General features: G+C 61.7%; 108 protein-coding genes, 1 tRNA gene and 2 pseudogenes (2 of these 111 running past the window's edge). 58 read left to right on the plus strand and 53 right to left on the minus strand.

Going from position 1 to position 112,476, the window contains the following annotated elements:
- The 4 genes from pyrF to AC1RO0_RS24335 all read left to right on the plus strand — a co-directional run.
- On the plus strand, positions 1 to 393 hold the 3' portion of the coding sequence (gene pyrF, locus AC1RO0_RS24320; RefSeq protein ID WP_498595160.1) for an orotidine-5'-phosphate decarboxylase. It extends 300 nt beyond the left edge of the window; the window shows 393 of its 693 coding nt (coding positions 301–693); its start codon lies off the left edge, out of view; it ends in the stop codon at positions 391 to 393.
- A 23-nt stretch (positions 394 to 416) separates the two neighbouring features.
- Positions 417 to 704: a DUF1330 domain-containing protein gene (locus tag AC1RO0_RS24325; protein WP_498595161.1), complete on the plus strand. Its 288-nt coding sequence runs from the start codon at positions 417 to 419 to the stop codon at positions 702 to 704.
- Between the two features lie 111 nt (positions 705 to 815).
- Complete coding sequence (locus tag AC1RO0_RS24330) at positions 816 to 1,796, plus strand: complex I NDUFA9 subunit family protein (RefSeq protein ID WP_498595162.1); 981 nt, start codon at positions 816 to 818, stop codon at positions 1,794 to 1,796.
- A 284-nt stretch (positions 1,797 to 2,080) separates the two neighbouring features.
- Positions 2,081 to 2,245, plus strand: coding sequence for a hypothetical protein (locus AC1RO0_RS24335; RefSeq protein ID WP_007702841.1), 165 nt, complete (start codon positions 2,081 to 2,083; stop codon positions 2,243 to 2,245).
- A gap of 68 nt (positions 2,246 to 2,313) precedes the next feature.
- Here AC1RO0_RS24335 and AC1RO0_RS24340 read toward each other — a convergent pair whose 3' ends face one another.
- Positions 2,314 to 3,114, minus strand: a complete 801-nt coding sequence (locus AC1RO0_RS24340; protein ID WP_498595163.1) for an undecaprenyl-diphosphate phosphatase — start codon at positions 3,112 to 3,114, stop codon at positions 2,314 to 2,316.
- A 152-nt stretch (positions 3,115 to 3,266) separates the two neighbouring features.
- Here AC1RO0_RS24340 and AC1RO0_RS24345 point away from each other — a divergent pair, with 152 nt between their 5' ends.
- The 5 genes from AC1RO0_RS24345 (at position 3,267) to AC1RO0_RS24365 (ending at position 8,275) form a co-directional block, all read left to right on the plus strand.
- Positions 3,267 to 3,959, plus strand: a complete 693-nt coding sequence (locus AC1RO0_RS24345; protein WP_007702845.1) for a glutathione S-transferase family protein — start codon at positions 3,267 to 3,269, stop codon at positions 3,957 to 3,959.
- A 12-nt stretch (positions 3,960 to 3,971) separates the two neighbouring features.
- Entirely contained in the window at positions 3,972 to 5,129 is a 1,158-nt protein-coding gene (gene queG / locus AC1RO0_RS24350) for a tRNA epoxyqueuosine(34) reductase QueG (RefSeq protein ID WP_498595164.1), read from the plus strand.
- Complete coding sequence (locus AC1RO0_RS24355; RefSeq protein ID WP_498595165.1) at positions 5,129 to 6,001, plus strand: SDR family oxidoreductase; 873 nt, start codon at positions 5,129 to 5,131, stop codon at positions 5,999 to 6,001. Before queG ends, AC1RO0_RS24355 begins: the two co-directional genes overlap by 1 nt.
- 396 nt (positions 6,002 to 6,397) lie before the next feature.
- Complete coding sequence (locus AC1RO0_RS24360; protein WP_012650848.1) at positions 6,398 to 6,766, plus strand: septal ring lytic transglycosylase RlpA family protein; 369 nt, start codon at positions 6,398 to 6,400, stop codon at positions 6,764 to 6,766.
- A gap of 219 nt (positions 6,767 to 6,985) precedes the next feature.
- Positions 6,986 to 8,275, plus strand: a complete 1,290-nt coding sequence (locus tag AC1RO0_RS24365; RefSeq protein WP_498595166.1) for an RsmB/NOP family class I SAM-dependent RNA methyltransferase — start codon at positions 6,986 to 6,988, stop codon at positions 8,273 to 8,275.
- Between the two features lie 6 nt (positions 8,276 to 8,281).
- Here the strand turns inward: AC1RO0_RS24365 and AC1RO0_RS24370 are convergent, their stop codons facing one another.
- The gene (locus AC1RO0_RS24370; protein WP_498595167.1) at positions 8,282 to 8,785 is read right to left on the minus strand and encodes an HPP family protein; all 504 of its coding nucleotides are present in this window, start codon (positions 8,783 to 8,785) and stop codon (positions 8,282 to 8,284) included.
- 219 nt (positions 8,786 to 9,004) lie between these two features.
- Between AC1RO0_RS24370 and AC1RO0_RS24375 the strand changes: the two genes are divergently transcribed.
- The 4 genes from AC1RO0_RS24375 to AC1RO0_RS24390 are packed head-to-tail and all read left to right on the plus strand — an operon-like array spanning position 9,005 to position 14,099.
- On the plus strand, positions 9,005 to 10,282 hold the full coding sequence (locus tag AC1RO0_RS24375; protein WP_498595168.1) for an imelysin family protein: 1,278 nt from the start codon (positions 9,005 to 9,007) through the stop codon (positions 10,280 to 10,282).
- Positions 10,283 to 10,327: 45 nt separating this feature from the next.
- Positions 10,328 to 11,887, plus strand: a complete 1,560-nt coding sequence (locus tag AC1RO0_RS24380) for a di-heme oxidoreductase family protein (RefSeq protein ID WP_498595169.1) — start codon at positions 10,328 to 10,330, stop codon at positions 11,885 to 11,887.
- Complete coding sequence (locus AC1RO0_RS24385; RefSeq protein WP_498595170.1) at positions 11,887 to 13,008, plus strand: imelysin family protein; 1,122 nt, start codon at positions 11,887 to 11,889, stop codon at positions 13,006 to 13,008. Before AC1RO0_RS24380 ends, AC1RO0_RS24385 begins: the two co-directional genes overlap by 1 nt.
- Before the next feature lie 5 nt (positions 13,009 to 13,013).
- Positions 13,014 to 14,099, plus strand: coding sequence for a DUF1513 domain-containing protein (locus AC1RO0_RS24390; RefSeq protein WP_498595171.1), 1,086 nt, complete (start codon positions 13,014 to 13,016; stop codon positions 14,097 to 14,099).
- Positions 14,100 to 14,139: 40 nt separating this feature from the next.
- Here the strand turns inward: AC1RO0_RS24390 and AC1RO0_RS24395 are convergent, their stop codons facing one another.
- Positions 14,140 to 15,216 (minus strand): DUF2252 family protein, encoded by a 1,077-nt coding sequence (locus AC1RO0_RS24395; RefSeq protein WP_498595172.1) that lies wholly within the window; start codon positions 15,214 to 15,216, stop codon positions 14,140 to 14,142.
- Between the two features lie 160 nt (positions 15,217 to 15,376).
- Between AC1RO0_RS24395 and AC1RO0_RS24400 the strand changes: the two genes are divergently transcribed.
- The 3 genes from AC1RO0_RS24400 (at position 15,377) to guaA (ending at position 18,130) form a co-directional block, all read left to right on the plus strand.
- Entirely contained in the window at positions 15,377 to 15,826 is a 450-nt protein-coding gene (locus AC1RO0_RS24400) for a PaaI family thioesterase (RefSeq protein WP_498595173.1), read from the plus strand.
- Positions 15,823 to 16,464, plus strand: coding sequence for a 5'-methylthioadenosine/S-adenosylhomocysteine nucleosidase (locus AC1RO0_RS24405; protein ID WP_498595174.1), 642 nt, complete (start codon positions 15,823 to 15,825; stop codon positions 16,462 to 16,464). The genes AC1RO0_RS24400 and AC1RO0_RS24405 overlap by 4 nt, the downstream gene beginning before the upstream one ends.
- A gap of 103 nt (positions 16,465 to 16,567) precedes the next feature.
- On the plus strand, positions 16,568 to 18,130 hold the full coding sequence (guaA, locus tag AC1RO0_RS24410) for a glutamine-hydrolyzing GMP synthase (RefSeq protein WP_498595175.1): 1,563 nt from the start codon (positions 16,568 to 16,570) through the stop codon (positions 18,128 to 18,130).
- Positions 18,131 to 18,224: 94 nt separating this feature from the next.
- Here the strand turns inward: guaA and AC1RO0_RS24415 are convergent, their stop codons facing one another.
- On the minus strand, positions 18,225 to 18,824 hold the full coding sequence (locus AC1RO0_RS24415; protein ID WP_498595176.1) for an NADPH-dependent F420 reductase: 600 nt from the start codon (positions 18,822 to 18,824) through the stop codon (positions 18,225 to 18,227).
- A gap of 90 nt (positions 18,825 to 18,914) precedes the next feature.
- Positions 18,915 to 19,649, minus strand: coding sequence for an SDR family NAD(P)-dependent oxidoreductase (locus AC1RO0_RS24420; RefSeq protein WP_498595177.1), 735 nt, complete (start codon positions 19,647 to 19,649; stop codon positions 18,915 to 18,917).
- Positions 19,650 to 19,905: 256 nt separating this feature from the next.
- Between AC1RO0_RS24420 and AC1RO0_RS24425 the strand changes: the two genes are divergently transcribed.
- On the plus strand, positions 19,906 to 20,802 hold the full coding sequence (locus AC1RO0_RS24425) for a LysR family transcriptional regulator (RefSeq protein ID WP_498595178.1): 897 nt from the start codon (positions 19,906 to 19,908) through the stop codon (positions 20,800 to 20,802).
- 206 nt (positions 20,803 to 21,008) lie between these two features.
- Here AC1RO0_RS24425 and AC1RO0_RS24430 read toward each other — a convergent pair whose 3' ends face one another.
- From AC1RO0_RS24430 to AC1RO0_RS24440, 3 genes are all read right to left on the minus strand, one after another.
- On the minus strand, positions 21,009 to 21,449 hold the full coding sequence (locus tag AC1RO0_RS24430) for a hypothetical protein (RefSeq protein WP_498595179.1): 441 nt from the start codon (positions 21,447 to 21,449) through the stop codon (positions 21,009 to 21,011).
- Positions 21,450 to 21,617: 168 nt separating this feature from the next.
- A complete protein-coding gene (locus AC1RO0_RS24435) occupies positions 21,618 to 22,475 on the minus strand; it encodes an alpha/beta hydrolase (protein WP_498595180.1) in 858 nt (285 codons plus the stop codon).
- 219 nt (positions 22,476 to 22,694) lie between these two features.
- On the minus strand, positions 22,695 to 23,465 hold the full coding sequence (locus tag AC1RO0_RS24440) for a class I SAM-dependent methyltransferase (RefSeq protein ID WP_498595181.1): 771 nt from the start codon (positions 23,463 to 23,465) through the stop codon (positions 22,695 to 22,697).
- Between the two features lie 170 nt (positions 23,466 to 23,635).
- On the opposite strand from AC1RO0_RS24440, the gene AC1RO0_RS24445 reads away from it, so the two are divergent.
- The 3 genes from AC1RO0_RS24445 (at position 23,636) to mug (ending at position 25,600) form a co-directional block, all read left to right on the plus strand.
- The gene (locus AC1RO0_RS24445) at positions 23,636 to 24,490 is read left to right on the plus strand and encodes an alpha/beta fold hydrolase (protein WP_498595182.1); all 855 of its coding nucleotides are present in this window, start codon (positions 23,636 to 23,638) and stop codon (positions 24,488 to 24,490) included.
- Positions 24,491 to 24,594: 104 nt separating this feature from the next.
- Positions 24,595 to 24,966: a YciI family protein gene (locus AC1RO0_RS24450; RefSeq protein ID WP_498595183.1), complete on the plus strand. Its 372-nt coding sequence runs from the start codon at positions 24,595 to 24,597 to the stop codon at positions 24,964 to 24,966.
- A gap of 67 nt (positions 24,967 to 25,033) precedes the next feature.
- Positions 25,034 to 25,600: a G/U mismatch-specific DNA glycosylase gene (mug, locus tag AC1RO0_RS24455; RefSeq protein ID WP_498595184.1), complete on the plus strand. Its 567-nt coding sequence runs from the start codon at positions 25,034 to 25,036 to the stop codon at positions 25,598 to 25,600.
- A 103-nt stretch (positions 25,601 to 25,703) separates the two neighbouring features.
- On the opposite strand, the gene AC1RO0_RS24460 is transcribed toward mug, so the two are convergent.
- Both AC1RO0_RS24460 and AC1RO0_RS24465 read right to left on the minus strand, forming a co-directional pair.
- Positions 25,704 to 26,705, minus strand: coding sequence for an NADP-dependent oxidoreductase (locus AC1RO0_RS24460; protein WP_498595185.1), 1,002 nt, complete (start codon positions 26,703 to 26,705; stop codon positions 25,704 to 25,706).
- A 40-nt stretch (positions 26,706 to 26,745) separates the two neighbouring features.
- The gene (locus AC1RO0_RS24465) at positions 26,746 to 27,561 is read right to left on the minus strand and encodes an oxidoreductase (RefSeq protein ID WP_498595186.1); all 816 of its coding nucleotides are present in this window, start codon (positions 27,559 to 27,561) and stop codon (positions 26,746 to 26,748) included.
- Positions 27,562 to 27,651: 90 nt separating this feature from the next.
- Between AC1RO0_RS24465 and AC1RO0_RS24470 the strand changes: the two genes are divergently transcribed.
- Positions 27,652 to 28,083 (plus strand): winged helix-turn-helix transcriptional regulator, encoded by a 432-nt coding sequence (locus AC1RO0_RS24470; protein WP_498595187.1) that lies wholly within the window; start codon positions 27,652 to 27,654, stop codon positions 28,081 to 28,083.
- A gap of 34 nt (positions 28,084 to 28,117) precedes the next feature.
- Here AC1RO0_RS24470 and AC1RO0_RS24475 read toward each other — a convergent pair whose 3' ends face one another.
- The gene (locus AC1RO0_RS24475) at positions 28,118 to 28,915 is read right to left on the minus strand and encodes an NAD(P)H-dependent oxidoreductase (protein ID WP_498595188.1); all 798 of its coding nucleotides are present in this window, start codon (positions 28,913 to 28,915) and stop codon (positions 28,118 to 28,120) included.
- A 98-nt stretch (positions 28,916 to 29,013) separates the two neighbouring features.
- Here AC1RO0_RS24475 and AC1RO0_RS24480 point away from each other — a divergent pair, with 98 nt between their 5' ends.
- A complete protein-coding gene (locus AC1RO0_RS24480) occupies positions 29,014 to 29,946 on the plus strand; it encodes a LysR family transcriptional regulator (RefSeq protein ID WP_498595189.1) in 933 nt (310 codons plus the stop codon).
- 39 nt (positions 29,947 to 29,985) lie between these two features.
- On the opposite strand, the gene AC1RO0_RS24485 is transcribed toward AC1RO0_RS24480, so the two are convergent.
- The 5 genes from AC1RO0_RS24485 to AC1RO0_RS24505 form a co-directional block, all read right to left on the minus strand.
- Positions 29,986 to 31,167 (minus strand): amino acid ABC transporter substrate-binding protein, encoded by a 1,182-nt coding sequence (locus AC1RO0_RS24485; protein ID WP_498595190.1) that lies wholly within the window; start codon positions 31,165 to 31,167, stop codon positions 29,986 to 29,988.
- Positions 31,168 to 31,169: 2 nt separating this feature from the next.
- The gene (locus AC1RO0_RS24490; RefSeq protein ID WP_498595191.1) at positions 31,170 to 31,817 is read right to left on the minus strand and encodes a hydrolase; all 648 of its coding nucleotides are present in this window, start codon (positions 31,815 to 31,817) and stop codon (positions 31,170 to 31,172) included.
- 29 nt (positions 31,818 to 31,846) lie between these two features.
- Positions 31,847 to 32,218, minus strand: coding sequence for a nuclear transport factor 2 family protein (locus tag AC1RO0_RS24495; RefSeq protein WP_498595192.1), 372 nt, complete (start codon positions 32,216 to 32,218; stop codon positions 31,847 to 31,849).
- A gap of 166 nt (positions 32,219 to 32,384) precedes the next feature.
- Positions 32,385 to 33,269 (minus strand): helix-turn-helix domain-containing protein, encoded by an 885-nt coding sequence (locus AC1RO0_RS24500; RefSeq protein WP_498595193.1) that lies wholly within the window; start codon positions 33,267 to 33,269, stop codon positions 32,385 to 32,387.
- Between the two features lie 185 nt (positions 33,270 to 33,454).
- Complete coding sequence (locus AC1RO0_RS24505; protein WP_498595194.1) at positions 33,455 to 34,021, minus strand: methylated-DNA--[protein]-cysteine S-methyltransferase; 567 nt, start codon at positions 34,019 to 34,021, stop codon at positions 33,455 to 33,457.
- A 231-nt stretch (positions 34,022 to 34,252) separates the two neighbouring features.
- On the opposite strand from AC1RO0_RS24505, the gene AC1RO0_RS24510 reads away from it, so the two are divergent.
- Positions 34,253 to 34,819 carry a 2'-5' RNA ligase family protein gene (locus AC1RO0_RS24510; protein ID WP_498595195.1) on the plus strand — a complete coding sequence of 189 codons (567 nt, stop codon included), beginning with the start codon at positions 34,253 to 34,255 and terminating at the stop codon, positions 34,817 to 34,819.
- Here the strand turns inward: AC1RO0_RS24510 and AC1RO0_RS24515 are convergent.
- Positions 34,798 to 36,456, minus strand: coding sequence for a SulP family inorganic anion transporter (locus AC1RO0_RS24515; protein WP_498595196.1), 1,659 nt, complete (start codon positions 36,454 to 36,456; stop codon positions 34,798 to 34,800). The two genes, AC1RO0_RS24510 and AC1RO0_RS24515, sit on opposite strands and share 22 nt — an antisense overlap.
- 91 nt (positions 36,457 to 36,547) lie before the next feature.
- Complete coding sequence (locus AC1RO0_RS24520; RefSeq protein WP_498595197.1) at positions 36,548 to 37,459, minus strand: LysR family transcriptional regulator; 912 nt, start codon at positions 37,457 to 37,459, stop codon at positions 36,548 to 36,550.
- A 60-nt stretch (positions 37,460 to 37,519) separates the two neighbouring features.
- On the opposite strand from AC1RO0_RS24520, the gene AC1RO0_RS24525 reads away from it, so the two are divergent.
- The 6 genes from AC1RO0_RS24525 (at position 37,520) to AC1RO0_RS24550 (ending at position 43,251) form a co-directional block, all read left to right on the plus strand.
- Complete coding sequence (locus tag AC1RO0_RS24525) at positions 37,520 to 38,494, plus strand: quinone oxidoreductase family protein (protein ID WP_498595198.1); 975 nt, start codon at positions 37,520 to 37,522, stop codon at positions 38,492 to 38,494.
- A 191-nt stretch (positions 38,495 to 38,685) separates the two neighbouring features.
- On the plus strand, positions 38,686 to 39,867 hold the full coding sequence (locus tag AC1RO0_RS24530; protein WP_498595199.1) for an MFS transporter: 1,182 nt from the start codon (positions 38,686 to 38,688) through the stop codon (positions 39,865 to 39,867).
- Positions 39,868 to 39,979: 112 nt separating this feature from the next.
- Complete coding sequence (locus AC1RO0_RS24535; protein WP_498595200.1) at positions 39,980 to 41,041, plus strand: M14 family zinc carboxypeptidase; 1,062 nt, start codon at positions 39,980 to 39,982, stop codon at positions 41,039 to 41,041.
- 24 nt (positions 41,042 to 41,065) lie between these two features.
- A complete protein-coding gene (locus tag AC1RO0_RS24540; RefSeq protein WP_498595201.1) occupies positions 41,066 to 41,422 on the plus strand; it encodes an ArsC family reductase in 357 nt (118 codons plus the stop codon).
- Positions 41,423 to 41,432: 10 nt separating this feature from the next.
- A complete protein-coding gene (gene ybaK, locus AC1RO0_RS24545) occupies positions 41,433 to 41,906 on the plus strand; it encodes a Cys-tRNA(Pro) deacylase (protein ID WP_498595202.1) in 474 nt (157 codons plus the stop codon).
- 94 nt (positions 41,907 to 42,000) lie between these two features.
- Positions 42,001 to 43,251 (plus strand): aminopeptidase, encoded by a 1,251-nt coding sequence (locus AC1RO0_RS24550; protein WP_498595203.1) that lies wholly within the window; start codon positions 42,001 to 42,003, stop codon positions 43,249 to 43,251.
- Positions 43,252 to 43,309: 58 nt separating this feature from the next.
- On the opposite strand, the gene AC1RO0_RS24555 is transcribed toward AC1RO0_RS24550, so the two are convergent.
- The 3 genes from AC1RO0_RS24555 to xseA all read right to left on the minus strand — a co-directional run bounded on the left by AC1RO0_RS24555 (position 43,310) and on the right by xseA (position 46,142).
- A complete protein-coding gene (locus tag AC1RO0_RS24555; RefSeq protein WP_498595204.1) occupies positions 43,310 to 43,732 on the minus strand; it encodes a VOC family protein in 423 nt (140 codons plus the stop codon).
- A 206-nt stretch (positions 43,733 to 43,938) separates the two neighbouring features.
- A complete protein-coding gene (locus tag AC1RO0_RS24560; RefSeq protein WP_498595205.1) occupies positions 43,939 to 44,529 on the minus strand; it encodes an NAD(P)H-dependent oxidoreductase in 591 nt (196 codons plus the stop codon).
- Positions 44,529 to 46,142 (minus strand): exodeoxyribonuclease VII large subunit, encoded by a 1,614-nt coding sequence (gene xseA, locus AC1RO0_RS24565; protein WP_498595206.1) that lies wholly within the window; start codon positions 46,140 to 46,142, stop codon positions 44,529 to 44,531. Before xseA ends, AC1RO0_RS24560 begins: the two co-directional genes overlap by 1 nt.
- 188 nt (positions 46,143 to 46,330) lie before the next feature.
- On the opposite strand from xseA, the gene AC1RO0_RS24570 reads away from it, so the two are divergent.
- A complete protein-coding gene (locus tag AC1RO0_RS24570) occupies positions 46,331 to 46,561 on the plus strand; it encodes a homogentisate export protein (protein WP_498595207.1) in 231 nt (76 codons plus the stop codon).
- 9 nt (positions 46,562 to 46,570) lie between these two features.
- Here AC1RO0_RS24570 and AC1RO0_RS24575 read toward each other — a convergent pair whose 3' ends face one another.
- Positions 46,571 to 48,397, minus strand: a complete 1,827-nt coding sequence (locus AC1RO0_RS24575) for a hypothetical protein (protein ID WP_498595208.1) — start codon at positions 48,395 to 48,397, stop codon at positions 46,571 to 46,573.
- 231 nt (positions 48,398 to 48,628) lie between these two features.
- Here AC1RO0_RS24575 and AC1RO0_RS24580 point away from each other — a divergent pair, with 231 nt between their 5' ends.
- Entirely contained in the window at positions 48,629 to 49,642 is a 1,014-nt protein-coding gene (locus AC1RO0_RS24580) for a glycosyltransferase (protein WP_498595209.1), read from the plus strand.
- Positions 49,639 to 50,025 (plus strand): GtrA family protein, encoded by a 387-nt coding sequence (locus AC1RO0_RS24585; RefSeq protein ID WP_498595210.1) that lies wholly within the window; start codon positions 49,639 to 49,641, stop codon positions 50,023 to 50,025. Before AC1RO0_RS24580 ends, AC1RO0_RS24585 begins: the two co-directional genes overlap by 4 nt.
- A gap of 9 nt (positions 50,026 to 50,034) precedes the next feature.
- Here the strand turns inward: AC1RO0_RS24585 and AC1RO0_RS24590 are convergent, their stop codons facing one another.
- Positions 50,035 to 51,021, minus strand: coding sequence for a Gfo/Idh/MocA family protein (locus tag AC1RO0_RS24590; protein ID WP_498595211.1), 987 nt, complete (start codon positions 51,019 to 51,021; stop codon positions 50,035 to 50,037).
- Positions 51,022 to 51,338: 317 nt separating this feature from the next.
- Here AC1RO0_RS24590 and AC1RO0_RS24595 point away from each other — a divergent pair, with 317 nt between their 5' ends.
- From AC1RO0_RS24595 to AC1RO0_RS24610, 4 genes are all read left to right on the plus strand, one after another.
- A complete protein-coding gene (locus AC1RO0_RS24595) occupies positions 51,339 to 51,911 on the plus strand; it encodes a cysteine hydrolase family protein (RefSeq protein WP_498595212.1) in 573 nt (190 codons plus the stop codon).
- A complete protein-coding gene (locus tag AC1RO0_RS24600; RefSeq protein ID WP_498595213.1) occupies positions 51,908 to 52,906 on the plus strand; it encodes a GlxA family transcriptional regulator in 999 nt (332 codons plus the stop codon). Before AC1RO0_RS24595 ends, AC1RO0_RS24600 begins: the two co-directional genes overlap by 4 nt.
- 106 nt (positions 52,907 to 53,012) lie before the next feature.
- Positions 53,013 to 53,963 (plus strand): aldo/keto reductase, encoded by a 951-nt coding sequence (locus AC1RO0_RS24605; RefSeq protein WP_498595214.1) that lies wholly within the window; start codon positions 53,013 to 53,015, stop codon positions 53,961 to 53,963.
- 14 nt (positions 53,964 to 53,977) lie between these two features.
- Positions 53,978 to 54,421: a GNAT family N-acetyltransferase gene (locus tag AC1RO0_RS24610; RefSeq protein WP_498595215.1), complete on the plus strand. Its 444-nt coding sequence runs from the start codon at positions 53,978 to 53,980 to the stop codon at positions 54,419 to 54,421.
- Here the strand turns inward: AC1RO0_RS24610 and AC1RO0_RS24615 are convergent.
- Both AC1RO0_RS24615 and AC1RO0_RS24620 read right to left on the minus strand, forming a co-directional pair.
- Positions 54,411 to 55,028, minus strand: coding sequence for a hypothetical protein (locus AC1RO0_RS24615; protein ID WP_498595216.1), 618 nt, complete (start codon positions 55,026 to 55,028; stop codon positions 54,411 to 54,413). The genes AC1RO0_RS24610 and AC1RO0_RS24615 overlap by 11 nt on opposite strands.
- Positions 55,029 to 55,127: 99 nt before the next feature.
- Entirely contained in the window at positions 55,128 to 56,021 is an 894-nt protein-coding gene (locus tag AC1RO0_RS24620) for a LysR family transcriptional regulator (RefSeq protein WP_498595217.1), read from the minus strand.
- Positions 56,022 to 56,158: 137 nt separating this feature from the next.
- Between AC1RO0_RS24620 and AC1RO0_RS24625 the strand changes: the two genes are divergently transcribed.
- The 4 genes from AC1RO0_RS24625 to AC1RO0_RS24640 all read left to right on the plus strand — a co-directional run bounded on the left by AC1RO0_RS24625 (position 56,159) and on the right by AC1RO0_RS24640 (position 65,505).
- Positions 56,159 to 57,154: an aldo/keto reductase gene (locus tag AC1RO0_RS24625; RefSeq protein ID WP_498595218.1), complete on the plus strand. Its 996-nt coding sequence runs from the start codon at positions 56,159 to 56,161 to the stop codon at positions 57,152 to 57,154.
- A 284-nt stretch (positions 57,155 to 57,438) separates the two neighbouring features.
- Positions 57,439 to 62,955 (plus strand): alpha-2-macroglobulin family protein, encoded by a 5,517-nt coding sequence (locus AC1RO0_RS24630; RefSeq protein WP_498595219.1) that lies wholly within the window; start codon positions 57,439 to 57,441, stop codon positions 62,953 to 62,955.
- Positions 62,956 to 62,964: 9 nt separating this feature from the next.
- Positions 62,965 to 65,052, plus strand: coding sequence for a penicillin-binding protein 1C (pbpC, locus tag AC1RO0_RS24635; RefSeq protein ID WP_498595220.1), 2,088 nt, complete (start codon positions 62,965 to 62,967; stop codon positions 65,050 to 65,052).
- Between the two features lie 93 nt (positions 65,053 to 65,145).
- Positions 65,146 to 65,505, plus strand: a complete 360-nt coding sequence (locus tag AC1RO0_RS24640; RefSeq protein ID WP_498595221.1) for a nuclear transport factor 2 family protein — start codon at positions 65,146 to 65,148, stop codon at positions 65,503 to 65,505.
- Positions 65,506 to 65,703: 198 nt separating this feature from the next.
- Here AC1RO0_RS24640 and pheT read toward each other — a convergent pair whose 3' ends face one another.
- The 5 genes from pheT to infC all read right to left on the minus strand — a co-directional run bounded on the left by pheT (position 65,704) and on the right by infC (position 71,059).
- The gene (gene pheT, locus AC1RO0_RS24645) at positions 65,704 to 68,127 is read right to left on the minus strand and encodes a phenylalanine--tRNA ligase subunit beta (RefSeq protein WP_498595222.1); all 2,424 of its coding nucleotides are present in this window, start codon (positions 68,125 to 68,127) and stop codon (positions 65,704 to 65,706) included.
- A gap of 15 nt (positions 68,128 to 68,142) precedes the next feature.
- Entirely contained in the window at positions 68,143 to 69,225 is a 1,083-nt protein-coding gene (pheS, locus tag AC1RO0_RS24650) for a phenylalanine--tRNA ligase subunit alpha (RefSeq protein ID WP_498595223.1), read from the minus strand.
- A 329-nt stretch (positions 69,226 to 69,554) separates the two neighbouring features.
- Complete coding sequence (rplT, locus tag AC1RO0_RS24655; protein WP_007692608.1) at positions 69,555 to 69,959, minus strand: 50S ribosomal protein L20; 405 nt, start codon at positions 69,957 to 69,959, stop codon at positions 69,555 to 69,557.
- Positions 69,960 to 69,996: 37 nt separating this feature from the next.
- Entirely contained in the window at positions 69,997 to 70,200 is a 204-nt protein-coding gene (gene rpmI, locus AC1RO0_RS24660) for a 50S ribosomal protein L35 (RefSeq protein WP_003544621.1), read from the minus strand.
- A gap of 322 nt (positions 70,201 to 70,522) precedes the next feature.
- The gene (infC, locus tag AC1RO0_RS24665; RefSeq protein WP_174005636.1) at positions 70,523 to 71,059 is read right to left on the minus strand and encodes a translation initiation factor IF-3; all 537 of its coding nucleotides are present in this window, start codon (positions 71,057 to 71,059) and stop codon (positions 70,523 to 70,525) included.
- Positions 71,060 to 71,337: 278 nt separating this feature from the next.
- On the opposite strand from infC, the gene AC1RO0_RS24670 reads away from it, so the two are divergent.
- Together AC1RO0_RS24670 and AC1RO0_RS24675 are read left to right on the plus strand one after the other, a co-directional pair.
- Positions 71,338 to 72,150, plus strand: a complete 813-nt coding sequence (locus AC1RO0_RS24670; protein ID WP_498595224.1) for an alpha/beta hydrolase — start codon at positions 71,338 to 71,340, stop codon at positions 72,148 to 72,150.
- Positions 72,151 to 72,386: 236 nt separating this feature from the next.
- Positions 72,387 to 72,986, plus strand: a complete 600-nt coding sequence (locus tag AC1RO0_RS24675) for a transglutaminase-like cysteine peptidase (RefSeq protein ID WP_498595225.1) — start codon at positions 72,387 to 72,389, stop codon at positions 72,984 to 72,986.
- An 82-nt stretch (positions 72,987 to 73,068) separates the two neighbouring features.
- On the opposite strand, the gene mbfA is transcribed toward AC1RO0_RS24675, so the two are convergent.
- Positions 73,069 to 74,052: an iron exporter MbfA gene (gene mbfA / locus AC1RO0_RS24680; RefSeq protein ID WP_498595226.1), complete on the minus strand. Its 984-nt coding sequence runs from the start codon at positions 74,050 to 74,052 to the stop codon at positions 73,069 to 73,071.
- 249 nt (positions 74,053 to 74,301) lie between these two features.
- Between mbfA and AC1RO0_RS24685 the strand changes: the two genes are divergently transcribed.
- A complete protein-coding gene (locus AC1RO0_RS24685) occupies positions 74,302 to 74,769 on the plus strand; it encodes a group III truncated hemoglobin (RefSeq protein ID WP_498595227.1) in 468 nt (155 codons plus the stop codon).
- Positions 74,770 to 74,772: 3 nt separating this feature from the next.
- Here the strand turns inward: AC1RO0_RS24685 and AC1RO0_RS24690 are convergent, their stop codons facing one another.
- Entirely contained in the window at positions 74,773 to 75,687 is a 915-nt protein-coding gene (locus AC1RO0_RS24690; protein WP_498595228.1) for an EamA family transporter, read from the minus strand.
- Between the two features lie 96 nt (positions 75,688 to 75,783).
- A complete protein-coding gene (locus AC1RO0_RS24695) occupies positions 75,784 to 76,809 on the minus strand; it encodes a histone deacetylase family protein (protein WP_498595229.1) in 1,026 nt (341 codons plus the stop codon).
- 151 nt (positions 76,810 to 76,960) lie between these two features.
- On the opposite strand from AC1RO0_RS24695, the gene AC1RO0_RS24700 reads away from it, so the two are divergent.
- Complete coding sequence (locus tag AC1RO0_RS24700) at positions 76,961 to 77,572, plus strand: HAD family hydrolase (RefSeq protein WP_498595230.1); 612 nt, start codon at positions 76,961 to 76,963, stop codon at positions 77,570 to 77,572.
- An 18-nt stretch (positions 77,573 to 77,590) separates the two neighbouring features.
- On the opposite strand, the gene AC1RO0_RS24705 is transcribed toward AC1RO0_RS24700, so the two are convergent.
- Complete coding sequence (locus AC1RO0_RS24705; RefSeq protein WP_498595231.1) at positions 77,591 to 78,115, minus strand: GNAT family N-acetyltransferase; 525 nt, start codon at positions 78,113 to 78,115, stop codon at positions 77,591 to 77,593.
- Between the two features lie 15 nt (positions 78,116 to 78,130).
- Entirely contained in the window at positions 78,131 to 78,700 is a 570-nt protein-coding gene (locus tag AC1RO0_RS24710; protein WP_498595232.1) for a helix-turn-helix domain-containing protein, read from the minus strand.
- Between the two features lie 174 nt (positions 78,701 to 78,874).
- Between AC1RO0_RS24710 and lepA the strand changes: the two genes are divergently transcribed.
- On the plus strand, positions 78,875 to 80,707 hold the full coding sequence (lepA, locus tag AC1RO0_RS24715; protein ID WP_174049965.1) for a translation elongation factor 4: 1,833 nt from the start codon (positions 78,875 to 78,877) through the stop codon (positions 80,705 to 80,707).
- Positions 80,707 to 80,874 (plus strand): annotated as a pseudogene (locus AC1RO0_RS24720) (type II toxin-antitoxin system CcdA family antitoxin); the annotation flags it as partial. The gene lepA and the pseudogene AC1RO0_RS24720, both read left to right, overlap by 1 nt.
- A 24-nt stretch (positions 80,875 to 80,898) precedes the next feature.
- Here the strand turns inward: AC1RO0_RS24720 and AC1RO0_RS24725 are convergent.
- Positions 80,899 to 81,354: a GFA family protein gene (locus AC1RO0_RS24725; protein WP_498595233.1), complete on the minus strand. Its 456-nt coding sequence runs from the start codon at positions 81,352 to 81,354 to the stop codon at positions 80,899 to 80,901.
- A 167-nt stretch (positions 81,355 to 81,521) separates the two neighbouring features.
- Positions 81,522 to 82,256: pseudogene (locus AC1RO0_RS24730) on the minus strand (type 1 glutamine amidotransferase); the annotation flags it as partial.
- Positions 82,257 to 82,381: 125 nt separating this feature from the next.
- Here AC1RO0_RS24730 and AC1RO0_RS24735 point away from each other — a divergent pair.
- Entirely contained in the window at positions 82,382 to 82,675 is a 294-nt protein-coding gene (locus AC1RO0_RS24735; protein WP_498595234.1) for an Rdx family protein, read from the plus strand.
- 48 nt (positions 82,676 to 82,723) lie between these two features.
- Here the strand turns inward: AC1RO0_RS24735 and AC1RO0_RS24740 are convergent, their stop codons facing one another.
- The gene (locus AC1RO0_RS24740) at positions 82,724 to 82,864 is read right to left on the minus strand and encodes a hypothetical protein (protein WP_007692629.1); all 141 of its coding nucleotides are present in this window, start codon (positions 82,862 to 82,864) and stop codon (positions 82,724 to 82,726) included.
- Between the two features lie 155 nt (positions 82,865 to 83,019).
- Positions 83,020 to 83,448 (minus strand): BA14K family protein, encoded by a 429-nt coding sequence (locus tag AC1RO0_RS24745; RefSeq protein ID WP_498595235.1) that lies wholly within the window; start codon positions 83,446 to 83,448, stop codon positions 83,020 to 83,022.
- 194 nt (positions 83,449 to 83,642) lie between these two features.
- On the opposite strand from AC1RO0_RS24745, the gene AC1RO0_RS24750 reads away from it, so the two are divergent.
- The 3 genes from AC1RO0_RS24750 (at position 83,643) to AC1RO0_RS24760 (ending at position 86,547) form a co-directional block, all read left to right on the plus strand.
- Entirely contained in the window at positions 83,643 to 85,064 is a 1,422-nt protein-coding gene (locus AC1RO0_RS24750; protein WP_498595367.1) for a phosphomannomutase, read from the plus strand.
- Positions 85,065 to 85,156: 92 nt separating this feature from the next.
- Positions 85,157 to 85,243 (plus strand) — tRNA-Leu (locus tag AC1RO0_RS24755).
- Positions 85,244 to 85,686: 443 nt separating this feature from the next.
- Positions 85,687 to 86,547: a WcbI family polysaccharide biosynthesis putative acetyltransferase gene (locus AC1RO0_RS24760; protein ID WP_498595236.1), complete on the plus strand. Its 861-nt coding sequence runs from the start codon at positions 85,687 to 85,689 to the stop codon at positions 86,545 to 86,547.
- Between the two features lie 79 nt (positions 86,548 to 86,626).
- Here the strand turns inward: AC1RO0_RS24760 and AC1RO0_RS24765 are convergent, their stop codons facing one another.
- The 5 genes from AC1RO0_RS24765 to AC1RO0_RS24785 form a co-directional block, all read right to left on the minus strand.
- A complete protein-coding gene (locus tag AC1RO0_RS24765; protein ID WP_498595237.1) occupies positions 86,627 to 86,941 on the minus strand; it encodes a hypothetical protein in 315 nt (104 codons plus the stop codon).
- Positions 86,942 to 87,074: 133 nt separating this feature from the next.
- The gene (locus AC1RO0_RS24770) at positions 87,075 to 88,994 is read right to left on the minus strand and encodes a beta-N-acetylhexosaminidase (protein ID WP_498595238.1); all 1,920 of its coding nucleotides are present in this window, start codon (positions 88,992 to 88,994) and stop codon (positions 87,075 to 87,077) included.
- 27 nt (positions 88,995 to 89,021) lie between these two features.
- On the minus strand, positions 89,022 to 89,798 hold the full coding sequence (locus AC1RO0_RS24775; RefSeq protein WP_498595239.1) for an SDR family oxidoreductase: 777 nt from the start codon (positions 89,796 to 89,798) through the stop codon (positions 89,022 to 89,024).
- 24 nt (positions 89,799 to 89,822) lie between these two features.
- A complete protein-coding gene (locus AC1RO0_RS24780) occupies positions 89,823 to 90,686 on the minus strand; it encodes a MurR/RpiR family transcriptional regulator (protein WP_498595240.1) in 864 nt (287 codons plus the stop codon).
- A gap of 26 nt (positions 90,687 to 90,712) precedes the next feature.
- Positions 90,713 to 91,102 (minus strand): RidA family protein, encoded by a 390-nt coding sequence (locus AC1RO0_RS24785; protein WP_498595241.1) that lies wholly within the window; start codon positions 91,100 to 91,102, stop codon positions 90,713 to 90,715.
- Between the two features lie 111 nt (positions 91,103 to 91,213).
- Here AC1RO0_RS24785 and AC1RO0_RS24790 point away from each other — a divergent pair, with 111 nt between their 5' ends.
- Genes AC1RO0_RS24790 through AC1RO0_RS24800 form a run of 3 tightly spaced genes read left to right on the plus strand, consistent with a single transcriptional unit; the run spans position 91,214 to position 94,291 of the window.
- On the plus strand, positions 91,214 to 91,699 hold the full coding sequence (locus AC1RO0_RS24790; RefSeq protein ID WP_498595242.1) for a hypothetical protein: 486 nt from the start codon (positions 91,214 to 91,216) through the stop codon (positions 91,697 to 91,699).
- Between the two features lie 11 nt (positions 91,700 to 91,710).
- A complete protein-coding gene (locus tag AC1RO0_RS24795; RefSeq protein WP_498595243.1) occupies positions 91,711 to 93,186 on the plus strand; it encodes a M81 family metallopeptidase in 1,476 nt (491 codons plus the stop codon).
- A gap of 1 nt (position 93,187) precedes the next feature.
- A complete protein-coding gene (locus AC1RO0_RS24800) occupies positions 93,188 to 94,291 on the plus strand; it encodes a D-TA family PLP-dependent enzyme (protein ID WP_498595244.1) in 1,104 nt (367 codons plus the stop codon).
- 330 nt (positions 94,292 to 94,621) lie between these two features.
- Here AC1RO0_RS24800 and AC1RO0_RS24805 read toward each other — a convergent pair whose 3' ends face one another.
- The 6 genes from AC1RO0_RS24805 to AC1RO0_RS24830 form a co-directional block, all read right to left on the minus strand.
- The gene (locus tag AC1RO0_RS24805) at positions 94,622 to 95,758 is read right to left on the minus strand and encodes an ABC transporter ATP-binding protein (protein ID WP_498595245.1); all 1,137 of its coding nucleotides are present in this window, start codon (positions 95,756 to 95,758) and stop codon (positions 94,622 to 94,624) included.
- Between the two features lie 90 nt (positions 95,759 to 95,848).
- The gene (locus tag AC1RO0_RS24810) at positions 95,849 to 97,078 is read right to left on the minus strand and encodes an ABC transporter substrate-binding protein (RefSeq protein WP_353619706.1); all 1,230 of its coding nucleotides are present in this window, start codon (positions 97,076 to 97,078) and stop codon (positions 95,849 to 95,851) included.
- Positions 97,079 to 97,115: 37 nt separating this feature from the next.
- Positions 97,116 to 97,973: a carbohydrate ABC transporter permease gene (locus AC1RO0_RS24815; RefSeq protein WP_498595246.1), complete on the minus strand. Its 858-nt coding sequence runs from the start codon at positions 97,971 to 97,973 to the stop codon at positions 97,116 to 97,118.
- Positions 97,970 to 98,854 carry a carbohydrate ABC transporter permease gene (locus AC1RO0_RS24820; RefSeq protein ID WP_371109822.1) on the minus strand — a complete coding sequence of 295 codons (885 nt, stop codon included), beginning with the start codon at positions 98,852 to 98,854 and terminating at the stop codon, positions 97,970 to 97,972. The genes AC1RO0_RS24815 and AC1RO0_RS24820 overlap by 4 nt, the downstream gene beginning before the upstream one ends.
- Positions 98,855 to 98,867: 13 nt before the next feature.
- Positions 98,868 to 100,028, minus strand: a complete 1,161-nt coding sequence (locus tag AC1RO0_RS24825; protein ID WP_498595247.1) for a Gfo/Idh/MocA family protein — start codon at positions 100,026 to 100,028, stop codon at positions 98,868 to 98,870.
- A 194-nt stretch (positions 100,029 to 100,222) separates the two neighbouring features.
- The gene (locus AC1RO0_RS24830; RefSeq protein ID WP_498595248.1) at positions 100,223 to 100,555 is read right to left on the minus strand and encodes a hypothetical protein; all 333 of its coding nucleotides are present in this window, start codon (positions 100,553 to 100,555) and stop codon (positions 100,223 to 100,225) included.
- Between the two features lie 293 nt (positions 100,556 to 100,848).
- On the opposite strand from AC1RO0_RS24830, the gene AC1RO0_RS24835 reads away from it, so the two are divergent.
- Positions 100,849 to 101,745 carry a glycosyltransferase family 25 protein gene (locus tag AC1RO0_RS24835; RefSeq protein ID WP_498595249.1) on the plus strand — a complete coding sequence of 299 codons (897 nt, stop codon included), beginning with the start codon at positions 100,849 to 100,851 and terminating at the stop codon, positions 101,743 to 101,745.
- Positions 101,746 to 101,767: 22 nt separating this feature from the next.
- On the opposite strand, the gene AC1RO0_RS24840 is transcribed toward AC1RO0_RS24835, so the two are convergent.
- Both AC1RO0_RS24840 and AC1RO0_RS24845 read right to left on the minus strand, forming a co-directional pair.
- Entirely contained in the window at positions 101,768 to 103,756 is a 1,989-nt protein-coding gene (locus AC1RO0_RS24840) for a polysaccharide biosynthesis protein (RefSeq protein WP_498595250.1), read from the minus strand.
- Positions 103,757 to 103,971: 215 nt separating this feature from the next.
- A complete protein-coding gene (locus AC1RO0_RS24845; RefSeq protein ID WP_498595251.1) occupies positions 103,972 to 105,648 on the minus strand; it encodes a GumC family protein in 1,677 nt (558 codons plus the stop codon).
- A 210-nt stretch (positions 105,649 to 105,858) separates the two neighbouring features.
- Between AC1RO0_RS24845 and AC1RO0_RS24850 the strand changes: the two genes are divergently transcribed.
- The 3 genes from AC1RO0_RS24850 to purU all read left to right on the plus strand — a co-directional run bounded on the left by AC1RO0_RS24850 (position 105,859) and on the right by purU (position 109,310).
- Entirely contained in the window at positions 105,859 to 106,938 is a 1,080-nt protein-coding gene (locus AC1RO0_RS24850; RefSeq protein ID WP_498595252.1) for a glycoside hydrolase family 5 protein, read from the plus strand.
- Positions 106,939 to 107,024: 86 nt separating this feature from the next.
- Positions 107,025 to 108,260: a hypothetical protein gene (locus AC1RO0_RS24855; RefSeq protein ID WP_498595253.1), complete on the plus strand. Its 1,236-nt coding sequence runs from the start codon at positions 107,025 to 107,027 to the stop codon at positions 108,258 to 108,260.
- Between the two features lie 165 nt (positions 108,261 to 108,425).
- Positions 108,426 to 109,310 carry a formyltetrahydrofolate deformylase gene (gene purU / locus AC1RO0_RS24860; RefSeq protein WP_498595254.1) on the plus strand — a complete coding sequence of 295 codons (885 nt, stop codon included), beginning with the start codon at positions 108,426 to 108,428 and terminating at the stop codon, positions 109,308 to 109,310.
- 5 nt (positions 109,311 to 109,315) lie between these two features.
- Here the strand turns inward: purU and AC1RO0_RS24865 are convergent, their stop codons facing one another.
- Positions 109,316 to 109,873 carry a cytochrome b gene (locus AC1RO0_RS24865; protein WP_498595255.1) on the minus strand — a complete coding sequence of 186 codons (558 nt, stop codon included), beginning with the start codon at positions 109,871 to 109,873 and terminating at the stop codon, positions 109,316 to 109,318.
- Positions 109,874 to 110,234: 361 nt separating this feature from the next.
- Here AC1RO0_RS24865 and AC1RO0_RS24870 point away from each other — a divergent pair, with 361 nt between their 5' ends.
- Positions 110,235 to 112,476, plus strand: partial view of an aminotransferase gene (locus AC1RO0_RS24870; RefSeq protein WP_498595256.1) — the 5' portion only. It continues 686 nt past the right edge of the window; 2,242 of the gene's 2,928 nt are visible here — the first part of the coding sequence; it begins with the start codon at positions 110,235 to 110,237; its stop codon lies off the right edge, out of view.

Consider the following 112,476-nt stretch of genomic DNA (forward strand, 5'->3'; position numbering starts at 1 on the left):
GCGGCCAAGGGTTCTAACCTTTGCCTGCTCGGCGTCACAGTGCTGACCTCGATGGACGAGGAAGACCTTATCGCCGCAGGATATGAATACGACCCGCATACGCTGGTGCTGCGCCGCGCCGAACAGGCACTCCTCGCCGGCATGGGCGGTATCGTCTGCTCCGCCGAGGAAGCCTCGGCCGTGCGCAAGATCATCGGCCCCGATATGGCGCTGGTCACCCCCGGCATCCGCCCTGCCGGTAGCGACAAGGGCGACCAGAAGCGCGTGATGACGCCAGCCGAGGGCATCAGGGCCGGATCGAGCCATCTCGTGGTGGCACGGCCGATCGTCAAGGCGGCCGACCCGAGAGAGGCCGCCCGCGCTATCCTCGCGGAAATGGATGCCGCACTCTAATTTCAAGATATAGGGAGGCCTAGATGGCAAAGGGATACTGGATCGCTCGCGTCGATGTTCGCGACCTTGAGCGCTACAAGGACTACGTTGCCGCCGCCAAGCCGGCTTTCGAGCGATATGGCGCGAATTTTCTGGCTCGCGGCGGTGCTTTCACGCCGCTGGAAGGCCAGGCGCGCAGCCGCAACGTCGTCATCGAATTCCCGTCGCTGCAACATGCCGTCGATTGCTACAACTCGCCGGAATACCAGATCGCCGCCAAAATCCGCCAGGAAGTGGCAGACGCGGAAATGGTTGTCGTCGAGGGCGTTTAACGCATTCAAAAAGCAGCTCGACGATGCGGCGCGATGGCACTTCACCTCGGCCCTCGGATCGGCTAAGACGAAACCAGATCAGCCCCATCTAAGCCTTTCGAGGAGCCTGCCATGACCCTGTCCAACCTTCCGCCGCTCGTAACCGTGTTCGGAGGATCAGGCTTCATCGGGCGGCATGTCGTGCGCGCGCTCGCCAAGCGCGGCTACCGCATCCGTGTCGCCGTTCGCCGTCCCGATCTCGCCGGTTACCTGCAGCCGCAGGGCAATCTCGGCCAGATTTCGATCGTCCAGGCGAACCTGCGCTACCGCAACTCCATCGATCGCGCCGTCGAAGGCGCGCAGCATGTGGTCAACTGCGTCGGCATTCTCGCCGAAAGCGGCCGCAACACGTTCGACGCCGTGCAGGAATTCGGCGCCAAGGCCGTAGCGGAAGCAGCCCGCGGCGTCGGCGCTTCGCTGACCCATGTCTCGGCCCTGGGCGCCAACGTCAATTCGCCCTCGGCCTATGCCCGCACCAAGGGCCGCGCCGAAGCTGCCATTCTCTCGATCAAGCCGGATGCCGTCATCCTGCGGCCGTCGATCGTCTTCGGACCGGAAGACGGCTTCTTCAACAAGTTCGCGGACATGTCGCGCTCGGCACCCTTCCTGCCGCTGATCGGCGGCGGCAAGACGAAGTTCCAACCCGTTTATGTCGAGGATGTCGCCGAAGCCGTTGCTCGTGGCGTCGACGGCAAGCTGAAGGCCGGCACGATCTATGAACTCGGCGGCCCGGAAGTGCTGTCCTTCCGCGAATGTCTCGAGACCACGCTTGCGGTCGTCAACCGCAAAAAGCCGCTCGTCTCCCTGCCGTTCAGCTTCTTTTCCACGATCGCCAGCATCACGTCGTTGCTGCCGCTCATCGCGCCGCCGATCACAGCCGATCAGGTGACGCTGCTGAAGAGCGACAATGTGGTTTCCAAGGAAGCCGAAGCAGAGGGACGGACGCTGAAGGGCATTGGCCTGCTGCCGACGCTCCTCATCTCCGTGCTGCCGTCCTATCTGGTGCGCTATCGCCCGCAGGGCCAGTTCACCGGTTCCGGCAAGGCTGCCTGACGCTTCCATCCTTTGAGAAACTCAAGCGCCGTCTGGTTTCGCCCAGGCGGCGTTCTCGTTTCCGCGGCCACACTTTTGCCTTGAAAGCGCACCCCTCGCCGGCTTGATTCACAGCCTGGCGTTGCCGAAAAGACGCACCCCAAAAATAGTAGCATTAACGTCAAATTTAACATGAAGATTTATTGCTATTGGTCACATCACTGACTAACACAACCGCGCGTCCAGAGGCTTACCCAAGGAGCCAATTCGTGGCGCGCTCTACTTCTGCGGAAAGGCATTTTTCGATGGGCAAGTCTATCGCGCTTCTGTTTGCGTGCGCGGCACTGGTGATCCTCGCGGGCTCGTTTATGGCCCGTGGCAGCATCGCTTCGGTCAAGGGTGAATGCACGCCGACCTATGGCGTCGATCCCTGCACGACGGGCTCCATCGACGCTTCATCCTCGAACTGATCGAGCATGAAAAAGGCCGGTTCTCACCGGCCTTAATTGTCTTCAGCTTTTGATATGCGTCTTGTCACTCAGCCGACGGTGTAAAGCCCGATCAGGCCGAGAACGCCGACGCCGATACGCCACCATGCGAAGGGGGCGTAGCCGCGACGCGAGACGAAGTCGAGCAAGGCCCGAACCACGAACAGCGCGGTGATGAAGGCGGCGACGAAACCGATGACGATCAGCTGGCCGTCGGCGAAGCTGAGGTCGTTGCGGCTCTTCCAGAGATCCAGCGTGAAAGCGCCGACCATGGTCGGCATGGCGAGGAAGAAGGAAAACTCCGCCGCCGAGCGCTTGTCCGCACCGAGAAGCAGGGCTCCGACGATGGTCGAGCCGGATCGCGAGGTGCCGGGGATCATCGCCAGGCACTGGAAGAAGCCGATCTTGATCGCCATCGGCCACGAGAAATCGTAGGCGCTGGTATATCTCGGCTTGAACTCGATCCTGTCGATGACGAGCAGGACGATGCCGCCGAGAATGAGCGAAATACAGATGAGAACGGGCGTCTCGAACAGCACGCCCTTGATGAAATCATGGGCGAGCGCGCCGATGACCGCGGCCGGCAAGAAGCCGAAGAGGACGGCCAGCACGAAATGCCGCGCCTTGACGCTGACCGGCAAGGCCTTGGCAATTTGAACGAGGCGGTTGAAATAGACGAGCAGGATGGCGAGAATCGCACCGAGCTGGATCAGAACTTCGAAGGTGCCTGCGGATTTGAAGCCGAGAAAATGTCCAATCAATATCAAATGACCCGTGGAGGAGACGGGAATAAACTCCGTAAGGCCTTCCACGAGGCCCAAAACCAGCGCGATAATAATTTGTTCAGCCATATTGTGTCCTTTGTCAAACGGCGGGGCGGCCCGATTCGCTTGTGTTAACTAGGCCAAGCTCCTATAGCTTCAACCGATGACGCATGACTAGGGTCGCAATCATGACGAACCCGAACCGCCTATAAGCATCAATCACAAAAGCCCGAGTATCAATGCCGACGCTGTATCATCACTCCATGTCATCTCCGTCACGGTTCGTCCGTCTGATCCTGACCGAATACGGCTATCAGACGGAACTGATCGAGGAACAGACGTGGGAAAAGCGACGCGACTTCCTGGCGCTCAACCCTGCTGGCACCCTGCCGGTCTATGTTGACGACAGCATGCGGGCGCTCTGCGGCGCGACCGTGATTTCCGAGTATCTCGACGAGACCCATGGCGTGCTGAAGCGCGATCGCCGGCTTCTGGCCGAAGACCCGTTCCAACGCGCGGAAATCCGCCGGCTGACGGAATGGTTCATGCAAAAGATGGAACAGGACGTGACGCGGCCGCTGGTGCGCGAGCGGGTCTACAAACTACAGATGACCGCCGATCAGGGCGGCGGTGCGCCCGATTCGAAGCTGATGCGAATGGCGCGCGGCAATATCCGCCAGCACATGAAATATCTCTCCTGGCTCGCAGGCTCCAGGCAATGGCTCGCCGGCGACCGGCTGAGCTATGCGGATCTCGCGGCGGCCGCCTCGATTTCCGTTCTCGACTATCTCGGCGAGATCGACTGGGCGGAATCGCCCGTTGTCAAGGAATGGTACCAACGGATGAAATCGCGCCCGTCCTTCCGCCCGATCCTGGCGGAGCGTGTACGCGCCATCACGCCGGTATCGCACTACGCCGATCTGGATTTCTGACGAGGGCTCGCCATGCCCGAAGACCGTGCAGCGGAAAAGGAAAGCAGGCGGCGGCAGACGCTGACCGCCTTTCTGCGCGACGAAGCACGGGCGCAGGGCTTCGATCTCTGTCGCATCACCCGGCCGGATGCCATTCCAGACGCCAGCGTCAGGCTCGACCAGTTCCTGGAGCAGGGCTACCACGGCACCATGGCGTGGATGGAAGAGACCCGCGAGCGCCGCGGCGATCCGCGCATGCTCTGGAGCGATGTGCGCTCCATCGCCGTCTTCGGCCTGAATTACGGTCCTGATGAAGATCCGCGCGGCATTCTGGAGAAACCGGACAAGGCGGCCATCTCCGTCTATGCCCGCAACCGCGACTATCACGACGTCATCAAGGGCCGACTGAAGGAGATCGCCACTCGTTTTGCGGCGCGCTCGCAGGAGGACGTCAAGGTCTTCGTCGATACAGCACCTGTCATGGAAAAGCCGCTGGCGGCCGCTGCCGGGCTCGGCTGGCAGGGCAAGCACACCAACCTCGTCAGCCGCACGCATGGCTCCTGGCTGTTTCTGGGCTCGATGTTCACCACCGCCGATCTGGCTCCGGACCAGCCCGAGATCGATCATTGCGGTTCCTGCCGCGCCTGCCTCGACGCCTGTCCGACGGCGGCCTTCCCGGCGCCCTACCAACTCGACGCGCGCCGCTGCATCTCCTATCTCACCATAGAGCATAAAGGACCGATCGACCCGCTGCTCCGGCCGCTGATCGGCAATCGCATCTATGGCTGCGATGACTGTCTTGCCGCCTGTCCCTGGAACAAGTTCGCCAATTCCGCTTCAGAGATGAAGCTCGTTGCCCGAGACGACCTCAAGGAACCGTCGATCGCCTTTCTGCTTGATCTCGACGATGCCGCCTTCCGCGCCTTTTTCAGTGGTTCGCCGGTCAAGCGCATCGGCCGCGACCGCTTCATCCGCAACGTGCTGATCGCCGCCGGCAATTCCTATGATCGCACCTTGATCGCAGCCTGCCGTCGTCTCTCCGCCGATCCCTCGCCTGTTGTGCGCGGCATGGCCGTCTGGGCGCTGTCGCGGCTGATGACGGCTGGCGAATTCCTCGCTTTTGCTGCAGAAAGAACCGACGAGCCGGACGCGGATGTCCGCGCCGAATGGAAACTGGCGGGAGTGGCGTGATGCATGTGATGATTTTCGGCTGCGGCTATTCGGGAACCGCCATCGCCAAGGCCTTCGCCGGCTCCGGCATTCGCATCACCGGCACGACTCGCTCGGCGGACAAGGCCGATCTTCTCACCAGGCAAGGCGTGGAAGCCTTCCTCTTCGACGGTGAGACGCTCGATCCGGCGCTCGCCGAGGCGATGAAATCCGCCACGCACCTTATTCAATCGATCGCTCCGGGTACGGCGGGCGATCCGCTGCTCAGGCTGGCGCATCTCGATGTCACCACGCTGATGCCGAAGCTCGAATGGATCGGATATCTTTCCACCGTCGGCGTCTATGGCGATCACAAGGGCGCGTGGATCAACGAGGAGACATCGCTGCATCCGGTTTCCAGCCGCTCCGTCGAGCGCGTCGAGGCGGAGGATGGATGGCTGCGTGTCGGGATACGGCTTGGCATTCCGGTCGCCGTGCTCAGGCTTGCCGGCATCTATGGTCCCGGCCGCAATGCCTTCAGCAATCTGGAAAAGGGTACAGCGCGGCGACTGATCAAGGCCAACCAGGTGTTCAACCGCATCCGTGTCGAGGACATCGGCGCCTGCGCCAAGTTCCTCTCGGACCGCCGTCTCGGCGGCATCTATAATGTCACGGACGACGAACCGACCGCGCCGCAGGATATCATTGTCGAAGCGGCCCGCCTGATGGGCGTCGAGCCGCCGCCGGAACAACCTTTCGAGACGGCGGAACTGACGCCGATGGCACGTTCGTTCTATGGCGAGAACAAGCGCGTTTCGAACGCAAAACTGCGCTCCCTCGGCTTCCTTTTCCGCTATCCGGAATACCGCATGTCGCTCGCCGAATTATGGGCTTCGGGACGCTGGCGCGGCTGAACAAGCCTCGATTTATCACAGCCATTTCGCACGAAAATTCCTACTAAGCCACCCATCCTAGTTCAATTTGCTCCGCATTTGTGGTTAACGATCTCTAAAATTGCACAAATGCGGCAGCGATTATGGCAAAGTCGGAAAATTATTTTTCCGATTTTCGTGATCTTTCGCATCACGCCGCAAGTCCAAGAAAATTTATTCAGTTTTTAACTGATTCCATTAGGTTTTTTCCAAGAACCGGCTTTTTCGACACCTTGTCATATTAATTGCCTGGAATCACAAATGTTACAGTCTGTAACATTCCGTGATCAATGGAGGCACTTTTTCGCCATTTTTCGCCCGATTTAAGCCCCCACCGCCTGCTGGGCGCAAGTTCAATTGCTTGAGGGAAAAATCGGTTTGAAGAAAATCAATCGTGCTATTGCGATCGCCGCGACTATATCCGCCTCTTTTGCTTTCCTTTCCACGGATGCATTTGCAGCAACGGGATGCGGGGGTGCATCATGGTACGGCGGAACCACCAAGACTGCTTCCGGGGAACGGATGAGTTCCTCTCGTCTTACTGCCGCTCATCGCTCGCTTGCCTTCGGCACACGTCTGAAGGTCACCAACCGCAATAACGGCCGCAGCGTCGTCGTTCGCATCAATGATCGCGGACCTTTCATTCGGGGCCGGGTACTCGATCTTTCCCGTGCAGCCGCACAGGATATCGGCATGGTTTCCTCCGGCACGGCCAAGGTCTGCTACGAAATCGTCGCTTCCAGGTAATCCGCGAATTCGCCGGTAACGATCCGGCGTTTTGGCGTAATGCTTGCTCTCTCCGTCAATCGCGGCTACCACGCGGTTGAGACGTCTCAATAATCTGCCGCCATGTGCTATATCTTCGTGCGGATTGATGAGGTGTCAGCGACATCACGATGCGCGCATGAACCTTTCCGACTATCGATCGTGATGTTCGGGGCCATGCGCCAAGCAGGAGAGTAGTGAATGCGTTTGGGCGGCCGGCTGCAGGGTGCCATCGAAGTTCTTGCCGATATCGAAACGCGCAAGCGACCGGTGGCCGACGCCCTGAAGGATTGGGGACTTGCCCATCGCTTCGCCGGCTCCGGCGACCGGGCCGCGATCGGCAATATCGTCTACGACGCTTTGCGCATGCGGCTGTCGCATGCCTGGCTGATGGGCGACGACAGCCCCTCCGCACTCGCCCATGCCGTTCTCTTTCGCCAATGGGGCCTGACGCCCGAGGCGCTGGCCGCCGAACTCGATGGCGACAAGTTCGCGCCGGAGGCACCGAGCGCCGAGGCACTGGCCGCTTTTGCCGCCCGCAAGCTCGATGATGCCCCTCGCCATATCCAGGGCGATATCCCCGAATGGGTCGAACATTCCTTCCAGCAGGCTTTCGGCGATAGCTGGCTGGCCGAGGCACAGGCGCTTGCCGAGCGGCCGACGCTCGACCTGCGCGCCAACGCGCTGAAAGCCAGCCGTGACAAGGCGGTCAAGGCGCTGGAGCGCGCCGGAGCCCAGGCCTCGAAGATCGCCCGCAATGGCATCCGCATTCCCGCCGGCGAAGGCGCTTCGCGCCTGCCGAACGTCACTGCCGAGCTCTCCTTCCAGAAGGGCTGGTTCGAGGTTCAGGATGAGGGCTCGCAGATCGTTGCCGATCTCGTCCTGCCGCAAGAGGGCGACCAGGTGCTCGACTATTGCGCCGGTGGCGGCGGCAAGACGCTCGCCATGTCGGCGGCAATGCATAATAAGGGCCAGGTCCACGCCTATGATACCGATCGCCGGCGGCTGGCGCCGATCATCGAGCGATTGAAGCGCGCCGGCACGCGCAATGTCCAGGTTCACGACGAGCGCAACGCCCTGCTTGCCCTGCGCGGCAAATTCGACAAGGTTCTGGTCGACGCGCCCTGCACCGGCACCGGCACCTGGCGCCGCCGTCCCGATACGAAATGGCGGCTGACGCAGAAGAACCTCGACGAACGCATCAGCCAGCAGCAGGAAGCGCTGGCCCAGGCCGGCGAATTCGTTCGCCCCGGCGGCGCGTTGCTCTATGTCACCTGCTCGGTCCTGCCGGACGAAAACGAGACGCAGGTCAACCGTTTCGCCGCCAACAATCCGGAGTTCGAGGTGGTCGAGGCGCTGAGTTCCTGGGAAAAGCTGTTCGGCAACGACGCGCCGAAGCCGCGCTCGTCGGACGGCAAGACCATCACGCTGACGCCGGCATCGACCGATACCGACGGCTTCTTCTTCTGCCGCCTGCAGCGCAAGCCGTAGTTAAGTTCATTCCGCCCGCAGCGGATATTGCTGTTTCGGCGGGATGAGATGATGCAGCACGGCGATGGCGATCAAGAGCAGGCCGCCGAGACCGACCACCGTAAACAGCGTCCAGGCCGACAGATTCGAGCCGAGCGCCACCAGCGGCACGGCGCCCGCCGGCGGATGCGTCACCCGCAGCATCAGCATGCCGGCGATGGCCAGACCAACGGCAATGGCCGCCGCCCACCAGAGACCCGGAAACAGCGCCATGGCAAGGCTGCCAACCAGCGCCGCCAGCAGATAGCCGCCAAGCACATTGGCCGGCTGGGCCAGCGGACTTTTCGGCTGGCCGAAGATCAGCACGGCCGTCGCGCCGAAGGGGGCGATCAGCAGCGGAATGCCGGTTGCGATCGTCAAGCCGCCAACCGCGACCATGCCAGTCACCGCGCCGATGCCGGATTTCAGATGTCCGTGCCAGTGGCCTTCCGGCTCATGACGATGGATGAAATGCTTGAAATGGCGATGCATGGGGGGCTTGAAGACTCGATTGGACTCGACTTGCCTATTTTTTGAACTGTATCTGCCACTTTTTCAAGCAAATCTATTCCATTGGCGAGACCTAAATCGGTAATTTCCTATCTTCGAAAATCGTCACAAACTAGAGCGTTTGACACCAGTTTAATTTTAATACATGACACCAGTCGCCAAGTTTTTGACGGAGCCCCCAGCCGTCATAGGAGAGGGAACATGAAATTGAAAATCAATTTAGCCGCCGCTTTGGCGCTGGCCGTTGCTACATCAGCCGTTCCGGTGCTCGCCAAGGCTCCTGAGCCAGCCGCCATCATCAAGCACTATGCCGAAGTCGCGCATGCCAAGTATGAGGACTCGCTGATCACGGCGAAGGCGCTCGACAAGGCCATCGACGCCCTGCTTGCCAATCCCAGCGACAAGGCGCTGAAGGCTGCCCAGGCTGCCTGGATCAAGGCGCGTGTTCCCTACCAGCAGTCGGAAGTCTACCGTTTCGGCAATCCGATCGTCGACGATTGGGAAGGCAAGGTGAACTCCTGGCCGCTGGATGAAGGCCTGATCGACTATGTCGACGCCTCCTACGGCACCGAGAGCGACGAGAACTCGCTCTATGTCGCCAATGTCATCGCCAACAAGACGATCAAGATCAACGGCAAGGATGTCGACGCCTCGCATCTGACGCCGGAATTCCTCTCGGGCACGCTGCATCAGGCCGGCGGCGTCGAAGCCAATGTCGCCACGGGCTATCACGCCATCGAATTCCTGCTCTGGGGTCAGGACCTGCACGGCACCGGTCCCGGCGCCGGTGAACGTCCCGCCACCGACTACGACCTGAAGAATTGCACGCACGGCAATTGCGATCGCCGCGCCGAATATCTGAAGTCGGCCTCGACCCTGCTCGTCTCCGACCTGCAGGAAATGACCGAAAAGTGGACGGCGGATGGCGAAGCCACCAAGCATGTCGAAGCCGATCCGAAGGCTGGCCTTGCGGCCATCCTGACCGGTATGGGCTCGCTCTCCTACGGCGAACTTGCCGGTGAGCGCATGAAGCTCGGCCTGCTGCTGCACGATCCGGAAGAAGAGCATGATTGCTTCTCGGACAACACCTACAACTCGCACAACAACGACGCCATCGGTATCGCTGCCGCCTATAACGGCAACTATACGCGCATCGACGGCAAGAAGCTGAAAGGCCCGTCGCTGCACGACCTGGTCGCAGCCAAGGACAAGGCGCTCGACAAGGAAGTCGAAACCAAGCTCAACGCCACGCTCGATGCCATGAAGGCCATGGTTCATCGCGGCGAAACGGTCGAGAAGTACGACCAGATGATCGGTGAAGGCAACACGGTCGGCAACGCCACCGTCCAGAAGGCGATCGACGGCCTGCTCGACCAGACGAAGAGCATCCAGCGCGTCGTCGCCGCTCTCGATCTCGGCACGATCAAGCTTGAAGGCTCCGACAGCCTGGATAATCCTAACGCTGTCTTCAAGAAGTAAGTAAGGGAGAGCGGCAGCGTCTCAAGCGCTGCCGCTCCGACACCCATGACCCGCATCCCGGCTCGCCGCGCCTTCCTGCCCGCCTTCGTCGCGGGTTTTTTGGTTTTTTCCATCACGCTCTCCGCGGCGGAGATTCTGAATTTTCCCTCCGTCCGCACCGATCTTTCGCCCGAACAGCTAAAACGGGTGCAGGACATCACCCGGCCGACCACGGACTTCTCCAAGGCCGAGCCCTATGAGGCGATGCAGAGCGGCGCGACCACGACGGTCGCCCCTGTCAGCCGCGATATCTTCTCGCAACCCTCGGCCAATCTTGGGCTGGAGCGCGAAGAGAATTTCCATCTCGGCAACGCGCTTTTCCGCAAGCTCTGGGTTTCCGCCCCCTCCTCCACGCAAGCCTCCGATGGGCTAGGGCCGCTGTTCAACGCCCGCTCCTGCCAGAGCTGTCATATCCGTGACGGTCGCGGCCATCCGCCGGATGCGGTGGGCGCCGCCGCCACATCGATGGTGCTGCGGTTGGCGCGGCCGGCGGTCACGCCGGAAGAAGAGCAGGCGCTACGGGATTTCAAGGCGATCAACTTTCCCGACGCCACCTATGGCGCGCAATTGCAGGATCTCGCCGTGCCCGGCCTTGCCGCCGAGGGCAAGGTGGCCGTCAGCTATTCCGAGGAGACGGTGACGCTTTCGGGCGGCGAGACAGTCACTCTGCGCAAGCCGCATTATGCCGTGGCCGACCTTGCCTATGGCCCGCTCGGCGAGACGACGACGATCTCGGCGCGCATTGCTCCCCCGATGATCGGCCTTGGCCTCATCGAAGCCATTCCGGAAGCCGATATTCTCGCCCATGCCGATCCGGACGACCTAGATGGTGACGGCATTCGCGGCCGCGCCGCCATCGTCCGTGATCACCGCACCGGCGAACTCGCGCTCGGCCGCTTCGGCTGGAAAGCGCAGAATGCAAGCGTGCGCGATCAGGTGGCCAGCGCCTTCTCCGCCGATATCGGCATTTCCACCCCCGACCGGCCGGATCCCTATGGCGATTGCACCGCCAAGCAGCCGAAATGCCTCTCCATGCCGACCGGCGTGCAGAAGCGCCTCGGCGATACGGAAGCTCCGGGACCGATCCTCGATCTCGTCACCTTCTACTCCGAGAACCTCGCCGTACCCGCCCGCCGCAAGGCGAGCTTTCCCGATGTGCTGCGTGGCAAGGACATGTTTTATCAATCCGGCTGTGCCGCCTGTCATACACCGAAATTCGTCACCCGCGACGATCTCAAGGATAGCGACGGCAAGGACAAGGTTCAGGCCTTCCAGCTGATCTGGCCCTATTCCGATTTCCTGCTGCACGACATGGGCGACGGCCTCTCAGACGGCCAGCCGGTGGGTGTGGCATCCGGCCGCGATTGGCGCACGCCGCCACTCTGGGGTATAGGCCTGACTCAGACGGTGAGCGGCCGGCAAGCCTACCTGCATGACGGCCGCGCCCGAACATTGACCGAAGCCATCCTCTGGCATGGGGGAGAGGCGGAAAAAGCCCGTAATACCTTCGAAAACCTGCCGCCGGACGACAGGCAAGCCCTCATCAATTTTCTGGAGTCTCTCTGATGCGCCCCTGGACATCCCTTGCCAAGCCGCTTGCCGCAAGCCTCCTTCTTAGCCTCACGGCGTTGCCTGCCGGCGCCCAGGAGGCAACCACCAACGGCGCCGGGCTGAATGAGGCGGCCGTGCCGGGAGTGATGCAGAAGGCGATCGACGACGTCATCCGCCCCGGCTACCACGCCGTTCATGATAGCGCCTCGAAGCTGACGACAGCGATGAAGGCACTCTGCGCCGATCCATCCGCCACAAGCCTTTCCGCCGCGCAGTCCGCTTTCGGCGATACGATCAAGAGCTGGTCGCGCATCGAGATCGTGCATACCGGGCCGATCATCGAAAAGAACCGCTTCGAGCACATCCTCTTCTACCCCGACCGCAAGGGCGTCGGCCTCAAGCAGGTGCAGGCGCTGATCGCCAAGGCCGACGAGCACGACACCACCGTCGAGGCCGTCGCCGGCAAGAGCGTGGCGCTGATGAGCATGACGGCGCTGGAATATGTGCTCTACGGCAACGGCTCCAGCGTTCTCAGCTCCGAGAAGCAGGGCTTCCGTTGCCGCTATGGCGCCGCCGTCGCCGGCAATATCGAGAATACCGCCAAGGAAATCGCCGACGAATGGGATGATCCGAACGGCGTGCAAAAGTCCTGGAAGAACCCCGGCAAGGACAGCGAAGAATTCATGGACAACAAAGAGGCTGTCACGGCGCTGCTCGGCATCCTCGTGCATGGTGCCGGCAATGTGCGCGACCAGCGGCTGGAAACCTTCTACAAGGGCGACCCGGCAGCGGCGCGGCCGAAAATGGCGATCTACTGGCGCTCCGGCAACACCTGGACCTCGCTCACCGCCAATCTCGAAGGGCTGAAGGCGCTCTGGGAAAAGGCCGGGATGGCCAACCTCCTGCCCGCCGACAAGCGCGACATGGCCGGCAAGATCGACGCACTGCTCGACAGACTGATCGCCACCGCGCCGACGATCAATCCCGATATTGACGCGGCGATCGCAAGCGACGCCGACCGCGCCAAGATCGACGCCCTGCTTGCCGAGACCCGCGACCTGACGACCGGCTTCAGCGACAATTACGGCGGCGCGATCGGCCTTTCCGCCGGCTTCTCCTTCGCCGACGGGGACTGACGGCGATGCGGAGCGCGCTGATCGACCGCAGGGCCTTCGTCAAGGCCGCGGGGCTGACCTTCCTGGCAGCCTTGAAGCCCGGCGCGCTGATGGCGCTGGAGCGGGCCGACGCGGTCTATGCCTCCGGCATTCGGGCCGCTGACGGCTCCTTTGCCGTGGCGACAGTCAGCGAGCGCGGAGAGATCATCGATCAAGTGGTGTTGCCTGCCCGTGCCCACGGCATGGCTTTTTCGAAGGCGACCGGCAAGACGGTTGCCTTCGCCCGCCGGCCCGGCACCTATGCGATGATCTTCGATCCCTGGAACAAGGGCGAACCGATCGTCATCACCGCGCGCGAGGGCCGGCATTTCTACGGCCATGGCACTTTTTCGCCTGACGGTAAGCTGCTCTATGCCAGCGAGAACGACTTCGACGCCAACCGAGGCATGATCGGCATCTACGACGCCGGCAACCGTTTTGCCCGCATCGGCGAATACGAGACCTATGGCACCGGCCCGCACGACATGACCGTTTCGGACGACGGCAAGCTGCTGATCGTCGCCAATGGCGGTATCGAGACCCATCCGGATTTCGGCCGCACCAAGCTCAACCTCGACCATATGGAACCGTCGCTGACGCTGATCGACGCGGCAAGCGGCCGGCTGATCGAAAAGCACACCCTGCCGCCGCAATATGCCCAGGTCTCCACCCGGCACGTCGATATCGACGCTGAGGGCCGCATCTGGTTCGCCTGCCAGTACGAAGGCCGCCGCAACGACCTGCCGCCGCTCATCGGCCATTTCGCCAAGGGAGAGGACCTGACCTTCGTTCCCCTGCCCGACGACACCACCCGCGCGCTCGGCAACTATGTCGGCGCCATCGCCGTCAACCGCGCCGACAACCTCGTCGGCGTGACATCGCCGGTCGAGGGCACCTCCGTGACGCTCGACGCAAAGACCGGGGCGGTGCTGAAGGTCGAAAGCATAGCGGATGCGGCGGGGATCGCGCCGGCAGAACATGGGTTTGCGGTGTCATCCTATCACGGCGAGTTTCTGGGGCAGCACAGCGATGTGGCCTGGGATCAGCATATTGTACGGATTGGGCGTGGCTGAGGCATGTCCACTCTCCGCAAACTCGCAGCCGAGACCCACCTCACCACCGCTTCACAAACTCCGCCTGCTCCGCGCCAATCGCCGTTGCCGCCGCCTTGGCCGAGATCCTCAACCAATCGCCACCGCGCTTGTCGAGATCGGCCAGAACCGGCGGAATGCGCGAGGCGTCATCCGCATGGCAATTGGCGATTTCGAAGCCCATCAGGTCGAGCATATCGGGCGACAGCAGGATCTGTGCGTCGCCGGCGACTTCGATCTTGCGGCTGTTCGGCGATAGGCGGCGAACCAACAGCTTGCCGGTTACCTGATAGCGCGGATCGGGAGCGCGCGTCCGGCCGGCGGCGATGACGCCCGTATGGATCGCCGTGTCCGACGGGTTGTGGCAGAGAGACCAGGCAGATTGGGCCAGAGCCTTGACCTCGCGCAGCACCGGCCCGCCGCGCCATTCGACGTCGGCGACGAAACGCGGACGGCCGAGGCTGCCAGTGCCGGCGGTACGCGGCTTGGGGACGAAGGCAAGCGTCGGGTCCGGCAATGACCGGCGCAACGCGTCGAGATAGGGCTCGCGCACCGGTTTGGCCGCCGGCGGCAGATCGCGAAATTTATCCCAGAACGTCTTGCGCTCGGCGTTCGACAGGATCACCGCGTTGCGAAGCCATTTATAATCGCGCTCGAGAATGACCGCCGAAGGCTTCTGCATGCCGCGCCGATAGCCGCCCAATATCGCGTCGGCGATGATACGCGGCGTCGGGCCGGCATCGCCACGCGCCAGGATCGCGCTTGCCGCCAGCCGCACCAGATCGAGCGCATAGGGCATGGTGGCGGCATCGTCGAAATCATTGAGGCCCCAGACCAGCCGCCCCTCTTCGTCGCGCCAGGTGCCGAAATTCTCCAGATGCGTGTCGCCGATCGCCAGCAGCTGCGGCGCATTGGCAAGGTCAGGGCAAATGTCGAAGATGGTTTCGGCCCAGCGCCAATAGCTGGCACGCAGGAAGACGAAACCGCCGCTCTTCATCTTCTTGTATTTCTTATCGAGATCGGCCTCCACCAGATCGGCGCCGAGCTGTGCCCGCATCCAGCTCTCGTAAGCTTTGGTCGATTGCAGGATCGTCGCCATCTCAGCTCCATCTCGAATTTCTCGATGAGCATATCGAAAACCGAGCATCATGGAAAAACAATGTCGCAGCCGCATCATTTCTTCGAGGTCGATTTCCATCGCATAAGCCTTGTCCAAACGGCGCCGCCATGCCAATTTCGCACCCGCGAAAGGGAACAGCATGACCGGGGAAAACAGTGGCGACTATAGAGCGCGCATCAGGACGAGTTTCGAGCGACAGGCGGCGATGGCGACCATCGGTGCGGAACTGACGCGCGTCGAGCATGGCATGGTCGAGATCGAGCTGCCGTTCGACGTCAAGCTGACGCAGCAGCACGGCATCCTGCATGCCGGCATCATCTCGGCGGCACTGGATTCGGCCTGCGGTTTCGCGGCCTATAGCCTCATCGACGCAACGGCCTCGATCCTCACCATCGAATTCAAGGTCAACCTGATGTCGCCGGGGCGCGGAGAGCGCTTTCTGTTTCGTGGCGAAGTGACCAAGCCGGGCAATACCATCATCGTTGCCGACGGGCGTGGTTATGCCATAGGCGACGGACCAGCCAAGCTGATTGCCTCCATGACCGGGACAATGATGGTCATCCGGGGCCGAGAGGGAATTACCGGATGACGTTCGAACTGAAGCGCGTATCGGGAAAATCGATTCTGTTCGTGATGGCAGCCGAAGCTGAATATGGGCCTTTCCTGCAATCCCGCTTCGAACCGCTGATCACCGGCGTCGGCCCAGTCGAGGCGGCAGTCGTGCTGACACGCACGCTTTTGCAGCTCGAAGCGCAAAACGATCTCCCCGACCTCGTGGTGTCGCTGGGATCGGCTGGTTCCGCCAGGCTGGAACAGACGGAAGTCTATCAGGCCACCTCCGTTTCCTATCGCGACATGGATGCCTCGCCGCTCGGTTTCGAGAAGGGTCGTACGCCCTTCCTCGATCTGCCCGCCACCATCGAACTGCCACTGCGTATTCCCGGCGTTCCGGAGGCAAGTCTTTCGACCGGCGGCAACATCATCTCCGGCGCGGAAGCCTATGGCCGGATCGCCGCCGACATGGTGGAGATGGAGACCTATGCGGTGCTGCGCGCCTGCCAGGCCTTTGGCCGGCCGCTGATCGGGCTGCGCGGCATTTCCGACGGAAAGGTCGACCTGCAGCATATTTCCGACTGGACGGAATATCTGCATATCATCGACCGCAAGCTTTCCAATGCCGTCGACGGGCTGCTCACCGCCCTTGAAGACGGCGTATTCTGGTTCTAAAGGACCGGGAACCGCTAGAAGTGAGGACAATCGGGACAATAAATTAGGCTCCGCCGCGATTTGCCCGATTGCCAGCGAAAGCGCTTTTCATTAAAGGCTCGCCATGACCCAGACAGCACAGCCCGATACCGTTCTCATCGTCGATTTTGGCAGCCAGGTGACGCAGCTCATCGCACGGCGCGTGCGCGAAGCGGGCGTCTATTGCGAAATCATTCCCTTCCAGTCCGCCGAAGCCGGTTTTGAGCGGCTACAGCCGAAGGCCGTGATCCTCTCCGGCGGCCCAGCCTCGACCGTGGATGAAGGCTCGCCAAGAGCACCGCAGATCATTTTCGACAGCGGTGTGCCGGTGTTCGGTATCTGCTACGGCCAGCAGACCATTTGCATGCAGCTCGGCGGCAAGGTCGAAAGCGGTCATCACCGCGAATTCGGCCGCGCCTTCCTCGACGTCAACAAGGATTGCGCGCTGTTCGAGGGCCTCTGGTCCTCCGGTTCGCGCCACCAGGTCTGGATGAGCCATGGCGACCGCGTCACTGCATTGCCGGAAGGCTTCGAAGTCGTCGCCACCTCCTCGAACGCGCCCTATGCCTTCATCGCCGACGAGAAGCGCAAGTACTACGGCGTGCAGTTCCATCCGGAAGTCGTGCACACGCCCGACGGCGCCAAGCTGATCGGCAACTTCATTCACAATATCGCAGGGATCAAGGGCGACTGGTCGATGTCGGCCTATCGCGCCAAGGCGGTGCAGGCGATCCGCGATCAGGTCGGCGACAAGCGCGTCATCTGCGCCCTGTCGGGCGGCGTCGATTCCTCCGTCGCCGCATTGCTGATCCACGAAGCGGTCGGCGATCAGCTGACCTGCATCCTGGTCGACCACGGCCTGATGCGCAAGGACGAGGCGGCCAATGTCGTCGCCATGTTCAGCGAGCACTACAATCTGCATCTGCTGCATGTCGATGCCTCCGAGCGCTTCATCGGCGAGCTGGAGGGCGTCAGCGACCCCGAGACCAAGCGCAAGATCATCGGCCGTCTCTTCATCGAGACCTTCGAAGAAGAGGCCAAGAAGCTCGGCGGCGCCGATTTCCTCGGCCAGGGCACGCTTTACCCCGACGTCATCGAAAGCGTCTCCTTCACCGGCGGCCCCTCGGTCACCATCAAGTCGCATCACAATGTCGGCGGCCTGCCGGAGCGCATGAAGATGCAGCTCGTCGAGCCGCTGCGCGAACTCTTCAAGGACGAAGTGCGCGCGCTCGGCAAGGAGCTCGGCCTGCCCGACAGCTTCATCGGCCGCCACCCCTTCCCCGGCCCCGGCCTTGCCATCCGCTGCCCCGGTGGCATCACCCGCGAGAAGCTGGAAATACTGCGCGAAGCCGACGCCATCTATCTGGATGAAATCCGCAAGGCCGGTCTTTACGACGCCATCTGGCAGGCCTTTGCCGTGCTACTGCCGGTCCAGACCGTCGGCGTCATGGGCGATGGCCGTACCTATGAATTCGTCTGCGCACTGCGTGCCGTCACCTCCGTCGACGGCATGACCGCCGACTTCTACCACTACGACATGGAATTCCTCGGCCGCGCCGCGACCCGCATCATCAACGAAGTCCGCGGCATCAACCGCGTCGTTTATGACGTGACATCGAAGCCGCCGGGCACGATCGAGTGGGAATGAAGGGGAGTGTGGCCTTCCAATATTCGATCGCACGCTGCTCGAAGACGTTAGCGCGCGACCAGTTCTCGGCGTCAATCACACGGTTGTAGATCGATTACTGCTCCTTCTTGAACAAATCCTGGAAGATGAGCTGGCCCCAAGTGCGGCCGCGTGCGTGCACCAGGGCGCCACCCTCGTTGAACTTTCCCAACTTGACGGGTGCGAACCCGAGTTGTTTGGCCAAGACCGCCACGGGAGCGATCGCGTCCTCGTCGTCGCTCGATAAAAAGACAACCCGGTGGCCGCCCTCGACGACCGGATCGGTAGCCAGGGTAGCTGCAATCAGGTGATTGAAACCTTTCACGAGCTTGGCGCCGGTGAACGCCTTCGCGACGAAGGCGGAGGACGGGAGGCCGTCCAGCTCCTCAAGGGGAACCAACGCGTTCATCGCGTCGATGACCATCTTGCCTTCCCAGCTCGGCAGGGCCTTCGCAACCTCGCGATGCTCCCCGAACGGGACCGCCAAAATGATTGTGTCGGCCTCGAGTGCATCCCGCAGCGACTTGGCGACGACCGTGGGTCCAATCGCCCGAGCCTGCGGCGCCAACGCCTCGGGCGGCCGGCGGCTCGCGACGGTCACCTCGATGTTTTTACGGGCGAAGGCGTGGGCCAGGGCCTGGCCTATCTTCCCGAATCCTACAATCGCATAGCTCATAATGCTTCTCCGATCTCGTGTTAATATTGATTCCCCAGCCCCCGGCGGCGCTGGGTTATCCGTTTCGTTGCGTGGCGATCCGGCGCGAATTCAGATCGCCGAGAAGCCGCCGTCGACAGACAACTCCACCCCATTCACGAAGCTCGAATCGTCTGAAGCAAGAAACAGCGCGACCGCCGCAATTTCCTCGGGACGACCCATCTTTCCCCGCGGGATCAGGGATTCGAACATCTGCTTCGCCTCCTCGGTCAGAACTTGGTCCTGCATCGGCGTGGCGATCGGCCCCGGGTGCAGCACGTTCACCCGGATATTCCTGCCCTTCAGTTCGTTGAGCCACCCGCGTGCGAATGCGTGCAACGTCGCCTTACTCGCCGCATACACGCTGTAACCCGGAAAACCTTTGATCGAAGCAACCGACCCGGTCATGAAAATCGATCCGCCATCGTTGAACAGCGGCAACGCCTTTTGAACCGTAAACAGCGTGCCGCGCGCATTCAGGCCGAAGGTCGCATCGAAATGCTGCTCGGTAATCTCGCCCAGTGGGACGGCTTCGCCCGTGCCGGCGCTCGCGTACAGGATGTCGATCTTGCCCTTTTCCCGCCTGACCGTGTCAAACAGACGGTCGAGGTCGTCGAGATTGGCCGCGTCGCCGCGCACGCCGGTCACGTTCCGGCCGATCAGCTTCACGGCCTCGTCGAGCGCCTCCTGCCTCCGGCCCGTGATGAAGACATAGGCGCCTTCTTCAACGAACCGCTTGGCGCTCGCCAGCGCCATGCCGCTCGATCCACCCGTGATGACTGCAACCTTACCCTCAAGCTTTCCCATGACTTTTCCTTCCAGGCTCTGCCTTTGGTCGTTCGGGGACACCCCCGAGAACCTCAACATAGGTCCGCCGGGTTCAGGCATTCAGTGCGGAAGCGCGCACATCGGTGGTGCAAAATCGATCCGGCTGGACGACTGGTATCCGCCGTTCGGAATTGGGCCGCGCTCATCGACGTAAGCTATGATGACCGCCCGTACTGCTGTACGATGCGTCAGATACGGGCTTTGGAAGGCGCACCGCGTGGTGCCGGATTGCACCATGATCGACTGGGATGACATTCGCTACTTTCTTGCCGTGGCGCGCGGAGGTTCAGTGCGGGCCGCCGCCGAGGGCCTCGGCGTGTATCACTCGACCGTGCTGCGACGCATCGCGCAGCTCGAGGAACGCCTCGGGGCGCAGATGTTCGAAAAGCTGCCTTCGGGCTATCGCCTAACGGCCGCGGGCGAGGAGGTCCTCGAGCTCGCGAACCAGATGGAAGCGTCGTCGCACCAGCTGGAGACGCGCGTCCTCGGGCGCGACCAGAGCGTGCGCGAGCTTCTGCGGGTGACGTTGGCTCCGACCCTTGCGACACATCTGCTCATGCCGGATCTTGCCGATTTCGCGCGTCTGCATCCGGACATCGAGATGGACATCGTGTCGTCCGGCGAGCTGGCAAATCTGACCAATCGAGAGGCCGACGTGGCGATCCGCGTCGTCTACGACCGCAAAACCCTGCCGCTCAATCTTCACGGCCTGAAGGGACCGGAGCTCTTCAGCGGCGTCTACGTGTCTCGCGATCGACTGGCCGCGTGGCGTGCGGGTGCGCCGGATCCCATCCGGTGGATCGTCATAAGCATGCATGGAATTCCAGACTGGGCCAGCGAGGGCGAGGTTCGCACTACGGGGGTTCCGTTCAGGACCACGGACGGCGAGGCGCAGATCGTTGCAGTACGGCAAGGGCTCGGCATGACGACACTGCCGTGCTTCGTCGGAGATGCCGACCCCCTCCTGGTGAGAGTGCCGGGTACCGACCTGCACATGCATGGAACGCTCTGGCTTCTCACGCAGGGGGAGACACGCAAGACGAAGCGCGTGCAGCTCTTCACGGAGTTCGTATCCCGCAGGCTCGCTGCGTACGCTCCGCTTCTCGCGGGGCTGTCCATATCGCGCGACTGACGCCCGGCAGGTCGCCGGCGACGCTTGCCGTCATCGGGCCGGAAGCCGAGCTGCGATCACTTGAAGCGACGTCGTTCAATCCGCGAATGTTGCGCCGTATCGCAACCGGGGCGAAAGGCACTCTCTGGGCACCTTTCCCGGACGTGCCCAATCGCAAAATTCAGCAAATCGGGCCTGTCCGAGGAAGAACGAAGGGCGTGGCGCCCCTATTTGACGCTGATGCTCAGACCGCTGATATCGGCGTTGATTTGCAGGCCGACCTGCCTGCCCGTGAGTTCGAGCTGGGCGCCCTTGTCATTGGTCATGACGATCATCTGAGCCCCTTTGCCGACCGCGCCGCCACCGCCCGCTGCGCCGTAAATCCCCGTCACATCCTGGGGACGGCGAATGTGGCGCACGGTGCCTTGGAAATATGTCTTGGAGGCGCCGAAGGCGAGACCGCCCGAGATACCGCCGATCGAGACTGGATATTTGCGGCCGTGGAAGGTCAATGTGCCTTCGCCTCCGGAGCCGCCGACGAAGAAGGCAGCCTTGTAAACGGCGAAACGGATCGTACCGCTGTCGGCATGCGCGGCGCTGGCAAAGCCAATTCCCGCGGCAGCGATGGCGGCAACCGTGGCTGAACGAAATCCGGACGTAATATTCATGATGAGCTATTCCTCTAGAGCGCCGCTTAACCCAGCGGCCGGGCACGACGTCAGCGTCGTATCAAAGTTATAGATGAACAGTTTCGCGCGCCATTGGTTCCAAAGCACGATAATAACAAAGCGTTAGACTACATCCAAATAATTGACTGGCAACGAAGGTGACTGCGGTCAGTCACCTTTCTTTGGGCCAAGCACGCCGATCGTGTTCAGCCACCGTTCCACCAAGGTCGGCCAGCTGCCGATGGGAAGTTTGGTCTGGCGAAGACCGAAGGCGTGGTTGCCTTGCGCGTACAGATGCATTTCCGTGGGAACCCCGGCCTTCTGCAGCGCGATATAATAGGCAAGCGACTGCTCCACCCCATCGACCTGGTCGTCCTCGGCTTGCAACAGGAAGGTTGGCGGCGTGTCGGCGCTGACGGTGATGTCCGGGCGCAGCCTCATATCCGCCTCGTTGCGGGTGGCGCGATCCTCGTCCTCGTTTGCCCATAGATGGCCGGGGTAGAGCGCGATGGCGAAGTCCGGCCGGCTGCTCAGCTTGTCGGCATCATCTACAGGCGTGTATGTCCGTTGCAGGAAATGCGTGCTGACCGCGGCAACGAGATGCCCACCGGCGGAAAAGCCGATCACGCCGACCTTGTGAGGATCGACCTGCCACTGTGCTGCGTGTTGGCGCACCAGCCCCAGCGTACGCTGGGCATCCTGCAGGGCCGTTTGTACCTTCGGATAGTAGCGGTGTCCTTTTTCCCATGTCGGACCCGAGCTAGGCACCCGATACTTCAGCAGCACGCAAGTGATGCCGCGCGAGGTCAGCCAGTCGCAGATCTCCGTGCCCTCGATGTCCATGGCCAGGACCTTATAGCCCCCACCGGGAAACACCACCACGGCCGCGCCGGTGTTGTGGCCAACGGGGGCATATACGGTCATCGTCGGTTGGCTGACATCCGTCGCCGTCGCCGAGCCGGGAAGAACGGATTCGGGTTTCGCATCGGGCACGGCATCCGGCACCGCCCCGGGCCAGATCGGCACCTGTACGTGGCCGGGTGAAGGCTGCCAGACAGCGGAGTGCGCTTGTGAGCATGCACAAACAATGGCGAGCAGGGAAACTAGGAAGACCGATTTCTGCATGGGCTCAATGGATGCCTCGTTGCGGACCTCGATTCGTATTGGCGAACGAAAGGCGGGTCAACATGCATCGCAAGGTCTGTGATCAACAAGGCGCGGGGCGCGGACAACCCGTCAACTCCTCTATCCCCTCCGAGCGGTGATAATCCATGCGCGCGAGTCGAAGAGCACGCCCTCCGGGGTCATATGCGCCTCCAGTAGATCACGCAGCCGCTGCATTGCCTTGTCGGGTGCTTCGCCGGTTCGGGCGAGCGCGTCCTTCACAAGATAGAGGTTGATGAGTGCATCAAACGCCGTATCGACGTCGGAGCCGTAGAAGACCGGCTCCCGCACATCGATGAAATCAACCGAAACAAAGCCGGCTGTGCTCAGAAGTTCCGTGGCGATGGCGGGATCGCCTAGTGAGAACGGCGTCAAGGCACTCGCAGAAACGGCGGTTCCTGGGGCTAGGGCTTGCCGAATGGCACCAGACCACGCGTTGCGCTCCTGACCCTGCCACACCATCCAGGCAAGACGCGCGCCCGGACGCATCGCGCGGGCGACATTGGCAAACGCCGCCGCCGGATCGGCAAAGAACATCACGCCAAACCGGCTGATGCAGAGGTCGAAGCCGGCAGCGGGAAATGCGTGGTGCTGGGCATCACCCTCTTCAAACGCAATGTTTCGCAAGCCCGCTTCCTCGGCACGTCGTCGCGCAACCTCGAGCATCTCCAAGGACGTATCGACACCAATCGCGTTGCCTTCCACCGCAACATGGGCAGCCTCACGCGTCGACTGTCCCGATCCACAACCGATATCGAGCACGCGGTCACGCACGCCAACGCTGGCGGCGGCGCGCAAATGCCGGTTGTGCCGCTTTAATTCCGCGTCATAGAAGTCAGCGCGATTCAACATCTCCACCCTCGCTTGGTTTTGTTTCGGTCACTTGGTTGATGGGCAGCGTCAGCGATCATCCAACCTATCGCCCCTTTGGAAAACCGGTTGCATAATGAGATCGGTTATGGGATAACAAAACCAGTTGCGAAATGCAATCAGATATTTTGCAAGGGGGAGGAGCGACCGACATGAGTGAACGCATCATCATGGCTGACGGCGTGGAGATTGCCACGCAGGTTTTTGGCGACCCGACCGATCAGCCCACTCTGCTGATCATGGGAGCCATGGCTTCAATGTTGTGGTGGCCGGAGGCGTTTTGCCGACAGCTCGCCGCCCAGGGCCGTTATGTCATCCGCTATGACAATCGCGACACCGGCCTTTCGACCTTCTACGAGCCGGGCAGCTCTTCCTACACGATGGACGACATGGCCGAGGACGCAATGCGCGTGCTCGACGCTTACGACATCGACAGCGCCCATCTGGTCGGCATGTCGCTGGGCGGGATGATCGCGCAGATCGCGACGCTTGCCCATCCAGCACGGGTCAGGACGCTGACGCTGATCTCCACCACGCCGATCGGCATCGACACCTCTACTCTACCGCAGACCAGCGATAGCTATATGGAGCACGCGGCGGCGGGCGAGAACATCGATTGGACCGACAACGCTCAGGTCATCGACTTCATCGTTAGGGATGCGCGGATGATTGCGGGTACGGCGCACCCCCATGATGAGGCAGCTGCCCGTAATCTTGTCGAGCGCGATGTCAAGCGCGCCAAAAACTTCGTCAGTGCCACCAATCATTTCATGCTGAAGGGTGGCGATACCTGGAAAAACAAGCTCGGCGGGTTGGTCCCGCCCCTTCTCGTCATCCACGGTACGGCAGACCCGATCTTCCCCGTCGAGCATGGTGAATTGCTGGCAGAAACCGTCAAAGGCGCAAAGCTTCTTCGTCTCGAGGGCGGCGGCCATGAAATTCATCCCGAGGATTGGGATGAAATCATTGCGGCTATCGACACTCACACCGGTGCACAGCGTCGATAGGGGCCGGATCGCGAAAAAATCGCGGGACATTGTCGGTTTCCGAAAGCTCCATTCGTCGTTCCGATGTGAGGCCGATAAGGCCGGTTCAAACAAGGAGACAGACGATGCGTGTGATGGTTCTGGTGAAGGCTACCGACGACAGCGAAAAGGGGTTTGTCCCCACGCCCGAAACCATGGAGATGATGGCGGCAATGGGCAGATTTAACGATGAGCTTCGCAATGCCGGCATCCTGGTTGCCGCCGATGGCCTCAAACCCTCGTCGCATGGCAAGCGCATTGCCTTCGATGGTCCGGGCCGTACTGTCATCGACGGGCCTTTCACCGAGGCCCGCGAGCTGGTTGCCGGCTTCTGGCTCTGGGAGGTCAAGGACATGGACGAGGCGGTCGCCTGGGTGAAGCGCTGCCCCAATCCCATGCCGGGACCGAGCGAGATCGAAATTCGGCCGCTATACGAGATGGCCGATTTGCGCCAATAATCTGGCGCCGAAGATAATGGAATGCGCCCTCGCTGTCGCAGGGACATTTGATATGCAGGAGAATGCCATGGCCGCCGACATGGATGAGCAATCCGAAATCGCAGCGCAGGCGGCCGGGCTAGCGGAAATTCTTGCCCCTCGCCTTTCCGTGGTCTTCTGCGGCTTGAACCCTGCCCTTTCCGCTCATCTAGACGGCCACAACTTCTCGAACCGAAGCAACCGCTTTTGGCGCGTCCTGCATCTTGCCGGATTTACCCCTCGCCTGCTGCGGGCGGAGGAAGAACGCGAGATGCTGCGATATGGCTTGGGCCTGACATCGGCGGTCTCGCGTCCCACGAAGAGCGCCAGCGAGCTCAAGAAGCGCGATTACATCACCGCCGCTCCTGCGCTGGAAGACAAGATCAGAAAGCTTGCGCCGGGGAATCTGGCATTTCTAGGCAAGGCGGCCTATGCGGCGATCAGCCTTCGAGCGCATGTCGAATGGGGCAGGCAGCCGGACGAATTCGCGGGCGCTTCAATCTGGGTGCTTCCAAATCCGAGCGGACTCAACAGGGCATTTGATCTGACGAGATTGACGGAACATTATCACGAGATGAAATTGGCGGTTGACCGGGCGGCGATCCCTGTCGAATAGCCGCAAGGAACCGCCCTACCCCACGCCGCCGGCTCACCGGACTAGCGGTGAGACGTTCCGGGTCTTCAAAGCGAAGTCCCGGAACTTGGAGTTTCAGTATGCCTCACTTCACCGCGATCACGACCTTGCCCTTGGCGCGACCGGTCTCGACGTAAGCCAAGGCGTCGTTGGTCTTCTCGAACGGAAACACCCGATCGATGACGGGGCGTATGGCTCCTGCCTCGATTAGCGCGGCGATCTGCCCGAGCTGTTCGCCACTCGGCTTCATGAAGAGAAACGAATAGCTGACGCCCTGACGTTTCGATTTCCTGCGGATACCGAAGCTCAACAGACGCATGACCTGCTGAAGCAGCCAGCCGGAACCGTTTTCCCTGGCAAACTCCGGATCCGGCGGACCGGAGATCGAGATGAGCTTCCCGCCCGGCTTCAGAACGCGCACTGATTTCTCCAGCGTATCCTTGCCAACACTGTTCAGCACGACGTCATAGCCCTGCAGGACATTTTCGAAATCGTCCTTCTTGTAGTCGACGACGACATCCGCTCCGAGGCCTCTGACGAGATCGACATTGGCGGTGCTCGTGGTCGTCGCCACGGTCGCGCCGATATGTTTGGCGAGCTGGATGGCGATCGCCCCGACGCCGCCCGAGCCGGCATGGATCAGAACCTTCTGCCCCTTCTTCAGCTTTGCCCGCTCGACAAGCGCCTGCCAGGCGGTCAGCGCAACGAGCGGCATCGATGCCGCCTCTTCCATCGTCAGGGTCTTCGGTTTTGCCGCCACATCGGCCTCGTTCATCGCGATGAACTCCGCGAAGGTGCCGATGCGGTCCTTGGCCGGACGCGCATAGACTTCGTCACCCGGCTTGAAGCGCCGGACCTTGGAGCCGACCCGGACCACGACACCCGCTGCATCATTGCCTAGGATCAGCGGCAGGCGGTATGGCAGGATGAGTTTGAACTCGCCGTCCCTGATCTTGCCATCCAGCGGGTTGACGCTGGTGGCATGGATCTGGATCAGGACGTCGTTTTCCCGCAATGCTGGCTCGGGGACTTCGCCAAGGCGCAGAGCTGCGCCCTTCGCATAGCGATCGATCAGAAATGCCTTCATGATAACAACTCTCGTTTCCTAAGATTGCGGCGCTAGCGGCTCAGGCGGGAAGCCTGTTGAATTTCCGGAGATTTTTGTCGACGAACGACTCCGGCAGGAAGCGGCGTATGAAGCGGACCTGGCCCGCCGCCTTTCCTGCAGTGTACCGCCGTTTCGGTGCGGTTGCATTGGCCGCCTTGACCACCATGTCGGCAACGATCTCGGGGGCATCCCCGGTCTCGACGATCTCACGCATCAGCGTCTCGGCGTCGGCACGGACAGTATCATACACGGGAAGCGGCTGATCCGGTCGCGTGAGATTTTCCTCGAAAGCCGTGCGGGTAACGCCGGGTTCTACGAGCACAACGCGGATGCCTTGCGTCCGCACCTCATGGTCGAGCGATTCCGAATAGCCCTCGATGGCGTGCTTGGTCGACGCATAGAGAGCGTTGAACGGGGCCGGGATGAGCCCGAGGATGGAGCTCAGGTTGATGATCCGGCCCTTTCGCTGGCGTCTCATGACAGGCAGAACAGCATTCGTCAGGCGCACGACACCGAAGACATTGACGTCGAATAGAGCCTTTGCCTGTGCGGCGGAGGACTCCTCGGCACCACCGAGCAGCCCGATCCCGGCATTGTTGACGAGAAGATCGATCCGTCCCGCGCGGCTGACGACATCATCGACCACATTCTGCACGGACCTGTCATCGGTGACGTCGCAGACCAGCATTACTACGCCATCCGATGTATCGGCCATCGGCTTGCGGCTGGTTCCGAACACCCGGTAGCCATTGCGCCGCAGTGCTCGTGCCGTTGCCAGCCCAATGCCGGAGGAAGCGCCTGTGACCAGGGCGACGCCGCGTTCTTTATTACTCATTTCTCTCAGCTTTCATTTTTGTCGTGGAACATCGATGAAAACTAAGTTACTATCATTTCGAAACTAAGTCACTATCAAAAAGATACTAACATGCAGAATCTTTCAGACCAACCATGCCTGATCGCCCGCAGCCTCGCTTTGGTGGGGGATGCATGGAGTATGCTGATCCTGCGGGATGCCCATACCGGGCTCACCCGCTTCGATGAATTCCGCAAGAGCCTCAGCATCGCTCCGACCATCCTCACCCGACGGCTTGCGGCGCTGACCGAGGATGGATTGCTGGAGAAACGGCGCTACTCGGAGCGGCCGCCGCGCGATGAATACGTGCTGACCGAAGCGGGCCTGGACTTCCTGCCGGTCTTGTTCGCGATCGGCGCCTGGGGGCGAAAACACCGCAACGCAGACGGTGTCACCCGGTTCTTCGACGCAGAGACCGGAGACGAGATCGATCCTGTCACCATCGATCGCGCGACCGGTGCTCCGATCGGAACCCGCCCGATCCGCATCGTTATGCCCGAGTGAACCGCACCAACCCGACGAAAGAGCGGCCTTCCGGCTAATCGGCCGCTATCTCATCTTTCAAATGCAGCGCGAAACCGGTCGCGGCGGCCTCACCCAACTCCGGGCGGAGCTGCATGCTCGGGATCAGATAATCGCCGCCATTCTGTTGCCGATAGGGAATGGGCGGCGTGGAGCCGAGTGTCCTCATCCGCTCGCGCAGGCCTTCGGCAACGGACCCGAAGCCGGCTTCATCGAGACGATCGACGCTGTAGGTCACGAAGGGCGGCAGCACGTCATAGCCAGGATAATAGAGGATGCCGTGATTGATCGGGAAGAGCAGGTCGTCGATTGGTCCGTTGACCCCGCGCGATGAGTAATGCGCCTCCCAGCCGCCGGCCGTGACGATCAGCATGGCGCGCTTGCCGGCAAGCGTTCCTTCCCCGTAGCGGTCCCCCCAACGCTGATCGCTGTGCTCACCGACGCCATAGGCGAAGCCGTAGGCAAAGACCCGCTCGACCCAGCCCTTCAGAATGGCCGGCATGGAGAACCACCAGAGAGGGAATTGCAGGATCAGCGTATCCGCCCACAGAAGCTTCTCGATCTCGGCTTTGACATCGTCGGTCAACGTGTCGGCATCAAAGGCATTTTTGGATGCCGCGACCGCTATAAGGCGTGCGTCCGGCGCCAGCGAGGGAAAATCATCACGATCGATCTCGGATTTCCAGTCATCGGCATAGAGATCCGAAACCCGCACCTCATGGCCCTGGGCTTCCAGCTCCTTGATGGCGACGTCGCGCAGCGCGCCGTTGAGCGAGCGCGGTTCGGGATGAGCAAAGACAAGCAGAACTTTCATGGGGCAGCGATCCCTGTGTGATGGAAGATTGACCCACAAAGTAGTCAGCACCGGAGTGATCCGCTATATCTAGGCAATGGATAAGATTGTGCCGAAAAATGGATAAATCCGATGTCACGCTGGAGCGCATGCGAACCTTCGTCCGCGTGGCCGAGCGCGGCAGCCTGTCCGCGGTGGCGCGCGAGCTCGCAATAGGCCAGTCGACCGTGACACGGCATCTGCGGGAGCTTGAGGAGGCTGTGGGCGTGCCCCTGCTTTCGCGCACCACCCGACGCGTCACCATGACCGATGAGGGCAGCCGCTATTATGCCGACAGCATCCAGATCCTGCGGCTTGTCGAACAGGCCGGCGATGAGGCGCGCAGCACGCGCGGGGCGCCGGCTGGCACGATCCGCATATCCTGCACGGCCGCCTTCGGCGTCCTGCACGCCAGCCGGCTGATCTTTGCCTTCCAGGACCGCTATCCCGAGATCGCGGTCGATCTCAGCCTCACCGACGAGCGTATCGACCTCGTCGAGGAAGGCGTCGATATCGCGTTGCGCCTCGGTCCGCTTACCGACAGCTCGATGAAGCTGCGAGCCCTTGGTCAGAGCCGCCGCCTGCTGGCCGTCGCACCTGCCTATCTGGCGGCGCGGGGAACACCTGTCGTCCCACAGGATTTGTCCGGTCATGAGGGCATCCGGATGTCGAACATAGCGGGCAGCGATACGCTCGTTCTGGAAGGCCCGGATGGCAATCGCCATCTGGTGCCCTTCGGCGGACGGTTCCGGGTCGACCATGGACTTGCGGCACGCGAGGCCCTCGTCGCGGGACGCGGCATCGCCCCCACCCATCACTGGCTCGTCGATGACCTCCTGACGAACGGCCGGCTCGTGGCAATTCTGCCGGACTATGCACTGCCACCGGTTCCGCTCAGCATGCTGATCGTTCCCGAGCGGGCGGGAATTGCCCGGGTCCGGCTGCTGATCGACTTTCTCGCGGAGCAGATCGCCGATATGCCGGGCATCGAGCAGTCGCGACCGGAGCGTTAGCGAACGATATTTTCTTCACTGCCCGTGGGACTGATCAGCTCACAATGCTTCCGCATAGGGAAAGATCAATTCTCCCGAGGCCATCATGTTCGGAGAGACCACGGCCTGCCTTGAGCCATCCTTGAACTGATCAGCCCCGTGGCCAACGATCCCCTGAAACTGAACCTGCAGGACACGCGGATGTACCCATTCACCATTCTTGCCGAATTTCACCTCGCCCATGACCGTGTCGAAGGTCGCGTCGCGCGCGAAGGCTGATAGGCGGGTGTCATCAAGTCCGCCCGTCGCCTCGACGGCCTCAGCGACCACCTGCATCTGCGCATAGGCGAGCGGCGCCATATAATGCCCGAGCGGATCGACGCCGGCGGCGACGCGCGCCTGATAATTATCCAGAAACGCCCGAACCCCGGGGAACATCATCTTGGGGACCGGCACCCAATATTCGTAATTGACGAAGCCGTTGAGCAGCGGGCCGAGTACGGTTTTCACCGCGGTGTTCTGCGGACCGATCATGCCGGCGCCGACCATCTTCGGGCGGAACGGGTGAGCATGGATGGCGCGCACGAGGCCGACCGAGTCGTTGAGATAGGAACAGAGGAACAGCAGGTCGCAACCGCTCACGGCAACAGCATCGATGACCGGCGTGAAATTCTCGGTCGCCAGCGGATAGGTAGCTTCATGGACAATCCGGAAGCCGTATTTATCCGCATTGGCCTTGGCGCCAAGAATGGGATTCTTGGAAAATTCGGCGCCCGCCGACAGGAGCGCCACGGTTTCGGGTCGCGGGGTCTGCGCGGCGGCAAGCTCGAAGAAGCCTTCGGTGAGTGCCGCGTTCGGATCCGGCCCGGTCGGGATCATGGCGAAATAATTCGGATAAGCGAGCGTGTTGTTGACGCCGAGCCCCATCAAACCGACGAAAAAGCGCTGCCGCTCGATGATTGACGGCATTGCCGGCAACAGGGTGTTGGTACCGTAGCCGCCGATGACGATATCGACCTTGTCTTCGTCCATCAGCCGTTCGTAGAGACCGGGAACGCGCGAGGCGTCGGCCTGATCGTCGTAGCAGACGAGTTCGACGGGGCGGCCGAGCAGCCCGCCCCTGTTGTTGATATCATCGCGCCAAATCTCATGAGCGAGCCGCGCCGACAGGCTATTGCCCGCGACGGGACCGGTCAGCGACAGGCAGTAGCCGATACGGATCGGCGCGGGCGAGGAGGACATGATCAGATGCCCGTTGCGGTGCGCCCGGCGAGAAGCTGCAGCTCCCAGGCCAGGGCGACGCCGCTCGCCCCACCATGTTCGAGAACGACGCCCTCAACGCCGGTCGCCGTCTCTTCGCGCGCCCAATCGCGCTGCCATTCGCCGAGCACAGCCATCCAGGTGATCGGCACCGCGCCGGCGGCCACCATGCGGCGCACGGCCATGTCATGGGCTTCCAGCGTGACGCCGCCCGATGCGTCGGTAACGATGAAGACGTCATATCCCTCGGCAAGTGCCTGGATCGCCGGCATGGCGAGGCAGATCTCGGTGTAGAGCGCGGCCAGCACGAGCTGCTTGCGCCCACTCCTCTTGACGATATCGGTCACCTTCGGGTCTTCCCAGGTGTTGATGAAAGTGCGGTCGATCGGCTTCTGGTCCGGAAAGACGTCCTGAAGCCCTTTGATAATGTAGCCGCCACGCTCCTCGATCACCGTGGTCAGGATCGTCGGCACGTCGAAGACCTTCGCCGTCTTGGCAAGGCCGATGACGTTGTTGACGATCGTCGCCGGGTCATGGCTGTTCAGATTGGTGAACTGGTAGGGCTGATGGTCGATGAGCACGAGGATGCTGTCCTCGGGGCGAAGCAGCGCTTCGAGGCCGGTCTTGGGCATGGTAACTCCTTGAATATGCAGGCGACGCGTCAGGCGCCGGCGGGGTCGATGAAGACGTGGAGGGTCCGGATTTTGCCGCCCTCGAAATGAGCGACATCGGTTCCCGTCACGGCCACGGGGCCGTTCGGCGGTCCGGACTGCCAGCGCAGCCGGCCGACGCCATGATGACCGACGGCAGGACCGATCGCAGTGAAGGCGAAGTTTGGCGGCAGGCTCGACAACAGTGCCGTCACCGCCTCGTTGATGGCGATATGCCCGGTCGCCGCAGCATCCGGCTCGTAAAGCACGGCATCTTCCGCGTAGAGCTCGCGGATCGCCGCCACGCGCCGCCCGGCTTCACGCTCGCCGAACACCCGGATGAGGTTCGCCTGCATCCGGCCGTTATAATCGATAGATTCCATGATCATTCTCCACTTGTCCCGATCGAGGCGTCGAGGTGGCAAGCGTCGTGAAATGCGCGAAGCGTCCTCTTTCGCCTGTCCGGTCGAGGGATTATTGCTCCGCCATCTTGTGGAATGCACTGTTCGATTCTGCGGTTTTCAGTCCGAATCCGCTACGGGATCACGATCAATTTGTCCGATCGCGCCGCCACGCCGCCGGCGTCGCTCCGGTAAGTTTCCGGAACGTCCTCCCGAAATGCACGGCATCGGCAAAGCCGTTTGCCTCGGCCACCTGATCGAGGGACGCGCGCGTGCCGATCAGCTGCGCCTGCGCGCGACGGATGCGCGCGTCGAGCTGCCAGCGATAGGGCGCCATCCCGGTCGATGCCTTGAACGCCCGGCTGAAATGCGCCTGCGAGAGGCTCGCCAGCGCCGCCAGATGCGCGAGGTCGACGCGCTCGGGCAGATGCTCGTTCAGATACTCCACAACACGCCGAAGCTGCCAGGCGGCAAGGCCCTTGCCATCAGCGCCAGGCGGCAGTGGATCGGCAAAGAGCCGCGCTGCGATCGCAGTGGTCAGCCCATCGCCATAGAGCTGCGACGACGGGTCGGGATCGTTCACCGCGTCCGAGAGCAGCTTGATCAGGGTCCAGATACGATCATCGGAAAAGCGCAGACGCGGCGCGGACGCAGCATCTGCATCGAATTCCGTGGCTATCCCTTCGCCTAGCACCGCGAGATCGAAGGTCAGGGTTGCGTCCTTCACGAAACGGCAGTCGGCGCTGTAACCCCACATCTCCATGCCGCCCGGCGCGAAGTCCATGTGCCTCGGCATATAACCGACAGGGCACGGCTGGGTCTCGCGCAGGCGCGGCTCGCACGGATTGCCGCCGACCTCTTCAAGCAGAGCGATGAGGCGGGGCTTCGTCTCGTGAGGGAATTGATGAACCACCCTGCCAGAGCAATGCCATTCATTGAGTTTGACACCCACACCGTTCCAGACCCGCTGCGACACCGACAGGTTGAGGATGTTTTCGGGTAAAGACGCCGAGACGTCTGCGCGGGCCAGCAAAGATGCACACTCCGACCGTCGAGAAGAACCATGTGACCCTTTTGTACCCGAAAAGGCCGAAACCTTAAACGGCTCCGGCGTTCGAATTCGTTGACGAACTGTTCGCCAATGCGCCTCATAGGCTCAGACCAAGCCGCACCCTATTCCTATCGCACGGCATGACGCGGCCCAGCTTCTCGCCCCGTCTAAAACCCCAGGGATTGCTGCACGGGCTTCGGCGGCGCGAGCTGGACGCCTTCGAGCTCCAGCATGCGGGTCTTGGCGGTCGAGCCGCCGGGCGCCGAAAAGCCGCCGATCTTGCCGCCGGCGGCAAGCACGCGATGGCAGGGGATGATCAGCGCCACAGGGTTCCGCGCCATGGCCTGGCCGACATCGCGTGCGGCTTCCGGTCCCGCGCCGAGCTGTTTGGCCAGCGCGCCATAGGTCGTCGTGTGGCCCCATCCGATCTGGCGCGCCGCGGCATAGACGCGCTCGAAGAAGCTATCCAGTTCGCCGAGATCCAGCTTGATGCCGGAAAAGTCGATTTCCTCGCCTGCAAAATAGCGCTTCACGGCGGCGACGGCGTCAGTCACCTCCGGCGACGGCGTGCCCGGCCTGGCATCGTCGGGCAGACGCTGCCGCAGAAAGCGCTCGGTCGAGCCGGCGCTTTTCGACGGCAACTGAAAGCGCGTGACGCCGATATCGTTCCAGGCGATCCCGCAGAAACCGCCTGCGGTTTCGAAGATCAGATAATATTGCTGTGCATCGCTCATGGCGGAATCTCCATGTTTCCACTTGGCCATGAGAATCGTGCTTCGGACAGCCAAGTTCAACCCGATTCTTGCGTGAGCTATATGTTCACTCTTTGTTCTTGATTTTGCAACTATGCGACCTTAAGATACGCCGAATTTTCGCGTACAGGACAAGGCAGGGCCATTTGGCTTTGAAGCAATCCCATGAGGAACAACGGACAGCTTTCGCTCAATCTCGGAGCGGGATCGCGGATGCGAAAATCCAAAGCCGATCCAACGCATGTGGAGGCTCTTTATTTCGCCATCCTGCCGGATCCGGACGTAGCCTCGGCAAGTGTCGACCTGGCGAACGATCTGCGCCTGCGACATGGCTTTACGGCAAAGCCGCGACGCCCGGATCTGTCTCATATCTCGCTTTACCAAATCGGCTCCTATCGCGGCCTGCCGGAGGAAGCGGCGTTTGCGGCGATGCAGGCAGCATCGACCGTCAGGAGGCGGTCCTTCCAGGTGGAGTTTGACCGGGCCGTCAGCTTCGGAGGTGGCGACAATCGCCCGCTGGTTCTCTGGAACAGGGAAGGAAATGCGGAGCTGAAGGCGCTCCGTCGGGAGTTGGATGAAGCCATGCAGCTCACCGGGTTTGCCAATGACGACGGAGGAAAATTCGAGCCGCATATGACGCTGCTCTACAAGGGCCATCTCATTCCGGAAGTGACGCTCGAAAGGCCCGTTTCATGGACCGTCCGGGATTTCGTGCTCGTCAACAGCCTGCAGAGCAAGGCCAGGCACGAGCATCTCTGCTACTGGCTGCTATCGGACTGAGATACGCTGCTCTTTGCTGCCGGCCCGATCGCCGTGATCGCATCGTCGACGCTGAAGCTGCAACGACTGTCGACACTCGCCATGCCGGCCGCTGTCATGAGATCGCGAACCCGGTCGTGGACGCGGGCGAATTGCAGGCGGATGCCGGCGACGCGCATCGCGCCGTCGAACTCCATCAGTGCATCGAGCGCGGTACTGTCGAGATCGGAGCTCTCCTCGAGGCTAAGGACGACAGCCCTGATCCCCGCTTCTCCCCGGCTAAGGGAGAGGATCTCACCGAAGATCGTATCGGCATTGCCGAAGAACAGCGGCTCGCCGGGGCGCCAGATGGCGACGCCGGGTGTTTCCGATGCCTCCTGATGACGGCTGAGGTCAACGAAATTGTGACTGCTCCCGAGCCGTCCGAGCCGGGCGATATAGGGCGAGGCCAGGCGATGCATCATCGCGGCCAGCGACAGTGCGATCGCCAGCAGCATGCCGTTGAGGACCCCGAAAATCAGCACGCCCGCCGTGGCGCCGAGCGCGACGTAGAAGTCGCGATGGAGCCGCCTGAGACGCAGGATCGGGCTGGGGTCGAGCGCATGCGTGAGCGCCGCGATCACCACGGCGGCAAGCACCGGCTCCGGCAACCGTGCCACTAGCGGTCCGGCGCAGGCAATCAGGATGGCAAGGCCGATAGCGGCGAAGACCGCCGTGGCGCGTGTTTTCGCGCCCGCTGCCTCGCTGGCGAAGCCGGCGGAAAAACCGGCGCCGACCGGCATGCCCTGGACGACGGCGCTGGCGATATTGGCAAAGCCGAGCGCGCCCAGTTCGCGATTGACCGCCAGCGTATCGCCATAGCGCAGCGCCAAGGCCCGCATCGTCCCCCAGGATTCGGCAAAGAGAATGAGCACCAGCGGCACGGTGAACTGCGCCAGCCGCGAATAGGCCGCCCAGCCGGCATCGGGCAGCGACGGCCATTGCGGCAGAACCTCGATCGTCCCGACAAGCTTTACGCCATGACCGGCAAGGTCAAAGACGAAAGAGCTGAGAATGCCGGCGGCCAGCACGAGGAAAGCGCCGGGAATGCCCGGCAGGCGCTTAAGCAGCAGCAAAGCGGCGAGCGCCACGACACCGACCGCGACGCTCACCGGATTCCATTGCGGGATCGCCGCAAACAGCGCGGCGGCATAGCTGAAGATATTGGAGCCCTGTACGGAGGCGCCGACCAGAATCGGCAGCTGATGCAGGATGATGGTGATCGCCAGCCCGAGCGCGAAGCCGCGCAGCACCGGGCGCGAGATGAAGCCGGTGATGCCGCCGAGGCGCAGCGCGGCGGCGATGACGAAGAGAATGCCGGCAAGGGCGACGGCAACGGTCGCAAGGCCGGCCTTGACCGTCGCGTCCCCCGGCACGATCGCCAGCGTGGCCGCCAGAATGGCGGCGGAAGACGATGTCGGCGAGACGATCGCGAAGCGGCTGCGCCCGAAGATCGCGTAGACCAGACAGCCGGCGATACCGGCGAGAATAGCCCGATGCGGCGGCAGGCCGGCAATGCCGGCATAGGCAACGGCCTCCGGCAGCATCAGGCCGGCCACCGATATGCCCGCAATGACATCGGCTTTGTTGATTGCGGGCAAGCCACTCAACTTCGTCATCGATCACCGACCATGGAAATCGTCCATTCGACTATGTGTAGAGATTCGCTAATGAGCTGCAACAGGAAAACAAAGGGCGCGAACCATCGCCCTAGCCGGCCGCGTCCGCATCGCGAAGCGGGCAGCTTCTGCCAATCGTTTCGCTGACAAAATCCATCACCGCCCGGATGGCGGGCGAGCGGCGGAGATCGGGATAGGTCACCAGCCAGAGGTCGCGCGTCGGCGACGGGATGGCCGTCGACAACCGCATGAGAGCCGCCTCGCCGTCACCCAGGAACGCGGGGAGAGCCACGACGCCGAGACCAGCGCGCGCGGCCTCCAGCTGGCCGAAGATATCGCCCGCGCGGAAGACGATGGGCCGGCCGACCAAGAGGCTGCGTAGCCAGGTCTGCTGCGTCAGATGCTCCAGCGCCGCGTCATATCCGATGAAGACCCAGTCTTCCTCCGGCGCCTCCGCAATATCAGGCGTGGCGTAGAGCCCAAAACGCATGACGCCAATGCGCCGCACCAGAAGATCGCTCTCCTCAGGGCGCGTCATACGCACAGCGATGTCGGCTTCTCCATGATCGAGCGCCGCCCGTCTTGTCACACCGGCGATGGTCAGCGTGATGTCGGGATGCTCGGCACGGAAGCCGACTGCCTTTGGGGCAATCAGATGGGCGGCGATGGATGGCGGCGCGCTGATCTTGACGGCGGCGGACAGACCGGCGACGGCGCTCTTCGAATAACGCCTGATCGCCTCGACATTCTCCTCCATGCCGACCACCAGCTCGGCAATCGCCCGGCCATCGGCCGTCAGCGGCGAGGTGCGCGGCCGGCGGTCGATCAGGCGAAGGTCAAGCGTGCGCTCCAGCGCGGCGATGCGCCGGCCGACGGTGGCGTGATCGACCCCAAGCTCGCGCGCGGCCGCCGAGAGCGAGCCGGTCCGCGCCAGAGAGGCAAAATGAAGAAGGTCCTGCCAATCGATCATCTGTGCATTATTGCACAGATATGGTGAGCTCATACCGAATTTATTCAGACGCGGCTTTGTGATCAAAACTGCGTCTGAAAGGAGACTACCTCTATGCCCCTAGCCATTGCCATGAACAGCCCCGGCGGCCCCGAGACGATGCAGCTCGTTGATCTCCCCATCACCGAACCGGGTCCCGGTCAGGCCCGTATCCGCCAAAGCATTTCCGGCGTCAATTTCGTCGATATCTACATTCGCTCGGGTCTTTACCCACGGCCACCCGGCCAGACCATTCTCGGCTTCGAGGGTGCAGGTGTCGTGGATGCGATCGGCGCCGGCGTCGAATGCCTGAAGGTCGGCGATCGCGTTGCCTATGTCGGTCATCCGCTCGGAAGCTACACCGAGATGCGTACCCTGCCCGCCTCCCGGCTGATAAAACTGCCCGACGGCGTCAGCGAGCGGCTTGCCGGCAGCTCGATGCTACGCGGGCTTACCGCCCAGATGCTGCTGCACAAGGTCCATCCTGTGCAGCCAGGCGAGTGGATCCTGGTGCACGCGGCCGCTGGCGGCGTCGGACAGATCGTCACCCGCTGGGCTAAGCGGCTCGGCGCAAACGTCATCGCCACCGTCGGCTCGGAAGCCAAGGCGGAGTTTGCCTATGAGGCCGGCGCCGATACCGTCCTCCTGCACACATCCGAGGATTGGGTAGAGGAAACCCGCCGCATCGCCGACCGCCGGGGCGTACATTTCGCCATAGACGGCATCGGCGGCGCAATGCTGTCGCAGACGCTCGCCGCCGTGCGCCCCTTCGGCATGGTCGCCAGCCTCGGACAGCCGGCCGGCCCCATTCCGCCGATCGAGATCGAGGAATTGACCGCCCCCCGAGCCATCGCGCTTTCACGCCCAAGCGTGCTGGTCTATGCCAACGATCCCGATCTCTACCGGCAAGGCGCGGAGATCCTCATGGCGGAGTTGCAGGCCGGCCTGATCAATCCGATCGGCGCGGAATATACGCTCAAGGATGCAGCCATCGCCCATGCCGATCTGGAGGCCGGGCGGACGACGGCAAGCGTGGTTTTGACGATGTGAAGCGCGGGCAACACAATCACCTGATCCCGTCAATGGTCTTTGCTGCATAGCAGCACTTCCATTGACCGGACCCGCTTTTGCCTGATACCAATTGGTTGTGGCATCGCTGCCATTTCCATCCGGTATAACCCCCGACCCGTCGTGGCAAACAGCATGGACACCGCCTGGCCGGTGCCCGCAGGCGATATCTCGTGAACACTGCCTCTCAGACCATCCAGTCCAACTCGGCGCTGACCCTCATCTCCATCGTCGCGCTGACCTTCTTTGGCTATCTGGCCATTGGCCTGCCGCTTGCCGTGCTGCCGACCCATGTCGATAGCGGCCTCGGCTTCGGTGTCGTCTGGGCCGGCATCGCCATCAGCACGCAATATGTGGCGACCATCGTCAGCCGCGCGCAGGTCGGACGCTTGTGCGACCAGTATGGCCCGCGCCGTTCGGTTTTCCTCGGCTTTTTCGCCTACGGGCTTTGCGGCGCCCTGACGCTCGCATCGGCGCTTGTGACGGACATTCCGGCGGCGAGCCTGTCGCTGCTGCTTGCCGGACGCCTGGCGCTCGGTATCGGCGAAAGCCTGGTCAGCACGGCGGCGATCACCTGGGCGATCGGCCTAATGGGATCGCGCGAAACGGTGCGCATCATCTCCTGGAACGGCATCGCCACCTATGGCGGCATCGCGCTTGCCGCTCCCTTCGGCGCCTGGCTGGAGGGGCAATATGGTTTCTTCGCCATCGGCGCTGTGACGATCGGCCTGGCGATTGCCGGTGTGATGCTGGCGCAGACGCGACCACCCGTGCCCGGCATCAAGGAAAAAGGCATCGGCACAGGTCAGGTGCTCAGCCGCATCCTGCCTTACGGCGTGGCGCTGGCGCTCGCCTCCAGTGGCTTCGGCGTGGTCATGGCCTTCGTTGCCCTGTTTTTCCATAACCGCGGTTGGGACGGGGCTTCTCTGGCATTGAGTGCCTTTGGCCTCGCCTTTATGAGCATCCGCCTCGGATTGGCGCAAGCCGTCGCCCGCTTCGGCGGCCTGCCGCTGGCGCGTATTTCGCTGGTGCTTGAGATAGTCGGCCTGCTGACGATTGCCCTTGCTTCGACGCCCACGGTCGCGATCATTGGCTCAGCCCTTGCCGGCGCCGGCTTTGCACCGGTCTTCCCGGCACTCGGCAACGAGGCGATGGCGCGCATTCCGCCGCAGAATCGCGGCGTGGCGCTCGGCCTCTACTCGATGTTCCTCGATGTGGCGCTCGGCGGCACCGGTCCGATCGCCGGCGTGCTTGCCGATCACTTCGGCTATACGGCACCCTTCTTCCTTGGCGGCGGCGCCGTCCTGCTCAGCCTTGCGATCTGCTTCTGGCTGCGCAGGACAAACAACGCATAGAGCCAAAGGCTTCGGGAAACCGAAGCCTTTGATCCTGTTTCCCGATAATCGTTGCGCGAAGCGACCATGGCTTGGTATGGACCTGCGACGATTACAAGCAGGAGACAGGCGCATGAACATCACCGAAATCGTTCTTGAAGGCGATACCACGGGGATCGCATGGCGGCTGCCGGTGCTGCATTTCAAAGGCAGCAAGCCGGATGCTCCGAAGATCTATATCCAGGCGGCGCTGCATGCCGGCGAGCTGCCGGGCACGGCGCTTGCCCATTTCCTTTGTGAGCGGCTGCGGCAGGCCGAAGCAGGGGGCGCGCTTCTGAGCGATATCACCGTCGTGCCGCACGCCAACCCGATCGGTGCTGCGCAATCGCATTTCGGCGAGATGCAGGGCCGTTTCGACCTCAGCTCGCGCGCCAATTTCAACCGCGATTTCCCGCTGATCTCACTGCACGACCGCCATCTGCTGATCGCAAACCTGGAGCGCTATTCCGCCGTCGACCGGTTGAAACGGCAGCTGATCCATATGGCGCTCGGGGCCGATCTGGTGATCGACCTGCATTGCGACGATGAGTCCCTGCAATATGCCTATATCGACGATGCCTTCTGGCCGGAGGCCGCCGATCTCGCGGCGGCGCTGGACATGGACGCCGTGCTGCTATCCGACGGCGAAAGCTCGGCCTTCGAGGAAGCGGTCAGCTTTGCCTGGAAATATGAGGTGCCCGGCGAGAAGAAGGCGCAGTTGCCGGGCAAGCTGTCGGTCACCGTCGAGTTGCGCGGCACGCGCGATGTCTATCCGGAGATGGCGAGGAAGGATGCCGAAGGGCTCTGGCGTTTCCTTGCCGCCCGTGGCGCGATCAGTGACGACAGCGTCACTCTCTCCGCCTTCACCGGACCGGCGGTGCCGCTCGACAATGTCGAGATGATCCGCGCGCCGCGGGCCGGCACCGTGCTCTTCCATCGCAATATCGGCGAGCGCGTCGAGGAAGGCGATCTGCTGGTGACGATCATCACCGCCCCCGGCATGCCGAACGGGACGATCGACGTTCACGCTCCGCAGGCAGGCCTCATCGTCACCCGCGTCTCCGACCGCCTGGTCCGCCGCCGTGGCGACCTGATGAAGATCGGCTGTGACAGGCCAAGTGCCGCCGCCCGCAAGCCCGGAACGCTGGAAGACTGAGATAGAGCAAGAGACGGAACCGATATGACCATCACCATTTACGGCATCAAGAATTGCGACACGATGAAGAAGGCGCGGACCTGGCTCGAGAGCCACGGCATCGCCTATGATTTCCATGACTACAAGGCCGTCGGCATCGACCGGGATCACCTGGAACGCTGGACGGCGGAAGCCGGCTGGGACATCGTGCTCAACCGCGCCGGCACCACTTTCAGGGCTCTGTCGGAAGCAGACCGCGCAGACCTCACCAAAGACAAGGCCATCGCCCTGATGCTGGCCCAACCTTCGATGATCAAACGCCCGGTGCTGGAAGCGGACGGAAAACTGCTGATCGGTTTCAAGCCGGAGATTTATGCCGGTGCCTTCAAGGTCGGTGCGTAAGGGCTGAACCATGTCCAAAACCACCCGCGCCACGCAAGTGCTGACCCAGGCGAAGGTCGCCTTCACTGTTCACGCCTATGATTACGATCCGAATGCCGAGCGGGTCGGCATGCAGGCAGCGGAAGCTTTGGGCGAGGAGCCGCGTCGGGTGTTGAAGACGCTGATGGCGGAGGTGGATGGCAAGCCAGTTTGCGTGGTCGTGCCTTCCGACCACGAAGTCAGCATGAAGAAGCTCGCAGCCGCTTTCGGCGGCAAATCGGCGAATATGATGAAACCCGCCGATGCCGAGCGGCTGACGGGCTATCATGTCGGTGGCATCAGCCCCTTCGGCCAGAAAAGAATCGTGCCAACGGCGATCGAGGCGCAGGCGATGACTGAAACGTACGTCTATATCAACGGCGGCCAGCGTGGCCTGCAGGTGCAGCTCAGTCCGCAGGACGCGCTCAAGGTTCTGAAAGCGAATGCCGCGCCGTTGATTGCCTGATCATACGCTTCAGCAGACGAACCGCCTTCATTTTCGCCGTAAACCGGTCTAAGTCTGAGGACCGTTTTCCGATTCCCAGCACGCAGGTTTTACCATGACGTCAGCCTCCAACCATCATCCCGTCGATACCGCTAAGCTGGGAAAGCTTGCCGAAGTGGCCGTGAAAGTCGGGTTGCAGCTGCAGGCCGGCCAGGATCTGCTCATCACCGCGCCGGTCGCGGCGATGCCGCTGGTGCGGTTGATCACGCGCGAGGCCTACAAGGCCGGCGCAGGGCTCGTCTCCACCTTTTACTCAGACGAGGAAACCACGCTCGCCCGCTATGAATACGGCCACGACCAGAGCTTCGATCGCGCGGCGAGCTGGCTCTATGAGGGCATGGGCAAGGCCTTCGCCAACAATACCGCGCGGCTCGCCATTTCCGGCGACAATCCGATGCTGCTCTCCGGCCAGGACCCGGCCAAGGTGGCGCGCGCCAATCGTGCCAATTCGGCCGCCTACAAGCCGGCGCTGGAGAAGATCTCCAATTTCGACATCAACTGGAACATCGTCTCCTACCCTAACCCTTCCTGGGCCAAGCTGGTCTTCCCAGACGATCCGGAAGCGATTGCCGTCGCCAAGCTTGCCAAGGCGATCTTCTCGGCCTCCCGCGTCGATGTCGAAGATCCGGTCGCGGCCTGGGCCGAGCACAATGCCAACCTGCGCAAGCGGTCCGAATGGATGAACGGCCAGTGCTTCGCGACGCTGCATTTCCAGGGTCCGGGCACCGACCTGAAGGTCGGCCTTGCCGATGGCCATGAGTGGCATGGCGGCGCTTCGACGGCCAAGAACGGCATCACCTGCAACCCGAACATTCCGACGGAAGAGGTGTTCACCACGCCGCATGCGCTGCGCGTCGAAGGCCATGTCTCCTCGACCAAGCCGCTGTCGCATCAGGGCACGCTGATCGACAATATCCAGGTTCGCTTCGAAGGCGGCCGCATTGTCGAAGCCAAGGCAACGCGTGGCGAGGAAGTGCTGAACAAGGTGCTCGACACCGACGAAGGCGCGCGCCGGCTCGGCGAAGTGGCGCTGGTGCCGCATTCCTCGCCGATCTCGGCCAGCGGCATCCTGTTCTACAACACGCTGTTCGACGAAAATGCCTCCTGCCACATCGCGCTCGGCCAGTGCTATTCGAAATGCTTCGTTGACGGAGCGAACTTGAGCCAGGAGCAGATCACGGCGCAGGGCGGCAATTCCAGCCTGATCCACATCGACTGGATGATCGGCTCCGACAAGGTCGACATCGACGGCATCAATGCCAACGGTTCGCGCGTGCCGGTCATGCGCAAGGGCGAGTGGGCGTAAGCCGGCATCGACGAGATGATTGTAAAAGAAAAGCGGGCCGAAGCCCGCTTTTCTACATTCATAGGCTGAACGTAACCAAGCCGTTTTCATCGATCGGCCATGCGGGATTCCAGGCGATTTCCCATGCATGATCGTCCGGATCGGCGACATACCCACGAAAGCCGCCATGCGGTGGCGCGTCAGCCTCCCGAACGACGTGTCCTCCTGCCCCAACCAACTGATCCATGACAGTGTTGACGTCCTCACGTCCGGGGACATTGTGCGCCAGCGAGAAAGCTCCGGGCACTTTCAGGCCCGATCGCCCCATATCCGCCTCCAGCGACGGGAGCTTGAATGTGCCGAGCACGAAGCCGTTCATTTGATAGAAAATGATCTCGTCGTTCTCGAAAACGGGCGTCCATCCGAACCCCTGCGTATAGAAACGCCTGGACCGGCCAAGATCGAGAACACCGATGGTGATAACTGAAATCTGCTGCTGCATAGCCAAACCTTTCGTTCGCCCCGCGGGATTGCGAGACGCTAAAGGTCTTGGGCCTCTACCGCAGTAGTGGAAGGACCCGCACTCGGCGGGGATTGGGCCAACCGCACCAACCTAACCTGTTTCAGACGAGCGCTAGTTTCGCCGATTCGAAAACTGGAATCAAGATGGCGGCCACCAGCTGGTTCAGGACGTTCAACGATGTAGGCTTAGAGAACAGCCAAGGTTTTCTTGACGCGAGCCAGATGGGCTAGGCGCCCGGCTTCGCTGACGCGGTCCATGTCGTGCAGAGTCAGCATGCGGAAATCGAGCCGCTTGGCGCAGAAGGCGGCAATGCCGCGCTTCATCAGACGACGCACCGGATTACCCATATAGAGATGGACGATCCACCAGGGCGAGCCGGTCGTCGTCAGCGCCCAGAAAAGGCGGATATTGGTGAGTTTCGGCACGATACGGCCACCGGCGGCATCGTGGGTGAAAGCGATACCGGGCGCAAAGGCGCGATCGAAGAAGCCCTTGAGGATGGCCGGAAAATTGAACCACCATTGCGGAAAGACCAGTATCAGGCCATCGGCCGCCTGCAGCTTCGCCACGATATCGCCGACGCCGGAGGTATCGTAGGGCTGGTCGAAGTAACCGCGCCGCTCGGCCTCGGACAGGCGCGGATCGAAGCCTTCGCGATAGAGATCGAGCAGATCGACCTGATGCCCCCCGGCGATGAGTGTTTCCTTTGCCGTTTTCGCCACCGCCGCGGCAAAACTATCCTCCAGCGGATGGGCGAGAACCAGCAGGATGCGCATCAGAACAGGCTTCCCTGGTTCGACGGATCGACGGGACCAGCGGGTTTCGCGATGCGTTTCTTTTGCGGCGCGCCGGCTGGTGGCTCCGTCGGTGCTGGGGCGACCGGGTTGTCTCCGGTGACTGCGCCGACGCGGCCGTCGGCGAACTCGATCGAGATTGCCGCACCGGTGGCAAGCGCTGCGGCCAGCGACACCGGCCGGTCGGCCTCGTCGCGCACGACGGCATAGCCGCGCTTCAGCACGTTCTTGTAGGACAGCGATTGCATCACGCGCTCCTGCGCCGCCAGCTCACCGCGCGCCCGCACAAGCTGATGGCGGATCGCCGTATCGGTGCGGCGGGAGAGATTTCCGAGCAGATCACGGGCGCGGCCGGTCTGCGTCTCCAGGCGCGAGGGAAGCGTTGCAAAAACGGCGTCGGCACGGCCGATGCGGGCGCGGGCGCGGTCGATCATCCGCTCGATGGTGCGCTCGGCGCGGGTCATCCGCTCGCTCAGCATCTGCCGCCGCTCGACGATGCGGTTCGATAGGACATCGGGCCGCAGATGCGAGGCGGCGCGCTCGAAGGTGCGGCGTTTGTTGAGCGTGTTCAGCTCAAGCCCGCGCCCGAGGCCGGAAGCCGCCTCGTCGAAGCGGCGGCGCGGCAGGGCCAGAAGCTGGTCGAGAGAGGGCAGTGCACGCAGTAGCGCGCGAACCGCCTGCCGGCGCTGATCCATTTGCCGGCTCACGCCTCCCTGCAGACGGGCGGCAAGGCTTGCGAGCTGCGCTTCCAGATCTACCTTGACCGGCACGGCCATTTCGGCGGCCCCGGTCGGCGTCGGCGCGCGGACATCGGCGGCATAGTCGATCAGCGTCCAGTCGGTCTCATGGCCGACGGCGGAGATCAGCGGGATTTCACTGGCGGCGGCGGCGCGCACCACCGCCTCATCGTTGAAGCTCCAGAGATCCTCAAGGCTGCCGCCGCCACGGGCGACGATCAGCACATCGGGACGCGGCAGCGGGCCGCCGGGCGCAAATTCGTTGAAGCCACGAATGGCGTTTGCAACCTCGTCGCCAGAGCCCTCTCCCTGCACTTTGACCGGCCAGACCAGCACATGCACGGGGAAACGATCGGAAATACGGTGCAGGATATCGCGGATGACCGCGCCGGTCGGCGACGTCACAACGCCGATCACCTTGGGCATGAAGGGAAGCCGGCGCTTGCGCTCGGCATCGAACAGGCCCTCGGCGCCAAGCTTGCGCTTGCGCTCCTCGAGCAGAGCCATCAGCGCGCCGGCACCGGCCGGCTCCAGCGTTTCGATGACGATCTGGTATTTCGACGAGCCGGGGAAGGTCGTCACCTTGCCGGTGGCGATGACCTCCATTCCCTCTTCAGGGCGGAATTTCAGCTTGGAGAATGTGCCTTTCCAGATCACCGCATCGATGCGGGCGCGATCGTCTTTCAGCGAAAAATAGGCGTGGCCCGAGGAATGCGGCCCGCGATAGCCGGAGATTTCGCCGCGCACGCGCACCTGATCAAAGGCACTCTCGACGGTGCGCTTGATCGACCCGGACAATTCCGAGACGGAATATTCCGCAAGATTCGACGGCGAATCATTCTCAAAGAAGCTGCTCATACGGTCTTTTATCCGAACTTGCCGAAAATGCGGAGATTCAAAAAGTGCGACTGCGTCCTTTGCACCTCCAATAGGACGTGCGGCGCGGTAGGCGCTTCATCAAGCGTTAACCCTATCCACAAAGCCTTTCTTAGCCATCCCCGTGTAATTCTGTGCAAACTGGTTCTTGGTAAAGAGGAGGTGGAGCGATGATATTCGTAACCGCCACGATCATTGGAATTGCCGCCGGCCTGCAGCGCTCGGCGATCGTCTCGATCCTGGGCGCGGCCCTGGTGAGCGTTGCCTTCATGGCAGCCGTCGCCATCTCGATGGTTCCGCCGCCGCTGACAACGTTGTTCATCGCGCTCGGCGGCTACAATCTCGGCTTCATCGGCTACCTCATTACGCTCGACGTACTGGAACACCAGCGCCGCGCCTAAGCAGCATCTTCAGTCCAGCGGTTTGAAGCGGAAGAACCGCACATCCGACTTCGCCGCAGCCGGGATCGGCTCCAGATAAGCGGGCACATGGCCCTTGCCAAGCTGAGCATAGAGCCCTTCCGGCTTCAGCTCTGAAACTTCCTGCACCTGCGGATCCCCAGGGCAAAAGGCAAGCAGTGTCACATGCGCGCCGCGCAGGAAGGCTTCCGCTTCCTTCGGCTCGGCAAGACCGATATGCAGCTCGGTCAACATGCCGTCGGGATCGCGATGATAGGGACCCGAGAGCGTGCGATGCGGCGTGAAGCGCAGGAGGGGCGAGCCCATGTTCGACGGCGCGGAAACGACGCCGGGGGCGAGACCGGCGATCGGCGCGAAGGCTTCCCTTGAAGCGCAGTCTCCCGTCTCATCGGCATTGGCGGCAAAACTGTTTGTGATCCCATTCTTGGCAAGCGCGCCGCCGACGGCCCAGACGGCGGGGACGGAAAGCAGCGTGGCAGTGACATAGAACAAGGCGGCGCGGACATTCTTCGTATCGGCGGCGGAGATGCGGCGAAGCTCCGCCAGCAGGATGGCGAGCGGCGGGATGGCGAGCAGATTGGAAAACTCGGCACCGCGCACCTGCACCAGCGCGACGACCCAGTTGACGGCGACCAAGGCCAGAAGAACCGCGTGCAGCCGGGCACACTCGCCACGAAACATGCGGACGATGCAGAGGATCATCGCCAGCAAGCCGGTGACGTAGAAGGCGCCGAGCGTTTCTGGCTGGTGTTGCGTCAGTGAGAAGATCGACTGCGCCTCGCTGACCTTGTTCAGCCAGAGCTGCACCAGCATCGGGTCGAGATCGGCGAGCGGATTGCGCAGGCATTGCGGCGCGATCACCAGGGTCGTCGCGAAGACGGCGGCGCCATTGGCCGCCAGCACCACCAGGCGCCACGGCCGCGACAGGCGGCTGGCAAACAGCGCCGACAGCAGCAGGCCGGCACCGCCGACGCTGGTGATGCTGTAGAAGCCGAGCGAGAGGTTGTCGCAGGTCACCGTGGAATAGAGATGCGGCGGCACCAGCACGAAGAAGGCGGCGCTGACGGCGATCGTCAGCGTCAGGGCGAAGGCACGGGCGGCGGGCGCGAAGATCTCGCCGTCCCAGGCCCATAGGCCGGCGACCGCCATACAGGCGACAGCGACAAAGGGCGTCGTCTCCGCGCCGATGCCGAGCGCGATGGCAAGCGCAATGGCGGCGATGGCGAAATTGCGCGGACGATAGGTTTCATCGGCCAGCATGGCGACGGAGAGCGCGACGAGGCCGAGCTGCACATTGTCATGATCGATCGAGCCGGGCATGAAGCGGCGCGACGTCAACACGAAAAGCGTCGTCAGGATCAGCGAGAAATGCATGCCCTCAACACCGGCGATCCGACGGCCGGCAAGACCCATGAAGGCCATCAGCGGCAATACCAGCATCAGCGGCCAGACGGTGAGTGCCGCCGCTTCCGCACTTTCCGGCGCAAGAAACAGCCGGAAGAAGGCGATCAGGCTGGCAATCGGCAGATCGATGAAGCGCGACCAGTGCATCAGTGTGCCGCCAGCAAGGCCGAGGCGGTACTGCATCATGTCGAACCAGCCCTGGCCGCCGAGGAAATCGCGCACTTCGACGAGGCGCATAACGTCGTCATTGTCAGGGCCGACATAGTCGGTGGCATGGCGATTGAAGACCAGCAGCACGACGATGGTGAAGAGCGTGTAGATCAGCGCGACGAGCCTCGGCCGCGACCAGAGCGACGGTACTTCCGTTTGCGCCGTAACGGCCGCTCCGCGCGTTACTGTCAGCGTCTGCGCCATCTCGATAAAACCCCGTATTCGAAGGACATCCGGGGCGCCACGCTAACCGCTGGCCATCAAGAAAGCGTAAAGCGAGGCGATGCGGCCGCCGATATCACGAGAATGTTTTCGCAAGAGCAATGGTCTGCCATTTTTCGCCCGCACCCCTAGGGTCTTATTAACGCACAACGGGATAGGCTCTCGTCCATTAGGCTCCAAGTGAAAGTCACGCGTAGGAACTGGCCAGAGACCATGTGGAACGAGAAGCTGAATATCGCCGTACTTCTGCCCTGCTACAATGAAGCCGCCACGATCGGCGACGTCGTTCGCGGCTTTCGCAAGGCACTGCCGCAGGCCGGCATCTACGTCTACGACAACAATTCCACCGACAGCACGGCGTTGCATGCCATGCTGGCGGGCGCGACCGTGGTGCGCGAGCGCCGGCAGGGCAAGGGGCATGTGGTGCGCCGCATGTTCGCCGATATCGACGCCGACATCTATCTCATGGCCGATGGCGACGGCACCTATGCGCCTGACGATGCGGAAGAGCTGATCCGCACGCTTCTGACCGAAGGTTCCGACATGGTCGTGGGCACGCGCCGTGGCGTGCATGACGATGCCGGTCGGCAGGGCCACGCCTTCGGCAACCGCATCTTCAACTGGCTTTACCGAACGATCTTCGGCCCCGATTTCACCGACATCTTCTCCGGCTACCGCGCCTTCTCGCGCCGCTTCGTCAAAAGCTTCCCAGCGGTGTCAGGCGGCTTCGAGATCGAGACGGAAATGTCGGTGCATGCCTCGCGGCTGAAACTGCCGGTCAGCGAGCTGGAGCTCGATTACGGCCGCCGGCCGGAGGGCTCGCATTCCAAGCTGTCGACCTTCCGCGACGGCTGGAAGATCCTCTGGATGTTCGCGATGCTGATGAAGGAAACGCGGCCTTTCGCCTTCTTCGGCATTCTGGGCGCCATTTCCATGGAGTTGAGCATCGGCTTCATGATCCCGGTGCTCTTCGAATATTTCGAAACCGGCCAGGTCTTGCGCATGCCTACCTGGGTGCTGTCCATGGCGCTGATGATGATTTCCTTCATGCTGTTCACGGCCGGGCTGATCCTCGATTCCGTCGCCCGCGCCCGTGCCGAACAGCTTCGCATTCACTATATGAGCTTGGCCAAGCCGGCATCGCGCCAGATGGGTGATGAGCGAACGGCCTCCATAACGGAACATGAGAAGCCGGCGAGCCGGAGAAAAAGGGCCAAGGCTGCATGAAGAAGCTTCTTCGCTTCCTGATCGCCGGCGGCGTTGGCTTCGTGGTCGATGCGGGCGTGCTGCATTTGCTGCTTTGGTACACGCCCTACGGCCCTTTTATTGGCCGGGCGGTGTCCATACCAAGCGCGTTGCTCGCCACATGGTTCCTCAACCGCAATTTCACCTTCGGCCGATCCGGCCGCTCGCTGGCGGCCGAAGGCTTCCGTTATGGTTCGGTCGGCCTGACCTCGGCATTGCTGAACTATGCCCTGTTCAGCTCGCTGCTGGTCGCCGAGCCGAGCTTGCGGCCGATCATAGCGCTGATCCTGGCATCAGCGGCGGCGACGGCGTTCAGCTTCTTCGGCTATTCGCGCTTCGTCTTCCGCCACCGCCAAAATCCCTAAAAATCTGAGTCAGACCGGTTCCCAACCATCCTTTTCGCTGGCGCGATAGATGGCGTCGATGACCTTCTGATTGAGCTTGGAGCTTTCCAGCGACACGACTTCGGTCTCCTTGCCGAGAGCGGCGGATGCGAAGGCTTCCGCCTCGCGCCGGTACTGGCGGCTGTCGGGGAAGCGGAAGATCTGCGATTCCGTGTGGCTGCGATTGGTCAGTTCCAGCTCTTCGGCACCGTAGCGGTCGGCATTGAAGGGGGACTTCACTTCGATAAACCCTTCCGTGCCATGGAAGACCATGACCTGGCGGTTGGCCAGTTGTGTCGAGACATAGAAGCTCATATCGAAATCGCCGAAGTCGGCCTTGACGCTGGAATAGATGTCCGTGCCGAATTCCGGATCGCGCTCGGTGACCGCCTGGATGCGCAGGGGTTCACGGCCGGTGACGAAGCGTGCTGATATCGTCGGATAGACGCCGATATCGGGCAGGCCGCCGCCACCGAGCGCCGGAATGTTGCGCATATTGCCGGCATCGCGGTTGAAATAGGTGAAGGCGCCCTGGATATGGCGCAGGCGGCCGATGGCGCCATCCGCCACTAGCGAGCGTACCTTCCGCCAGACCGGCGCATAGGTGACCATATAGGCCTCGCTCACCAGCACCTTGTTGCGGTCGCGGGCGGCGATCAGGCTGTCGATCTCGTCCGCCTTCAGCGCGATCGGCTTTTCGCAGAGCACATGCTTGCCGGCATCCGCCGCCTTGATCGTCCATTCGACATGCTGCGACGTCGGCAGCGGAATATAGACGGCATCGATCTTATCCGACGCCAGCATTTCCTCGTAGGAGCCGAAGGCATGCGGCACGGAGAAGCGATCCGCCATCTGCCGGGCGCGGGCGAGATCGCGGCTGGCAACCGCCGTCACCACGCAATTTTCCGCATCCTGAATGGCAGGCACAACCAGATCGCGGCCGATCTTCGCCGTCGACAAGATTCCGAAACGTAACATGATTTTCCTCCTGGAACATGATCCCGAAGTACCGATCCGCCGGGCGTCAAACGCGGCGCGGCTTTCGGCTGGGATCCTCATGACATTGATGGACGAAGCGAAACGAGGCAGGCGTTACCGCTCGGATGAAACCGAGACAGACCTTATTCGGCCGTTACTGATGGTGCAACGGTTTGGAACGACGCGGCGCCAAAAACATACGGCGGGCCTGAGAAGATGGATGGCCGAATTTGTCCCTATTTTGTCCGGCGCTTGGCTTTCATGGCTATCTATTGGAGCTTAATTTCGATTATCCTTCAAACACAGGAGATACCAAAATGTCCCATGCCGACACTGCCCTGCTGGTTATCGATGTCCAGGAATCCTTTCGCCAGCGTCCCTATTGGCAAACGGACGACCTGCCCGCCTTCACCAAGCGCCTGCAGGCACTGATCGACGGCGCCAAGGCGCGCGGCATTCCCGTCGTGCAGATTTTCCATGTCGAAAGCGCTGGCGACGAGCATTTCAGCCTGGAGAGCGGCTATGTCCGCACGCTTGAGGAAATCACGCTCGAGGCCGACGCCATATTCCACAAGCATCGCCATTCCGCCCTTGTCGGCTCCGGCCTCGATGTCTGGCTGGTGGAAAACGGCATCCGCAAGCTGATCGTTTCCGGCATCCGCACCGAGCAATGCTGCGAGACGACGACGCGCCATGCCTCCGATCTCGGCTATGCCGTCGATTACGTCACCGAGGCGACGCTGACCTTCCCGATGACGCATGCGTCGGGCACGGTTTTCAGCGTCGAGGACATCAAGAAGCGCACCGAGCTGGTACTTGCCGACCGCTTTGCCCGCATCGCGACAGTCGAAGACGCGCTTGCCTCGACGGCGCTCAGGAGCGCCGCATGAACCAAGGCGACAGACACCTCCATCGTCGCATCATTCCGGTCTATGTCGTCCTGCCGCCCTACACGCTGCTGATGGATGTCGCCGGGCCGATGGAGGTTCTGCGCCGCGCCAATGTCGAACAGGAGGACGTCCTGTTCGACTATCGCTTTATCGCCGCCCGGCCGACGCAGACGACGTCGGTCGGACTGCTGCTTGCCGAACTGTCGCCGCTACCGGATCGCATACCCGACGGAGCCTATGTCGTCGTGTCCGGCAGCGTTAACCCACCATCGGAGGCGGATGACGTCGAGCCGGAGTTGGAGACCCTCGCCGCATGGCTGAAGATGGCCATCCGGCCCGGCATCACGCTCGTCACCATCTGCTCCGGCGCCGTGCTCGCCGCCCGCGCCGGCCTGCTCGAGGGCCATGCCTGCACGACGCATGCGGCCTGCATCGAAGAAGTCCGACACTATGCCCCGACCGCGCGGGTTCTTGACAATAGGCTCTATGTCGAGGATCGCGAACGCTATTCCAGCGCCGGCATTTCCACCGGCACGGACCTGATGCTGCACATCGCTTCGAAACTTACTTCGCCGATGACGGCGCTGACGATCGCCCGCCACATGGTCGTCTACATGCGCCGCACCGGCGCCGAACCGCAGCTTTCGCCCTGGCTCAGCGGCCGCAACCATGTCCATCCCGCCATCCATCGCGTGCAGGATGCGATTATGGCCGATCCTGCCCATGGCTGGTCGCTGTCCGAACTTGCCGGCATCGGCGCAATGAGCCCGCGGCATATATCCCGGCTGTTCCAGGAGCATGCCGGCCTGTCGGTGACCGCCTATGTCAATCTGATGCGCGTCACGCTTGCCCGCGACGTGCTCACCAATTCGCGCATGGACATGGAGCGCGTGGCGGAAAAATCCGGCTTCGCCTCGCCGCGACACATGCGGCGCGTCTGGTCGAAATACAATGAACTGCCACCCAGCCACTACCGCCGATCGGCTGCCGAATAAAGAAATCGTTAGTGGAATTTCGCTGGCCGTGGCGCTAGCTTGCCTTGTCCCTCCCCGCCGGCGCCTCTGACGCCGGCTTCCTGCTCAAGTGATTTGGAGATGCATCATGGACCTGCGCAAGCTTGGACGCACCGATCTTTCCGTCGCGCCGATCGTCTTTGGCGGCAATGTCTTTGGCTGGACGGCCGATGAGAAAACCTCCTATGCCCTGCTCGACGCCTTCTTCGGCGCCGGCTTCAACACCATCGATACCGCCGACGTCTATTCGCGCTGGGTTCCCGGCAACAAGGGCGGCGATTCCGAAGAGATCATCGGCAAGTGGCTGAAGCAGAGTGGCGTCGCCCGCGACAAGGCGATCATCATCACCAAGGTCGGCTCGGACATGGGGCCGGACAAGAAGGGCCTGAAGGCGAACTATATTGTGCAGGCGGTCGAGGCATCGCTGAAGCGGTTGCAGACCGATTACATCGACCTCTATCTGTCGCACTGGCCGGATCCGGAAACGCCGCATGAGGAATCGCTTGCCGCCTATGCCAAGCTGAAGGAACAGGGCAAGATCCGCCATGCCGGCTGCTCCAACCTCAATGCCGAGCAGTTGCAGGCATCGCTCGACGCCGCCGCCAAGGCAGGCCTGCCGCGCTACGATGTGCTGCAACCGGAATATAATCTATACGCCCGCGACAGCTTCGAAGGTCCGCTGGCGGATCTCTGCGTCAAGGAAGATATCGGCGTCATCACCTATTTCAGCCTCGCCGCCGGCTTCCTCACCGGCAAATACCGCACCAAGGCCGATACAGAAGGCCGGGCGCGCGAAAACCGGGTGGCTGCCTATCTCGACGACAAGGGCCTGCGCATTCTCGCAGCCCTCGACAAGGTTTCCGCCGAAACCGGCTCGAAGCCTGCAGAAGTCGCGCTTGCCTGGCTGCTGCGCAAGCGGGGCGTCACCGCTCCAATCGCCAGCGCCACCAGCCTCAGCCAGCTTGACGCGCTGATCAATTCGGCGAAGCTCACGCTTTCCGACGAGGCCATGACCCTGCTCGACAAGGCCGGCGAATAGCCAAGGACAAACCGATGACCGTGGTCGTACGCGACGCCAGACCTGAAGATGAAACCCGCTGGCGCAAGCTCTGGGCCGGATATCTCGCCTTCTATCGCGTCGACCTCGCGCCCGATACCACCGACATGACATGGCGCCGGGTCTTCGATCCGGCGTCTGCCATATTCATGCGCGTCGCCGAGGTCGATGGCGAGGTCAAGGGCTTCGCGCTCTGCCTGACGCATGAGAGCACATGGATCAGAGAGCCGGAATGCTATCTGGAGGACCTGTTCGTCGACGAAGGCACACGCGGCCAGGGCGTCGGTCGGGCATTGCTCGACGATCTCGTCTCGCTTTGCAAGGGGAATGGCTGGGCGCGGCTCTATTGGCACACCGAAGAGGACAACGCCACGGCCCGCAAGCTCTATGACAGCTACATCAAGAGCGATGGGCTCATTCGTTACCGCATCAAGTTCTAAGCTTTGGCAGGCCCTCGTAGAGAGCGGAATGATCGCCTTCCCAGTTCGCCATACCCCTCTTGGTCAGCATGCCGCGCGGGCTGACATAGCTCTGGATGGTTCGCATCGGCCGCTCGTGCCACTGGATGTTGAAAGCCCATAATTTCGGGAAGAAGCAGAGCGAGGCATAGGGCAGGTGATCGTGGATCCACCAGGCCAGCTTTCGCCAATCACCCTCCTCGTGGCAATGATCGATCAACCACGGCACAACGACGCAAACGGCAGCGCCCATGCAGCCGTCCAGATCGCGCATGTCCCAGATGTGGTGCGCGGCGGTGTGGGGATTGGTCGAGCAATTCAGCCCGTTCCTGTTGCCGAAGGCGTTGACATCAGGCGCGCGGTAGCCGGAGCGGATATGCAGCCGGCCGAAAGTGGCTTCCAACGGTTCCAGTAGTTCTTCGCACAGCCTGCGGCCGCTCTCGATCGCCAGATCGGGATCGTCGGGGATATTGGGAATGCGATAGAAGTCGGCGATCTCCGAATGCAGGAAATCACGGAAGAAGAAACTCTTCGACAGCCTGACACGGCCGAGTTCTTCCAAGCCCTTCATCGACCCCGGCTTTTTCATCGTTACAAATCCTTGTCGTCGGCTCCTGCGGCCAGTTCAAGCATTTTGCCCCGAGCCGCCACCCGATTCCGTCAGCAGTGGATTTTCCCGCCGCTCTCCTCACGACCCTGTATATTTGAAGAAATCGATGAAGGCCCGGAGCGCCGGACGCATCTGGCGGCGGCTCGGATAATAGATGCAGAAGCCGGGATAGGACGGACACCAATCCTCCAGCACGCGGATGAGGCGGCCCTCGGCCAGTTCCCGCGCCACCCTTATGTCGAAGAAATAGGAGAGGCCGGCGCCATTCAGCGCCGCCAGAACCGCGAGCCGGTCTTCACCGACGATCAAGGGGCCGTCGACCGCGACGATCAGTTCACGGCCGTCCTTCTCGAATTCCCAACGATAAAGCGAACCATCGGTAAAGCGCCGCTTGATGCAGCGATGTTGGGCGAGATCGCGCGGGTGCAGGGGCTTCGGGTTCTTCGCGAAGTAAGCCGGGGAACCGGCAATGACGGTGCGGATGTCGGGTGATACCTTCACGGCGATCATATCCGCCTCCACGCTCTCCTCCAGCCGAATGCCGGCGTCGAAACCTTCCCTGACGATATCGCTGAAGCCATCCTCATTGGCGATCTCCAGCGTGATGTCGGGATAGGCGTTGAGGAAATCGCCGAGCCGCGGCGCCATCAGCAGATCGGAGGCGAAGCGCGGCGCGGTGATGCGGAGATTGCCGGCCGGGCGGCCACGGGTGGCCAGCGTATCCTCCAGCGCGATATCGATTTCCTCCAGCGCCGGCGCCAGCCGTTCCAGCAACGTCTTACCCTCCTCGGTCGGCAGGACGCTGCGGGTGGTGCGGGCAAGCAGCCGCACACCGAGACTTTCCTCCAGGCTGGAAACGGCATGACTGACGGCTGACGGCGCGATCGACAGTTCCTTGCCGGCGGCACGGAAGCTGCGATGGGCGGCGACAGCGGCGAAAACCGCCAATTGAGAGAGCTGGGTCCGGTTCATTGATCTAAATTATAGAACAGCCTGTTAGAATTTGCATGGGTTTTTGTTCACTATCGGGCGATCTATCTTGCTCTTGTCAGCGCGGACGACCAGCCCGGCCGTTTCCGATCGCAACAAAGCCTAAGAGGAATATGACAATGAAAACCCGCAAGCTTGGCAAGGATCTCACCGTTTCCGCCGTCGGTCTCGGCTGCATGGGCATGAGCTTCGCCTATGGCGCGACGGACGACAATGAATCGGTGAAGACGCTGCACCACGCCGTCGATCTCGGTGTCACCTTCTTCGATACCGCCGAGACCTACGGTCCCTTTACCAATGAAGTGCTGCTCGGCCGGGCACTGAAACCCGTCCGCGACCGTGTCGTCATCGCCACCAAGTTCGGCTTCAAGCTCGATCTGACCAAGTCGGGCCTGGCATCGATGATCGGCGTCGACAGCCGGCCGGAACATGTGAAGGCAGTGGCCGAGGCATCGCTGAAGCGGCTCGGCACCGATGTCATCGACCTGTTCTACCAGCACCGCGTCGATCCGAACGTTCCGATCGAGGATACCGTCGGCGCCATGGCAGAGCTGGTGAAAGAGGGCAAGGTGCGCGCGCTCGGCCTTTCCGAAGCCGGCGCCGCCACCATCCGCCGCGCCCATGCGGTGCACCCGATCGCCGCGCTGCAGAGCGAGTATTCGCTCTGGACCCGCGACCCGGAAGAAGAGGTGCTCGCCGTCTGCCGCGAACTCGGCATCGGCTTCGTGCCCTATAGCCCGCTTGGCCGCGGCTTCCTGACCGGTGCGATCAGCAAGGTGGACGACCTTGCCGCAGACGATTTCCGCCGCAACCTGCCGCGTTTCCAGGGTGAGAACTTCGACGCCAACGCCGCCCTCGTCGCCAAGCTCGAATCCCTCGCCAAGGACAAGGGCGTGACGGCCGCGCAACTGGCGCTCGCCTGGGTGCTGCATCAGGGTGACGACATCGTGCCGATCCCCGGCGCCCGCAAGCTGCACCATCTCGAGCAGAACGCAGCCGCCGCCGACATCACGCTTTCGGCTGCCGAAGTGCAGGCGCTGAGCGATATCATGCCGCTCGAAGAGGTAGCCGGAAAGCGATATACCGAGGCTTCTTTGGCGATGACGAATATCTGACAACGTCGTCAAGCATCCGACATGCAATCATGCAATAAGGACATCGGTTTCCGGGCCGATGTCTTTTCTTTTATGCGGCTGCACCGAAGCGGCGGAGCGTGGGATAGAATTCGTATCCGTGAAAGCATATCCTAAGAGCACCGCACCTTGTCCGTGTCATTTCGTGCACCAGATAGATCGTCATAGTCGTAAACCGCACATTCACTTCTCCACGCTTGGTTGACAAACCAACCTGAAGTTTGAAGAGTGCGGCCAATCAAAAACGGTAGCGTTGGGGAGGACTTATGTCTATGCGCGCGTTTATCGGGCTTTCCGCTTTTCTTCTCGCTACTTTCACCACATTGATGCCGGCAGGGGCTGCCGACACCAAGCGACAGGTGGTCACCACGCAGGACGGCGATTACTACGGTTTCGACCTGCGCACCGAGCAGAACGTGACGCTCGACCAATGCTCGACGTCCTGCATCGGCGACAAATCCTGCAAGGCCTTCACCTATAATCCCAAGGTGAAATGGTGCTTCCTGAAGTCCGATTTCAACCAGCTCAACACCGTCGCAGGCGCCATCGCCGGCAAGATCGTTGAGACGGCCGCCGCCAACGAGCCGGATATCGGCGCAGCACCCGCGCTTCCCTTCCTCTCCGACGATTTCGTCCAGAGCGCACGCGATGCGAAAGGCCGGCTGACGCTCGCCGCCAACCTGAAGGGGCAAGGCGTCGAGAGCCTGATCGCGCTTGGCCGCATCGAGATCACCTCCGGCAATGTCAGCAACGCGTTGAACGCTTTCCAGGGCGCCTTGTCGCTCACGCCTGACAATGGCGATCTCTGGGTCGAGATGGCGCGTGCCGCCAATACGACGACCAACGACACGTCGCTCGCCACCCAGGCGGCCTATGCCGCCCTCAACGGCTATCAGCTCTCCCGCACGACCTCGAGCCGCGCCGACGCGCTCGCCGTGCTCGCGACCTCGCTGCAAAATGCGCAGAACTATCGACAGGCATTGAGCGCCTACAAGGCGAGCCTCGCGCTCACGAGTTCCGCCGCCGTCCAGGCCGCCTATGACGATCTGAAAGCCCGCCAGGGTTTCCGCGTTACCGGCAACACGCTGGATAGCGACAATGCCTCGCCGCGTGCCTGCGTGCAATTCTCCGAAAAGCTGGTGAAGAGTGGCGTCGACTACACACCTTTCGTCACCGTCAATGGCGCCGCCGCCAAGGGCGTCGATGCCAAGGACAACCAGATTTGCGTCGAGGGCCTCGAATTCGGGCAGCGCTACAGGATTTCGCTGCGCCCCGGCCTGCCCTCCTCCGTCGAGGAGGATCTTGCCACCCAGGTCAATATCGACGTCTACGTCAAGGACCGCTCGGCATCGATCCGCTTCACCGGCGACAATTTCGTGCTGCCGTCGACCGCGCGTCGCGGCATACCGATCGTCTCGGTCAACACCACCACCGCCAATCTGAAGCTCTACCGCATCGGCGACCGCAACATCGCGCAGCTGCTGAACAATTCGCAATTCCTGACGCAGATGAGCGGCTACGGCGCCCAGACCATCCAGGACACCAATGGCGAACTGGTCTGGCAGGGTTCGATCGAGATCCAGCAGAACCTCAACAAGGATGTCGTCACCAGCTTCCCGGTCGACGAAGCCCTGCCGCAGCGCAAGCCCGGCGTCTATGTGCTGACCGCCGTCGCGCCGAATAGCAGCGTCCAGGAATGGGATTCTCAGGCGACGCAATGGTTCGTGGTCTCCGATATCGGCGTCACCACCTATGCCGGTACCGACGGGCTGAACGTCTTCACCCGTTCGCTCGGCAGCGCCAAGCCGACCGCCGGCGTCGAGCTGCAATTGCTCGCCAAGAACAACGAAATCCTCGGCACCGCCAAGACCGACGCAAACGGCCGCGCCACCTTCAGCGCCGGCCTGATGCGCGGCACCGCAGGCATGACGCCGGCCGTCATCGCCGCTCAGAACGGCGATCAGGACTATGTCTTCCTCGACATGACCCGCGCCGGCTTCGATCTTTCCGACCGCGGCGTCGCAGGTCGCACCGCACCGGGCGCGATCGATCTCACGGCCTGGACCGAACGCGGCATCTACCGCGCCGGCGAGATCGTGCATGCCTCGGCGCTTGCGCGTGACATCAGCTCCGTGGCGGTCGAGAACCTGCCACTCACCTTCGTCTTCCTGCGCCCCGACGGCGTCGAGGATCGCCGCGTTGTTACCGATGGCGGCAAGCTCGGCGGCTATAATGTCGACCTGCCGCTGCAACAGACGGCGATGCGCGGCAGCTGGACGATGAACATCTATACCGATCCGAAGGGCTCCTCGATCGGCTCGCAGACCTTCCTCGTCGACGACTTCGTGCCGGATCGCACCGAATTCGACATGAAGAGCGACGCCAAGGCGATCGAAGTCGGCAAGCCGACGCCGGTCAACATCGAAGGGCGCTATCTCTATGGCGCGCCGGCCGCCGGCCTCAGCCTGGAAGGCGAAGTGACGCTAAAGCCGACACGCCAGAGCGACGATTACAAGGGCTATCAGTTCGGCCTCGCCGATGAGGGTGCCGGGCAGAATGCCAGCGACGACAGCGATAGCAGCAGCAGCGACAACAAGGCCGAGAGCACGCAGCTGCCGCTCGAGGACCTGCAGGCGCTGGACGAAGACGGTAAGACGACCTTCGACGTCACCGTCAACGATATGCCCTCGACCACGCAATTGCTCAACGCCGATATCACCGTGCGGATGCAGGAGGCCGGTGGCCGCGCCGTCGAGCGCTCGCTGACGCTGCCGGTCAGGGCGGATGGGCCGCGCATCGGCATCAAGCCGGAATTCGACGGCGATCTCGGCGAGAATTCCCTCGGCGCCTTCCATATCATCGCCATCGACCAGAACGGCCAGAAGCAAGCCATGCAGGGCCTGACCTGGAAGCTGCTCAGCGTCGAGCGCGACTATCAATGGTATCGCGACGGCAATAGCTGGAAATACGAGCCCATCACCTCGACCAAGCAGGTCGCAACCGGCACGGTCAATGCCACCACCGACGGCGCGGAGATCTCGGTGCCCGTCACCTGGGGCCGCTACCGGCTGGAAGTGGACACGGCCGATACGAACGGACCAGAATCCAGCGTCGAGTTCAACGCCGGCTGGTATGTCGCCTCGACCTCGACCGAAACGCCGGACGCCCTGGAAGTCGCCCTCGACAAGAGCAGCTATCATGTCGGCGACACGGCAAAGCTCAAGGTGACCTCCCGCTACGCCGGCCAGCTGATGGTGACGGCCGGCTCCGAGACGCTGATCTCGGTCGCCAATGCCGATATCGGCGCCACCGGCGGCGAAGTCGATATTCCGGTCACCGCCGATTGGGGCGCCGGCACCTACCTGACCGCCACGCTCTTCCGCCCCGGCGAAGCGCAGGAAAGCCGCATGCCGATGCGCGCCATCGGCATCAAATGGGCGGCCGTCGATCCCGGCGAACGCAAGTTGCAGGTCAAGCTCGATGCGCCGCCGAAAGTCCTGCCGCGCCAACCTCTGAGTATTGCCGTGCACGTGACCGGAGCCGGCGCCAATGAGGATGCCTATGTGACGCTTGCCGCCGTTGATGTCGGCATTCTCAACCTGACGCGCTACGAACCGCCGGCACCGGACGACTGGTATTATGGCCAGCGCCAGCTTGGGCTTGAAATCCGCGACATCTACGGCCGCCTGATCGATGGCTCGCTGGGTGCGACCGGCAAGCTGCGCACCGGCGGCGACGGCGGACAGGCAGGCCTGGCGGCGAGCCCGCCGACACAAAAGCTGGTCGCCTTCTTCTCCGGTCCGGTCAAACTGGATGCCGACGGCAAGGCCAATATCAGCTTCGACATTCCGCAGTTCAACGGCACGGCGCGGCTGATGGCGGTTGCCTGGTCGAAGGCCGGGGTCGGGCATGCGACGCAGGATGTCATCATCCGCGATCCGGTGGTCGTCACCGCCAGCCTGCCGAGGTTCCTCGCTCCGGGGGACAAGGCCAATCTTCGGCTTGATATCGCCAATACCGATGCGCCCGCCGGCGACTATAAGCTGGCAGTCACCGGCAACGCGGCCGTCACCGTCGATGCCAGCGCCACCCAGCAGACGATCAATCTGCAGCCGGGCGGCAAATACGACATCACCCTGCCCTTGACCGGCGGACAGCCGGGGGCCGGAACGGTTTCGATCAATCTGTCCGGCGCGTCCGGACTGTCGCTCGACCAATCGCTCGATCTGCCCGTCCGTCCGGCGCAATTGCCGGTGACGGAACGACGCCTCATCTCGCTGGCACCCGGAAAGAGCCTGACCGTCAATGCCGATCTGCTCGCCGACAGCGTGCTGCCCGGCGCTTCGGTCAGCGTCAATGTCAGCCGCTCCGGTGCTTTCGACGTGCCGGCCTTGCTGATGAGCCTCAGCCGCTATCCCTATGGCTGCGCCGAGCAAACGGCCAGCAGCGCGATGCCGCTGCTCTATTTCAGTGATCTCGCCATCAAGAACGGCCTGGCCGACGACACTGAAATTCGCAAGCGTGTCCAGGACTCGATCTATCGCGAAATGTCCTACCAGTCCTCCACCGGCAGCTTCGGCCTCTGGGGTCCGGGCTCCGGCGACCTCTGGCTCGACGCCTATGTCACCGACTTCCTGACCCGCGCCCGCGAACAGAAATACACCGTGCCGGATCAGGCCATGGCGCAGGCACTGGAAAACCTCCAGAACGCGCTGAGCGCCAATACCAACGTCAAGGATAACGGCAACGAGATCGCCTATGCGCTCTATGTGCTTGCCCGCAACAAGAAGGCTTCGATCAGCGATCTTCGCTACTATGCCGACACCATGCTGAACGACTTCCCGACGCCGCTCTCCAAGGCGCATCTGGCAGCGGCGCTTGCGCTCTACGGCGATGCTCAGCGTTCGCGCAACATCTTCGTGGACTCGCTGCAAATGTCAGAACAGGCGGCGGTGACGAAGGTCAGCTTCGCCCGTTCGGATTACGGCTCGTCGCTGCGTGATGGTGCTGCCGTGCTGGCGCTGGCCGCCGAAAGCCGGCCGGTGCCGCCGATCGTGCCGGAACTGGCGACAGTCGTTGCCAAGGAGTGGCAGACCAAGCCTTATACCAGCACCCAGGAACAAACCTGGATGCTGCTTGCCGCCCGCGCGCTGCAAAACGGCGATGACGGACTAACGCTCGATGTCAACGGCGCGGCCCATACAGGCACCTACATGGCGCAGATGAGCGGCGACGCCCTGATCGGCCATCCGCTGACCGTCACCAACACCACCCGCCAGCCTTTGGCCGCCGCCGTGACCACGGTCGCGGCCCCGGTGTCACCGTTGCCCGCTGGCGGCAACGGTTTCAAAATCGAGCGTAAATATTACACGCTCGACGGCGAGGAGGCGAACATCACCCAGGCGCAGCAGAACGAACGCTATGTCGTCGTGCTGCACGTCACGGAAACCAACGACTGGCCGTCGCGCATCCTCGTCACCGATCTTTTGCCTGCGGGCTTCGAGATCGACAATCCGAGCATCGTCGGCAGCGCGCAGCTATCGAATTTCGACTGGCTGAGCGATGTGCAACCGGCCCATGTCGAATTCCGCAACGACCGCTTCGTCGCCGCCTTCGACCAGTCGTCGGGCAGCGATCGAGACCTGAGCTTTGCCTATGTCGTGCGCGCCGTTACCCCCGGCACCTACGACCATCCGGCCGCGAGCGTCGAGGACATGTATCGCCCGCAATTCTCGGCCCGCACGGCGATGGGCCGCATGGAGGTGCTGGCAGCACAGCAGTAAGAAGAGGTCATGAAGGCGCGGTGGAAAATTGCGATCGGTTTTGGCGCGGCTACCCTCTCGGTGGCGGCGCTGATCCTTGGTCTTGTTGCCGCCGACCGCGCCTTTCCGCCGCCGCTGGACAGAGCCGGCGTCGTCTCCTCCGAGGTGCTTGATGCCAATGGCGAGTTGCTGCGCGCCTTCGCCACGCCGGAGGGCCGCTGGCGGCTGAAGACCGAGGTCGGCGACGTCGATCCGCAGTTCCTGCGCATGCTGGTTGCCTATGAGGATCGGCGCTTCTACGACCATCACGGCGTCGACCCGATGGCGTTCGGCCGCGCCTTCCTCCAGCTCGTCACCCATGGCCGCATCGTCTCCGGCGGCTCGACGCTGTCGATGCAGGTGGCACGCCTGATCGAGCCTCGCAGCGAACGATCGGTGACGGCCAAGCTGCTGCAGATCGCCCGCGCCATCCAGATCGAGCGGCGGCTCTCCAAGGAACAGATCCTCGACCTCTACCTGACGCATGCCCCCTACGGCGGCAATCTGGAAGGCGTGCGCGCCGCGAGCCTTGCCTATTTCGGCAAGGAGCCCCGGCAGCTGAGCATCGCGCAGGCGGCTCTGCTGGTCGCCCTGCCGCAACTGCCGGAAAAACGCCGCCCCGACCGCAACCTCGCCAGTGCGGAAGCCGCCCGCAAGCGGGTGCTCGCCCGCGCGGCGGTTGCTGATGTCGTCGGCGATGGCGAGGCGGAGCGGGCAGCTCTCGTTCCCGTTCCGGCCAAGCGGCGGCAATTGCCGGCCTATGCGGCGCATCTGGCCGAGATGGCTCTGCGCAAGCAGCCTGATATCATCCAGCATCACACGACGCTGCGCCGGGATATCCAGCAAGGCCTGGAAGCCGTCGCCGATGAGGCCGCCAGACGGCTCGGGCCGAAGGTCTCGGTCGCCATGGTCATGGCTGACGTCCGGACCGGCGAGATCGTCGGAGAGGTCGGCTCGGCCAATTACTTCGATTCCAGCCGCTCCGGCTGGATCGACATGACCCGCGTGCTGCGCTCTCCCGGCTCGACGCTAAAACCCTTCATCTATGGCCTTGCCTTCGAAGAGGGATATGTCGCCCAGGAAACCATCATCGAGGACCGCCCCGCCGATTTCTACGGCTACCGTCCGCGCAATTTCGACATGACCTACCAGGGCGACGTCAGCGTGCGCGAGGCGCTGCAACTATCGCTGAATGTCCCCGCCATCCGCCTGCTTAACGCCGTCGGGCCGACGCGGCTGCTGCTGCGCTTCCGTCGCGCCGAGGTAAAACCGGTGCTGCCGCCGAACGAGGCGCCCGGCCTTGCCATCGGCCTTGGCGGCGTCGGTATCACGCTCAAGGATCTGGTGCAGCTCTATGCCGGCCTTGCCAATCGCGGCAAGCCGATGCGGATCGGCGACGGCATTCAGGATCAGCCGGGACCGATCGAGGACCAGCCGCTGATGGAGCCGGTGGCGGCTTGGAATATTACCGACATTCTGTCCGACATCATTGCACCGCGCGGTAGCAAGCAGCTCGGCATCGCCTACAAGACCGGCACCAGCTACGGCAATCGCGATGCATGGTCGATCGGTTATGACGGCGCGCATGTGCTCGGCGTCTGGGTCGGTCGCCCGGACAATGGCGCGGTGCCTGGGCTGGCGGGCTATGTCTCCGCCGCACCCATCCTGTTCGAGGCTTTCGCCAAATCGGGTGTAGCCATCACGCCCTTCCCCTCGCCCCCCATGGGCGCCGTACGTATTTCCGCGACCCAACTGCCGATCAGCCAGCGGCGCTTTTCCGTCACCGCGGCCGGTCTGCTGTCGGCCTCGACCCGCGAGCCGGCACCGCAGATCGTCTATCCGCCCGAGGGGGCGCGTGTCGACCTCGGCGCCAATGCCGGCAGCAGTTCGATCATGCCGCTGGCGCTGAAGCTGCAGGGCGGGAGGGCGCCGTTCCGCTGGCTCGCCAACGGCAAGCCACTGCCCGATCTCTCGCGCCGCCGCACCAACCAATGGGTGCCCGACGGCGCAGGCTATTCAACGCTGACCGTCATCGACGCCGCGGGCCGGGCCGCCAGCGTGCGGGTCTTCGTGGAATAGCCCCCGTCACATCCGCGCGATCCTGCCGCCCTTCTTTTGCCAGCCGGGGACGGCTGTGCTAATTTACCGGATACTCAAGCGAGGAATGACGAGATGTCGGAAGAGCAGGCAATCCGTGCGGTTGTTCACCTCTATGTCGATGGCATGGCATTCGCGAATGAGCCGGCGCTGCGCAAGGCGCTGCATCCACGCGCGGCGATCATCGGCAATTATCAGGGCGCTGTGGAATGGATGACCCGCGACGAGTTCATCGCGGCCATCGTGGAAGAAGGCAGCGCCCCGCCCGGCTCAGTGCCGTTGATGGAGATCGAGCTGATCGACATCGAGGGAGACGCCGCAAGCGTCAAGGTCGTCGACGAGTTCGGCGGGATGAGGTTTTCGGACTATCTGTCGCTGGTGAAGATCGACGGGCGCTGGAGCGTGGTGAACAAGGTCTATCATTTGCATCGGTAGCATTTCACCTTCTCCCCACCGGGGGTCCGAAGGACGGGTCGAGGCCCGCGACTCGACCCCGGTCAGGTCGAGCAAAGCTTGGGTTGAGGGGGCGTTGCACCGTAAGGGTCGCTTTTCGCCTCCGCTCAGAACTATCGCTCCTCGCCCCCCTCATCCGCCCTTCGGGCACCTTCTCCCCGAGGGGAGAAGGGGAGGTCGTTACCCCCGCAAAACCCCACCCGTCGTCTTCGTCACATTGGCAACGATCTTCTGCGTCAGCGCCTCGAAATCCTCGTCCGTCAGCGTGCGCTCGGCCGGCTGGATCTGGACTTCGATGGCGATCGACTTCTTATCCTCGCCGAGCGATGCGCCTTCGAAAATATCGAAGACATTGACGCCGGTGATCAGCTTGCGGTCGGCGCCGGTGGCGGCGCGGATGATGGCGCCGGCTTCCACCGTTTTGTCGACCACGAAGGCGAAGTCGCGCTTGACGGCCTGGAAAGGCGAAAGCTCCAGCGCCGGCTTGGTGCGCGTCGCCTTCTTCTTCGGTTCCGGCATGGCGTCGATATAGACTTCGAAACCGGCGAGAGCACCGGTGACGTCGAGGGCTTCCAGCGTCTTCGGATGGAATTCGCCGAAATAGCCGAGCACGACCTTCGGACCCATCTTGATCGTGCCGGAGCGACCCGGATGATACCAGGCGGGACCGCCCTGCTCGATCTGGATATTGCCCATCGGCAGGCCGCAGGCTTCGAGCACGGCCAACGCATCGGCCTTGGCGTCGAAGACATCGACCGGCTTGCCGCCGCCCTTGGCGGCGTTCGACCACATGCGGCCGGCGCCGGCGAGCGTCGCCGTGCCGCGACGGATGCCGCCGGCAACGCGGCGCTGGCCTTCGGGCTTGTCATTTTCATAGGTGCCGGAGACTTCGAAGATCGCGACGTCGCCATAGCCCTTGTCGGCATTGCGCTGCGCGGCCGAGAGCAGGCCCGGCAAGATCGACGGGCGCATGTCCGACATGTCGGCGGCAATCGGGTTGGCAAGCTTCAGCGTGGTCGACCCGCCGCCGAAAAGCTTGGCCTGATCTTCGGAAATGAACGACCAGGTGACGGCTTCCAGCATGCCGCGCGAGGCAAGCGCGCGCTTGGCCGTGCGGGTACGGATCTGCAACACCGTCAGGATCTTGCCGTTGACAACATTATGGCTGGCGAGCGGCTGCGGCTTGATGTTGTCGACGCCGTGGATACGCATGATCTCTTCGACCAGATCGGCCTTGCCGTCGACATCGGAGCGCCAGGGCGGAACGGCGACGGAGACGCGCTCGCCGGAGCCCGAAACCGAGAAGCCGAGCTTCGTCAGGATCGACTTGCCCTCTTCCGTCGAGACGTCGAGACCCGTCAGGCGCTTGACCTCGGAGAAGGGGAAATCGACGATCTTGGCGTCATAGCCCTTATAGCCTTCGACCTTGGCCTTGGCGGCGGTGCCGCCGCAGCAGGCGAGCACCAGCTCGGTGGTACGCTCGAGGCCGGGGACCATATATTCCGGATCGACGCCGCGCTCGAAACGGTAGCGGGCGTCGGTGATGATGCCGAGGCCACGGCCGCTCTTGGCGATGTTCATCGGATCCCAGAGTGCGGATTCGATCAGCACGTCGACGGTGTTCTCGTCGCAGCCGGAATGCTCGCCGCCCATGATGCCACCGATCGACTCGATGCCGTCGTCATCGGCGATGACGACATTGTTCGGGCCAAGCTTGTATTCACGCTGATCGAGCGCCAGTACGGTTTCGCCATCCTTGGCGCGTCGCACGACGAGATTGCCCTTGACCTTGGCGGCATCGAAGACGTGCATCGGCCGACCCTGATCGAAGGTCATGTAGTTGGTGATGTCGACCAGCGCGCTGATCGGGCGAAGGCCGATCGCCAGCAGCCGCTGCTGCATCCATTTCGGGCTCGGGCCGTTCTTGACGCCACGCACGAGGCGCAGCGCGAAGCCGGGGCAGAGCCTGATATCGTCGAGCTCGATCTTCACGTCCGTCGGTGTCTCGCCTTCGACAGCGAAGGCAGGAACGGCGCGCGGCTTCAAGGTGCCGAGACCGGAGGCGGCGAGATCGCGGGCGATGCCGTAGACGCCGGTGCAATCCGGGCGGTTCGGCGTCAGGTTGATCTCGATCATCGGATCGTCGAGACCCGCATAGGCCGCGAAGCTGGTGCCGACGGGTGCGTTTTCCGGCAGATCGATGATGCCGTCATGGCTGTCGGAGATTTCCAACTCCTTTTCGGAGCACATCATGCCGTGGCTTTCGACGCCACGGATATTGCCGACCGCCAGCGTCACCTCGATGCCGGGAACATAGGTGCCGGGCGCAGCAAACGCACCGACGAGGCCGGCGCGCGCGTTCGGCGCGCCGCAGACGACCTGAACCGGCTTGCCGGCGCCGGTATCGACCATCAGCACCTTCAGGCGATCGGCCTGCGGATGCTTTTCGGCCGACAGGACTTTGGCGATGACGAAGGGCTTGAAGGCCGCCTTGTCATCGACATCTTCGACCTCCAGCCCGATCATCGTCAGGCGGGCGCAGATCTCGTCGAGCGTGGCGTCCGTTTCCAGGTGCTCTTTCAGCCAGGAGAGTGTGAATTTCATGTCATCGATCCTTGCTTACGCGCTCAAACCGCCGAACAGCGTCGGCATGTCGAGCGGGCGGAAGCCGTAATGGTTCATCCAGCGGACGTCGGCGTTGAAGAAGTCGCGCAGGTCCGGCATGCCGTATTTCAGCATGGCGATGCGGTCGAGGCCCATGCCCCAGGCAAAGCCCTGATATTCGTCCGGATCAAGGCCGCCGTGACGGAGCACATTCGGATGCACCATGCCGCAGCCGAGGATTTCCATCCAGTCGGTGCCCTCGCCGAACTTGACGCTCGGGCCGGAACGGTCGCACTGGATATCGACCTCGAAAGAGGGCTCAGTGAAGGGGAAGAAGGACGGGCGAAACCGCATCGTCACATTGTCGACCTCGAAGAAGGTCTTGCAGAATTCTTCCAGCACCCAGCGGATATTGGCGACGTTCGCCGTCTTGTCGATCACCAGGCCCTCGACCTGATGGAACATCGGCGAGTGCGTGGCGTCGCTGTCCTGGCGATAGGTCTTGCCGGGGATGATGATACGGATCGGCGGCTTTTGCGCTTCCATTGTGCGGATCTGCACCGGCGAGGTGTGCGTGCGCAGCACCTTGCGCTCACCCTTTTCGTCCGGCTGGAAGAAGAAGGTGTCGTGCATCTCGCGGGCCGGATGCCCTTCGGGGAAATTCAGCGCCGTGAAATTGTAATAGTCGGTTTCGACGTCGGGGCCTTCGGCAATCGAGAAGCCCATGTCGCCGAAGATCGCGGTTATCTCGTCGACGATCTGGCTGATCGGATGGATGCGGCCGCGCTCGGCGGGCGATGAGCGCACCGGCAAGCTGACATCGACCGTCTCCGCCTTCAGCTTCGCGTCGATGGCGGCATCCTTCAACGCGCCTTTGCGGGCGTTGATGGCGTCGGTGACGGAGTTCTTCAGCGCGTTGATCGCCGCGCCCCGTGTCTGCCGTTCTTCCGGCGACATCGAGCCCAGCGTCTTCAGCAGTTCCGAAACCGAGCCCTTCTTGCCGAGCGCGGCGACCCTCACGGCTTCGATCGACTGCTCGTCGGTCGCCGCGGCCACCTCGGCCATGAGTTGGGTTTCAAGTGTTACGAGTTCCGTCATCTGGTCCTGCCTTGCGGGGCGGCGGGCTTGGAACGCCGCTCAGTCCGCGGAATAATGGATGAACGCATGCATCATAAAGCTTGCGGCAACGATGAAGCGTTGCAGATCACTACCCATGTGCAAGCGGCCAATCAACCGGGCAAATGACAAAAAGCCGCCAAGAAAGCGGAGCTTGGCACTTGCCGCCCGATGCGCGATCCGTTTTCGGGGGTTCCGCCCGACAGGACCGCCTGACACGATGGAAAGCATATGCTGCAAAACACAAAACCCGCGCCGGTTTCGCCAGCGCGGGTTTCATAATGAATTTACGAAAGACGTGCGAAGCGGCGTTAGTTAACGGCTGCTTCGAACTCGTTCTTCGTACCGGCGTCCTTGAGGTATTCCAGAGCCTTCTTCGAGGCGGCGACGAGCGCGCCGAAAGCTTCCGTCTCATGGATTGCCATGTCGGACAGAACCTTGCGGTCGACTTCGATGCCAGCCTTGGTCAGGCCGTCGATGAAGCGGCCGTAGGTCAGGCCGTGTTCACGGACGGCAGCGTTGATACGCTGGATCCAGAGAGCGCGGAAATTGCGCTTGTTCACCTTGCGGTCGCGATAAGCGTACTGCTTGGAACGATCGACAGCGGCCTTGGCGGTCCGGATGGTGTTCTTGCGGCGGCCGTAGAATCCACGAGCCTGCTTCAGAACCTTCTTATGCTTGGCGTGCGAGGTTACGCCTCTTTTTACGCGTGCCATTTCATGATCTCCTTAGTCTATAGCGTTACGAATAGTCTTAGAGACCGTTCGGCAAGTAGTTCTTGATAACCTTACGACCATCCGGTTCTGCGAGAACCATGGTGCCGCGGGCATCGCGAATGAACTTGTTGCTACGCTTGATCATGCCGTGGCGCTTGCCAGCAGCGGCTGCCTTGACCTTGCCGGTCGCGGTGATCTTGAACCGCTTCTTGGCAGAGGACTTCGTCTTCATCTTGGGCATTTTGCTACTCCTTCGATGCTTCCTGGCGCGCTTTGCTAAAAAGCCCTTCCCACAGGTCCGGCTGGGCCGGGCTGCGACAAGGTGCCGGAGCGTTTGTTGTTGAACGGTGGATACGGTGATGAACCATCCCACCAGCATTCTGAACTGCCACGGCATGCCCTGCCGGTCAGTTCGGACGCGCGCTTATAACCGCAGTTGCCCTAGAGTGCAACGGGCGAGGCGCGTGAATCTTTGCAGATCGATGACAGGCATCAACCCCCGGGGGCATAAAAGGAAAAAGCCGCCCAATGGACGGCTCCGACCTCTAAACTCTGCCCGCGCCTTACTTCGGCGCAAGCACCATCATCATCTGGCGGCCTTCGAGCTTGGGCTCGGCTTCGACCTTGGCGATCTCAACCGTGTCTTCCTTGACCTGCTGGAGAAGCTTCATGCCGAGTTCCTGGTGAGCCATTTCACGGCCACGGAACTTCAAGGTCACTTTCACTTTGTCGCCTTCTTCGAAGAAACGGCCGATTGCCTTCATCTTCACCTCATAGTCATGGGTGTCAATGTTCGGGCGCATCTTGATTTCTTTGACTTCGACAATCTTCTGCTTCTTGCGTGCCTCGGCCGCCTTCTTCTGGTTGGCATATTTCAGCTTGCCCAGATCGAGGATCTTGCACACAGGCGCTTCAGCATTGGGGGAAATCTCAACGAGATCGAGACCGGCCTCCTCTGCCATTCTCAACGCCTCGTCGGTCGGGACGACGCCCAAATTCTGGCCGTCAGCAGCAATAAGCTGAACTTTGGAAACGCGAATTTCCCTGTTGGAACGCGGCCCATCCTTCACGGGCGCATCAGTTTTAAAGGGTCTGCGAATGGTCGTATTCTCCACGAATTGTTACGGATAGCTGCAGCTTCTCGCTCCCGTCGGCGCAACTGACGGAAATGTCGTAAAAGCTGTGTTGAAGTCAATAGCATGGCGCCAGGAAAAAATCACCTCCCGCGCGTCATTACTACGTCGCGCAGTCTCAAGATGCGCAAAGGACACAGTAATAAGCTCAAATAGCACAGGTCACCTGCAAAAATCGAGAGATTTTTTGGGGTCACATGCGCGCGAATCTGCTTTAAAGAGCGGAAAAATCCGGGAGTTTCTTGATGTCCGAAGCACTAGTCAGCCTTGAGCCGACCTTCCTTTCCGTTGGCACCGGCGACGATCAGCGGCAGATCGCCATACAGCAGCGCGCAGCCCGGAAGGGCGTGAAAGGTGCCACCTTCGTCTGGCTCTCCGGCTATCGTTCCGACATGGGCGGCAGCAAGGCGATGGAACTCGATGCGCTCGCCGAACGGCTGGGGCTCGGCTGCATCCGCTTCGACTATTCGGGCCATGGCCGCTCCGGCGGCAAGTTCACCGACGGCACGATCTCGCGCTGGCTGGAAGAGGCGCTCGCCGTCATCGACCACGCCAAGCCAAAGCGCATCGTCCTCGTCGGCTCGTCGATGGGCGGCTGGATTGCGCTCCGGCTGATCCAGGAACTGCGCAAGCAGAAGAAGGCGCCTGTCATCCACGGCCTGGTGCTGATCGCCCCCGCCCCGGACTTCACCATCGACCTCATCGAGCCGAACCTTTCCGACACCGAGCGCAGATCGCTGGCCGAGCGCGGCTATTTCGAGGAGCCTTCGGAGTATAGTTCCGAGCCGAACATCTTCACCCGCGCCCTCATCGAGGACGGCCGCGCCAATCGCGTTCTGACCGGCATCGTCGAGACTGGCTGCCCGGTCCATATCCTGCAAGGTATGCAGGACGAGGACGTACCCTTCGCGCATTCGTTAAAACTGGTCGAGCACCTGCCGGCCGACGATGTGGTGTTAACACTTGTGCGCGATGGCGACCATCGGCTGTCCCGGCCGCAGGATCTCGAGCGCATGCTGGTCGCGGCAGAGACGCTGGCGCTGCATAATATTCCATAAAAACAGATAGATAGAGAAGATTTGAACCGGCGGGCAGTCCGCTCGCCGGGCCGGATTCGCGTGGCATATCGATAATCACAGGAAGCATTCAATTGTGGCAACTATCCCTTTGATTGTGCTGAAATTAACCATATGGCCGGGTTCCGCCGTTAACACTTAAGTAACGATTGACTTTACGCACCCCCCTACATTAACAATTTGTTAACAAATGCAGGGACGATACAAGGATAGTGGGCGTGCGTATTAAGGGCGTATTCGTTGCCTTTGCGGCTATAGTTGCCATGTCGTCGTCGGCCATGCCGGCCCCGCAGAAGACCGCGTCGATGGCTATCGGCAACGTCACCTCCCAGCCTATCGGTCACTATGAGTTTTGCGAGCGCCACACCGACGAATGCGGCCCGACCCGCAACACCGGCCCGGTCGACCTCAATGCCGACACCTGGGCGCTGGTCAATCAGGTGAACCTGCGCGTCAACAAGACCATAACACCTGCCACCGATATGGAAGTCTACGGCCAGGAAGAATATTGGGAATATCCGAAGACCGCCGGCGACTGCGAGGATTTCGCACTGCTGAAGCGCAAGCTCCTGATGCAGAAGGGCGTTTCCGCCGCCAACCTTTTGATGACCGTTGTTCGCAAGCCCGATGGCGAAGGCCATGCGGTGCTGACGCTGCGCACCAAGCAGGGCGACTACATTCTCGACAATCTCGATGACGACGTGAAAGTCTGGTACAAGACCCCCTATTCCTACCTGAAGCGCCAGGCCAGCTTCAATGCCGGCCGCTGGGTCACCATCGAGAACGGCACCGACGTTCTGGTCGGCTCGGTCAAGTAAGGCCCGCGAAAACCAAATCCATATAAAAAGGGCCGGCACATCTGCCGGCCTTTTGCTTTTTCCATCGCTCTCCCGATCAGGCTCAGGCATTCCCGATCAATATGCCCGCCGCCAGCACCAGCGAACCGCCGACCACCACCTGGAAAGCGGCGCGCAGGAACGGCGTCTCCATATATTTGTTCTGGATGAAGGCGATCACCCAGAGCTCGAAGAAGACGACGATGGCGGCGATGACGGTTGCCATCCAGAAATGCGGAATGAGATAGGGCAACGCGTGGCCGAGGCCGCCGAGCGCCGTCATGATGCCGCAGGCAAGGCCGCGCTTGATCGGCGAACCGCGACCGGAAATCTTGCCGTCGTCGTGGGCAGCTTCCGTGAAGCCCATGGAAATGCCGGCGCCGACGGAGGCTGACAAGCCGACGAGAAAGGTTTGCCATGTGTTTTGCGTCGCAAAGGCGGCCGCGAAGATCGGCGCCAGCGTCGAGACCGACCCATCCATCAGACCGGCAAGGCCCGGCTGCACATAGGTCAGCACGAACTGGCGGTGAGCGCTGGCATCTTCCTCCTGCTTGACCGATTGCGGCGTGTGCTTGTCGCCGAGCATGCGGGCAACCTCTTCGTGCCCCTGTTCGGCGAGCGCGAGATCGCCCAGAAGCTGGCGCGTCGACGCATCCGAGATCTGCTTGGCCGCCTCGACATAGAAATTATAGGCCTGCTGTTCCATCGCCTCCGCCTCCTGACGAATGGCCTCGAGCGACAGATTCTTGCGCAGCCAATCCGGCTTGCGATCGTAGAAGCCGCTGACATGCTCGCGCCGGATCAGCGGGATGCGCTCGCCGAAACGCCGGCGGTGCATGTCGATCAACGTCTTGCGATGGGTGTCCTCGACCTCGGCCATATCCTCGAACACCTTGGCGGAGTCGGGATACTGGTCACGAAGGATATCGGCATAGGCGAGAAAGATGCGTGCGTCGTCCTCTTCGGCGGCAATGGCCACGGCAAGAATTTCCTGTTCGGACAAAGAGGCAAAGGAACGCTTCGGCGAGCGGAAGAAACCGAGCAACATCAAAATCTCCATCTTTAGAATTATTCTAATTCTAAAGTGGCTAAATGCAGGGGTCAAGCGCAAAGGCATGATCCCGAAGCAGGAGATGCCGTTTAAGGCGAGATGGCAGCGAAACCGGCGCGGCGACTATGCCAGATTATTGCGACGGCGGCATGAGACACTTGGTTGCGTGGGGAAATGGCGTACATAGGAGCCGACACAAGCCCAGTACCGCAGAAAAAATTCGCGCAGTGGGGCCAGGAGCATGACATGGACAATGACCTACAAGGCCGCGCCGCCCATCTGGCCGGCATCCGCGAAAGGGCGGAGGCCGAGATGACGCGCATCGGCATCGACGCCGCCTTCATCGACCGGCTGGTCGATACGTTCTACGGCCGCATCCAAGCGCATCCCCGGCTCGGCCCGGTCTTCGACGGCCGTCTGGCCGGGCGCTGGCCGGACCATATGGACAAGATGAAACGCTTCTGGTCCTCCGTCGCCTTCAAGAACGGCGCCTATGGCGGCAAGCCGGTGCAGGCGCATCTCGGCGTCGAGGGGATCGCACCCGATCTGTTTCCGGAATGGCTTGTGTTGTTTTCCCAGACGCTGGACGATATCGCTCCGACGGACGAAGCCAAAGCCTGGTTCATGGCAACGGCCGAGCGCATTGCCAAGAGCCTGACCTTGTCGCTGTTCTACAATCCGGCGGTGGATGATCCGGCGAAGAAGCCGGTCTAAGCGTCAGGCTCTCGCTGCAAACACAGTCGCACCGATACTGGCGGCAACGACGAGCCCCGTACCGAACATCTGCGAGGGCGTCAGCGGCTGCGTCAGGATGACGAAGCCAGCGAAGGCGCCGATTGCCGGTTCCAGGCTCATGAGAATGCCGAAGGAGGATGTCGGCATGCGCCGCAGCGCCACCATTTCCAGCGCATAGGGCAGAAGCGGCACGAGCAGCGCAAGACCCGCCATTTCGAGGAGGCCGTGGCCGGTCAAATGCGGAACGGCGGAGGCAAAGCCGAAGGGTGTCGCGACGATGGCGGCGATGATCAGCGACATCGACAGACCCTCGAAGCCCTTGAAGGCGCTGCCGACCTTCTTTGTCAGCAGGATATAACAGGCCCAGCCGGCAGCAGCGCCAAAGGCAAACAGCACGCCCGGCAGGTTGCCAACCCATTCCTGACCGTCATAGGCCAGGAGAAGCACGCCGATGCCCGCTACCAACGGCCAAAGGAGCTGGCGGCTCAATCCAAAGCCGAGGGTCGCAACGGCCAAGGGGCCGAGAAAATCGATGGCGACGACAAGGCCGAGCGGAATGCGCTCGATCGCCGAAAAGAAGGAGATTGTCATCATTGCCGTCATGGTGCCTAGCGCCAGCGCGCCGATCCATTGCTCGCGATTATAACGCGTCACCTTTGGCCGGACGATAAGCGCAAGAGCGACGGCGGCAAAGGCGAGCCGGAGCCATGTCGCACCCGTTGGCCCATAGGTGGCGATGGCCGAGGACGACAGGGCCGAGCCGAACTGGATGCAGCACATCGACAGCAGACACATGACCACGCCGGCGGCGACACCACCCGAAGACGCCGGCACATCGGGATGCGGCATCAGTACCGCGCCACCATCCGTGCCGCTCTCGATTATCTTCTGATCCATAGCCGCTCCCGTTCTGTGCGGCTTGTAGACGGCAAGCGATGGAGGCGCAAATTCAAACTTTTCATCGGTTGGATCAGCCGCCCTGATAGGATCGTATCAGGCTTCCAGGCCCTTCAGCACATTGGCGACATTCAGCCCGATCTCCGGCACACCATAGCCGCCCTCCATGCAGGTGAGAACCGGCAGGCCGGCGCCGGCGACAAGCTTGCCGATGCGGATGAAATCATCGGAAGTCAGCTTGAAGAAGGAGATCGGATCGCGCTCGAAAGTGTCGACGCCGAGGGACAGCACGATCGCCTCCGCACCGAACGCCTTGATGCGGGCGAGCGCATCGGCAAGCGCTTCCGACCAGACAGCCCAGGGCGTGCCGCGCGGCATCGGATAATTGCGGTTGGCGCCCAGCCCTTCGCCTTCACCCTCCTCGTCGGCATGGCCGAGGAAATAGGGAAAGGCGTGGATGGGGTCGCCATGCAGCGAAGCGGCGAAGACATCACCGCGTTGATAGAAGATGTCCTGCGTGCCATTGCCATGATGGAAATCGACGTCGAGCACAGCCACCTTCTTCGCCCCATGATCGCGCAGACGCTGCGCGGCGACGGCGGCATTGTTGATGAAGCAATAGCCACCGAAGAGATCGATACCGGCATGATGACCGGGCGGGCGGCAGAGCGCGAAGGCGAAGCGATTGCCGGCATGCAGCCAATCGGCGCCCGTCAGGGCGCAGCGCATCGAAGCAATCGCCGCTTCATACGAACCCTTGCTGATCGAGGTGTCGGCGGCATTGGCATAGTGCCCGATCATGCCGACGATGTTTTCCGGCACGCGCTGGCTGGTACGGCGCACGGGGAAGGAATTGGCAATCGCCTCGCCCTTGTAGCCGGCCGCGACCCAGCGCTCCCAAACCGTGCTCAAAAAATCGAGATAGGCAGGATCATGCACCCTGCGCGCCGTCTCCAGCCCATGGGCGTCGGGCGCCACAACATCAGTAAAGCCCGCCTCCTTCACCGCTGCCAGAATCCATTCGGCGCGGAACGGCGCTTCGAAGGGCGTCACCAGATGACCGTCATGCAGCTCGGTCTTGGCGTCCCTCAGCTTGTGATCTTCTGAATAAATGACACGCATGATCGGCCCCCTCGCCTGCGAAACTCATTGGATAACGCTAAGGCTTACATGGATCGCAGTCAGGAAAAAAGAGCGGTCTGCGCCCTTGAACGCGACGGGAAACGACGGCACATTTCGTTCGCCTCACCATCAATTGGGAGATTTATGCGGCATGAAAGTCCTGATGATCGATGTCGATGGCGTACTGGTTCATGGACGGCCACAAGATGGCTTGCCCCTGTTCACATTTCTGGAGCGTGATCTCGGCCTGTCACCGGAGCTTCTTCAAGAGGAATTTTTCAAGCCGCACTGGAGCGAAATCATCATCGGGCGGGAACAGCTCATGCCCCGGCTGCAACAGGTCCTCTCCAGAATTGCGCCTGATGTCAGCGCCGAAGCGCTTGTCGCCTATTGGTTCGAGAATGATTCCCGCCTCGACCATGCCTTTCTCGACGCCTTGGCGCGTTACCGCGCTGATGGCGTCCGCGTCTTCCTGGCGACTAACCAGGAACATATGCGGGCGGAATATCTGATGGAAACGCTTGGCCTCGCTGCCCATGTCGACTGCATTTTCTATTCCGCCGTGCTCGGCCACCGCAAGCCCTCCGAAGAGTTTTACGCGCAGGCGACCAGAGCGGCGAACACATCCGCTAGCGATATCGTCTTCATCGACGACATGCTGGAGAATGTTGAAGGCGCGCGACGCTTTGGCTGGCAGGCGATCCACTGGACCGGCAAAGCCACGCTGCACGACGCGCTTGCTCCGTTTGCGGCGATGAAATAGTCGTCGCGCGCCATTTCATTAGCCGGCAATGATCCGCTTGTAGAATATGGTCGTGTCGCAGAGCCCGCCCTGCGGCCACAGGGCATAATCCGGGATGACGCCGGCGCGCTCCCAGCCGAGGCGGGGATAGATGGCTTCGGCGTCGCTGCCGGTCGCCGTGTCGAGCACCAGCAGGGTCTTGCCGCGCTTGGCCGCCTCGTGCTCAGCAGCCTCCATTAGCAGGCGGGCAAGCCCCTTTCCACGAGCGGAGCGATGCACCAGCAGTTTCTTCAGATCGCCGCGATGCGGCTGGTTCGGCATTTGCGCCGCCCCGATCTGCACAGTGCCGAGCACCTTGCCCTCGATGACGGCAACGAGGAGCAGCGTCGCGCCAGCTTCAACGCTGTCGGCCACCCCCCGCCAATAGGGTTCTGCATCGTCAAGCCCATAGGGCTGCATGAAGCCGACGGAGGCGCCGCCATTGACGCAATCGGCGAGCACCTCGCAGAGATCGGCGGAGGCGGCGCGGGCTTCGGCGGCGGAAAGAAGATGAATATCGGGCATGAAACTATCCTTGGATTATGCTCGAGGGCGGTCGAGGACGACGCAATAGCGCGCCGGCTTGTCGCCCGGATTGTAAAACACATGGCCGTCGCCAATGCCCATGAACAGGCAGTCGCCGGGCATCAGGCGATGCACGGCCTCGCCAACCGTCATCTCCATCTCGCCTTCGAACAGCCAGACATGCTGGCTCATGCCCCGGCTGGCGGCATTCGGCGGAAAGCTGACGCGCGCGCCGGCGGGAAAAGTGACCTCGATGAGATCGACGGGTGACTGTGTGCCCGCCGGCGAGACCGCGCGGCGGACATATCCCGTTTCCGGATCGCGCCAGATCGGCTGGTCGTTGCGCCGGGCCAAGGGCGACACGACCGTCTCCTCCTCGGCGAAGAAGGTCGAAAGCGACAGGCCAAGCGCAGCACAGAGCCGGGCGAGCAGCGAAGCGGTCGGGCTCGCCTCGGCTCGCTCGATGCGCGAGATCATCGCCCTGCTGACCGCCGACGCGCTTGCCAGCTCGTCCAGAGTCAGTCCGCGGACAATGCGCAGCTGCTTGATGCGCGCGCCAATCGCGATTTCCAGATCATCTTCCATTATCCGTATATCATCCACATCAAATTCTACTATAAGAGAAATACATGATCGAATGATGGAATCAAGCCGAATAATGCCGCTGATCACGACAGCAAGCTCAAATGCCCACGGCGACGCGGATATCCCTAACAAAACCCTGCTTTTCCGCTTTGCGGCGCGGGGCGGCGCTGCTATATGGCGCGCATGAGCACCAATTCCACCACTCCGCTTTCGCACATCCGCAACTTCTCCATCGTGGCCCATATCGACCACGGCAAATCGACGCTGGCCGATCGTCTGATCCAGACGACGGGCGGGCTTGCCGAGCGCGAGATGTCCGAGCAGGTGCTGGACAATATGGAGATCGAGCGCGAGCGCGGCATCACCATCAAGGCCCAGACCGTGCGCCTGCATTACAAGGCGAACAATGGCGAGACCTATATCCTCAACCTGATCGACACGCCCGGCCACGTCGACTTCGCCTATGAAGTCTCGCGCTCGCTGTCAGCCTGCGAAGGTTCGCTGCTGGTGGTCGACGCCTCACAGGGCGTGGAAGCGCAGACACTCGCCAACGTCTATCAGGCAATCGACAACAACCACGAGATCGTCACGGTTCTCAACAAGATCGACCTGCCGGCGGCCGAACCCGACCGCATCAAGGACCAGATCGAAGAGGTTATCGGCATCGACGCCTCCGAGGCCGTGCTGATTTCGGCCAAGACCGGCCTCGGCATCCCTGATGTTCTCGAAGCGATCGTCCACAAGCTGCCGGCGCCGAAGAGCCCCGGCGGCGAAAAGGCACCGTTGAAGGCGCTGCTCGTCGACAGCTGGTACGACACCTATCTCGGCGTCATGGTTCTCGTTCGCATCATCGACGGCGTCATGACCAAGGGTCAGACCATCCGCATGATGGGCACGGACGTGAAATACCAGGTCGAGCGCGTCGGCGTACTGACGCCGAAAATGCTCACCGTCGAAAGCCTCGGCCCTGGCGAGATCGGCTTCATCACCGCCTCTATCAAGGAAGTGGCCGACACCCGTGTCGGCGATACCATCACCGAAGACAAGCGCCCGACTGCCGCCGCCCTGCCGGGCTTCAAGCCGGCACAACCGGTCGTCTTCTGCGGCCTCTTCCCGGTTGACGCCGCCGATTTCGAGGATCTGCGCTCGGCCATGGGCAAGCTGCGCCTCAACGACGCCAGCTTCTCCTTCGAAATGGAATCCTCGGCCGCCCTCGGCTTCGGCTTCCGTTGCGGCTTCCTCGGCCTGCTGCATCTGGAAATCATCCAGGAACGTCTGGAACGCGAGTTTAATCTCGACCTGATCGCGACCGCCCCTTCGGTCGTCTATCAGCTGACCATGACCGACGGCACCGAGATCGAGCTGCATAACCCGGCCGACATGCCCGACGTCGTCAAGATCGCCGAATTCCGCGAACCATGGATCAAGGCGACGATCCTGACGCCGGACGAATATCTCGGCTCGATCCTGAAGCTCTGCCAGGACCGCCGCGGTGTCCAGACCGAGCTGACCTATGTCGGCAACCGCGCCATGATCACCTACGACTTGCCGCTCAACGAAGTCGTCTTCGATTTCTACGACCGGCTGAAGTCGATCTCCAAGGGCTACGCCTCCTTCGATTATAATCTCACCGACTATCGCGACAGCGATCTCGTCAAGATGTCGATCCTCGTCAATGCCGAGCCGGTTGATGCGCTGTCCATGCTGGTCCACCGCTCGGCGGCGGAAAAGCGCGGCCGCGTGATGTGCGAAAAGCTGAAGGACCTGATCCCGCAGCACATGTTCCAGATCCCGATCCAGGCCGCCATTGGTGGGCGCATCATCGCCCGCGAGACGGTGAAAGCACTGCGCAAGGACGTGACCGCCAAGTGCTACGGCGGCGACGCCTCACGCAAGCGCAAGCTGCTCGACAAGCAGAAGGAAGGCAAGAAGCGCATGCGGCAGTTCGGCAAGGTCGAAATCCCGCAGGAAGCGTTTATTGCAGCGCTGAAGATGGGGGATGAGTGAGGGACCCGAAGATCGATACCTCATGCCCCAAGAATGACGAGACTGCTCGCGTCAGCAAGACTGAACGCGAGCGTCTTTGGCTAACTGAGAATGCAGACGCGATTGCTGCGGCAAACGCCTACGTCGAAAAACACGGCCTACCTTTGGCGAAATATCGGCAGTTCTGACGTCGCGGTTTTGCAGCGAATGTTTCAGGCCTGCCCCATATACTCCTTCGTCAGCACCTCGAAATCCTCCATGGCCGGCAGCGCCGTATAGCTATGCTTAGCCGGAGTCGCAGCCCAGGGCAGCTTTTCGCTTGTCCAGGTCTCGACGAAAGGCGTGAACCAGCTGGCGTCATCGAGCATGGTCGGGCGCAGATTGACGAACCAGTCGAGCCCCTCCAAGCGGGTGAACATCCAGCTCATGCAGCTTGGGCAGAAATAATGCTTCAGCTTTTCGTCGCGCATGCCGCCAATGACGGGCTCGCCTTGCGTGACTTCGAAACCGTCGCTCGGAATGGCGATGCTCAGCGAATAGGCGCTGGACGACATGCGCTGGCAGCCGGTGCAATGGCAGGCCATGGCAAGCAGCGGCTTAGCGCTGACCTTCAGCCGCACCTGCCCACAACGGCAGCCGCCTTCCCAGGGTAGATCTGGCTCGCTCATGAGTTTGCCTCCTCCGGTATTTGATTCCAATTTCGCTAAGATCTAGCGCCGGGCACCTGGGCAAGGACTTCGCCAAGATCGCGCGTGCTGACACCACTTTCCAGCCCCTCGTCGATCAGCTTTTGCAGACGCGCGATGCCTTCGACGTCCAATGGCTGCCGATCATCAGAAAGCACGGCCTCCTCGCGCCGTTCCACCGCCGCACCAATCGTCTTCACCCACGCCCGTGCGATCGCCAGCCCAGCCGTCTCGGCGGCGGGCGCATGCTGCGCAGCGATCTCGGGAAAGCGCTCCAGCCAGCCTGGCTCGATGCGCTCGATCGTCTCCTTGAAATCCCTCCGCCAGCTGTCGACCACATCGGCATTGGCCTCGAAATGGAACTGCGTGCCGTAGGTTGCGCGGCCGATGCGGTAGGCTTGGTTGACGGCAGTGCTGTTGGTGGCAAGCCGCACTGCCTCTGCGGGCAGCGTGAACGTATCGGAATGCCATTCGAAGATGGTGAATTCGTCGCCGACACCCGATAGCAGTGGATCGGCCTTGCCCTCCTCGGTGACGCCCACTGTCTTCCAGCCGAATTCGCGGGCGGCACCGATAAGGTTTTCGGCCTCATAGGCGCGCGCCAGGATCTGGCTACCAAGGCAGATGCCGAGCACGGCCTTGTCGGCCTCCTCAAACCGGCGCATCAGCTGCGCCAGCTCCGGCAGATAGGGGTGCGTTTCGTCGTCACGGGCATTCTGCTCGCCGCCGAGCACGACGAGCGCATCATGCGCCGTCACATCCTTCGGAAGAGGCTCACCGTCCCAGGCTCGAAACCATTCGAGCTCCGCCCCTGCCTCCTTCAGCGCCATGCCAAGGGCGCCAATCGGCGTGTTCTTCATATTCTCGATGATTGCGACCCGCATTCCCGTGATTCCCGAAAATTGCCCCTGGCGAAGATGACCATGAGCGGATCGATGGCGCAAGAGCGGGACGCTTGCGGCCGGCCAAAGCTGCGCCTAAATGTCAGGAGACAACAAGGAAACCGATGATGAGCGACAAGCCGCGGATCACCATTCTCTATTGCACCCAATGCAACTGGCTGCTGCGGTCCGGCTGGATGGCGCAGGAGCTGTTGCAGACCTTCAACGACAGCCTCGGCGAAGTGGCGCTGCTGCCAGGCACCGGCGGCGTCTTTGAAATCCGTATCAATGGCGAGTTGCTGTGGGAACGTAAGCGCGATGGCGGCTTTCCGGGACCGAAGGAGCTGAAGCAGCGGGTGCGCGACGTCATCGATCCCGATCGCGATCTCGGTCATACGGACCGTGCATCGCTGGAGAGTTGACAGACATTTGGGAGGAGGCGCAGCCCGGATAGGCGCGCCTCCGTCTAATTATTTGTCTTTCTTGCCGAAGCCCATGGGGGTTCCAGCCTGTTTGACGGCAAAGCCCGGCTGCGGCTTTGGAGCTTCGGCAGTTTTGTCCTTCTTGGGTTTTCGCGTTTCGCGATTTCCTCTTACTTGACCCTTTGCCATTGCAGGCTCCTTGTTTGGATCGCGACCACATGGAAGCGATGACATCTTACGGACCGCCTAAGTCGCGCCAAAAGCAAGCGATTTATTTTCGCTTTCATCTCAAGGCGTCGTCAAAAGACGCGAACCGGCGTTGAAAACGCCGGCCAACCCCGCACTCATTGATAGGGCGATCGGCAGGCCTGAAAACCGTTGTGCAGCGTGGTGTAGAGGTTCGTCCCCGGATTATAGCTTCGATAGCGGCCGGCGCACCACATCCGATGGCGGGTGCTATTATCGACCGGCGCACGATAATTGGCTTTCGGTGGGACATAGTTGTTGCGCGGAGGGATGACGATCCCGGGGGTGTCATAACGACTCCTGCCGCCAAGGGCCGGTGGTGGATTGGGGATTGGCTGGCCGGGCCGTCGATACCATTGCTGCCGCCCGAAACCGAAACAGCCGCGATAGTCGCAGAGAACGGATCCGTTGGCGCGGGGCGGGACAACGATCGTCGGGTTTTTCGAGGCCGCATAGCCGACATCCGGAGGCGACAACAAGGCGAGGCCGAGCGCACAGCCATAGGCGATTCTCGCGAAAACAGTCATGACCGGCTCCCGTACTGTCGACCTCGGCGACGCGACGTCGCCTCTTCAACGGCTCGTCCTTGTATTTGGGTTCTCGCCCCAGACAAAACCAGTGCCGCGATGGCAGGCATTTGGCCATCATCGATCAGTTGATCCTTTTCCCGGCTTGTTTCATAAGAAGCGCAAACACTACGAGGAGATTGCGCGTGAGCAGCTTGAAATTTGGCACCAGCGGCCTTCGCGGCCTGTCAGTGGATCTCGTGGGACGGGCGTCGGCCCTCTATGCCACGGCTTTTGCCCGCCATCTGCTGAAAAGCGGCCAGGCACAGCCCGGCGATCTCATCCTCGTCGGCCGCGATTTCCGCGATTCCAGCCCGGCGATCTCCGCCACCTGCATCGGCGCGCTGAAGCGTTCCGGCTTCACGCCGGTCGATTGCGGCACGCTGCCGACGCCGGCGCTGGCGCTTTACGGGCTGGAGCTCAAGGCTGCATCGCTGATGATCACCGGCTCGCATATTCCGGCCGACCGCAACGGCATCAAATTCTATCGCCCGGACGGCGAAATCGACAAGCAGGACGAGTTGGCGATCAGCGCGGAAGCCGCGGCGATCGGCGATGCGAAGCTGGACGAGACACCCGGCACCGGCGAAGATCGAGCAGCGCAGACCGAAGCACTGTACTTCGAACGCAATATCGCGCTGCTGCCCACCGACAGCCTCAAGGGCCTGACGATCGGCGTCTATCAGCACAGCACGGTGGCACGCGACCTGCTGGGCCTGGTGCTTGCGCATTATGGCGCGCGCGTCGTGCCGCTCGGCCGCTCCGAAAGCTTCATTCCGGTCGATACCGAGGCGGTCTCCGCCGAAACCATCCGCCTGCTGAAGGGCTGGGCGCCGGAGCATGGGTTGGATGCGATCGTCTCGGCCGATGGCGATGGCGACCGGCCGCTTCTGGCGGATGAGACCGGTGAGCCCTTGCGCGGCGACCTGCTTGGCCTCATCGCCGCAAACTTCCTCGGCGCGGAGGTGGTGGTGACGCCGGTCACCTCCAATTCGGGCATCGAGGCCGCGGGCTCCTATTCGGTCACCCGCACCCGCGTCGGCTCGCCCTATGTCATCGCCGGCATGGACGAGGCGCTGGCGGCCGGCAAGACCAATGTCATGGGCTTCGAGGCGAATGGCGGCACGCTGACGGCCAGCCGCTTCATTATCGAAGGCGAGCCGGTGCAGCCCCTGCCGACGCGCGACGGCTTCCTTCCGATCCTTGCGACGCTCTACGCCGCCGCGCTCGCCAGACAGCCGCTCTCGGCCGTTGCCGGCGGCTACCGCCTGCCCTTCGCCGCCGCCGACCGGCTGGAGAACTTTCCGGTCGAAACCAGCGCGGCGCTGATGGCCTATCTGCGCGCCTCGGATGCGAATCTCGCAAGCTTCCTGGCGCCGGTCTCTGCTGTTGCGTCGAAGAGCGATATCGACGGACTGCGGGTGACGCTCTCCGATGGCCGTATCATCCATTTCCGTCCCTCCGGAAATGCCCCGGAAATGCGCTGCTATGTCGAAGCGGCGGGAGAAAACGAAGCAAAGGCCCTGCTGGAACAGGGACTTGACCTCATCCGCGCCTGGGCGAAAGCCCGGGCATAGATCGGGCTTCAACCGCTTTTTTCCAGATTGACACGAAAACTTCAAAAACCCTGTTGACACCGGAGAGCCACCCCCTTACATGCGTGTCCGTCGCCCAGATGGCGGAATTGGTAGACGCGCCAGCTTCAGGTGCTGGTACCCGAAAGGGTGTGGAGGTTCGAGTCCTCTTCTGGGCACCATTCCATTTTTCCAACGTTGATTTCGTTGGTTCTTTCATCGATTTTTGTCAGATAAGTTCCCCTTCGGGGGCCGGACGGATGTCGATGATAATTTCCCGAACAGCATCGATATAACTGTCCCCGTCAGCCATTTGGTTTGCGGGCGGGGAATTGCCCAGGCAGCCCCGGGCCATTCATCGATGCGAGGACGTCCATCGGCCTCCGCATCCTCCGTCAGCCATTCCATATCTGGCACATCATTCGTATGGCCGTTGACGTCGGTGGCGTCCCCATGCCGCGAATTGCCCATCGGTGACGCTATTCATATAGACATGCCAAGGTCGCAAAAACATAGTTGCGCGTGACATCTATACGCCTCTTCCTCGCGCTGGCCGCATCGATCTGGGAAATCGGCCTCACAGGGCAGGAAAGTTTATTTAAAATAAAAGCTTAGGACGGATTAGATGGAGACATGGCTCCTGCTTTCGAACTGCCAAACGTTTGGACTGGCGAATTCCCTGAATTTGCTCAATCCAAAGTTCCATATCGAGGCGGTAGATGTCTATGCGTTCCAGCATGGTATCGAAAAATACAGGGCAACCTTGCCCGAATATTTCAGGGTGATCATCCATCCGTATTTCCAGACCATGGATTTCGATTTTACAGCCGCGCGCAATCTCGACATCATTCCCTCGATAGAGTTCGACGCTTATCATCCTGATGTCTGCTATGCGTTTTCGGAAAGCGGCGGCCCGCTCGACGGGCCGATGAGTGCGTATCACTCGATGATCGTATTGGCCGCTTATGAGGCCGGCTTGTCCGCAGAAGCGACCCGCAAACTGTTTCGGCGGGATGTGTTTGAACGATGCGGCTTCCTGACGCGCTGGGAAGAAGAGCGCACGGATCTTATCAACAATTTCGCGCAGCATGGGCTGGATATTTCATCCGCCTTCCGGAACTGGTCTCGCGGCGATTCCTTCATGTATTCGGTGAACCATCCGAAGATTCATTGCGTCTATGATATTGCGCGCGCCTTCATGAAGCGCCTCGGCGTTCAGACTTTCGAAGGCGGCATCGTGCCGATGGATAATCTTCTCAAGGGGCCGTGCTATCCGGTCTATCCGGAAATTGCCGAGACATTCGGGGCACGAGGGTCCTACCTCTTCAAGATGCACAACGAATACCGTCTCATCTCGCTGGAGACATTCATCGATCTTAGCTTCGCCAGCTATTCGCGCTTCCCCGCCGGCACGCTCCATATCGAGAAATCGGTTCGCGGCCGATATGCGCAGGTGAAGGCCGTAATCGCCGAGGCAGTCGGATAACTGCACCCGTTTGCCCGTTGTTTCCCTGGGATCACCTCATCGGCAATCCCAGGGATAAAATCCGACATCGGACTGAACCTCAGCCCTTGCGGTTATGCCCCTTGCCCGTGGCCGGCGCGCAAAGCAGCACCTTGCAGCTCGGGTCGTCCGACGTCGGCACGGATACCTTCGTCGGAATGCCGCGGTTCACGCAAGCCGCCGAGTTCGACACATAGCGATCATAGACCGTCAGGTTGCTGACGGTGCTGGAGGGATGCTGCAACACGGCCTCGCCTTCCTGAGCGACCTTGTCGTGTACGGTCGCGCAGCTCATGGACGGAGTGTCATAGCGCGATATCGCCATCGCGCTCGAGGCGCATAGCCCGAATACCGCGACCAACATAATCTTCTTCATGGGGATTCCTCTTCTCAGTCATAGACTTCGCCATCAGAAGCACCCTATTATTATGCATCCCATATCATTTTTGTGACAGTACCGCGCGCTGCCCACAATGTCGCAGGCAGCGCCGTGCTTTCGAAAGCCGTCCTTACAGGCTCGGGCTGAGCGGCACGATGGCGGCGAATCGTTGCCAGTCCTTGCCCGCCCTGGGCGTCCAGGCGGCTTCGGCGATGGCCGGGAGGCGCGGGAAGACGAGACGGTTGAAATAGGCGCACGACAGGAAGTTTTCCTGCCAGATGCAGGCCTGCACGCCCTTCAACCGATCCTTCAGCTCATCCGGAAAATCGCCCTCGGCCTCATAAGCATAGGTATGCGCCGGCGGCACGGTGCCGGCCCAGCTCGCGCCCGGTTCCTGCCATGCTTCCGCCTGCACCATGTCGAGATAATAGGCCTGGCCGGGCGTCATCACCACATCATAGCCCTCGCGCGCCAGCTCGATACCGACCTCCGGCTTCTCCCAGGCCATCAGCAGCGTGCCTTCCGTGCCGACGCCGCCGCCATGGGCGACTTCGTTCCAGCCGGAGAGCTTGCGGCCGCGCTCGGTCAGCATCGCCTTCACGCGCTTCAGGAAATAGGATTGCAGCGCGAAGGTGCCAGAAATGCCTTCCTGCTCCATCAGTTTGCGCGCCATCGGCGAAGCGAGCCAGGAACCGTTGGCCACCTCGTCGCCACCGATATGGAGATATTCGGAGGGGAACAGCTCGACCATTTCGTCGAAGACCTTGCCGAGGAATTCATAGGTGAGCTCGATGGCCGGGTTGAGCGCATTGTTGGGGAAGCCCTGAACGGAATGATAGCTGTCCGGTGCCTCCTGCCCGTCGGTCAGATCCGGCAGGGCAACAAGCGCGGCGGTGCTGTGGCCGGGAATGTCGATTTCCGGCACGACCTCGATGCCGAGCGCCAGCGCATGCGCGACGATCTCCCTGATATCATCCTGCGAATAAAAGCCACCGACCGGTTCGGCGCCGTTGCCGAGCTGCGGCAGCAGAGGCTCGTCCGGGCCGCGCAGCACGCCGGTCGAGGTCAGTCCTGGATAGGCCTTGATCTCCAGCCGCCAGGCCTCGTCATCGGTCAGGTGCCAATGGAAGATGTTGAGCTTCAGCCAGGCGAGGATATCGATCAGCCGCTTCACATCATCCTTGGGCGTGAATTGCCGGGAGACGTCGAGATGGCAGCCGCGCCAGCCGTAGCGGGGCTGGTCGGAGATCGTGCCGGCGATCGGAAAACGGAACTTGCCCGGTTCGCGCCGTGCACCGTCCAGAAGCTGCGCCAGCGTCGTCAGGCCATAGAGGCGGCCGGCCTCAGTGGAATAGGCAAGGACGATCTCGCTGGATGAGAAAGAGAGCTCATAGGCTTCCTTGGCAAGGGCGGCCCGTTCGACGAAGCGCAGGGGCCTGCCCTGTGGCACGGAGATGAGGCTGAACGGGGTGTGATTGACGGGAAACAGACGCTGGAAGAGCGCCTGCGCCGCCGCGACGGCCTTCAGGCTACCGCCGTCCGTTCCGTTGGCGGGGTAGAGCGCGACCGGAAAGTCCTCGCCCGGCTTGACGTCGATCGCGGCCGGCCAGGGCTGGATGGCGAAGGGCAGGTCGAGCTTGCCTTCCGGCAGCAGCACCGGCGGCGGCTCGCTGACGCGGCCTTCCAGCAGGAGATCAGAGATGGAGACGTCGACATGGCTGCCGTCGGAAAGCGTCAGATAGGCGGATTTGGCGCCATCGGTGCAGTGCTTCGCGACGCGATGCAAACCGCTGACGCTGAAGGTCCAGCTGTCGCCAGGCGCAACGGACAGGCCGGCGGGCGGGGCGAATTCATGGAAATTGGCGTTGCGTCGCAGGAAGACGGCATTCTCGCACGCCTTAGTATCGATGACGCGCGTCAGCGACGTATAGACGATGCTAAACCCCGCGAGCGGCGCATCCGATAGATTGATCAGCGTGAAGGTCAAACGGCCATTCGGCCCGCCTTCGGGAGACCAGGTGTGTTCGAGATGATAGGAAGCCGGCTGCATGTCTGTTCCCTTTATAACAACGAGCGTTCAATAATGGTCGGACTGTGAGAATGTATGGGCAAGCTCCGCCTGCCCCGCCGTCAGGCCGCAATCGACCGGCAGGCAGATGCCGGTGATGGAAGCGGCCAGCGGGCTTGCGAGGAAACCCACGGCATTGGCGACGTCGACGGGATCGACGACACGCTGCAGCGGATACCAGCGGCGCGCCTCCTCAAAGACATTGGGATTGGCGGCTGCGCGCGCCTCCCAGGCCTGCGTGCGTACCGTTCCTGGTGCTACGGCATTGGCGCGAATGCCGAATTTGCCGTATTCGACCGCGACCAGCCGGGTGAAATGCAGAAGCCCGGCCTTGGCAGCGCTGTAGGCCGGGTGGCCAAAGACGGCCATGCCGTTGACCGAGGCGATGTTGATCAACGATCCCTTCGACGCCTTCAGCATGTCCTCGACGGCGCGAAAGCAGAGGAAAGCCGCTTCGAGATTAAGCGCATTGTCGGCACGCCAGATCTCCGGCGTCGTATCGTGCAGGCTGACAGCGCGCGCGGCACCCGCATTGTTGACCAGCGTCCTGACCACGCCCAGCCCGGCCACAAGCTTTGCCATGCCGGCGGTATCGGCCTCGCTGGTGACATCGACCTTCAGGGCAGCGAAGCGCTCCGCCGGCCCAAGATCGCGCGCGGCCGCTTCAGCGGCGGCGGGGTCGATATCGACAAGCAGGACGATATCGTGGTCATCCGCCAGACGCCGGGCGATGGCGCGGCCGATATCGCCGGCGGCTCCGGTGACGATGGCGACGGATTTGCTCATATGGCTATTCCCCTTTGATATGCTCTAGTCGCCGAGGAGCTGGCGGTCGTCGCCGTCCCGATGGGCAACGAGCTGCTGCTTGATGCGGCGCAAGGTCACCGTCGCCTGCGGCTGGATGCGGTAGGCGACCAGGCTTGCGAGAATGTCCACGACCGCGAGATAGGCGATGCGCGTCGATGTCGGCCGATAGATATTGTCGCCTTCCGGCAGATCGACGGGCACGGTGATGTCGGCTGCAAGCGCCACCGGACTGTGGTTCTGCGTCAGCGCGATCGTCGGCACCTTCGCCTCGCGCGCCAGCGTAAAGGCACGCACCAGCTCCGCATTGCGGCCGGAGAAGGACGAGCCGATCAGCACGTCCGCGGGCTTGGCGGCGGCTGCCATCATCAGCTGCATGCTATGATCGGAGCTGGCGGTGACGCGAAGGCCGAGGCGGAAGAGCCGGTTCTGCAACTCGCTGGCGATCATCGAGGAATTGCCACCGGAGCCGAAGGCATAGATCATCTCGGCACCCGCCAACCGGTTCGCCGCCTGCTCGATGGCCGGGATATCCAGCCCGCGATGCAGCAGAAACAGGGCATTCTGCGCCTTGGTGATAATGTCCTGAGCAACATCCGCCGGCGCGATGCTCTTCGGCTCGGGCCGGATATAGCGCATGCCGACATAGGCGGTGCGGGCGAGCTGAACCTTGAAATCGGAAAAGCTGTCGCAGCCAAGCCGGCGGCAGAAGCGGGTGACGGTCGGCGGCGAGACATCCGCCTTGCCGGCGAGCTCGATGATGGAGGCGTTGACCGCGAATTCGAAGTCGTTGAGGACGATATCGGCGATGCGGTTTTCGGATTGCGAAAGCCGTGCCCTCTCCTCCTGCATGGTCGTGAAAATATCCATCGGCCCCTCCCCTGTCGTGGCGTCTATCAAGCGTCCGGCGTCTTATAGGCGACGCAATCGATCTCCACCTTGCAATCCACCATCATCGACGCCTGCACACAGGCGCGCGCCGGCGGATGGGCGCCGAAATAATCCTGATAGATCTTGTTGAAGCTCCCGAAATCGCGCGGATCGTCCAGCCAGACACCGACCCGGACGACATGTTCCAGGCCGTAGCCGGCCTCCTGGAGGATGGCGATGACATTGCCGATCGTCTTGTGGGTCTGGGCGACGATGCCGCCGTCGATGATCTCGCCATTTTCCATGGCGACCTGGCCGGAGACATGCAACCAGCCATTGGCCTCGACAGCACGCGCAAAGGGCAACGGCTTACCACCGGCACCCGTCTGGCCGGAGCCATAACGCTTGATGGGCATTTTCCATTCCTGCAAATTATTTTCTTGATACGTTGACAAGTGACCATAGAAAGCGGAATTTGGCCAGTGAAAATCGTAATTTATGAAAAGAATTTAAATACGGCTGACCCGATGCGCGATCCTTTCCAAAATCCCTTCCCTACCGACGATACCGCTCGCCATGCAATCTGGGAGATGCTTGTGCCGCGCGACATCGACGCCTTCCTCGCCGCCGACTGGTCGCTGGTGGCGCATGATTTCGTCGAGGAGAGCTTTATCGGCATAGACGGCCGCCGCGAAATCAGCCCGGACAAATGGCGGCTCGCGTTTCCGACGCTATCAGCCTATCGCGACGAATGGCTGCGCCAGGCGCAGGACTTCGCGAACCAGTCTTTCGCCGAGGACCCGCGCACCGCCATTTTCACCACCACGACGCTGGAAGACATCGAGATCGAAGGCGAGACGGCGCTGGTGCGCAAGAAATTCGATGGCAGCCTGAAGAAGGCCGATGGCGGCGTCGACGTGCTGAAATGGCAGACACTCTATTACTGCCGCCTGCATGAGGGCCGCTGGAAGATCTCGGGCTTCACCGGTTACCTGCCGAATCCCATGGAATAGAGGCGACAGCGTTGCGCATTTTTACTGCGGTGCTCGCGACCGAAACGAACACCTTTTCTCCGATCTGTGTCGACCGGCGCGCCTTCGAGGCTTCCCTCTATGCGCCGCCGGGCACGCATCCGGAAACGCCGACGCTTTGCTCCGCGCCGATCACTGTGGGACGCAGGGTCGCTGCTGAAAAGGGCTGGGAGCTGATCGAGGGCACCGCCGCCTGGGCCGATCCGGCCGGCCTGGTGAACCGCCGGACCTACGAGGATCTGCGCGACGAAATCCTCGACCAGCTTCGCGCCGCCCTGCCGGTCGACGGTGTCGTGCTCGGCCTGCACGGCGCCATGGTCGCCGATGGTTATGAGGACACCGAGGGTGATTTCCTCGCCCGCGTCCGTGAGATCGTCGGGCCGGATATCCTGGTCTGCGCCGAGCTCGACCCCCATAGCCATCTGACGAAAAAACGCCTCGCGGCGGTGGATTTCCTCGTTTATTTCAAGGAATTCCCGCATACGGATTTCGTCGATCGCGCCGAGGATCTCTGGCGCATCGCTGTCGACACGCTGGAGGGCCGCGTAAAGCCCATCATGTCCGTCTTCGACTGCCGGATGATCGATGTCTTCCCGACCTCGCGCGAGCCGATGCGCTCCTTCGTCGATAAGATCATGGCCATGGAAGAGGCCGACAAGAATATTCTGTCGATCTCCGTCATCCATGGCTTCATGGCCGGCGATGTCGCGGAAATGGGCACGAAGCTGCTGGTCGTCACCGATAATAAGCCGGATAAGGGCTCTGCCCTCGCCCGCGATCTCGGCCTCGAACTCTTTGCCAAGCGCGGCACTTTCATCATGCCGCAGATCGACGAGAAGCAGGCGGTGGCCCAGGCCATGGCCGCATCGTCCTGGCCGGTCGTCATCGCCGATCTCTGGGATAATCCCGGCGGCGGCACGGCGGGGGACGCCACCGTTGTCCTTCAGGAACTGCTCGACCGAGGCGCGCGCGACACGGCGATCGGCACGATCTGGGATCCGATGGCGGTGCAGATCTGCATGGCCGCCGGCGAAGGCGCGGAGATCCCCCTGCGGTTTGGCGCAAAATCGGCGCCGGGCACCGGCCAACCGATCGACGGCATCGTCAAGATCGTGCGCCTCGTCGCCAATGCCGAGATGCGCTTCGGCGAAAGCTTCGCACCCTTCGGCGATGCGGCCCATATCGAACTCGACGGCATCGACATCATTCTCAACTCGACGCGGGCACAAAGCTTCGACCCCACGCTATTCTCGGTGATGGGCATCGACCCCACGCAGAAGAAGATACTGGTGATCAAGTCGACCAATCACTTCTATGCGTCCTTTTCCAAGATCGCTTCGGAAATCCTTTACTGCTCGGCCGGAACGCCCTATCCGAACAATCCGGCGCGCACGCCCTATCGCCGCGCGCCCAGGGATATCTGGCCGATGATTGCCGATCCGCACGCGGCAAAAGAAGGAGTTGCCTGACATGGCACATGACATCGTCTCGGAAATCAGCCCCAAGTCGGGCGATCGTATCGAGGATATTTCAACGCCGCGCCCGATCATCGACGAGGACCGCATGGCGGGCAACATTGCCCGCGTGCAGTCCTACATGGACGCAAACGGGCTGAACTTCCGGCCGCATATCAAGACCCACAAAATCCCGGCGCTGGCGAGCGCCCAGGTGGCGGCAGGCGCCAAGGGGATCAATTGCCAGAAGATCACCGAGGCTGAAGTCTTCGCCGATGCCGGCTTCGAGGACATCCTCATCACCTACAATATCATCGGGCCTGAAAAGCTTGCCCGCCTATCGGTGCTCAACGACCGCATCGCCGGGCTGAAGGTGGTGGCCGACAGCCAATACACCGTCGACGGACTTTCGGCGTGGTTCGCGACGCGCAAGCCACTGACGGTGCTGGTGGAATGCGATACGGGCGGCGGGCGCTGCGGTGTGCAAACACCGGAGGCGGCCGCAGCACTTGCAAAGCACATCGCCGGCAAGCCGGGCCTGGTCTTTGGCGGGCTGATGAACTATCCGAAGCCGAACAGTGCCGCCGCCACCCAGGCCTTTCTGGCCGAGACCATCTCGCTTCTGAAGCGCGACGGCATTGAATGCGCCATCGTCAGCAATGGCGGCTCGCCGAGCCTTTTCGACGCCCATTTGGTTCCGGCGGCCACCGAGCACCGCGCCGGTACCTATATCTACAACGACCGCTCCATGGTGCGCGCCGGCCATTGCCGCGAGGAGGATTGCGCCATGCATATCCTCGCGACCGTCGTCTCGCGCCCCACGCCCGACCGCGCCGTCATCGATGCCGGCTCGAAGGCGCTGACCTCCGATCTCCTCGGCTTTTCGGACCACGGCGTCGTCGTCGGCTATCCCGAGGCCGTCATCAGCGGCCTCTCGGAAGAGCATGGGGTGATCGACCTTTCGAAATGCACCGGCCCGCGTCCCGAGATCGGCGACAAGGTCCGCATCATTCCCAACCATACCTGCGTGGTGTCCAACCTGTTCGACAGCATGGTCTTCCACCGCGACGGCATCGTTACCCGCGTCGAAGACGTCGCGGCGCGCGGGCTGGTCTGGTAGGGATTTTCTCTAGGAGAGTCTCATCCGCCCTCGCCCTTCGAGGGTCGCTTGCGCTCCCGCCTCAGGGTGAGGGCTGATCCTCGTGCTGCGCTAAAGAACCCTCTCGGGAGGTGCTCGAGCGACATCGGCAATCAGCTCCATCCTTATCCCGAAGGGCGGACGTCGAGGCAGTAGTTCCGTGGAATGAGTGCCGGTCGGCTGTGCCTCGTCACAGTGGCAAATTGATCTTGAGCCACGTCGAGAGGCCAACTCCGTCCTCATCCTGAGACGCGGAGGCCGAAGGCTGTAGCCTCGAAGGACGGGGATGGCCCCTGGCTTACCGCTTCCTGGTCAAGAGGCGACCGGATTCAACAATCCCATATCGATATCGGTCAATTCGACGCGGCGCTCGAAAGCCACGCCGTCTTCATCGAAAAGATGGCAATCGGCGGTGCGAATGCCGGTCTTGAGCGGCACCTCCGGGCGGATGGCGATGCTGCCGGACAGCGTGGCGCAGAAATTCTCGCCGCTATCCGCTTCCAGCGCCGCATAGGCGACCGTCTGCGCGCCGAGACGTTCGATCACAGACGGCATGATCGTCAGGGAGATGTCGCCGTCGCCAAGCTGAATGTGCTCCGGCCGGATACCGAGCGTCAGCTCCTTGCCGACCACACCGTCGCGCGGCGCAACCGGCATCAGTGCCGTCTGGCCCTTGTAATCGACCTCGATGCCCGCCTCGCCGACACCTTTGCAGGTGACGGGCAGGAAGTTCATCTTGGGATTACCTATGAACCCGGCGACGAATTTGTTTGCCGGCTTATGATATAGCTCCAGCGGCTCGCCGGTCTGGGCGATTTCGCCGGCATTGAGGACGACGATCCGGTCGGCCATGGTCATCGCTTCGACCTGGTCGTGGGTCACGTAGATCATCGTTGCCTGCAATTGACGGTGCAGCTTGGCAAGTTCGATACGCATGTCGGCGCGCAGCGCCGCATCGAGGTTCGACAGCGGCTCGTCAAACAGGAAGATTTTCGGCTCGCGGACGATCGCCCGGCCGATAGCGACGCGCTGGCGCTGGCCGCCCGACAGCATGCCCGGCTTCTGCTGCAGGCGCTGGTCAAGATGCAGGATGCGGGCGGCGTGCTCGACGCGGGCCTTGAGCTTGTTTTCCGGCATCTTTTCGACGCGCAGCGGAAAGGCAATGTTCTCGAACACCGTCATATGCGGATAGAGCGCATAGGATTGGAACACCATGGCGATGCCACGCTTGACCGGCGGCAGGTCGTTGACGCGCTGGCCGTTGATCATGATGTCGCCGCTGGTGACATCGTCGAGGCCGGCGATCATGCGCAGCAGGGTCGACTTGCCGCAGCCGGACGGACCGACGAAGACGATGAATTCGCCATCCGTCACGTCGAGCTCGACGCCCTTGATGACTTCGAAATGACCGTAAAATTTCTTGACCTGGTTAAGGTGAAGCTGTCCCAAACTCTGTCTCCGCACGGCGCCGCCATAGGGCGGGCAGGGCTCGAAAGGCCGCGAGCAATTGCGCGCGCGCGGCCCGACGATCTGCAAGGTTTACTTATACTGCTCGAGATCAGCCGCCGCCTTTTTCAAGGCAACCGCCGGCTCGGCCTTGCCGGTGACAACCGACTGGACCATCTCGATCATCACGTTCTGGAAGCCCTTATAGTCCTTGAACAAGGGCTCTGGACCACCGTAGCTGATGCCGTCGATGAACGGCTTCCAGAAGGGATCCTTCTTCTCGAATTCGTCGACCTGCGGAGACGGACGCAGCGGCGTGAGGCCGGCACCACCCTGCAGCTCATACTCGCCCTGTGGACCGGGAGAGGTGATGAACTTGGCAAATTCGATCGCCTTGTCCTCGACGCCCGAGCCCTTGAAGACGGCAAGGCTGTCGGTGATGAGCAGCGTGCCATGGCCCTTGGCCGACGGGCCGAGCGGCAAGGGTGCGACACCCCAGTTGATCTTCGTTTCCTTCAGGCGATAGGCAGCGCCCGAACCCGCCTGGAGCATGCCCACCTTGCCATCCAGGAAGATGGCGCGCATTTCGTTCTGCTCGTAAGCAGTCGCGCCCTCGACGGAGTAAGGCGTGATGTCCTTATAGGCCTGAAGGGCGGCCAGCACTTCAGGGCTGTCGAGCACGATCTTGTCGCCGTCGATCACCTTGCCATTGTTGCTGTAAACCCAGTGAAGGAACTGGTGCATGGTGTTGTCGAAGGTCTTTGCCGACAGGCCATATCCCGGGACACCGGTCTTCTCCTTGATCACCTTGGCATCAGCGATTTCCTCAGCCCAGGTGGTCGGCGGCTTTTCTGGATCGAGACCAGCCTGCTTGAACAGATCCTTGTTCCAATAGAGCGCCTTGGTGGAGAAGGCGATCGGTACGCCCCACTGCTGCCCATCGAAGGTCACGGTGCCGACAATACCCGGATAGTAGGTCTTCTGCTCCGCATCCGTCATCGGGACCGGGACGATAAGATCGTTCTCGGCGAACTGCTTGAGCGTGCGCGAGCCGACATAGGCCATGGCGACCGGCGTGCCGGCGGCGGCCAGCGTCGTCGCCTTGTCCTGGCACTGTTCCCAGCCGACGACTTCCGGCTTGACCGCCCAGCCCGGATTCTTGTCTTCCCATTGCTTGATATATTTCACATGGATCGGATCGATGCTGTCGCCGCAATAGATCCAGCTGATCTCCTTGTCGGCGGCCTGAACGGTCACAGCGCCAAGCGCTGTGGAGCCGAGCAAAGCGAGGGCAAACAGCCCTGTTTTGATATGGATTGTCACGTTTAAGCTCCCCTTTTTCTAGTGGTTATTGTCTAGCTTATTGCTTTACCGCGCCAGCGGTCAGACCGCTGACGAGATAGCGTTGCAGGAAGAAGATCACGACCAGCGCCGGCGCGATGCCGACGAAGCTTGCAGCCATGAGTTCGTTCCAGACGACCTCCTGCCGGCCGAAATAGGCAAACAAGCCAACCGGCAACGGCATGTATTCAGTCTTCGAATTGAAAGTGAGCGCATAGATGAACTGCTGCGCGTAGGCCTCGATGAAGGAGGAAATCGCCACCACGACGATCCCCGGCATGGCGATCGGCAGGATGACGCGGCGCAGCGTATAGAGCTGGCTCGCGCCGTCGACATAGGCAGCCTCGTCGAGCTCCCTTGGGATGCGCCGCATATAAGTGTGCAGCAGCCAGATTCCGGTCGGGATGATGAAAGCCACGCCCGGCACGATCATGGCGAAATAGGTGTTGAGCACGCCGAAGGAACGCATGAGCCGGAATAGCGGGATCAGGAGGACGGCGCCCGAGAACATCTTGACGGCAAGAAAAGCGCCGAGCAGCAGACCGGAGCCCCTGAACTCGAAGCGAGCGAAGGCATAGGCCGCCGGCACCGCAAGCACCAGCACGATAATGGTGATCGTGCCGGATATCAGGAAGGAATTGAAAATATACCAGCCGAAGCCCGGCACGCTGGTCCACATCGTCCGATAGGCCTCAAACGACCCATTTTCGGGAATGAAGCGGTAGGGCGACGAAAAAAGCTGGCTGAGCGGCTTCAGCGACACCAGAAAGCCCTCGACGAAGGGGGCGAGAACGAAGGTGAGGAACAGCAGGATGCCGGCATAGATGCCGATCAGTTCATACCATTTGTAGCGATTGATCATCATCGGCTGGCTCATCGCTTGGCTCCTGCTGAAAAGCGGCTGGTCAGGCGGAAATAGGCGAGGCAGAAGAGCGACAGGAAGATGCAGATCAGAACTGCACGGGCCGAGCCTTCCCCATATTTGTACGAGCCGATCGCCGTGCGATAGGTGTCGATGATCATCGTCGTCGTCTCGCCATTCGGGCCGCCGCGCGTCAAGATCCAGATGATGTCGAAGGAATTGAAGGTCGAGATCAGCGACAGCATCGACATGGTGACCATCGACGGCACCATGAGCGGCAGTGTGATGCGGCGGAGACGATAGAAGCGACCGGCACCGTCCGTCCAGGCGGCCTCATGGAGATCCTGCGGGATCGCCTGCATGGCCGCCAGCATGTATAGCGTCACCATGGGCACGCCGATCCAGACGTCCGTGATGATCGTTGCCCAAAACGCCGTGCTGCCATAGGCCAGAAAGGCAACCGGGCTGTCGACGAGGCCAAAGCGCTGCAACAGGCCGGAAATCATCCCGAACTGGCCGTTATACATCCAGCCCCACATGAAGATGCCGATCGCCATCGGCACGACCCAGGGCGGCATGGTCAGCACCCGGAACAACGCCCGGCCGGGAACCGCCGCGTTCAAAAGCATCGCGCCACAAGTGCCGATGATCATCTTGATCGACACGGAAAAGAAGGTCCAGATGAAGGTCCGGACGATCACCGAAGCGAAAGTATCGTTGAAGATCTTCGCGTAATTCTCAAAGCCGACCCAGTTCGTCACCTTCTTCAGCGAAGCATCGGTGAAGGACAGGATGACGGTGTCGACCAGCGGATAGGCGACGATGACGAGAACATAGAGGACAGCCGGAAGGAGCAGGAGCCAGGCGAAGATGACCGTGCTGCGTTGAACACCCATCTTGCGCCCCTCTCTATGCAGCTCGAGAATGCAGCGCTTCGTCGAACCTGTCCCAGATCGGGCGCAGGTCCACGACCGTCTTCTTCATGCGTGCCTCGTCCATGGACAGCGCCAGAATTCCGGCTTCCAGCGCATTCAGGGTCGAGACCGGCAAATGCAGACCGGACCTCACATGCGCCATGATGTCGGCGGCCATCTGTTCGTCGGCGCCGTAATGCTGGGACAGCGTCGTCCGTGTCGCATATGTCTTCTCGATCACCTTGTTGCCGGTGAGCATTTCATGGACGTTGAAATAGCCGCGAATGAAATCGCCCTCGGCCATGCCGCGCGATCCCATGATGGCGAAGCGACGGAACTGGTCCGGGACGTTGATGTTGGTATGGAAATTCATGCCAACACCGTTGGCATATTCGACGATCGCCACCTGGTAATCGATGATGTCGCCATCGCTGTCGAAAACCTTGTCGGACCCCATCCAGCCGCTCGGCTTGCGATGGAACATTTCGAGATCGTTGATCCCTTCCTTGGCGGGATCGTTTTCCGGGATGAAGCTCTTGCGGCCGCCGAAACTGGCGACGCGCTCCGGCCGCGCTCCGATCACGCCATTATAGAGATCGAGGTCGTGGCAGCACTTCTCCAGCATGAAGCTGCCGGAGTAATGCTCGTAGCGGCGCCAGTCGCGCATGAAGAAGGCGCCATGATAGGGCTCGATATGCTCGGACGCCTCGATCGAAACGATGTTGCCGAGCTTTCCTTCGGCCTGTGCGACCCGGAGGTCGCGATACATCGGCGCATAACGCAGCACGAGACCGACATTGAGCTGCTCATGGCCGAATTTCGCCATCAGGCGGGCGAGCTCGATGCTCTGCTCGATGGTGGTGACAACCGGCTTCTCGGAGAAAATCTTCAGACCGGCCTCAAGGCCAATGCGAATGTGATCGAGATGCATATGGTTCGGCGAACCGATCATCAGCAAATCGAGTTTTTCGTTGGCAATCAATTCCTGGGGAGTGGCATAGGCCTTGCCAGCCGAAATGCCCTGTTCGATCAAGCCGGGAAGGCCCGCAGGCGCCGGATCGACATAGCCCGCGATCTCGAAATTCTCGTCGATCGCCTTGAAAACATAGCCCAGATATCCCAGACGGAATCCGAGCCCGATAATTCCCACTCGCATACTCGTATCGTTCCCACGACGTAATTTATTTTCGTCAACTTGGGACAAATTTTCGCATTCGTCAACGCGCTTCGGTAAAATACTGGAAAAGGTGAAATTTATTTTCAGATTGACGCATGAACCTGCGCAGACGATAGGCGGCCGATTGCGTCGGATTTGATGCTTGTGCCGATTATTTCAGCAAGGCGGAACCGTTATCTGTCCGGGCCGTTGTACTGCCAATATTGATAGTTAGGCTTTCTTGTACCCACGGAGATCACGCCATTCTGCTCGCAGACGTAACCGAGACGCGGCAGGTCGTCATAGAAAAGTCCACCGTGTAAACCATAGGTGCTCACAGTGGTCGTGCGGCATTGGAATTTTTCGTCCACGGCCATCTTCGGTGCGGTCACCCCAGGCAGGTCCTTGTAAGGATAGACAGGACGGACATGGGGCTTGGGAAGCAGCGGATCATCGGCAAGTGCTGCAACCGGCATGGCGCTTGCTAGGAGCAAAGCAGCAATGACGATTTTCGATCTGATCCACATGGCGTCCTACAATCCTTCCGCAAGCGCGAGCACGGCGATGGCTGTGTCGCATAGCCTGAATATAATATCGCACGCGCAGTGCGCCAACGGGCAACCCGGGAAAATCGGCCTCGGGAACACATACGTGAACGACGGCGCTGTTCACGGTAAGTTACGGCGGTGAGAATGCTTTTACCTGAACATGGGCAATTGCCATACAAACCGAGTTTGAGAAAAGTAAGAAGCTTGTTATATATTAACAGGGGTGTCGCTATAGTTTATCATTGTCAAGATTTCTACTTGTGGGAGTAAAGGTGATTCTCGAACAGGCCAATCGGATCATCGAAGACACGCAAGCACCCGGCGCAGACAGTCTGGCACCACAGATCTGTATCTATGTCATCAATCTCGATCGCTCTCGCGAGCGCTGGGAAAGATTGTGTGGGCAGGCCACTCGATATGGCCTGAATGTCATTCGGGTCGCAGCGATTGACGGAGCCACGATTCCGGAAGACGACCGCATCGATTTCCAGCCGCAGCAATTCGTCTATCACAATGGACGCAAGCTGCTGGCCGGCGAATATGGCTGCTACCGCAGCCATCTGCTTGCTCTTCAGCAATTCATCGACAGCGGCGACAAGATGGCGATCATCATGGAGGATGATGTCGAGCTCAACGAAAGGCTGATCCCGCGCGCGCTGTCGGCCATGAACAGCGTTTGCGGCGCGCGCCTGGTCAAGCTCGTCAATCACCGGCTGGTCGGGTTCAAGCCGCTGTCGGAAACCGCGGAAAACGATGTCCTCGGCCGCTGTATGCACGGGCCGCAAGGATCGGCTGCATGCTATATCGTCAATCGGTCCGCGGCAAAGAGATTGCTGGTCACACTGAAGCCGATGCTTCTGCCCTATGACGTCGCGCTCGAGCGTGGCTGGTCAACCGGGGTCGAAACCTTCGCCACTCTCGAAAACCTGGCGGATTTCAGCCCGCATCGTTCTGATACGACGATCGGCAAGCGCGTGCACTACCGCGCCGTGAAGCGGCATTTTCTGTTGCGGGCAACAGCATATTGGTTCCGCGCCTGCGATCAGCTTCATCGCTGGCATTATACCGTGAAGGCCAAGCCGGAACCGACCCTGGAAAATACCGAACCTAGGGCAATTCCAGGAAAGGTGCCTAGCGGTTTTTCGTCCGGAATTGCGTCAGGACAATAGAGTGGAGCGTTGACATGCTGCCCTAGGGCAGCAGCCGTACGACGTTGTCGAAATTCGGCTCGTCGGGGGGCAAATCCATATCACGCTCGCTGAAGACGAGATCGACCACGTCACCGCTCGGCGCATAGCCGGACACCAGATTCTGCAACAAGCCCCTTGCCAGCGGCACGTCGTTTTCGTCAAGCGCCGCCTGAAGTGCTGCAAGCTTCTTCGACAGTTCCGGCCAGGGCAGGAAATCCTCCTTGGCCCGCATGATGCGCGGATGGCTCGTCGACTGTGGATTGTCGCCGATCAGCAGCTCTTCGTAGAGTTTCTCGCCCGGCCTCAAGCCGGTGATCTCCAGTTCGATATCGCCCTCCGGCTCGTCCTCATCCCTGACCGTCAGGCCGGACAATTCCACCATGCGGCGCGCGAGATCGGCGATACGTACCGGTTCGCCCATGTCGAGCAGGAAGACGTCGCCGCCGGCGGACATGGCGCCGGCCTGGATAACAAGCTGCGATGCCTCGGGGATGGTCATGAAATAGCGGGTAATATCGGGATGCGTCAGCGTGATCGGGCCACCGTCGCGGATCTGCTGGCGGAAAAGCGGCACGACGGAGCCGGACGAACCGAGCACGTTGCCGAAGCGGACCATGGCAAAATTGGTGCCGGCGGCACCAGGCTTGCGGTCGGCATCCATCGCCTGCAGCACCATCTCGGCCAACCGCTTGCTTGCACCCATGATATTGGTCGGGCGAACGGCCTTGTCGGTGCTGATCAGCACGAAGTCCTCGACACCGCAGTCGCGCGCCACCTCGGCGGTGGTCAGCGTTCCCAGGACATTGTTGCGGATGCCCTCGACGGGATTGTATTCGACGAGCGGCACATGCTTGTAGGCGGCGGCGTGATAGACGGTCTTCGGCCGCCAGGCCTCCATGATCTGCCTCAGCCGCCGGCCGTCACGAATGGACGCCAGGAAGGGGATGATGCGAATATCGCTGTTTCCAGACGTCGCCGCCGCCTTTTCCAGCTCACCATGAATGGCGTAGAGCCCGAATTCGTTCTGCTCCACCAGCAACAGGCAGGAAGGGCCGTTCTTCAGGATCTGGCGGCAGAGTTCGCTGCCGATCGAGCCGCCAGCGCCGGTCACCATCACGACCTTGCCACGAATGTTCTTATCGATCAGGGCACGATCGGGCGCGATGACGTTGCGGCCGAGCAGGTCTTCGATATCGAGCTCACGGAGATCGGAGACGGCGACGCGCCCCTGGGCGAGCGCCGTCAGGTCCGGCATGGTACGCACGGTAACGCGCGCCTTGCGCATGCTTTCCAGAATTTCGTTGCGGCGCTGCCGCGATGCATTCGGCAGCGCAAGCAGTACGCCTTTGATATCGCCGGAAACCACCAGCGCCGGCAGATCGGTCGGATCGTAAATCGGCAGGCCGCCCATGATGCTGCCATGCAGATTCCGGTCGTCATCGAGGTAGCCGACGACATTCAGCTCCGCACTGTTGGCAAGCGCGCCGGAAAGCTGGCGGCCGGAAGCGCCGGCGCCGTAGATCAGCACCTTTCCGAGCTGGTTACGGTTCAAGAGCCGCTGATAGGCGTTGCCAAGCCAGTAGCGTGTCCACATGCGCGACAGGCCGATGGCGATGAGCAGCAGCAGCGGCTGTAGAATGCCGACGGTGCGCGGCACGCCGGGCACGCTGATCGCCGTGAAAATGGTCATGAAGGCGAGCGCATAGATCGCCACCGCCTTGACCACGGTCATGAAGGCCGACATGCCGGCGTAGCGGAAAATAGCGCGATAGAGGCCAAGGACGATGAAGATCGGGATGGCGACGAGCAGCGAAACGATGGCGGGCAGCCATTCGACGCCCTCGAGAATCACCCAGTCGTCCAGACGGAGACAATAGGCAAACCAGACCGTCAGCACGCACAGGCTGGCATCGACAAGCAGCGCCAGCGCGCGCTTGGTCGAGCGCGGCAGCGCCAGGAACGGCAGGACAAGCTTATCCGCGGGCACCATCGGTCAATTTCCCCAGGCGCCGGTCGACGGACCAGCATGCCGCTTCTCTCGCATAAATTGCACCATCATGTATTGCACGACACAGCCTGATTGTCTTCATGCTTCCATTAGCAAAATACAAATATTCTCTGCGTCCATTCACTTTTAGAACAGCGCGCACGCAATTGCATCCGTGATCTTGAAGCAGACATCTAACGTAAAAGATGGCGACAATATTACTTTCCGAGATATCCGCGGATGACCGGATGCCGGAACAGACCAACGAGAACGGCAAAGGCCATACCGAGCCCCATGCCGAACAAGGCGCCGGCAATCAATCCGGCCACCATCATCACCTTCCGGCTTGGCCCGTCCGCCGTCAGCGGCGGTTCTGCTTCGGAAATGACCCGGATATTGCTCTGCGACAGATCCCGGGCGTCGCTCGTCTGGCCAGACCGTTTCAGCACCGCCTGGTACGCGTCGCGCGCGGCGGCGGCCTTGCGCTCGAGTTCATTGAGACCGACCAGCTTGCCTGATGTATTGACCTGCGATGCCTTCTGCACCGCCAGCTCCTTGGCAATATCCTGCTCGGCCTTCTGCGCCTGATCGTAGTCGGCGCGAGCCGAGGTCGTCTGGCGCTGCAACTCGCTGCGGATCTCGGTTGCGAGACTATCGAGCGAGGATTTGGCGGCAAGCAGGCGTGGATGACGGGCGCCAAGCTGGCTTTGCAGACTGCCGACATTGGCGGCAAGCACCGCATATTGCTGGCGCAGGCTGCTGAGCGGCGTGGAAGCGGCGGTTGCCGTTGCCGAAGGGCCGTTGGACACGACGTCCGTAAAGCTCAGCCTGTCGGCGGCATCGGCGCGCGCTTTTGCCTCTATCGTCTTTTGCTGCGCCACCACCAGCATGTCGTTGAGCGCGGTCAGGCGCTTGTCCGACATCAGGTTGCCTCCGACGGCAACCATGTCGTTGTCAGCACGATAGGCCTCGGCCGCCTTTTCGGCAACGCGCACCTGCTCGCGCAGATCTTCAAGCCTGCCATCCAGCGCGGTATTGCTGGTTTGATAGCTGCTCGCGGCCGCCTTGCCTTCCTCCTCGATGAAGGAGGCAACAAGCTGGTTGGCGATCCCGGCCGATTTTTGCGGATCGCGTGTCGTCACCTTCAGCGACACGACATAGGTGCTGGCCTCGCGGGCAATCTGCACGGCCTTCGCCAGCACCGTCACCGCCATGTATTTCGCCGCGTCACCGCTGGCGCCGCCATTGAATTGCGGATCCTGATCGAGCTTCAGCGCATCGACCACCCGGCCAAGCACCTTGCCGGAGGACAGGATCTGCGTCTGGCTGTCGATCATCGTCAGGATCAGCTCCGGCGCGATCGGCGGGGACTGGGACGAATCACCGCCGCCGGTTTGACGCGGGTCGAAATAGAGGCTGGTTTCAGCCGTGAATTTCTGCGGCAACATCGGAATGGCGGCCGCGCCCAGCACGGCCCCGGCGACGGCGAGCGCTAGAACCAGGCGCTTTTTCGCCCAGATCGAACGGACGGCGGAGCGCAGGTCGAGAAGCGGGGTGTCGGCAACGGGTGCCGGCAAGGGCGCTGAGGGTGCGACGACGACAATCGGCTCGGCAACCGGGATTGCCGCGGCCACCGTCGGCCGGACTTCCGGCGGCAAAGCGGCTTCAGGCTTGGGCTCGATCGCAAGCGGCGGTTCCGGATGCGCTGGGATTGCTGGCTTTACGGCATCGATCGGCTGCTCGGCGGCAATGGGCTGGACGACCTCATGGACGAAATCCCGCGGCCGTACCACCGGGCCGCGCAGGCGCAAGCCTTCGCCCTGCCCTTCGGACGGCTCGTTGCTGCGCCAACTCGGAAAGTGGCTCGATCGCTTGTTTCGTTCCAATGAACTCATACCAGACTTCCAGGGACCCGCTCGCACGGATTCCGCGCAGCAGATGCCGGGAGTTTAGAAATGTTTGGCTAACGGACCATTAAGGACATTCCCAGGAAGTCCCCCCGCAAACGTTGGCGAGGTCCCGTTGCGCCCCTGTCTTCATCAATATTCAACCGGGCGGGCGTTATGAAGCGGACCGACAGGCGACAGGAAGAACGGGAGCTTGCAATGGCCGGATCGATGAGGAGACTGCTGCGCCGGTCGCTTGCGGCTACGGTCATGCTCGCCTTCGTCGCGGAGGCCGACACGAGCCTTGCAGCATCGCAGCTCTGCTATCGCGGCATCAATCTTTCCGGCGCTGAATATGGCGACCACGGCGGTGTGCTCGGGACCAATTACATCTACCCTTCCGAAGACACGGTGCGCTATTTCGCCGGCAAGGGGATGAACGTGGTGCGCCTACCCTTCCGCTGGGAACGGCTGCAGCCCGTATTGAACCAGCCGCTCGACGGAAAGGAGCTGCAAAGCCTCAAGGATGCCGTCGATCTTATTCAAAAGCATGGCATGGCCGTCATCCTCGATCCGCACAATTACGGCTACTACGACAAGATCCAGCTCCCGCAGATGCCGGCGACCGATCTTGCTTTCGGCGACTTCTGGGCGCGGCTCGCCGTCGAGTTCGCCAATCGCAAGGGTGTCTCCTTCGGCCTGATGAACGAACCGCACGATATCAAGGCGCCCGATTGGCTGGAGGCGGCCAATACCGCCATCCGCAGCATCCGCACCGTCGGCGCGCGCAACCTCATCCTCGTGCCCGGTACGAACTGGACCGGCGCGCATAGCTGGTCCACCGATGTGCTTGGCGGCGGCGCCAACGCCACGGTCATGCTCGGCGTGAAAGATCCGCTCGATTTCTACGCCTTCGAATTCCATCAATATCTCGATGCGGATAGTTCCGGCACGCATCCGGCCTGCGACGGCAGCGACAATGCCATCAAAGGTTTGAACGACGTCACCGACTGGCTGCGCAAAAACGGCAAGCGCGGTTTCCTCGGCGAATTCGGCGTGGCCGGCAATGATGGCTGCCTCAAGGGCCTCAAACAGGTGCTCGGTGTTATGAACAGCAACAGCGACGTCTGGCTCGGCTGGAGCTACTGGGCGGCCGGCGACTGGTGGGCGCCGGACGAGCCGCTGAACGTCCAGCCGCACAACGGCCGTGACAAGCCGCAGATGAAAGTGCTGGCGGATGGCTTGAACAAGAAGGCCTCGCTGGCGCCAGCATGCACCCTCATCAAGCCTGCAAACTGACGGGCGGCGAGCGTACGACGCTTTGCCGCGAATCATCGGCCTGATATGGTGCTCACGGCCAGAGACGCCAGGACCGCGGATATTTCATGCAAAGCTCAGGCGAAAAGCAGCCCATAAACTACGTCATTCTCGCCATTTCGCTGCTCGCGGTCCTGTATAATTCCATCCTTGCCTTCATCAATCATAACATCACGCCGCTGACACCAAACGCCGTGGTCATGAGCGAAGTGCTCCTGCAGGTGGCAAGCTTTGCCTATATCCTGAAGAAGGGGATTTATGAGGAGGACATGGCGCCGCTCCTCTATCTGCTTCTGACGATCGTGCTGACGGTCTTCGTCATCGCCATCAACAAGCAGCCCTATGTCGATCACCTTCGCAATGTGATGATCATCTTCGTATTTTCCATCATGGGCAGGCTTTGCAACGAGCGCACGGTCAAGCTGGCGTTCAGGATTTCCTGTATTGCCGTGCTCGCCGTGCTCATCTGCGAAATCGTGTCGGTGACGGAATATGTCGCGCTCTTTCATCCGGCCGAGTATTTCCAGAATACGCGCGGCGTGCCGCCCGCCACCTACAGCGATATCGGGCTGTTCCGCGGAGCGCTGGGTTTCGAGGGGCGTTTTTCCTTCGGCCTGATCGACCATCGATCATCGTCCATCTTTCTGGAGCAGGTCTCGCTTGCCAATTTCTGCGGCGTGATGGTCCTCTACCTGATCAGCTTCTCCAGCCGGCTACGGCTGTCCGACAGGCTGCTGTTCCTGTCGACCGTCATTCTGATCCTGCTGACGAACGACACGCGCACGATGCTGATCTTCAGCCTCATCAGCATCGCCGGCTATTTCATCTATCCCTGGCTTCCGAAGCTGCTCGACCTGTTGACGATGCCCTTGATCATCCTCGTCGGCTTCGTCATCAACGCCCTCAAGCCGGGCGTTACCGGCGATAATTTCGTCGGTCGCATCAACGGTACGGTGCGAGCCTTCCTCGGCATGGACCTGCAGAGCACCATCGGCCTGCAGCTCGATCAGGTCGGCATCTTCTACGACAGCGGCTATGTCTACATCATATACGGCGCCACCATCTTCGGCCTGATCCTGTTCTGGCTCTACGCCTCGCTCTATCCCGGGGGCGAGACCATCAACCAGCGGCGCCTCGGCCACGCCCTTTCCCTCTTTCTGTTCCTGAACCTGATGATCGGCTCCACGGCCATCTTCTCGATGAAGACCGCCGGGCTGGTCTGGCTGCTGGTCGGCTTCCTGAAATTCAACGAGGGCACGCAGGCAAAGCAGCCGCAGACGCTCTCGCTCGCCACCAACCGCTAAGGCGGGGATGCGCCGTTCGAAGACGCAACGGGAACGGTTTTTCCCATCATCTCGCCTAAAGTAACAGCCGAAACAGGGGTGAGGGACATATTCCCCATGCCTTCGATTTGATTTAAGCAGGCGGCACCAAAGCAGGCCGGCGCCCCGGCAGAAGAGAGATGAGACATGACGAGCTATGTATTGACGGTATCGTGCCGATCGACACGGGGGATTGTTGCTGCGATCGCCAACTATCTGGCCGACCAGGGCTGCAACATCGTCGATTCCAGCCAGTTCGACGATCTGGATACCGGCAAGTTCTTCATGCGCGTGAGCTTCATCTCCGAACAAGGGGTGGGACAGGAGGCGCTGGTCGAAGGTTTCAAGCCGATCGCCAAGAAGTTCGAGATGGAGGCCGAGATCCACGACACCCAGAAGCGCATGAAGGTGCTGCTGATGGTGTCGCGCTTCGGCCATTGTTTGAACGACCTGCTCTACCGCTGGAAGATCGGGGCGCTGCCGATCGACATCGTCGGCGTCGTCTCCAACCATTTCGATTATCAGAAGGTGGTGGTCAACCATGACATCCCCTTCCACCATATTCCGGTGACCAAGGCCAACAAGCCGCAGGCGGAGGCACGGATCATGGAGGTGGTCGAGCAGACCGGCACCGAACTGATCGTGCTCGCCCGCTACATGCAGATCCTGTCGGATTCGATGTGTCAGAAGATGTCGGGCCGGATCATCAACATCCACCATTCCTTCCTGCCGAGCTTCAAGGGGGCAAACCCCTACAAGCAGGCCTATGAGCGCGGCGTGAAGCTGATCGGGGCGACGGCGCATTATGTCACTGCCGATCTGGACGAAGGTCCGATCATCGAGCAGGACACGGCACGCATCACCCATGCGCAGTCGGCCGACGATTACGTCTCGATCGGTCGGGATGTGGAGAGCCAGGTGCTGGCGCGCGCCATCCATGCCCATATCCACTACCGCACCTTCCTCAACGGCAACCGCACCATCGTCTTCCCGGCAAGCCCGGGAAGCTATGCTTCCGAACGGATGGGGTGACCCGACTACAGCATCCGGCGCAGCACCTCGTCCTTTTGGAAGAAATGGTGCCAGAGGGCTGCCAGGATATGCAGGCTGACGATCGCGTATAGACAATAGGCGCCATATTCATGGATCCCGGCGGCAAGTCTCGCCAGCGGCTTGTCGAACGGCAGGAGGTTGGGCCACTCGAAAAGCCCGAACCATGGCAGGTCGCGACCGCTGGCTGCCGAGGTCGTGTAGCCGGCGAGCGGCATCAGGATCATCAACGCATATAGCAAAATATGGACGCCGCGCGCCGCATAGTGGTTGAGGATGCCAAGCGGCTGGCGATAGGCGGGCTCGCCTAGGGAAAGCCTGAGCGGCAGGCGGATGACAATCAACACCAGCGCTGTCATGCCGAGCGACTTATGCACATCGAGAAGGCCGCGCCGCAACGTCGAGCCCGGCTCGAGATAGGAGCAATAAAGGCCGATGCCGAGCGCTGAGATAATCACGATGGCCATCATCCAGTGCAGGATTCGCTGCGACGGTCTGTATCGGAGCCTTGGCACATCGGACGACGCCTCGGTCATTGTAGACATATAATGGTTCTCCGATGGCCCTGGGATTCGACATTCTTGGGGTGATCGGCCGAAATATGGCTGATTTGAAGGCTTGCCAAATCACCTTCTTGCGAGCGGCCACGCCGTGGTGACCGTCAAATCCGAAACACGATCGACCCTCGTGCCGAAGCCGAGAGCACTTGACGAGGCGATGGAAATCATCGGCCAAAACACTTACCGGTACAGCCATTCCATTAGGGTTGAGTGACGTCTGCATCTAGGCAGGCGCGATCGGTGGCCTATCTTCCATTCTATTGTCCGTTCACCCTGTTTGTTTTCGGTGATTTTCTTTAGGACGGAATGGTTTAGTGTCGACTGGAACAAACCATCCGGGGGAGCCATGACCGACGCCGCGCTCGTCAATCGTATGCAACTGCCAAGACCGGACATCACGCCGGAGGAAGCAGCGGACCTCCTGCAGACGCATTACGGCCTGTCCGGAACGCTCACCGAACTCGGTAGCCAGCAGGACCGCAACTACCGCATCGATACCGGTGAGAACCGTTACGTCCTGAAGATCTGCCGCGCGGATTACAACATTATCGAGCTGGAAGCGCAGAACGCTGCCCTGCGCCATTTGCATGCCAAGCCGGATGCACCGCGCATACCCAATATCGTACCGTCGCAGACCGGCGAGGACATCCTTGCCGTCGCCATTCGCGAGCAGGATTATCTCGTTCGTTTGCTCAGCTACCTCCCCGGCCAATCGCTGACAAAGCGCAAGCATCTGCCGGTCGCCTCGGTTTCGGCACTCGGCGCTCTCTCGGCGCGGCTTGCCCGCGATCTCGCCGATTTCGATCATCCCGGCCTCCATCGCAATCTGCAATGGGACCTGCGTCGCGCCGGGCCGGTCGCCGTGCAGCTCCTATCCGCGATCACCGATCACGACGCGCGCGACCGCATCGCCAAGGCGATGGTCGCAGCCGTCAAGCGCATCCAGCCGCTCGCAGCCGGGCTTCGCGTCCAGCCCGTCCATCACGACGTCACAGACGACAATGTCGTCTGCCATCCGGACACGCATGGCCAGTCGATCCCGGACGGGGTGATCGATTTCGGCGACATCATCCAGGGCTGGCTGGTGGGAGACCTCGCCGTCACCTGCGCCTCGCTGCTCCACCATGCCGAAGGCGACCCCTTCATCGTCATCCCCGCCATCAAGGCCTATCATTCGGTCTATCCGCTCGAGGAAACCGAGCTGAAAGCGTTGTGGCCGCTGATCGTCGCCCGCGCCGTGATCCTTGCCGCCAGCGGCGAGCAACAGCTCGCCATCGACCCCGAGAACGATTATGTGCGCGGCAATCTTGAGCACGAGCGCGCGATTTTCGACGTCGCTACAGGCGCCGATCCGGACGTAATGGAGGCCGCGATCCTGCGCGCCGCCGGCCTCGACATCGCCCCGATCGCCACGGATGGCTGGGCGGCGCTGCTGCCGGATATCGCGCCGGACACGATTGCCGCCGTCGATCTTTCCACGACCAGCCCGCATTTTGCCGACGGCAACTGGCGCAAGCCCGACATGGACTGGCGGCTGCTCGCCAAGGAGGCCGTCGCCTCCGGCACGGCGGCAACGCGCTATGGCGAATTCCGTCTCTCGCGCGGCGATCTCCTTGGCATGACGCCACCGCAGAATTTCGCGCTGCACAGCGATGTCTGCCTGCCCGCCGGAACGACGGTTACGGCGCCCTTTGCCGGACACATCCAATGGGACGGCCAGCATCTCGTCCTTGCAGGCGAGGACGTCAGCCTGCATCTCGATGGCATCGATTGCACGCTGGAAGAGGGCGCCGAGATCGAGCAGGGTGCGACCATCGGCACGATCGCAGGCGAAAGCTCGACGATCGGCGGCCTGCGCGTGCAGCTTTGCCGCTCACCATCGATGGTGCCGCCGCTCTTTGCCGCAGCACACCAGGCCGATGGCTGGTCGGCGGTCTGCCCCTCGCCCGCTGCCGTTCTGAGCCCGGCCTGCGAAGCACCGCGAGAAGACGGCGCGGCCCTACTTGCCCGGCGCGCTGCGCATTTCGCCAGGCCGCAGAAACATTATTACGATGCCCCGCCACAGATCGAGCGCGGCTGGCGTGAATTCCTCTTCGACATCGAAGGCCGCGCATATCTCGACATGGTCAACAACGTCACCATGCTCGGCCACGCGCATCCGCGTCTGACTGCGGCCGTTGAGCAGCAATGGTCGCGGCTCAACACCAACTCCCGCTTCCATTATGCCACCGTCGCTGAGTTTTCCGAACGGCTGGCGGCGCTGGCGCCGGAGGGGCTCGACAGCGTTTTCCTGGTCAATAGTGGCTCGGAGGCCAACGACCTCGCCATCCGGCTTGCCTGGGCGCATACGGGCAAGAAAAACATGCTGTGCCTGCTGGAGGCCTATCACGGCTGGACGCTGGCAAGCGACGCCGTCTCCACCTCCATCGCCGACAATCCGCAGGCGCTGACAACACGGCCGGACTGGGTGCATCCCGTCGTTTCGCCCAATACCTATCGTGGCCCGTTCCGGGGGCCGGATTCGGGCGCGGATTACGTGGCCGGCGTGACGACGCTGCTGGCGGCCATGGACGAGAAGGGTGAAGGTC

Source organism: Rhizobium sp. GW821-FHT14E12 (assembly GCF_058803745.1).

Bases quoted from the DNA above. Each gene is read 5' to 3' on its own strand.
- AC1RO0_RS24590 (WP_498595211.1), bottom strand. From the start codon at position 51,021: ATGTTACGTTTCGGAATCTTGTCGACGGCGAAGATCGGCCGCGATCTG.
- ybaK (WP_498595202.1), top strand. From the start codon at position 41,433: ATGTCCAAAACCACCCGCGCCACGCAAGTGCTGACCCAGGCGAAGGTC.
- AC1RO0_RS24820 (WP_371109822.1), bottom strand. From the start codon at position 98,854: ATGGGTGTTCAACGCAGCACGGTCATCTTCGCCTGGCTCCTGCTCCTT.
- AC1RO0_RS24405 (WP_498595174.1), top strand. From the start codon at position 15,823: ATGACGTTCGAACTGAAGCGCGTATCGGGAAAATCGATTCTGTTCGTG.
- AC1RO0_RS24710 (WP_498595232.1), bottom strand. From the start codon at position 78,700: ATGGAAGATGATCTGGAAATCGCGATTGGCGCGCGCATCAAGCAGCTG.
- AC1RO0_RS24390 (WP_498595171.1), top strand. From the start codon at position 13,014: ATGCGGAGCGCGCTGATCGACCGCAGGGCCTTCGTCAAGGCCGCGGGG.
- AC1RO0_RS24505 (WP_498595194.1), bottom strand. From the start codon at position 34,021: ATGAGCGATGCACAGCAATATTATCTGATCTTCGAAACCGCAGGCGGT.
- AC1RO0_RS24575 (WP_498595208.1), bottom strand. From the start codon at position 48,397: ATGGCGCAGACGCTGACAGTAACGCGCGGAGCGGCCGTTACGGCGCAA.
- AC1RO0_RS24840 (WP_498595250.1), bottom strand. From the start codon at position 103,756: ATGGTGCCCGCGGATAAGCTTGTCCTGCCGTTCCTGGCGCTGCCGCGC.
- AC1RO0_RS24385 (WP_498595170.1), top strand. From the start codon at position 11,887: ATGCGCCCCTGGACATCCCTTGCCAAGCCGCTTGCCGCAAGCCTCCTT.
- mbfA (WP_498595226.1), bottom strand. From the start codon at position 74,052: ATGTTGCTCGGTTTCTTCCGCTCGCCGAAGCGTTCCTTTGCCTCTTTG.
- AC1RO0_RS24770 (WP_498595238.1), bottom strand. From the start codon at position 88,994: ATGCAGCCGGCTTCCTATCATCTCGAACACACCTGGTCTCCCGAAGGC.
- purU (WP_498595254.1), top strand. From the start codon at position 108,426: ATGACGAGCTATGTATTGACGGTATCGTGCCGATCGACACGGGGGATT.
- AC1RO0_RS24535 (WP_498595200.1), top strand. From the start codon at position 39,980: ATGAACATCACCGAAATCGTTCTTGAAGGCGATACCACGGGGATCGCA.
- AC1RO0_RS24605 (WP_498595214.1), top strand. From the start codon at position 53,013: ATGGACCTGCGCAAGCTTGGACGCACCGATCTTTCCGTCGCGCCGATC.
- AC1RO0_RS24440 (WP_498595181.1), bottom strand. From the start codon at position 23,465: ATGTTGAATCGCGCTGACTTCTATGACGCGGAATTAAAGCGGCACAAC.
- AC1RO0_RS24625 (WP_498595218.1), top strand. From the start codon at position 56,159: ATGAAAACCCGCAAGCTTGGCAAGGATCTCACCGTTTCCGCCGTCGGT.
- AC1RO0_RS24705 (WP_498595231.1), bottom strand. From the start codon at position 78,115: ATGCCCGATATTCATCTTCTTTCCGCCGCCGAAGCCCGCGCCGCCTCC.
- AC1RO0_RS24395 (WP_498595172.1), bottom strand. From the start codon at position 15,216: ATGGCGACGATCCTGCAATCGACCAAAGCTTACGAGAGCTGGATGCGG.
- AC1RO0_RS24865 (WP_498595255.1), bottom strand. From the start codon at position 109,873: ATGTCTACAATGACCGAGGCGTCGTCCGATGTGCCAAGGCTCCGATAC.
- AC1RO0_RS24470 (WP_498595187.1), top strand. From the start codon at position 27,652: ATGCAGAATCTTTCAGACCAACCATGCCTGATCGCCCGCAGCCTCGCT.
- AC1RO0_RS24775 (WP_498595239.1), bottom strand. From the start codon at position 89,798: ATGAGCAAATCCGTCGCCATCGTCACCGGAGCCGCCGGCGATATCGGC.
- AC1RO0_RS24495 (WP_498595192.1), bottom strand. From the start codon at position 32,218: ATGGAATCTATCGATTATAACGGCCGGATGCAGGCGAACCTCATCCGG.
- AC1RO0_RS24480 (WP_498595189.1), top strand. From the start codon at position 29,014: ATGGATAAATCCGATGTCACGCTGGAGCGCATGCGAACCTTCGTCCGC.
- AC1RO0_RS24845 (WP_498595251.1), bottom strand. From the start codon at position 105,648: ATGAGTTCATTGGAACGAAACAAGCGATCGAGCCACTTTCCGAGTTGG.
- AC1RO0_RS24735 (WP_498595234.1), top strand. From the start codon at position 82,382: ATGAGCGACAAGCCGCGGATCACCATTCTCTATTGCACCCAATGCAAC.
- AC1RO0_RS24610 (WP_498595215.1), top strand. From the start codon at position 53,978: ATGACCGTGGTCGTACGCGACGCCAGACCTGAAGATGAAACCCGCTGG.
- AC1RO0_RS24490 (WP_498595191.1), bottom strand. From the start codon at position 31,817: ATGCCCAAGACCGGCCTCGAAGCGCTGCTTCGCCCCGAGGACAGCATC.
- AC1RO0_RS24450 (WP_498595183.1), top strand. From the start codon at position 24,595: ATGCGTGTGATGGTTCTGGTGAAGGCTACCGACGACAGCGAAAAGGGG.
- AC1RO0_RS24420 (WP_498595177.1), bottom strand. From the start codon at position 19,649: ATGGGAAAGCTTGAGGGTAAGGTTGCAGTCATCACGGGTGGATCGAGC.
- AC1RO0_RS24855 (WP_498595253.1), top strand. From the start codon at position 107,025: ATGCAAAGCTCAGGCGAAAAGCAGCCCATAAACTACGTCATTCTCGCC.
- AC1RO0_RS24475 (WP_498595188.1), bottom strand. From the start codon at position 28,915: ATGAAAGTTCTGCTTGTCTTTGCTCATCCCGAACCGCGCTCGCTCAAC.
- AC1RO0_RS24525 (WP_498595198.1), top strand. From the start codon at position 37,520: ATGCCCCTAGCCATTGCCATGAACAGCCCCGGCGGCCCCGAGACGATG.
- AC1RO0_RS24580 (WP_498595209.1), top strand. From the start codon at position 48,629: ATGTGGAACGAGAAGCTGAATATCGCCGTACTTCTGCCCTGCTACAAT.
- pheT (WP_498595222.1), bottom strand. From the start codon at position 68,127: ATGAAATTCACACTCTCCTGGCTGAAAGAGCACCTGGAAACGGACGCC.
- AC1RO0_RS24515 (WP_498595196.1), bottom strand. From the start codon at position 36,456: ATGACGAAGTTGAGTGGCTTGCCCGCAATCAACAAAGCCGATGTCATT.
- AC1RO0_RS24430 (WP_498595179.1), bottom strand. From the start codon at position 21,449: ATGAATATTACGTCCGGATTTCGTTCAGCCACGGTTGCCGCCATCGCT.
- AC1RO0_RS24485 (WP_498595190.1), bottom strand. From the start codon at position 31,167: ATGTCCTCCTCGCCCGCGCCGATCCGTATCGGCTACTGCCTGTCGCTG.
- AC1RO0_RS24615 (WP_498595216.1), bottom strand. From the start codon at position 55,028: ATGAAAAAGCCGGGGTCGATGAAGGGCTTGGAAGAACTCGGCCGTGTC.
- AC1RO0_RS24825 (WP_498595247.1), bottom strand. From the start codon at position 100,028: ATGCGAGTGGGAATTATCGGGCTCGGATTCCGTCTGGGATATCTGGGC.
- AC1RO0_RS24800 (WP_498595244.1), top strand. From the start codon at position 93,188: ATGGCACATGACATCGTCTCGGAAATCAGCCCCAAGTCGGGCGATCGT.
- AC1RO0_RS24790 (WP_498595242.1), top strand. From the start codon at position 91,214: ATGCGCGATCCTTTCCAAAATCCCTTCCCTACCGACGATACCGCTCGC.
- AC1RO0_RS24725 (WP_498595233.1), bottom strand. From the start codon at position 81,354: ATGAGCGAGCCAGATCTACCCTGGGAAGGCGGCTGCCGTTGTGGGCAG.
- AC1RO0_RS24815 (WP_498595246.1), bottom strand. From the start codon at position 97,973: ATGAGCCAGCCGATGATGATCAATCGCTACAAATGGTATGAACTGATC.
- AC1RO0_RS24460 (WP_498595185.1), bottom strand. From the start codon at position 26,705: ATGAAGGCATTTCTGATCGATCGCTATGCGAAGGGCGCAGCTCTGCGC.
- xseA (WP_498595206.1), bottom strand. From the start codon at position 46,142: ATGAGCAGCTTCTTTGAGAATGATTCGCCGTCGAATCTTGCGGAATAT.
- AC1RO0_RS24570 (WP_498595207.1), top strand. From the start codon at position 46,331: ATGATATTCGTAACCGCCACGATCATTGGAATTGCCGCCGGCCTGCAG.
- rpmI (WP_003544621.1), bottom strand. From the start codon at position 70,200: ATGCCCAAGATGAAGACGAAGTCCTCTGCCAAGAAGCGGTTCAAGATC.
- AC1RO0_RS24380 (WP_498595169.1), top strand. From the start codon at position 10,328: ATGACCCGCATCCCGGCTCGCCGCGCCTTCCTGCCCGCCTTCGTCGCG.
- AC1RO0_RS24830 (WP_498595248.1), bottom strand. From the start codon at position 100,555: ATGTGGATCAGATCGAAAATCGTCATTGCTGCTTTGCTCCTAGCAAGC.
- AC1RO0_RS24595 (WP_498595212.1), top strand. From the start codon at position 51,339: ATGTCCCATGCCGACACTGCCCTGCTGGTTATCGATGTCCAGGAATCC.
- AC1RO0_RS24685 (WP_498595227.1), top strand. From the start codon at position 74,302: ATGGACAATGACCTACAAGGCCGCGCCGCCCATCTGGCCGGCATCCGC.
- AC1RO0_RS24445 (WP_498595182.1), top strand. From the start codon at position 23,636: ATGAGTGAACGCATCATCATGGCTGACGGCGTGGAGATTGCCACGCAG.
- AC1RO0_RS24690 (WP_498595228.1), bottom strand. From the start codon at position 75,687: ATGGATCAGAAGATAATCGAGAGCGGCACGGATGGTGGCGCGGTACTG.
- AC1RO0_RS24465 (WP_498595186.1), bottom strand. From the start codon at position 27,561: ATGAGTAATAAAGAACGCGGCGTCGCCCTGGTCACAGGCGCTTCCTCC.
- AC1RO0_RS24780 (WP_498595240.1), bottom strand. From the start codon at position 90,686: ATGGATATTTTCACGACCATGCAGGAGGAGAGGGCACGGCTTTCGCAA.
- AC1RO0_RS24550 (WP_498595203.1), top strand. From the start codon at position 42,001: ATGACGTCAGCCTCCAACCATCATCCCGTCGATACCGCTAAGCTGGGA.
- AC1RO0_RS24560 (WP_498595205.1), bottom strand. From the start codon at position 44,529: ATGCGCATCCTGCTGGTTCTCGCCCATCCGCTGGAGGATAGTTTTGCC.
- AC1RO0_RS24765 (WP_498595237.1), bottom strand. From the start codon at position 86,941: ATGAAGAAGATTATGTTGGTCGCGGTATTCGGGCTATGCGCCTCGAGC.
- AC1RO0_RS24630 (WP_498595219.1), top strand. From the start codon at position 57,439: ATGTCTATGCGCGCGTTTATCGGGCTTTCCGCTTTTCTTCTCGCTACT.
- AC1RO0_RS24740 (WP_007692629.1), bottom strand. From the start codon at position 82,864: ATGGCAAAGGGTCAAGTAAGAGGAAATCGCGAAACGCGAAAACCCAAG.
- pheS (WP_498595223.1), bottom strand. From the start codon at position 69,225: ATGACGGAACTCGTAACACTTGAAACCCAACTCATGGCCGAGGTGGCC.
- guaA (WP_498595175.1), top strand. From the start codon at position 16,568: ATGACCCAGACAGCACAGCCCGATACCGTTCTCATCGTCGATTTTGGC.
- AC1RO0_RS24745 (WP_498595235.1), bottom strand. From the start codon at position 83,448: ATGACTGTTTTCGCGAGAATCGCCTATGGCTGTGCGCTCGGCCTCGCC.
- AC1RO0_RS24325 (WP_498595161.1), top strand. From the start codon at position 417: ATGGCAAAGGGATACTGGATCGCTCGCGTCGATGTTCGCGACCTTGAG.
- AC1RO0_RS24340 (WP_498595163.1), bottom strand. From the start codon at position 3,114: ATGGCTGAACAAATTATTATCGCGCTGGTTTTGGGCCTCGTGGAAGGC.
- pbpC (WP_498595220.1), top strand. From the start codon at position 62,965: ATGAAGGCGCGGTGGAAAATTGCGATCGGTTTTGGCGCGGCTACCCTC.
- AC1RO0_RS24620 (WP_498595217.1), bottom strand. From the start codon at position 56,021: ATGAACCGGACCCAGCTCTCTCAATTGGCGGTTTTCGCCGCTGTCGCC.
- AC1RO0_RS24520 (WP_498595197.1), bottom strand. From the start codon at position 37,459: ATGAGCTCACCATATCTGTGCAATAATGCACAGATGATCGATTGGCAG.
- AC1RO0_RS24785 (WP_498595241.1), bottom strand. From the start codon at position 91,102: ATGCCCATCAAGCGTTATGGCTCCGGCCAGACGGGTGCCGGTGGTAAG.
- AC1RO0_RS24555 (WP_498595204.1), bottom strand. From the start codon at position 43,732: ATGCAGCAGCAGATTTCAGTTATCACCATCGGTGTTCTCGATCTTGGC.
- AC1RO0_RS24335 (WP_007702841.1), top strand. From the start codon at position 2,081: ATGGGCAAGTCTATCGCGCTTCTGTTTGCGTGCGCGGCACTGGTGATC.
- AC1RO0_RS24415 (WP_498595176.1), bottom strand. From the start codon at position 18,824: ATGAGCTATGCGATTGTAGGATTCGGGAAGATAGGCCAGGCCCTGGCC.
- queG (WP_498595164.1), top strand. From the start codon at position 3,972: ATGCCCGAAGACCGTGCAGCGGAAAAGGAAAGCAGGCGGCGGCAGACG.
- AC1RO0_RS24510 (WP_498595195.1), top strand. From the start codon at position 34,253: ATGCGAAAATCCAAAGCCGATCCAACGCATGTGGAGGCTCTTTATTTC.
- AC1RO0_RS24400 (WP_498595173.1), top strand. From the start codon at position 15,377: ATGACCGGGGAAAACAGTGGCGACTATAGAGCGCGCATCAGGACGAGT.
- AC1RO0_RS24540 (WP_498595201.1), top strand. From the start codon at position 41,066: ATGACCATCACCATTTACGGCATCAAGAATTGCGACACGATGAAGAAG.
- AC1RO0_RS24355 (WP_498595165.1), top strand. From the start codon at position 5,129: ATGCATGTGATGATTTTCGGCTGCGGCTATTCGGGAACCGCCATCGCC.
- rplT (WP_007692608.1), bottom strand. From the start codon at position 69,959: ATGGCACGCGTAAAAAGAGGCGTAACCTCGCACGCCAAGCATAAGAAG.
- AC1RO0_RS24330 (WP_498595162.1), top strand. From the start codon at position 816: ATGACCCTGTCCAACCTTCCGCCGCTCGTAACCGTGTTCGGAGGATCA.
- AC1RO0_RS24600 (WP_498595213.1), top strand. From the start codon at position 51,908: ATGAACCAAGGCGACAGACACCTCCATCGTCGCATCATTCCGGTCTAT.
- AC1RO0_RS24370 (WP_498595167.1), bottom strand. From the start codon at position 8,785: ATGCATCGCCATTTCAAGCATTTCATCCATCGTCATGAGCCGGAAGGC.
- AC1RO0_RS24425 (WP_498595178.1), top strand. From the start codon at position 19,906: ATGATCGACTGGGATGACATTCGCTACTTTCTTGCCGTGGCGCGCGGA.
- AC1RO0_RS24700 (WP_498595230.1), top strand. From the start codon at position 76,961: ATGAAAGTCCTGATGATCGATGTCGATGGCGTACTGGTTCATGGACGG.
- AC1RO0_RS24365 (WP_498595166.1), top strand. From the start codon at position 6,986: ATGCGTTTGGGCGGCCGGCTGCAGGGTGCCATCGAAGTTCTTGCCGAT.
- AC1RO0_RS24670 (WP_498595224.1), top strand. From the start codon at position 71,338: ATGTCCGAAGCACTAGTCAGCCTTGAGCCGACCTTCCTTTCCGTTGGC.
- AC1RO0_RS24375 (WP_498595168.1), top strand. From the start codon at position 9,005: ATGAAATTGAAAATCAATTTAGCCGCCGCTTTGGCGCTGGCCGTTGCT.
- AC1RO0_RS24585 (WP_498595210.1), top strand. From the start codon at position 49,639: ATGAAGAAGCTTCTTCGCTTCCTGATCGCCGGCGGCGTTGGCTTCGTG.
- AC1RO0_RS24640 (WP_498595221.1), top strand. From the start codon at position 65,146: ATGTCGGAAGAGCAGGCAATCCGTGCGGTTGTTCACCTCTATGTCGAT.
- mug (WP_498595184.1), top strand. From the start codon at position 25,034: ATGGCCGCCGACATGGATGAGCAATCCGAAATCGCAGCGCAGGCGGCC.
- lepA (WP_174049965.1), top strand. From the start codon at position 78,875: ATGGCGCGCATGAGCACCAATTCCACCACTCCGCTTTCGCACATCCGC.
- AC1RO0_RS24345 (WP_007702845.1), top strand. From the start codon at position 3,267: ATGCCGACGCTGTATCATCACTCCATGTCATCTCCGTCACGGTTCGTC.
- AC1RO0_RS24695 (WP_498595229.1), bottom strand. From the start codon at position 76,809: ATGCGTGTCATTTATTCAGAAGATCACAAGCTGAGGGACGCCAAGACC.
- AC1RO0_RS24850 (WP_498595252.1), top strand. From the start codon at position 105,859: ATGGCCGGATCGATGAGGAGACTGCTGCGCCGGTCGCTTGCGGCTACG.
- AC1RO0_RS24760 (WP_498595236.1), top strand. From the start codon at position 85,687: ATGGAGACATGGCTCCTGCTTTCGAACTGCCAAACGTTTGGACTGGCG.